Annotated in this window: 107 protein-coding genes, 2 pseudogenes and 1 riboswitch (1 of these 110 running past the window's edge); of the genes and pseudogenes, 62 read left to right on the top strand and 47 right to left on the bottom strand. The window is 52.2% G+C overall.

Annotated features, from left to right (window positions below):
- Positions 1-569, bottom strand: partial view of a LysR family transcriptional regulator gene (locus C2U43_RS07840; RefSeq protein WP_103284908.1) — the 5' portion only. The gene continues 382 nt to the left of window position 1, outside the view; 569 of the gene's 951 nt are visible here — the first part of the coding sequence; the start codon lies at positions 567-569; its stop codon lies beyond the left edge, outside the window.
- Positions 570-747: 178 nt separating this feature from the next.
- Between C2U43_RS07840 and C2U43_RS07845 the strand changes: the two genes are divergently transcribed.
- From C2U43_RS07845 to C2U43_RS07855, 3 genes are all read left to right on the top strand, one after another.
- The gene (locus C2U43_RS07845) at positions 748-1800 is read left to right on the top strand and encodes a 4-oxalomesaconate tautomerase (RefSeq protein WP_103284909.1); all 1053 of its coding nucleotides are present in this window, start codon (positions 748-750) and stop codon (positions 1798-1800) included.
- An 80-nt stretch (positions 1801-1880) separates the two neighbouring features.
- A complete protein-coding gene (locus C2U43_RS07850; protein WP_048214643.1) occupies positions 1881-3314 on the top strand; it encodes an anion permease in 1434 nt (477 codons plus the stop codon).
- A 68-nt stretch (positions 3315-3382) separates the two neighbouring features.
- Complete coding sequence (locus C2U43_RS07855) at positions 3383-5647, top strand: hydratase (protein WP_103284910.1); 2265 nt, start codon at positions 3383-3385, stop codon at positions 5645-5647.
- Positions 5648-5742: 95 nt separating this feature from the next.
- On the opposite strand, the gene C2U43_RS07860 is transcribed toward C2U43_RS07855, so the two are convergent.
- A complete protein-coding gene (locus C2U43_RS07860; protein WP_103285972.1) occupies positions 5743-7026 on the bottom strand; it encodes a putative acyl-CoA thioester hydrolase in 1284 nt (427 codons plus the stop codon).
- Positions 7027-7250: 224 nt separating this feature from the next.
- On the opposite strand from C2U43_RS07860, the gene hutI reads away from it, so the two are divergent.
- The 5 genes from hutI to hutH all read left to right on the top strand — a co-directional run bounded on the left by hutI (position 7251) and on the right by hutH (position 13563).
- Positions 7251-8474 carry an imidazolonepropionase gene (gene hutI, locus C2U43_RS07865; protein ID WP_103284911.1) on the top strand — a complete coding sequence of 408 codons (1224 nt, stop codon included), beginning with the start codon at positions 7251-7253 and terminating at the stop codon, positions 8472-8474.
- A complete protein-coding gene (gene hutG / locus C2U43_RS07870; protein WP_103284912.1) occupies positions 8471-9412 on the top strand; it encodes a formimidoylglutamase in 942 nt (313 codons plus the stop codon). The genes hutI and hutG overlap by 4 nt, the downstream gene beginning before the upstream one ends.
- Positions 9413-9499: 87 nt before the next feature.
- Positions 9500-10219 (top strand): histidine utilization repressor, encoded by a 720-nt coding sequence (locus tag C2U43_RS07875; RefSeq protein ID WP_003831502.1) that lies wholly within the window; start codon positions 9500-9502, stop codon positions 10217-10219.
- A gap of 136 nt (positions 10220-10355) precedes the next feature.
- The gene (gene hutU / locus C2U43_RS07880; protein ID WP_103284913.1) at positions 10356-12041 is read left to right on the top strand and encodes a urocanate hydratase; all 1686 of its coding nucleotides are present in this window, start codon (positions 10356-10358) and stop codon (positions 12039-12041) included.
- Between the two features lies 1 nt (position 12042).
- Positions 12043-13563, top strand: a complete 1521-nt coding sequence (hutH, locus tag C2U43_RS07885) for a histidine ammonia-lyase (RefSeq protein ID WP_103284914.1) — start codon at positions 12043-12045, stop codon at positions 13561-13563.
- A gap of 95 nt (positions 13564-13658) precedes the next feature.
- On the opposite strand, the gene C2U43_RS07890 is transcribed toward hutH, so the two are convergent.
- Complete coding sequence (locus tag C2U43_RS07890; RefSeq protein WP_103284915.1) at positions 13659-14135, bottom strand: kinase inhibitor; 477 nt, start codon at positions 14133-14135, stop codon at positions 13659-13661.
- A 57-nt stretch (positions 14136-14192) separates the two neighbouring features.
- Positions 14193-15482 (bottom strand): adenosylmethionine--8-amino-7-oxononanoate transaminase, encoded by a 1290-nt coding sequence (gene bioA / locus C2U43_RS07895; RefSeq protein ID WP_103284916.1) that lies wholly within the window; start codon positions 15480-15482, stop codon positions 14193-14195.
- Between the two features lie 76 nt (positions 15483-15558).
- Here bioA and bioB point away from each other — a divergent pair, with 76 nt between their 5' ends.
- Genes bioB through bioD form a run of 4 tightly spaced genes read left to right on the top strand, consistent with a single transcriptional unit; the run spans position 15559 to position 19183 of the window.
- Positions 15559-16599 carry a biotin synthase BioB gene (bioB, locus tag C2U43_RS07900; protein ID WP_008784180.1) on the top strand — a complete coding sequence of 347 codons (1041 nt, stop codon included), beginning with the start codon at positions 15559-15561 and terminating at the stop codon, positions 16597-16599.
- Complete coding sequence (gene bioF / locus C2U43_RS07905) at positions 16596-17753, top strand: 8-amino-7-oxononanoate synthase (protein ID WP_103284917.1); 1158 nt, start codon at positions 16596-16598, stop codon at positions 17751-17753. The genes bioB and bioF overlap by 4 nt, the downstream gene beginning before the upstream one ends.
- Complete coding sequence (gene bioC / locus C2U43_RS07910) at positions 17737-18492, top strand: malonyl-ACP O-methyltransferase BioC (RefSeq protein WP_032942762.1); 756 nt, start codon at positions 17737-17739, stop codon at positions 18490-18492. Before bioF ends, bioC begins: the two co-directional genes overlap by 17 nt.
- On the top strand, positions 18485-19183 hold the full coding sequence (gene bioD, locus C2U43_RS07915) for a dethiobiotin synthase (protein WP_071445157.1): 699 nt from the start codon (positions 18485-18487) through the stop codon (positions 19181-19183). The genes bioC and bioD overlap by 8 nt, the downstream gene beginning before the upstream one ends.
- Here the strand turns inward: bioD and C2U43_RS07920 are convergent.
- On the bottom strand, positions 19149-19871 hold the full coding sequence (locus C2U43_RS07920; protein ID WP_103284918.1) for an ABC transporter ATP-binding protein: 723 nt from the start codon (positions 19869-19871) through the stop codon (positions 19149-19151). The two genes, bioD and C2U43_RS07920, sit on opposite strands and share 35 nt — an antisense overlap.
- Before the next feature lie 768 nt (positions 19872-20639).
- Here C2U43_RS07920 and uvrB point away from each other — a divergent pair.
- On the top strand, positions 20640-22661 hold the full coding sequence (gene uvrB, locus C2U43_RS07930) for an excinuclease ABC subunit UvrB (protein ID WP_008784186.1): 2022 nt from the start codon (positions 20640-20642) through the stop codon (positions 22659-22661).
- A 292-nt stretch (positions 22662-22953) separates the two neighbouring features.
- On the opposite strand, the gene yvcK is transcribed toward uvrB, so the two are convergent.
- Positions 22954-23862 carry a uridine diphosphate-N-acetylglucosamine-binding protein YvcK gene (yvcK, locus tag C2U43_RS07935; RefSeq protein ID WP_003831525.1) on the bottom strand — a complete coding sequence of 303 codons (909 nt, stop codon included), beginning with the start codon at positions 23860-23862 and terminating at the stop codon, positions 22954-22956.
- Positions 23863-24191: 329 nt separating this feature from the next.
- Positions 24192-24337, top strand: a riboswitch (molybdenum cofactor riboswitch).
- On the opposite strand from yvcK, the gene moaA reads away from it, so the two are divergent.
- The 6 genes from moaA to C2U43_RS07970 all read left to right on the top strand — a co-directional run bounded on the left by moaA (position 24325) and on the right by C2U43_RS07970 (position 27772).
- Entirely contained in the window at positions 24325-25314 is a 990-nt protein-coding gene (gene moaA / locus C2U43_RS07945) for a GTP 3',8-cyclase MoaA (protein ID WP_032934386.1), read from the top strand. It overlaps the preceding riboswitch by 13 nt.
- Positions 25315-25333: 19 nt before the next feature.
- A complete protein-coding gene (gene moaB, locus C2U43_RS07950) occupies positions 25334-25846 on the top strand; it encodes a molybdenum cofactor biosynthesis protein B (protein ID WP_003035187.1) in 513 nt (170 codons plus the stop codon).
- 2 nt (positions 25847-25848) lie between these two features.
- Positions 25849-26334 carry a cyclic pyranopterin monophosphate synthase MoaC gene (gene moaC, locus C2U43_RS07955; protein ID WP_003035188.1) on the top strand — a complete coding sequence of 162 codons (486 nt, stop codon included), beginning with the start codon at positions 25849-25851 and terminating at the stop codon, positions 26332-26334.
- Positions 26327-26572: a molybdopterin synthase sulfur carrier subunit gene (moaD, locus tag C2U43_RS07960; protein WP_003831530.1), complete on the top strand. Its 246-nt coding sequence runs from the start codon at positions 26327-26329 to the stop codon at positions 26570-26572. Before moaC ends, moaD begins: the two co-directional genes overlap by 8 nt.
- Before the next feature lies 1 nt (position 26573).
- Positions 26574-27026, top strand: coding sequence for a molybdopterin synthase catalytic subunit MoaE (moaE, locus tag C2U43_RS07965; RefSeq protein ID WP_008784190.1), 453 nt, complete (start codon positions 26574-26576; stop codon positions 27024-27026).
- Between the two features lie 41 nt (positions 27027-27067).
- Complete coding sequence (locus C2U43_RS07970) at positions 27068-27772, top strand: Bax inhibitor-1/YccA family protein (protein ID WP_103284920.1); 705 nt, start codon at positions 27068-27070, stop codon at positions 27770-27772.
- Positions 27773-27872: 100 nt separating this feature from the next.
- On the opposite strand, the gene C2U43_RS07975 is transcribed toward C2U43_RS07970, so the two are convergent.
- Genes C2U43_RS07975 through C2U43_RS07985 form a run of 3 tightly spaced genes read right to left on the bottom strand, consistent with a single transcriptional unit; the run spans position 27873 to position 30834 of the window.
- On the bottom strand, positions 27873-28835 hold the full coding sequence (locus C2U43_RS07975) for a lysylphosphatidylglycerol synthase domain-containing protein (RefSeq protein WP_103284921.1): 963 nt from the start codon (positions 28833-28835) through the stop codon (positions 27873-27875).
- Entirely contained in the window at positions 28835-30076 is a 1242-nt protein-coding gene (gene clsB, locus C2U43_RS07980; RefSeq protein WP_103284922.1) for a cardiolipin synthase ClsB, read from the bottom strand. Before clsB ends, C2U43_RS07975 begins: the two co-directional genes overlap by 1 nt.
- Positions 30073-30834 carry an endonuclease/exonuclease/phosphatase family protein gene (locus C2U43_RS07985; protein WP_057066507.1) on the bottom strand — a complete coding sequence of 254 codons (762 nt, stop codon included), beginning with the start codon at positions 30832-30834 and terminating at the stop codon, positions 30073-30075. The genes clsB and C2U43_RS07985 overlap by 4 nt, the downstream gene beginning before the upstream one ends.
- 131 nt (positions 30835-30965) lie before the next feature.
- On the opposite strand from C2U43_RS07985, the gene C2U43_RS07990 reads away from it, so the two are divergent.
- Entirely contained in the window at positions 30966-31376 is a 411-nt protein-coding gene (locus tag C2U43_RS07990) for a YbhQ family protein (RefSeq protein ID WP_003831542.1), read from the top strand.
- On the opposite strand, the gene C2U43_RS07995 is transcribed toward C2U43_RS07990, so the two are convergent.
- From C2U43_RS07995 to cecR, 5 genes are all read right to left on the bottom strand, one after another.
- Positions 31338-32444 carry an ABC transporter permease gene (locus C2U43_RS07995; protein ID WP_008784194.1) on the bottom strand — a complete coding sequence of 369 codons (1107 nt, stop codon included), beginning with the start codon at positions 32442-32444 and terminating at the stop codon, positions 31338-31340. The two genes, C2U43_RS07990 and C2U43_RS07995, sit on opposite strands and share 39 nt — an antisense overlap.
- 115 nt (positions 32445-32559) lie before the next feature.
- Positions 32560-33693, bottom strand: coding sequence for an ABC transporter permease (locus tag C2U43_RS08000; protein WP_003831545.1), 1134 nt, complete (start codon positions 33691-33693; stop codon positions 32560-32562).
- Positions 33686-35422: an ATP-binding cassette domain-containing protein gene (locus C2U43_RS08005; protein WP_060682507.1), complete on the bottom strand. Its 1737-nt coding sequence runs from the start codon at positions 35420-35422 to the stop codon at positions 33686-33688. The genes C2U43_RS08000 and C2U43_RS08005 overlap by 8 nt, the downstream gene beginning before the upstream one ends.
- Positions 35415-36410 (bottom strand): secretion protein HlyD, encoded by a 996-nt coding sequence (gene hlyD / locus C2U43_RS08010; protein ID WP_048226024.1) that lies wholly within the window; start codon positions 36408-36410, stop codon positions 35415-35417. The genes C2U43_RS08005 and hlyD overlap by 8 nt, the downstream gene beginning before the upstream one ends.
- The gene (gene cecR, locus C2U43_RS08015; RefSeq protein ID WP_103284923.1) at positions 36407-37084 is read right to left on the bottom strand and encodes a transcriptional regulator CecR; all 678 of its coding nucleotides are present in this window, start codon (positions 37082-37084) and stop codon (positions 36407-36409) included. The genes hlyD and cecR overlap by 4 nt, the downstream gene beginning before the upstream one ends.
- A 221-nt stretch (positions 37085-37305) precedes the next feature.
- Here cecR and rhlE point away from each other — a divergent pair, with 221 nt between their 5' ends.
- The 4 genes from rhlE to C2U43_RS08035 all read left to right on the top strand — a co-directional run bounded on the left by rhlE (position 37306) and on the right by C2U43_RS08035 (position 43145).
- Entirely contained in the window at positions 37306-38652 is a 1347-nt protein-coding gene (rhlE, locus tag C2U43_RS08020; protein ID WP_060682506.1) for an ATP-dependent RNA helicase RhlE, read from the top strand.
- A gap of 96 nt (positions 38653-38748) precedes the next feature.
- The gene (gene dinG, locus C2U43_RS08025; RefSeq protein ID WP_103284924.1) at positions 38749-40899 is read left to right on the top strand and encodes an ATP-dependent DNA helicase DinG; all 2151 of its coding nucleotides are present in this window, start codon (positions 38749-38751) and stop codon (positions 40897-40899) included.
- A 29-nt stretch (positions 40900-40928) separates the two neighbouring features.
- The gene (ybiB, locus tag C2U43_RS08030) at positions 40929-41897 is read left to right on the top strand and encodes a DNA-binding protein YbiB (protein WP_103284925.1); all 969 of its coding nucleotides are present in this window, start codon (positions 40929-40931) and stop codon (positions 41895-41897) included.
- A 162-nt stretch (positions 41898-42059) separates the two neighbouring features.
- Positions 42060-43145 carry a malate/lactate/ureidoglycolate dehydrogenase gene (locus C2U43_RS08035; RefSeq protein ID WP_103284926.1) on the top strand — a complete coding sequence of 362 codons (1086 nt, stop codon included), beginning with the start codon at positions 42060-42062 and terminating at the stop codon, positions 43143-43145.
- A gap of 97 nt (positions 43146-43242) precedes the next feature.
- On the opposite strand, the gene ybiJ is transcribed toward C2U43_RS08035, so the two are convergent.
- From ybiJ to mcbA, 5 genes are all read right to left on the bottom strand, one after another.
- On the bottom strand, positions 43243-43503 hold the full coding sequence (gene ybiJ / locus C2U43_RS08040; RefSeq protein ID WP_003831561.1) for a DUF1471 family protein YbiJ: 261 nt from the start codon (positions 43501-43503) through the stop codon (positions 43243-43245).
- A gap of 300 nt (positions 43504-43803) precedes the next feature.
- Complete coding sequence (locus C2U43_RS08045) at positions 43804-44070, bottom strand: DksA/TraR family C4-type zinc finger protein (RefSeq protein ID WP_032942775.1); 267 nt, start codon at positions 44068-44070, stop codon at positions 43804-43806.
- A 75-nt stretch (positions 44071-44145) separates the two neighbouring features.
- Positions 44146-44823, bottom strand: coding sequence for a PKHD-type hydroxylase YbiX (gene ybiX, locus C2U43_RS08050; protein WP_103284927.1), 678 nt, complete (start codon positions 44821-44823; stop codon positions 44146-44148).
- 43 nt (positions 44824-44866) lie between these two features.
- A complete protein-coding gene (locus C2U43_RS08055; RefSeq protein ID WP_103285973.1) occupies positions 44867-47152 on the bottom strand; it encodes a catecholate siderophore receptor Fiu in 2286 nt (761 codons plus the stop codon).
- Positions 47153-47442: 290 nt separating this feature from the next.
- Positions 47443-47703, bottom strand: a complete 261-nt coding sequence (gene mcbA / locus C2U43_RS08060; RefSeq protein WP_048235782.1) for a DUF1471 family periplasmic protein McbA — start codon at positions 47701-47703, stop codon at positions 47443-47445.
- Between the two features lie 210 nt (positions 47704-47913).
- Between mcbA and rlmF the strand changes: the two genes are divergently transcribed.
- A complete protein-coding gene (gene rlmF, locus C2U43_RS08065) occupies positions 47914-48840 on the top strand; it encodes a 23S rRNA (adenine(1618)-N(6))-methyltransferase RlmF (protein ID WP_103284928.1) in 927 nt (308 codons plus the stop codon).
- On the opposite strand, the gene ybiO is transcribed toward rlmF, so the two are convergent.
- The 6 genes from ybiO to rhtA all read right to left on the bottom strand — a co-directional run bounded on the left by ybiO (position 48837) and on the right by rhtA (position 55515).
- On the bottom strand, positions 48837-51074 hold the full coding sequence (ybiO, locus tag C2U43_RS08070) for a mechanosensitive channel protein (RefSeq protein ID WP_103284929.1): 2238 nt from the start codon (positions 51072-51074) through the stop codon (positions 48837-48839). The genes rlmF and ybiO overlap by 4 nt on opposite strands.
- Positions 51075-51192: 118 nt before the next feature.
- Positions 51193-51915, bottom strand: coding sequence for a glutamine ABC transporter ATP-binding protein GlnQ (gene glnQ / locus C2U43_RS08075; RefSeq protein WP_003035246.1), 723 nt, complete (start codon positions 51913-51915; stop codon positions 51193-51195).
- On the bottom strand, positions 51912-52571 hold the full coding sequence (gene glnP, locus C2U43_RS08080; RefSeq protein ID WP_003035248.1) for a glutamine ABC transporter permease GlnP: 660 nt from the start codon (positions 52569-52571) through the stop codon (positions 51912-51914). Before glnP ends, glnQ begins: the two co-directional genes overlap by 4 nt.
- Positions 52572-52708: 137 nt before the next feature.
- The gene (gene glnH, locus C2U43_RS08085) at positions 52709-53455 is read right to left on the bottom strand and encodes a glutamine ABC transporter substrate-binding protein GlnH (RefSeq protein WP_048235778.1); all 747 of its coding nucleotides are present in this window, start codon (positions 53453-53455) and stop codon (positions 52709-52711) included.
- A 365-nt stretch (positions 53456-53820) separates the two neighbouring features.
- Positions 53821-54324, bottom strand: coding sequence for a DNA starvation/stationary phase protection protein Dps (gene dps / locus C2U43_RS08090; protein ID WP_003035253.1), 504 nt, complete (start codon positions 54322-54324; stop codon positions 53821-53823).
- Positions 54325-54627: 303 nt separating this feature from the next.
- Positions 54628-55515: a threonine/homoserine exporter RhtA gene (gene rhtA, locus C2U43_RS08095; protein ID WP_008784209.1), complete on the bottom strand. Its 888-nt coding sequence runs from the start codon at positions 55513-55515 to the stop codon at positions 54628-54630.
- Positions 55516-55926: 411 nt separating this feature from the next.
- On the opposite strand from rhtA, the gene ompX reads away from it, so the two are divergent.
- On the top strand, positions 55927-56442 hold the full coding sequence (gene ompX / locus C2U43_RS08100) for an outer membrane protein OmpX (protein ID WP_048214619.1): 516 nt from the start codon (positions 55927-55929) through the stop codon (positions 56440-56442).
- Between the two features lie 145 nt (positions 56443-56587).
- On the opposite strand, the gene C2U43_RS08105 is transcribed toward ompX, so the two are convergent.
- Both C2U43_RS08105 and mntS read right to left on the bottom strand, forming a co-directional pair.
- Positions 56588-58168 carry a phosphoethanolamine transferase gene (locus C2U43_RS08105; protein WP_048214618.1) on the bottom strand — a complete coding sequence of 527 codons (1581 nt, stop codon included), beginning with the start codon at positions 58166-58168 and terminating at the stop codon, positions 56588-56590.
- 276 nt (positions 58169-58444) lie between these two features.
- On the bottom strand, positions 58445-58573 hold the full coding sequence (mntS, locus tag C2U43_RS08110) for a manganase accumulation protein MntS (RefSeq protein ID WP_003831584.1): 129 nt from the start codon (positions 58571-58573) through the stop codon (positions 58445-58447).
- 186 nt (positions 58574-58759) lie between these two features.
- Between mntS and mntR the strand changes: the two genes are divergently transcribed.
- On the top strand, positions 58760-59233 hold the full coding sequence (gene mntR / locus C2U43_RS08115; protein WP_003831586.1) for a manganese-binding transcriptional regulator MntR: 474 nt from the start codon (positions 58760-58762) through the stop codon (positions 59231-59233).
- Entirely contained in the window at positions 59230-60339 is a 1110-nt protein-coding gene (locus C2U43_RS08120; protein WP_103284930.1) for an anion transporter, read from the top strand. The genes mntR and C2U43_RS08120 overlap by 4 nt, the downstream gene beginning before the upstream one ends.
- Before the next feature lie 94 nt (positions 60340-60433).
- Here C2U43_RS08120 and ldtB read toward each other — a convergent pair whose 3' ends face one another.
- On the bottom strand, positions 60434-61354 hold the full coding sequence (gene ldtB / locus C2U43_RS08125; RefSeq protein ID WP_008784213.1) for a L,D-transpeptidase: 921 nt from the start codon (positions 61352-61354) through the stop codon (positions 60434-60436).
- 232 nt (positions 61355-61586) lie between these two features.
- Here ldtB and C2U43_RS08130 point away from each other — a divergent pair, with 232 nt between their 5' ends.
- A complete protein-coding gene (locus C2U43_RS08130; protein ID WP_008784214.1) occupies positions 61587-63179 on the top strand; it encodes an ABC-F family ATPase in 1593 nt (530 codons plus the stop codon).
- A 78-nt stretch (positions 63180-63257) separates the two neighbouring features.
- Here the strand turns inward: C2U43_RS08130 and C2U43_RS08135 are convergent, their stop codons facing one another.
- The 4 genes from C2U43_RS08135 to C2U43_RS08150 all read right to left on the bottom strand — a co-directional run bounded on the left by C2U43_RS08135 (position 63258) and on the right by C2U43_RS08150 (position 69096).
- Positions 63258-64520, bottom strand: a complete 1263-nt coding sequence (locus C2U43_RS08135) for a DUF1479 domain-containing protein (protein WP_103015135.1) — start codon at positions 64518-64520, stop codon at positions 63258-63260.
- A 152-nt stretch (positions 64521-64672) separates the two neighbouring features.
- Positions 64673-65488, bottom strand: coding sequence for a Cof-type HAD-IIB family hydrolase (locus C2U43_RS08140; RefSeq protein ID WP_103284931.1), 816 nt, complete (start codon positions 65486-65488; stop codon positions 64673-64675).
- A 270-nt stretch (positions 65489-65758) separates the two neighbouring features.
- Positions 65759-68191, bottom strand: a complete 2433-nt coding sequence (locus tag C2U43_RS08145; protein WP_103284932.1) for a glycyl radical protein — start codon at positions 68189-68191, stop codon at positions 65759-65761.
- 5 nt (positions 68192-68196) lie between these two features.
- Positions 68197-69096 carry a glycyl-radical enzyme activating protein gene (locus tag C2U43_RS08150; protein WP_103284933.1) on the bottom strand — a complete coding sequence of 300 codons (900 nt, stop codon included), beginning with the start codon at positions 69094-69096 and terminating at the stop codon, positions 68197-68199.
- A gap of 132 nt (positions 69097-69228) precedes the next feature.
- Between C2U43_RS08150 and fsa the strand changes: the two genes are divergently transcribed.
- Positions 69229-69891: a fructose-6-phosphate aldolase gene (gene fsa / locus C2U43_RS08155; RefSeq protein ID WP_032942786.1), complete on the top strand. Its 663-nt coding sequence runs from the start codon at positions 69229-69231 to the stop codon at positions 69889-69891.
- 86 nt (positions 69892-69977) lie between these two features.
- Here fsa and moeB read toward each other — a convergent pair whose 3' ends face one another.
- Together moeB and moeA are read right to left on the bottom strand one after the other, a co-directional pair.
- On the bottom strand, positions 69978-70727 hold the full coding sequence (gene moeB, locus C2U43_RS08160; protein ID WP_103284934.1) for a molybdopterin-synthase adenylyltransferase MoeB: 750 nt from the start codon (positions 70725-70727) through the stop codon (positions 69978-69980).
- Positions 70727-71962 carry a molybdopterin molybdotransferase MoeA gene (gene moeA / locus C2U43_RS08165; RefSeq protein ID WP_103284935.1) on the bottom strand — a complete coding sequence of 412 codons (1236 nt, stop codon included), beginning with the start codon at positions 71960-71962 and terminating at the stop codon, positions 70727-70729. The genes moeB and moeA overlap by 1 nt, the downstream gene beginning before the upstream one ends.
- A 174-nt stretch (positions 71963-72136) precedes the next feature.
- On the opposite strand from moeA, the gene C2U43_RS08175 reads away from it, so the two are divergent.
- The 6 genes and pseudogenes from C2U43_RS08175 to C2U43_RS08200 form a co-directional block, all read left to right on the top strand.
- On the top strand, positions 72137-72925 hold the full coding sequence (locus C2U43_RS08175; protein ID WP_103284937.1) for an aminoglycoside adenylyltransferase family protein: 789 nt from the start codon (positions 72137-72139) through the stop codon (positions 72923-72925).
- 191 nt (positions 72926-73116) lie between these two features.
- Complete coding sequence (iaaA, locus tag C2U43_RS08180; RefSeq protein ID WP_003836974.1) at positions 73117-74082, top strand: beta-aspartyl-peptidase; 966 nt, start codon at positions 73117-73119, stop codon at positions 74080-74082.
- Entirely contained in the window at positions 74069-75940 is a 1872-nt protein-coding gene (gsiA, locus tag C2U43_RS08185; protein WP_103284938.1) for a glutathione ABC transporter ATP-binding protein GsiA, read from the top strand. The genes iaaA and gsiA overlap by 14 nt, the downstream gene beginning before the upstream one ends.
- 28 nt (positions 75941-75968) lie before the next feature.
- Positions 75969-77507, top strand: a complete 1539-nt coding sequence (gene gsiB / locus C2U43_RS08190; protein ID WP_057067351.1) for a glutathione ABC transporter substrate-binding protein GsiB — start codon at positions 75969-75971, stop codon at positions 77505-77507.
- Between the two features lie 46 nt (positions 77508-77553).
- Positions 77554-78474, top strand: coding sequence for a glutathione ABC transporter permease GsiC (gsiC, locus tag C2U43_RS08195; protein ID WP_032942797.1), 921 nt, complete (start codon positions 77554-77556; stop codon positions 78472-78474).
- Positions 78475-78476: 2 nt separating this feature from the next.
- Positions 78477-78956 (top strand): annotated as a pseudogene (locus C2U43_RS08200) (glutathione ABC transporter permease GsiD); the annotation flags it as partial.
- Between the two features lie 4 nt (positions 78957-78960).
- On the opposite strand, the gene C2U43_RS08205 reads toward C2U43_RS08200, so the two are convergent.
- Positions 78961-80037 (bottom strand): IS110 family transposase, encoded by a 1077-nt coding sequence (locus tag C2U43_RS08205; protein WP_000227969.1) that lies wholly within the window; start codon positions 80035-80037, stop codon positions 78961-78963.
- A gap of 266 nt (positions 80038-80303) precedes the next feature.
- On the opposite strand from C2U43_RS08205, the pseudogene C2U43_RS08220 reads away from it, so the two are divergent.
- A pseudogene (locus tag C2U43_RS08220) lies at positions 80304-80762 on the top strand (ABC transporter permease subunit); the annotation flags it as partial.
- A 92-nt stretch (positions 80763-80854) separates the two neighbouring features.
- Here the strand turns inward: C2U43_RS08220 and rimO are convergent.
- Positions 80855-82162: a 30S ribosomal protein S12 methylthiotransferase RimO gene (gene rimO, locus C2U43_RS08225; RefSeq protein WP_103284940.1), complete on the bottom strand. Its 1308-nt coding sequence runs from the start codon at positions 82160-82162 to the stop codon at positions 80855-80857.
- 231 nt (positions 82163-82393) lie between these two features.
- Between rimO and C2U43_RS08230 the strand changes: the two genes are divergently transcribed.
- Positions 82394-82579, top strand: a complete 186-nt coding sequence (locus tag C2U43_RS08230) for a glycine cleavage system protein T (RefSeq protein WP_223240755.1) — start codon at positions 82394-82396, stop codon at positions 82577-82579.
- A gap of 51 nt (positions 82580-82630) precedes the next feature.
- Entirely contained in the window at positions 82631-85081 is a 2451-nt protein-coding gene (gene glgP / locus C2U43_RS08235; protein WP_060682492.1) for a glycogen phosphorylase, read from the top strand.
- A 32-nt stretch (positions 85082-85113) separates the two neighbouring features.
- Here the strand turns inward: glgP and C2U43_RS08240 are convergent, their stop codons facing one another.
- Entirely contained in the window at positions 85114-86040 is a 927-nt protein-coding gene (locus C2U43_RS08240) for a LysR family transcriptional regulator (RefSeq protein WP_032942801.1), read from the bottom strand.
- 220 nt (positions 86041-86260) lie between these two features.
- On the opposite strand from C2U43_RS08240, the gene bssR reads away from it, so the two are divergent.
- Positions 86261-86644, top strand: a complete 384-nt coding sequence (gene bssR / locus C2U43_RS08245) for a biofilm formation regulator BssR (protein WP_103284941.1) — start codon at positions 86261-86263, stop codon at positions 86642-86644.
- A 102-nt stretch (positions 86645-86746) separates the two neighbouring features.
- Positions 86747-87844, top strand: a complete 1098-nt coding sequence (locus C2U43_RS08250; RefSeq protein WP_103284942.1) for a PQQ-dependent sugar dehydrogenase — start codon at positions 86747-86749, stop codon at positions 87842-87844.
- A gap of 5 nt (positions 87845-87849) precedes the next feature.
- On the opposite strand, the gene C2U43_RS08255 is transcribed toward C2U43_RS08250, so the two are convergent.
- Positions 87850-88476 carry a glutathione S-transferase family protein gene (locus C2U43_RS08255; protein WP_103284943.1) on the bottom strand — a complete coding sequence of 209 codons (627 nt, stop codon included), beginning with the start codon at positions 88474-88476 and terminating at the stop codon, positions 87850-87852.
- 328 nt (positions 88477-88804) lie between these two features.
- On the opposite strand from C2U43_RS08255, the gene dacC reads away from it, so the two are divergent.
- Positions 88805-90007 (top strand): serine-type D-Ala-D-Ala carboxypeptidase, encoded by a 1203-nt coding sequence (dacC, locus tag C2U43_RS08260; RefSeq protein WP_103285974.1) that lies wholly within the window; start codon positions 88805-88807, stop codon positions 90005-90007.
- 45 nt (positions 90008-90052) lie between these two features.
- Here dacC and deoR read toward each other — a convergent pair whose 3' ends face one another.
- Together deoR and ybjG are read right to left on the bottom strand one after the other, a co-directional pair.
- A complete protein-coding gene (gene deoR, locus C2U43_RS08265; protein ID WP_103284944.1) occupies positions 90053-90811 on the bottom strand; it encodes a DNA-binding transcriptional repressor DeoR in 759 nt (252 codons plus the stop codon).
- A 64-nt stretch (positions 90812-90875) separates the two neighbouring features.
- The gene (gene ybjG / locus C2U43_RS08270) at positions 90876-91484 is read right to left on the bottom strand and encodes an undecaprenyl-diphosphate phosphatase (RefSeq protein WP_103284945.1); all 609 of its coding nucleotides are present in this window, start codon (positions 91482-91484) and stop codon (positions 90876-90878) included.
- A gap of 297 nt (positions 91485-91781) precedes the next feature.
- Between ybjG and C2U43_RS08275 the strand changes: the two genes are divergently transcribed.
- Positions 91782-93014, top strand: coding sequence for an MFS transporter (locus C2U43_RS08275; protein ID WP_008784235.1), 1233 nt, complete (start codon positions 91782-91784; stop codon positions 93012-93014).
- A 217-nt stretch (positions 93015-93231) separates the two neighbouring features.
- Here C2U43_RS08275 and C2U43_RS08280 read toward each other — a convergent pair whose 3' ends face one another.
- The 3 genes from C2U43_RS08280 to C2U43_RS08290 all read right to left on the bottom strand — a co-directional run bounded on the left by C2U43_RS08280 (position 93232) and on the right by C2U43_RS08290 (position 95644).
- Positions 93232-93513, bottom strand: a complete 282-nt coding sequence (locus tag C2U43_RS08280; protein ID WP_003831642.1) for a hypothetical protein — start codon at positions 93511-93513, stop codon at positions 93232-93234.
- Between the two features lie 107 nt (positions 93514-93620).
- Entirely contained in the window at positions 93621-94436 is an 816-nt protein-coding gene (locus C2U43_RS08285; RefSeq protein WP_103284946.1) for a Cof-type HAD-IIB family hydrolase, read from the bottom strand.
- Positions 94436-95644 carry an MFS transporter gene (locus C2U43_RS08290; protein WP_008784238.1) on the bottom strand — a complete coding sequence of 403 codons (1209 nt, stop codon included), beginning with the start codon at positions 95642-95644 and terminating at the stop codon, positions 94436-94438. The genes C2U43_RS08285 and C2U43_RS08290 overlap by 1 nt, the downstream gene beginning before the upstream one ends.
- A gap of 85 nt (positions 95645-95729) precedes the next feature.
- On the opposite strand from C2U43_RS08290, the gene C2U43_RS08295 reads away from it, so the two are divergent.
- A complete protein-coding gene (locus C2U43_RS08295) occupies positions 95730-96290 on the top strand; it encodes a TetR/AcrR family transcriptional regulator (RefSeq protein WP_003831648.1) in 561 nt (186 codons plus the stop codon).
- Here C2U43_RS08295 and C2U43_RS08300 read toward each other — a convergent pair.
- Both C2U43_RS08300 and C2U43_RS08305 read right to left on the bottom strand, forming a co-directional pair.
- Positions 96277-97074, bottom strand: a complete 798-nt coding sequence (locus C2U43_RS08300; RefSeq protein WP_103284947.1) for an SDR family NAD(P)-dependent oxidoreductase — start codon at positions 97072-97074, stop codon at positions 96277-96279. The two genes, C2U43_RS08295 and C2U43_RS08300, sit on opposite strands and share 14 nt — an antisense overlap.
- Before the next feature lie 270 nt (positions 97075-97344).
- A complete protein-coding gene (locus C2U43_RS08305; RefSeq protein ID WP_003831652.1) occupies positions 97345-99030 on the bottom strand; it encodes an aspartate:alanine antiporter in 1686 nt (561 codons plus the stop codon).
- Positions 99031-99299: 269 nt separating this feature from the next.
- Between C2U43_RS08305 and C2U43_RS08310 the strand changes: the two genes are divergently transcribed.
- The gene (locus C2U43_RS08310; RefSeq protein ID WP_003035356.1) at positions 99300-99680 is read left to right on the top strand and encodes an inner membrane protein YbjM; all 381 of its coding nucleotides are present in this window, start codon (positions 99300-99302) and stop codon (positions 99678-99680) included.
- Positions 99681-99714: 34 nt separating this feature from the next.
- Here C2U43_RS08310 and C2U43_RS08315 read toward each other — a convergent pair whose 3' ends face one another.
- Positions 99715-99978 carry a GrxA family glutaredoxin gene (locus C2U43_RS08315; RefSeq protein ID WP_003035358.1) on the bottom strand — a complete coding sequence of 88 codons (264 nt, stop codon included), beginning with the start codon at positions 99976-99978 and terminating at the stop codon, positions 99715-99717.
- A gap of 172 nt (positions 99979-100150) precedes the next feature.
- Between C2U43_RS08315 and C2U43_RS08320 the strand changes: the two genes are divergently transcribed.
- The 10 genes from C2U43_RS08320 to rlmC all read left to right on the top strand — a co-directional run bounded on the left by C2U43_RS08320 (position 100151) and on the right by rlmC (position 109016).
- Complete coding sequence (locus C2U43_RS08320; protein ID WP_008784242.1) at positions 100151-100441, top strand: DUF1418 family protein; 291 nt, start codon at positions 100151-100153, stop codon at positions 100439-100441.
- Positions 100425-101147 carry a nitroreductase NfsA gene (gene nfsA, locus C2U43_RS08325; protein WP_008784243.1) on the top strand — a complete coding sequence of 241 codons (723 nt, stop codon included), beginning with the start codon at positions 100425-100427 and terminating at the stop codon, positions 101145-101147. Before C2U43_RS08320 ends, nfsA begins: the two co-directional genes overlap by 17 nt.
- 59 nt (positions 101148-101206) lie before the next feature.
- Positions 101207-102109 carry a 30S ribosomal protein S6--L-glutamate ligase gene (gene rimK, locus C2U43_RS08330; protein WP_003831660.1) on the top strand — a complete coding sequence of 301 codons (903 nt, stop codon included), beginning with the start codon at positions 101207-101209 and terminating at the stop codon, positions 102107-102109.
- Positions 102110-102199: 90 nt separating this feature from the next.
- Entirely contained in the window at positions 102200-102676 is a 477-nt protein-coding gene (locus C2U43_RS08335) for a YbjN domain-containing protein (protein ID WP_103284948.1), read from the top strand.
- 433 nt (positions 102677-103109) lie between these two features.
- On the top strand, positions 103110-104222 hold the full coding sequence (gene potF, locus C2U43_RS08340) for a spermidine/putrescine ABC transporter substrate-binding protein PotF (protein ID WP_003831664.1): 1113 nt from the start codon (positions 103110-103112) through the stop codon (positions 104220-104222).
- Between the two features lie 138 nt (positions 104223-104360).
- The gene (gene potG, locus C2U43_RS08345) at positions 104361-105494 is read left to right on the top strand and encodes a putrescine ABC transporter ATP-binding subunit PotG (protein ID WP_003831665.1); all 1134 of its coding nucleotides are present in this window, start codon (positions 104361-104363) and stop codon (positions 105492-105494) included.
- A gap of 9 nt (positions 105495-105503) precedes the next feature.
- Positions 105504-106457 (top strand): putrescine ABC transporter permease PotH, encoded by a 954-nt coding sequence (gene potH / locus C2U43_RS08350; protein ID WP_003831667.1) that lies wholly within the window; start codon positions 105504-105506, stop codon positions 106455-106457.
- A complete protein-coding gene (potI, locus tag C2U43_RS08355) occupies positions 106454-107299 on the top strand; it encodes a putrescine ABC transporter permease PotI (protein ID WP_008784246.1) in 846 nt (281 codons plus the stop codon). Before potH ends, potI begins: the two co-directional genes overlap by 4 nt.
- Positions 107300-107358: 59 nt before the next feature.
- Entirely contained in the window at positions 107359-107847 is a 489-nt protein-coding gene (locus C2U43_RS08360; protein WP_003035378.1) for a YbjO family protein, read from the top strand.
- 41 nt (positions 107848-107888) lie between these two features.
- Positions 107889-109016 carry a 23S rRNA (uracil(747)-C(5))-methyltransferase RlmC gene (gene rlmC / locus C2U43_RS08365; protein WP_103015122.1) on the top strand — a complete coding sequence of 376 codons (1128 nt, stop codon included), beginning with the start codon at positions 107889-107891 and terminating at the stop codon, positions 109014-109016.
- A gap of 90 nt (positions 109017-109106) precedes the next feature.
- Here rlmC and C2U43_RS08370 read toward each other — a convergent pair whose 3' ends face one another.
- Entirely contained in the window at positions 109107-110165 is a 1059-nt protein-coding gene (locus C2U43_RS08370) for a LacI family DNA-binding transcriptional regulator (protein ID WP_103284949.1), read from the bottom strand.
- Between the two features lie 222 nt (positions 110166-110387).
- On the opposite strand from C2U43_RS08370, the gene C2U43_RS08375 reads away from it, so the two are divergent.
- The 7 genes from C2U43_RS08375 to C2U43_RS08405 all read left to right on the top strand — a co-directional run bounded on the left by C2U43_RS08375 (position 110388) and on the right by C2U43_RS08405 (position 115222).
- Positions 110388-110828 carry a PTS sugar transporter subunit IIA gene (locus tag C2U43_RS08375; RefSeq protein ID WP_103284950.1) on the top strand — a complete coding sequence of 147 codons (441 nt, stop codon included), beginning with the start codon at positions 110388-110390 and terminating at the stop codon, positions 110826-110828.
- 10 nt (positions 110829-110838) lie between these two features.
- On the top strand, positions 110839-111105 hold the full coding sequence (locus C2U43_RS08380) for a PTS sugar transporter subunit IIB (RefSeq protein ID WP_103284951.1): 267 nt from the start codon (positions 110839-110841) through the stop codon (positions 111103-111105).
- A 31-nt stretch (positions 111106-111136) separates the two neighbouring features.
- Positions 111137-112399, top strand: coding sequence for a PTS ascorbate transporter subunit IIC (locus tag C2U43_RS08385; RefSeq protein ID WP_080625471.1), 1263 nt, complete (start codon positions 111137-111139; stop codon positions 112397-112399).
- 22 nt (positions 112400-112421) lie between these two features.
- On the top strand, positions 112422-113099 hold the full coding sequence (alsE, locus tag C2U43_RS08390) for a D-allulose 6-phosphate 3-epimerase (RefSeq protein WP_103284952.1): 678 nt from the start codon (positions 112422-112424) through the stop codon (positions 113097-113099).
- Between the two features lie 135 nt (positions 113100-113234).
- Positions 113235-113705, top strand: a complete 471-nt coding sequence (locus tag C2U43_RS08395; protein WP_103284953.1) for a PTS sugar transporter subunit IIA — start codon at positions 113235-113237, stop codon at positions 113703-113705.
- Between the two features lie 55 nt (positions 113706-113760).
- Positions 113761-114072, top strand: a complete 312-nt coding sequence (locus C2U43_RS08400; RefSeq protein WP_103284954.1) for a PTS fructose transporter subunit IIB — start codon at positions 113761-113763, stop codon at positions 114070-114072.
- Between the two features lie 43 nt (positions 114073-114115).
- Entirely contained in the window at positions 114116-115222 is a 1107-nt protein-coding gene (locus C2U43_RS08405) for a PTS fructose transporter subunit IIC (RefSeq protein ID WP_103284955.1), read from the top strand.
- The last annotated feature ends 121 nt before the right edge of the window (positions 115223-115343 follow it).

Genomic DNA, 115343 nt, shown 5'->3' on the forward strand with positions numbered 1-115343 from the left:
CTCAGCAATTCTTGCCACTCAACCAACTGCTTACTAGCGAGCGGATGATCGCGTCGACAAGCCAGAACAAACGGTTCATTAACCAGTGGAGTGAACTCGATAGAGGAATTTGTGATGTTGTTCATGTTTATTCCAAAATCAGCCTCATTGCAAAGTACGGATTCCATACAATTATTCGTACCTTGTTCAATAATTCGCACTTTGATATTGGGATATCGTTCATTAAATTTTCCAATTGCCAACGGCAAGAAATAGAAAACCGCGGTAGGAATACAGGCTAATGTCACTATGCCGTGATGATGAACATTCATTTCACTGATGTTAAAAATGGTCTCATCCAACGCTCTAATTAATTCTCTGGCTTCAGGTAAAAGCATTGCCCCCGCTTTTGTTAATGTGACTTTGCGAGTTGTTCTTTCAAATAGCTGGGTGTGTAAATACTCTTCCATTTTTTTAATCCTGCGCGTTAATGCAGGTTGCGTAATATTGAGTAACTTGGCGGCATTGTTAAAAGAATCGGACTCTGCCAACGTAACAAATGCCTTCATGCTCGATAACTCGTGTTTCATTTTGACTCCGGACTCAATCAGGGAAGCCCCTGTCTAAGATGAAAGTGTTCAGTGTATCCGCAATTCATAAATTTTAATTAATAAAAATAAATCACTAATCACACAAACAAAGTCATTAGCCACCCTATTCATGACATGCAACCATGTATGTAGTGGAAATAATATTGAGAGCATTGTTATGAAAAAAATACCTTGCGTTATGATGCGTGGAGGAACCTCCAGGGGTGCATTTTTATTAGCACAAGATTTACCAGAAGAAGAAAAACAGCGGGATGAAATATTGATCGGGATTATGGGTTCTGGCAATGCGTTGGAAATAGATGGCATTGGCGGTGGCAATCCGTTAACCAGTAAAGTCGCGATTATTAGTCTTTCAGACGACCCCAACGCTGATATCGATTATTTATTTGCTCAGGTACTGGTACATGAGCAACGGGTCGATACCACACCCAACTGTGGCAATATGCTTTCCGCCGTTGGTGCGTTTGCTATTGAAAAGGGGTTGATTGCTGCTTCTACGCCGACCACCCGCGTACGCATTCGCAATGTGAACACCAACACGTTTATCGAAGCTGATATACAGACGCCGCATGGTGTTGTTGAGTATGAAGGAACGGCACGAATTGACGGCGTCCCGGGAACATCGGCCCCTATTGCGTTGACGTTTCTTAATGCCGCAGGTTCTAAAACTGGGCATATTTTTCCGACGGGCCAACACATCGATTATATCAACTCAGTTCCGGTGACCTGTATGGATATGGCGACACCTGTCGTAATTATTCCTGCCGAATACCTTGGGAAAACGGGCTATGAATCAGCGGAAGAACTGGATGCAGACAACGAATTATTGTCGCGTATTGAGTCTATTCGTTTACAGGCCGGTGAAGCTATGGGGCTGGGTGATGTCAGCAATAAGGTTCTCCCAAAACCGATTCTCATCTCTGCACCTCAACACGACGGCGAAATTAATGTTCGTTATTTTATGCCGCACTCTTGCCATAAAGCGCTGGCGATTACCGGGGCGATAGCTATCGCCAGCAGCTGTGTCATTAACGGTACTGTTTCGCGTCAGGTAACGGCGGGGGGGCATTACGGGAATATCACTATCGAACATCCTGGCGGCACTCTTGATATTCATTTAACCAATAAAGGGGATGAACCTGAAACTATCAGAGCTTCGGTTATTCGGACCGCCAGAAAAATATTCACTGGTGATGTTTTCCTTCCCTGACAGCATTGGCCTCATTTCTCTGCGATCGCAGAAAAACGAAAAATACTGTATTGCCTGTATAGATTATTCAGGATTAATAAATGAACGTTAAATCATTATGGAAGCTAATTTTAATATTAGCGATCCCCTGTATTATTGGTTTGATTCCTGCCCCTGCGGGATTAAGTGAACTAGCGTGGGTGCTGTTTGGTATTTATCTTGCGGCCATTGTCGGACTGGTGATTAAACCGTTTCCTGAACCGGTGGTGCTATTGATTGCCGTTGCCGCCTCTATGGTAGTTGTCGGTAATTTAGGCCATGGCGTACTGAAGACCAGCAGCGTACTGAGCGGTTATGCTTCCGGTACGACATGGCTGGTTTTCTCCGCATTTACGTTAAGTGCTGCTTTTGTGACGACGGGGCTGGGTAAGCGCATTGCTTATATTCTGATCGGTAAAATTGGTAACACCACGCTTGGACTTGGCTATGTGACCGTATTCCTTGATCTGGTGTTAGCTCCGGCAACACCGTCAAATACCGCGCGAGCGGGAGGAATTGTATTGCCCATTATCAATAGCGTGGCGGTGGCGCTGGGCTCTGAGCCAGATAAGAGCCCGCGCCGTGTCGGTCACTACCTGATGATGACGGTCTATATGGTTACCAAAACGACCAGCTATATGTTTTTTACTGCGATGGCAGGAAACATTCTGGCGTTGAAGATGATCAATGATATCTGTCATTTACAACTGAGCTGGGGGGGATGGGCACTCGCGGCAGCTTTGCCTGGACTGGTTATGCTGTTGGTAACGCCTTTAGTTATCTATTTTATGTATCCACCTGAAATTAAAAAGGTTGATAACAAAACTATTGCTAAAGCCGGGCTTCAGGATTTAGGGCCAATGAAAGGGCGCGAAAAAATGCTGCTGGGTATCTTCGTCCTTGCGTTATTGGGATGGATTTTCAGTAAAAGCCTTAGCGTTGATGAATCAACGGTAGCGATTGTCGTAATGGGCATGATGCTTTTGTTAGGCGTGGTTACCTGGGATGATGTGGTTAAAAATAAGGGCGGCTGGAATACCTTAATCTGGTATGGCGGTATTATCGGATTAAGTTCGCTATTATCGAAAGTGAAATTCTTTGACTGGTTAGCTGAACTATTCAAAAACAACCTCGACTTTGGTAATCACGGCAATGTGGCGTTCTTCGTTATTTTGTTCCTGAGCATTATCGTTCGATATTTCTTTGCCTCAGGCAGTGCATATATTGTGGCAATGATGCCGGTATTTGCCATGCTGGCGAATGTCTCCGGCGCACCATTGATGTTAACCGCGCTGGCATTACTCTTCTCTAACTCCTATGGCGGAATGGTCACCCATTATGGCGGTGCCGCGGGTCCGGTTATTTTTGGCGTTGGCTATAACGATATTAAATCGTGGTGGCTGGTGGGGGGCATGCTGACCTTACTGACCTTTATTGTCCATATCACCCTGGGCGTGTGGTGGTGGAGCATGTTGATTAACTGGAACATGCTGTAAACCATAAGCCAGATTCAAATTATTAATTGACTGCGCACTAATATAAGTACGGGATTACGGAGTATCAAATGATTACGTTGTATGAAAAAGGAGTTTATCTCTCCGATAATAATGAAGTTGTAGCTGAGGATTCTTTGCCAGGGCATATCTGCAAAGAGGATGCGAAAAAAGGAACTATAGCGTGGTCGATTCTCTCCGCGCATAATACGTCCGGTGATATGAATAAGCTTAAAATTAAGTTTGATTCATTAGCCTCACACGATATTACCTTTGTCGGTATTATTCAGACTGCAAAAGCCTCTGGCATGGAACGTTTTCCGCTGCCGTATGTTCTGACTAACTGCCATAACTCATTATGTGCAGTAGGGGGAACTATTAATGGTGACGATCATATGTTTGGTCTGTCTGCGGCACAGCGTTACGGCGGAATCTTTGTGCCGCCACATATTGCTGTTATCCATCAATACATGCGTGAAATGATGGCGGGCGGCGGCAAAATGATCCTTGGCTCAGACAGCCATACACGTTACGGCGCATTGGGTACGATGGCGGTAGGAGAGGGGGGCGGTGAGCTGGTCAAGCAGCTGCTAAACGACACCTGGGACATTGATTATCCTGACGTCGTTGCCGTTTATCTGACCGGGAAACCCGCAGCAGGTGTTGGTCCACAGGATGTGGCGTTAGCGATCATTGGCGCGGTATTTAAAAATGGCTACGTCAAAAATAAGGTCATGGAGTTTGTCGGCCCTGGCATCCGCCATCTCTCAACGGATTTTCGCAACAGCGTTGATGTGATGACCACTGAAACCACCTGTTTGAGCTCCGTCTGGCAAACGGATGATGAAACTCGTAGTTGGCTGGCATTACATGGACGTGAGCAAGACTATCGCCAGCTAAGTCCGCAGCCGATGGCCTGGTACGACGGTTGTATTTATGTTGATTTGAGTGCGATTAAGCCGATGATTGCGCTGCCATTCCATCCAAGTAATGTCTATGAGATTGATACTCTCAATGAGAATCTGACGGATATTCTCCGGGAGATTGAAGTTGAATCTGCACGTATCGCGCAGGGTAAAGCCAGCCTCTCGTTGTTGGATAAAGTAGAAAATGGCCGCTTAAAAGTACAGCAGGGGATCATTGCTGGATGCTCGGGCGGCAACTATGAAAACGTGATTGCTGCGGCGCAGGCATTACGTGGTCAATCCTGCGGTAATGATGCTTTCTCGCTTGCTGTCTACCCTTCGTCACAACCGGTGTTTATGGATTTAGCACAGAAAGGTGTCGTTACAGATTTACTGGGCGCGGGGGCTGTCATCAGAACCGCATTCTGCGGTCCATGCTTTGGCGCAGGCGATACGCCAATCAACAATGGTCTTAGCATCCGCCATACCACGCGCAACTTCCCTAACCGTGAAGGCTCGAAACCGGGCAATGGTCAAATGTCAGCCGTTGCGCTGATGGATGCGCGATCAATTGCGGCTACGGCAGCCAACGGAGGATTCCTCACTGCTGCGACGGATCTGGACTGCTGGGATACGGTGCCAGACTATGCGTTTAATCCTGCACCTTATAAGAGTCGCGTATACCAGGGATTCGTAAAAGGGGCAACGCAGCAGCCGCTCATTTACGGCCCGAACATTAAAGACTGGCCGGAACTGGGCGCATTAACGGAAAATATTCTGCTGAAAGTGGCCTCGAAGATCCTTGATGATGTGACAACAACGGATGAACTTATCCCGTCCGGTGAAACCTCGTCGTATCGCTCTAATCCACTAGGACTGGCGGAATTTACGCTGTCTCGACGAGATCCTGGGTATGTGGGAAGAAGTAAAGCGACGTCGGAGCTGGAAAAAAGGCGCGTGGAGGAGTGCGATGTCAGCGAACTGGCGTCAGTTTTCGAACGCATCCAACAGATTGCCGGTCAGGAAAATGTGCAACCGTTGGATACTGAGATTGGTAGCATGATTTACGCCGTCAAACCTGGCGATGGCTCGGCGCGCGAGCAGGCGGCGAGCTGTCAGCGAGTGATTGGCGGCTTGGCAAATATTGCCCAGGAATATGCCACCAAGCGTTACCGTTCCAACGTTATCAACTGGGGTATGCTACCGCTCCAGATGGCAGAGCAACCTTCATTTGAAGTGGGTGACTATATCTATATTCCCGGTATTCGCCGCGCGTTAGATGAGTGCAGTAAAGAAATCGAAGCGTATGTGCTTCACGATGATGGTGCGGTGAGTGAAATCAGTGTGTATATGGAAAGTCTGACCGCAGAAGAGCGTGAAATTATTAAGGCAGGGAGTTTGATTAACTTTAATAAGTCGCGTTTGGTGTAACACTAATTGTATGCCGGAGAGGGCGATTTTCGTCGCCATCCGGCACATTGCCCGGCAGAGCATGAATCTGCCGGGTTTACATCAGAGAATGACGTTTACTGCTTAGGTTCAGCAACCACTTTGCTACCGATACCGCGGTTGTTGTATTCCCACATACGGTTGAAGTTGGTGTCGTTCAGGTTACGCTGGATTTCACCTTTGTCATCTTCCGCACCGGTATTACCGGCAAACGGGCGTTTTGCGATAACGCTGTCAGCCCATGGTTTTGTCATGTTAAAGCCTTCGTTAATCACGCTGTCACGAATCACGACCTGACCGTTAGTGTTGGAATCGACATCCAGCGAGCGGCCTAACTGCGCCACGCCATCGCCACTTGCCGTGAAGCGACTATTAATCGCCAGGAAACCGTAGTAGATGTTAGACAGGGTAGCCGGTGCGAAGACATAGGCTTCCTGCTGGGTACGGGAGTTCACTACACGGAAATCGGTGTTATCGAACACTACGGCACCGCGACCGGAAACGATATCCACATCGCCTTCAATGTAGCTGTTGGTAACCAGCGTACGCGGCTGACGATCGTTTTCCAGACGGTTTTGTACGCCGCTATTGGTCACGAAGAAGGTATTCTGGCGGCCCAGGATATTGACCTTGTTGATCTGCACTTTATCGCCATCGGTACGCAGTGCAACGGCCGGGTGGTTACCCGCATCAACGCTGTCACCCAGGTTGTTTTCGATGGTCAGGTTCTGCAATTGCAGACCGTTATTTTGCGACCAGACGACAGCAGAACACATCACGCCAATATTCGTGCCGCGTTTGTTCTGGCAATTATCAAACATATACCACGCAGGTTTACCCGGCATGTATTTACCGGCTGGGTTCACCGTACGACGCCAGTCAGCGGTGCTCATTTCACCGTCAATGGCCTGGCCAATTTTCACATCAAGCGGTTTTTCGCCCATACCGTACAGCGTCAGGCTACCTGTTGCTGCCGGAATATATACCGTGCCCTGGTACTCGCCTGGCATAATCGCGATGTACTGACGTTTGTTAGTACGTTTGATGATTGCTGCATCAACAGCGGCTTGAATGCTGGTATGGGTGACGCCCTGAGTCCCTGCCGGGCCAACGACGAAGTCAGGCTGTGCAGGCAGAGAAATAGAAGAAGGGCTCCACGGCGCGGTGTTTGGCGTCAGTGCGGAAAAATAGTGCGCAGCAACGAAGTTTTTCGCTTCATTGGCCGACAGGATCGGGCGCGAAGAGGTGCCTGGCGCGGTCTGATCGGAAGGAATTTGATCGGGCGGCGTAGAGCTACAGGCGGTCAGCGTCACGCCAAAAGCCATTGCCAGCGCCAGACGGGAAACTGATGATATGTTCACAGGTTGCTCCGGGCTTTGAAAGTTATCCATTAAAGCCTGCTTTTTTATACTAAGTTGAGCGAAACGGGAAGGCGAAAAGGTAAAAAGTTGTTTTTTATCGCAGCAATGTCTGGCGCGGAGAGTCTTTATATCACAAATAGATAACAATTATGGTTCTTCAGGTTGACAACATCCCTATAATCAAAAATAAATGTCTATACAACCCATGACAAGTGGTGAGTCGAATGCAGCAATTCTTCCCTGATGATGTTATCTGGCGCAATGTTCGTCTGGCGACTATGGACCCTGAACGTGGTACCCCATATGGGCTGTTGGATGGTCACGCGCTGATCGTCCGCCAGGGCAAGATTCGCGATATCGTCCCGGAATCATCGTTATATCTCACGCATGACAATACTTTTGATATGCAGGGCAGGCTGATTACGCCTGGCCTGATTGATTGCCATACGCATCTGGTCTTTGGCGGAAACCGCGCAGGTGAGTGGGAGCAGCGGCTAAATGGTGTCTCCTACCAGCAGATAAGCGCTCAGGGTGGGGGGATCAATGCCACCGTATCGGCGACCCGCAGCGCCACGGATGAACAACTCTTACACGTAGCCCATCAGCGGATGGAACAGCTGATCAAAGAAGGTGTTACGCTGCTGGAAATAAAATCCGGCTACGGCCTGGATTTGCCGACAGAAGAGAAAATATTGCGCGTGGTGGCAGCGCTGGCGGCAGAGAATATCGTTGAAATCAGCCCGACGCTGTTGGCTGCGCATGCAACTCCAGCGGAATACCGGGATGATCCTGACGGCTATATTACGCTGGTGTGTGAGACCATTATGCCGCAATTGTGGGAACAAGGGCTGTTTGAGACCGTCGATCTGTTCTGTGAAAGCGTTGGTTTTTCGTTGGCGCAGAGCGAGCGGGTGTTTCAGGCTGCACAGGCGCTGGGCATCCCGATTAAAGGCCATGTCGAACAACTGTCATTGCTTGGCGGCGCACAGTTGGTAAGCCGCTACCACGGGCTATCCGCCGATCATATTGAATACCTCGATGAAGCGGGTGTAGCGGCGATGAGCCAAAGCGGTACGGTCGGTGTGCTGCTGCCCGGCGCATTCTATTTCCTCAAAGAGCAGCAGCGCCCACCGGTAGCGTTGCTGCGTCAATATCAGGTACCGATGGCGGTAGCGACAGATTTTAACCCCGGTACCAGTCCGTTTATCAGCCTGCACTGGGCGATGAATATGGCCTGCGTTCAGTTTGGCCTAACGCCGGAAGAAGCATGGGCGGGCGTAACCCGTCATGCGGCCCGGGCACTGGGGCGTCATGCCACCCACGGTCAATTGAAGGCCGGGTTTGTGGCCGATTTTGTGGTGTGGGATGCAACCCTCCCGGTCGAGATCCTGTATGAACCCGGGCGCAATCCGCTCTACCAACGCGTATTCAAAGGACAAATAGCATGACCAACTGGCAACCAGCCTCACCTGCGCTGTGGCAGGGACGTGATGACCGCGCCGAATCGCCGAATGCGCTGCGCCTGTTTCAGACTATCACCCTGAGCCAGACGTTTAGCCCAGAAATGTACCGCGAGCAGATAGCGTTGCTCGGGTTTGCCTGCGACGAAGGCGTTAAACGCAATCAGGGGCGCACGGGCGCCGCCGGAGCACCCGATGTGCTGCGCAAGGCGCTGGCGAATTTAGCCAGTCATGATGGGCACAATCGACTGGTGGATCTGGGAAATATTGTGGCGCAGGCTCCCGATCTTGAGGGCGCGCAGCAGGCGTTACGCAATGCGGTACAGCGCTGTCAGCAGGAGAACATGCGTACCTTTGTTTTGGGCGGGGGACACGAAACTGCCTTTGCGCACGGCGCGGGCGTACTGGATGCGTTCCCGCAGGCGAAAGTGGGGATAGTCAACTTCGATGCGCATCTCGATTTGCGCAAAGCTGAACAAGCTACATCCGGTACGCCATTTCGCCAGTTGGCGCAGCTTTGCGATGAACAGCAGCGTGAATTTCACTATGCCTGTATCGGAGTCAGTCGGGCGGCAAACACCCAGGCGCTTTGGGATGAGGCCCAGCGGCTCGGTGTTACCGTGGTGGAGGATCTGCATTGCGATACGGCGCAGGCGCAGTTAGCGCAGTTCATTGCCAATCTGGATGTCATCTATCTGACAATCGACCTCGACGTGCTGCCGGTGTGGGAAATGCCCGGCGTGTCGGCCCCCGCCGCGCTTGGCGTACCGTTGGCGACGCTGCTGAAACTGATTGAGCCTCTGTGTCGTAGCGGTAAACTCCTGGCGGTGGATATGGTTGAATTTAATCCACGCTTTGACGATGATGGCAGAGCAGCACGCGTGGCGGCGCGATTAGGCTGGCAAATCGCCCACTGGTGGCACTGATATACCTGATGGCGTTGCGCTTATCAGGCTCGGGTAATGCCTGTAAACTCTACCCACTCACATTTTCAGCTTAAGGAAGGCTCACGCATGCTCCCATCCCGTTCTGCTCCGGCTCCTTTTTACGAAAAGGTCAAACAGGAGATCAGCGAAAAAATTGCCAGCGGTATCTGGCAGCCTCACGATCGCATTCCTTCTGAGGCAGAGCTGGTGGCGCAATATGGTTTCAGCCGCATGACCATCAACCGGGCGCTGCGTGAGTTAACGGATGAAGGTTTACTGGTGCGTTTGCAGGGCGTCGGGACGTTTGTCGCAGAGCCCAAAGGCCAGTCCGCGCTGTTTGAAATCCGCAGCATCGCGGATGAAATCAACGCCCGTCAGCATCAGCACCGGTGCGAAGTGCTGACGCTGGAAAAAACCCAGGCCAACGCGCAGCAGGCTTTGGTGTTAAACGTCAAAGAAGGCACCTCCATTTTTCACTCTGTCATGGTTCATTACGAGAACGATCTGCCGGTACAGATTGAAGATCGCTGCGTGAATGCCGAAATTGTGCCGGAGTATCTGGCGCAGGATTACAGCCAGACCACGCCGCACGCATACCTGTCACTGATCGCCCCGCTGACGGAAGGTGAACATATTGTTGAAGCGGTACGTGCCAGCGCTGAAGAGTGCGCGCTGCTGAATATCAAAGAACACGATCCCTGCCTGCTGATCCGCCGTAAGACCTGGTCTGCGTCGTCCATAGTCTCTCATGCCCGCTTGCTGTTCCCGGGTTCCCGCTATCGCCTGCAAGGACGGTTTATGTCCTGATACAGGACATGAAAACCGTGATTGCTGACGCAATATAATAAAAATGTATATTAATTGTTAAAATCACCCTTGCGATGACTTGTATAGACAAGTATATGTTTCTTATCTATCCGACGTTCGCGAGGAGTTTTCTGTCATGTCCCATAGCAAATATCGTCAGCAGGATATTCGTGCCCCACGCGGCACCACCTTAACGGCCAAAAGCTGGCTGACCGAAGCGCCGCTGCGCATGTTAATGAATAATCTGGATCCCGATGTGGCGGAAAATCCGCATGAGCTGGTGGTATACGGTGGGATTGGCCGCGCCGCGCGGGACTGGGAATGTTATGACGCCATCGTCAATGCGCTGACCAAACTGGAGACCGATGAAACTCTGCTGATCCAGTCTGGTAAACCGGTAGGCGTATTCAAAACTCACGACAATGCACCGCGCGTACTGATTGCCAACTCCAACCTGGTGCCGCATTGGGCTACCTGGGAACACTTCAACGAACTGGACGCCAAAGGGCTGGCGATGTACGGCCAGATGACCGCCGGAAGCTGGATCTACATCGGCAGCCAGGGCATCGTGCAGGGGACTTATGAAACCTTCGTTGAGGCCGGGCGTCAGCATTATCAGGGTAACCTCAGCGGACGCTGGGTGCTGACCGCCGGGCTGGGCGGCATGGGCGGAGCACAACCGCTAGCCGCTACACTTGCGGGTGCGTGTTCGCTGAACATTGAATGCCAGCAAAGCCGAATTGATTTCCGTCTGCGTACCCGTTACGTCGACGAGCAGGCGACATCGCTTGACGATGCGCTGGCGCGTATCGACAAATACACCCGCGAGGGTAAAGCCGTCTCCATTGCGCTGTGTGCTAATGCCGCCGACGTTGTGCCGGAGCTGGTGAAGCGCGGTGTGCGCCCGGATATGGTCACTGACCAGACCAGCGCCCACGATCCGCTGCATGGTTATCTGCCGTGCGGCTGGAGTTGGGAAGAGTATCAGGCAAAAGCGGTGTCCGATCCCCAGGGCACGGTGCAGGCGGCGAAACGTTCAATGGCAACGCACGTTGAGGCGATGCTGGCGTTTAGCAAAATGGGCGTGCCGACGTTTGATTACGGCAACAACATTCGCCAGATGGCCAAAGAGATGGGCGTGGAAAACGCCTTTGATTTCCCGGGATTCGTACCTGCTTATATTCGCCCCCTGTTCTGTCGCGGCATAGGCCCGTTCCGTTGGGTGGCACTGTCAGGCGATCCGCAGGATATTTATAAGACTGATGCCAAAGTGAAAGAGATCGTGGCTGATGATAAGCACCTTCATCACTGGCTGGATATGGCGCGTGAGCGGATTAACTTCCAGGGCTTACCAGCGCGTATCTGCTGGGTCGGCCTGGAGTGGCGACAAAAGCTGGGGCTGGCGTTTAATGAAATGGTGCGCTGCGGTGAAGTATCCGCGCCGATTGTTATTGGCCGTGATCATCTGGACTCCGGTTCTGTTGCCAGCCCAAACCGCGAAACCGAAGCTATGCGCGACGGTTCAGACGCCGTATCCGACTGGCCGCTGCTGAACGCGCTGCTTAACACCGCCAGCGGTGCGACCTGGGTGTCGCTGCATCACGGCGGCGGGGTCGGCATGGGCTTCTCTCAGCATGCCGGGATGGTCATTGTTTGCGATGGTACCGATGAAGCCGCGGCGCGCATCGCCCGGGTCTTACATAACGATCCGGCTACCGGGGTGATGCGCCACGCCGACGCCGGGTATGACATTGCGGTGGAGTGCGCCGTTGAAGAAGGGCTGAATTTGCCAATGATTGCTGCGACGCAGGAGAAACGCTGATATGAACACCATGACACTCACGCCGGGCCATCTGAGTTTTACCCAGCTACGTGAAATCTGGCAGCAGCCGGTCAAACTGAGCCTGGATGCCGGGGCGATTGATGCAATCAACGCCAGCGTCGCCTGCGTCAATAATATTGTCGCTGAAGGCCGTACGGCGTATGGCATTAATACCGGCTTTGGCCTGTTGGCTCAGACCCGTATCGCCACGGAAGATTTGCAGAATTTACAGCGTTCGCTGGTGCTTTCCCATGCGGCAGGCGTTGGCGAGGCGCTGGATGACGCAATGGTTCGCCTGATTATGGTGCTGAAAATCAACAGCCTGGCGCGTGGTTTTTCCGGCATTCGTTTGAGCGTGATTGAAGCGCTGATTGCGCTGGTGAATGCCGAGGTGTATCCACTGATCCCGGCGAAAGGGTCGGTGGGCGCATCGGGCGACCTGGCGCCGCTGGCACATATGTCGTTGACGCTATTGGGCGAAGGTAAAGCGCGCTGGCAGGGGGAATGGCTCCCGGCTACCGACGCGCTGAAAAAGGCCGGACTGGAGCCGATCACGCTGGAGGCGAAAGAGGGGCTGGCGCTGCTCAACGGCACTCAGGTTTCCACCGCCTTTGCACTGCGCGGGTTAATTGAAGCTCAGGAACTGTTTGCGTCTGCGACGGTGTGCGGGGCGCTGACCACAGAAGCCGTGCTGGGCTCCCGTCGTCCGTTTGACGCCCGTATTCATGCCGCGCGAGGGCAGCGTGGGCAGATTGATGCCGCAACGCTATACCGTCATGTGTTGACCGACTCCAGCGCGCTTTCGCAGTCGCATCATAACTGCGAAAAAGTACAGGACCCGTATTCTCTGCGCTGTCAGCCACAGGTGATGGGGGCGTGTCTGACGCAAATGCGCCAGGTGATGGATGTTCTGCTGGTTGAAGCCAACGCGGTTTCCGACAACCCGCTGGTGTTTGCCGAAGAGGGCGATGTGATTTCCGGCGGCAACTTCCATGCTGAACCGGTGGCGATGGCGGCAGATAATCTGGCGCTGGCAATTGCGGAAATTGGCTCGTTATCAGAGCGGCGCATTGCGCTGATGATGGACAAACATATGTCGCAGTTGCCGCCGTTCCTGGTGAAAAACGGTGGGGTTAACTCCGGCTTTATGATTGCTCAGGTAACCGCCGCCGCGCTGGCGAGCGAGAACAAAGCGCTGGCGCATCCGCACAGCGTGGACAGCTTGCCGACATCCGCTAACCAGGAAGATCATGTTTCTATGGCTCCGGCGGCGGGGCGCAGACTGTGGGAGATGGCAGCAAATACGCGCGGCGTGATTGCCGTGGAGTGGCTGGCGGCGTGTCAGGGGATTGACCTGCGTGAAGGGTTAACCTCCAGTCCGTTGCTGGAGCAGGCGCGACAGGCGCTGCGCGAGCAGGTTGCCCACTACACGCAGGATCGCTTTTTTGCCCCGGATATTGAGTGCGCGACCGAGCTGTTAGCGCAAGGAACGTTGCTGCAATTGCTGCCTGAATTTCTGTAGAAAATTGCCTGATGTCGACGCTGACGCGTCTTATCAGGCCCACGGTCTGCTTTGTAGGCCGGATGAGGTGAAGCCGACATCCGGCACAACACAGCTTAGCTAAACATCGCCGTAATCGAGGCGCTGGCGAGCGAGTGGAAATGGACGTTAAATCCAACCATCGCGCCGCTGGCACCTTCATCGACATCAATACGCTCCACATCCAGGGCGTGAACCGTAAAGATATAGCGGTGGGTTTCACCCTTCGGCGGCGCAGCGCCGCCATAACCGGCTTTACCAAAATCTGTACGGGTCTGAATCACCCCATCCGGCAGTGCAACCAGCCCGGAGCCGGATCCTTGTGGGAGTACGCGGGTATCAGCCGGCAGATTTACCACCACCCAATGCCACCAGCCGGAGCCGGTTGGCGCATCAGGATCAAAGCAGGTCACGACAAAGCTTTTGGTTCCTGCGGGTACGTCATCCCACGCCAGATGCGGGGAAATATTATCCCCGTCATACCCCATGCCGTTAAAGACGTGGCGATGCCCAAGCTTATCGCCATCGCGCAGATCGTTACTGATTAGTTTCATGCTGACTCCTCTCGTTAGCCAAAAAGTGTAGCCAGAAACCGTAGAGCTTACCGCTGATTAATCGCTAAAAAATGTTGCATTGCGCACAGCCTCGTTCACGGCCTGCGTCAGGCGACGTAACTGATCGGGCTGGATAATGTACGGCGGCATCAGGTAGATGAGCTTGCCAAACGGTCTTATCCACACGCCCTGTTCGACAAAGAACTTCTGTAACGCTGCCATATTCACCGGATGGGTGGTTTCGATGACGCCGATGGCGCCGAGCACGCGTACGTCCGCGACCCAACTGGAGTCCGCCGCCGGGGCTAGTTCTGCCCGCAACTGCGCTTCAATGGCCGCTACCTGCGCGCGCCACTCGTCGGTTTCGATTAACGACAGGCTGGCGGAGGCGACGGCGCAGGCCAACGGATTGCCCATAAAGGTCGGGCCGTGCATGAAGCATCCGGCTTCACCGTTGCTGATGGTTTCCGCAACCTGGCGGGTGGTGAGGGTTGCAGAAAGGGTCATTGTTCCGCCGGTTAACGCTTTGCCCAGGCATAAAATGTCCGGAGTGATGTCGGCATGCTCGCAGGCAAAAAGCTTGCCTGTACGACCAAATCCGGTGGCGATTTCATCGGCAATCAGCAGGATCCCTTCACGGTCGCACATCTTACGGATGCGTTTTAACCATTCGGGATGATACATGCGCATACCGCCAGCGCCCTGTACGATTGGCTCTAGGATCACTGCCGCAATTTCGTGGCGATGCGCGGCCATCAGACGGGCAAAAGGCACCATATCCAGTTCGTCCCACTCGCCGCCCATGCGGCTTTGTGGGGCTGGGGCAAACAGGTTCTCCGGCAGGTATCCCTTCCACAGACTGTGCATTGAGTTGTCAGGATCGCAGACCGACATCGCGCCGAAGGTATCACCATGGTAACCATTACGAAATGTCAGGAAACGCTGGCGGGATTCGCCTTTAGCCTGCCAGTATTGCAGTGCCATTTTCATTGCAACTTCTACGGCGACCGACCCTGAATCTGCGAGAAAAACGCACTCCAGCGCCTCTGGGGTCATCGCCACCAACTGGCGGCACAGCGCAATGGCCGGGGCATGGGTAATGCCGCCAAACATTACATGCGACATGGCATCAATCTGCGTTTTCATCGCGGCGTTCAGCTGCGGGTGATTGTAACCGTGGATTGCCGCCCACCAGGATGACATGCCGTCAATCAGCTTCTCACCGCTGGCTAAGATCAGTTCGCAACCTTCGGCACGCGCCACCGGATAAACCGGCAACGGGGAGGTCATGGAGGTGTATGGGTGCCAGATATGGCGTTGGTCAAACGCAAGATCGTCCGTTGTCATAATCGACTTGTAAACCAAATTAAAAAGATTTAGGTTTACGAGTCTACACCAAACTAACAACGAAACGTATACCAATATGGCTCATTCTTCTCGCTGGACAATGTCGCAAGTCACCGAATTATTTGAAAAACCGCTGTTGGATCTGCTGTTTGAAGCGCAGCAGGTTCATCGTCAGCATTTCGATCCGCAGCAGGTACAAGTTAGTACGCTGCTGTCGATTAAGACCGGTGCTTGCCCGGAAGATTGCAAATACTGCCCGCAAAGCTCCCGCTATAAAACCGGTCTGGAAACAGAACGGTTGATGGAGGTTGAACAGGTACTGGACTCGGCACGTAAGGCGAAGCAGGCCGGTTCAACGCGGTTTTGCATGGGCGCGGCGTGGAAGAACCCGCATGAGCGCGATATGCCGTACCTGGAACAAATGGTTCAGGGCGTGAAAGAACTGGGGCTGGAAGCCTGTATGACGCTGGGCACGCTGGACGAATCTCAGGCCCAGCGCCTGGCCAATGCGGGTCTGGACTACTACAACCACAACCTCGACACCTCGCCGGAATTTTACGGCAATATCATCACCACCCGCTCGTACCAGGAGCGCCTGGATACGCTGGATAAAGTGCGCGAGGCGGGCATTAAAGTTTGCTCCGGCGGGATTGTTGGGCTGGGCGAAACGGTGACCGACCGCGCGGGTCTGCTGCTGCAATTAGCGAATCTGCCGACGCCGCCGGAAAGTGTGCCGATCAACATGCTGGTGAAAGTGAAGGGCACGCCGCTTGCCGATAACGACGACGTAGATGCTTTTGATTTTATTCGTACTATCGCCGTGGCGCGTATCATGATGCCGACCTCATACGTGCGTCTTTCTGCCGGGCGCGAGCAGATGAACGAACAAACCCAGGCGATGTGCTTTATGGCCGGGGCCAACTCGATTTTCTACGGCTGCAAACTGCTGACCACCCCGAACCCGAACGAAGATAAGGATTTGCTGTTATTTCGCAAGCTGGGTCTTAACCCGCAGCAAACGGCGGTACTGGCGGGCGATAACGAACAGCAACAACGTCTGGAGCAGGCGCTGCGTACCCCGGATACCGACGATTACTACAACGCGGCAACCGTATGACCTGGCAGCAAAAAATTGACGATGCGCTAACAGCGCGTCGTCGTGCTGATGCCCTGCGTCAGCGCTATGCAGTGACGCAGGGAGCCGGGCGCTGGCTGCAGGCCGACGGTCGCCAGTATCTGAATTTCTCCAGCAACGACTACCTCGGCTTAAGCCACCATCCGCAGATTATCTGCGCGTGGCAGCAGGGCGCTGAGCGTTTTGGCGTCGGCAGCGGCGGCTCGGGCCATGTCAGCGGTTATTCCGTTGCTCATCAGGCTCTGGAAGAAGACCTGGCGCAGTGGCTCGGCTTTTCCCGGGCGCTGTTGTTCATCTCTGGTTTTGCCGCCAATCAGGCGGTCATTGCCGCACTGATGGGAAAAGATGACAAGATTGTTGCCGACAGGCTCAGCCATGCCTCGCTGCTGGAGGCTGCCAGTCTTAGCCCTGCCGTGTTACGTCGCTTTACCCATAACGACTCGCAACATCTGGATCGTCTGCTGACAGCGCCCTGTCCGGGGCAGCAGCTGGTGGTCACCGAAGGCGTGTTCAGCATGGATGGCGACAGCGCGCCGCTGGTGGAAATCCACGCGGTAGCGAAACGGCAGGGCGCGTGGCTGCTGGTGGATGATGCGCATGGGATTGGCGTAAGCGGTGAGGAAGGGCGTGGTTCGTGCTCCCGACAGCAGGTGAAACCTGAGCTGTTGGTGGTGACATTTGGCAAAGGGTTCGGTGTCAGCGGTGCGGCGATCCTGTGTTCTGATAGCGTGGCCGATTATCTGCTGCAGTTTGCCCGTCATCTGATCTACAGCACCAGCATGCCGCCAGCCCAGGCTCAGGCCTTGCGCGCCGCACTGGCGGTGATCCGCAGCCGCGAAGGCGATGAGCGCAGAGAAAAGCTGGCGATGCTGATCCAGCGTTTTCGCGCAGGGGTGAATACTACGGATTTGACGCTGGCACATTCAGACAGCGCTATTCAACCGCTGATCGTTGGCGACAATCATAAAGCCTTGCAACTGGCACAGACGCTACGGCAACAGGGGTGCTGGGTGACGGCGATTCGTCCACCGACGGTGCCGGTTGGGACGGCCAGGCTGCGGATTACGCTGACCCAGGCGCATGAAGTCCAGGATATCGACAACTTACTGGAGGTGCTGCATGGCGCAGGTCAATAAGCAGGCGATTGCCGCTGCGTTTGGTCGCGCGGCTACGCACTATGAGCAACATGCGGAGCTTCAGCGTCAGAGCGCCGATGCGTTACTGGCGCAACTCAATGGCCGGGCGTTCTCACGGGTTTTGGATGCGGGCTGTGGGCCTGGGCGTATGAGTCGCTACTGGCGGGAGCAGGGGAGCGAGGTCTGTGCGCTGGATCTGTCGGCGCAAATGCTTACGCAAGCGCAGCGTCACGATGTCGCCCATCACTATCTGCTGGCGGATATTGAAGCCATTCCGCAGGCCGCTGCCACTTTCGATCTGGCCTGGAGCAATCTGGCCGTGCAGTGGTGCAACGACCTGCGCGGCGCGTTACGCGAGCTATACCGGGTGGTGCGTCCTGGAGGGGCGGTGGCGTTTAGTACGCTGGCGCAAGGGTCGATGCCGGAACTTCGTCAGGCGTGGCGAGCAGTTGATGACCGGGAGCATGCCAACCGTTTTTTGCCCGTGGAGCAACTGGAAAACGCTCTGTGCGGCTGGGACGTTGAATACCAGTCTCATGCCGTCACGCTGTGGTTTGACGATGCGCTGAGTGCCATGCGCTCGCTAAAGGGCATTGGCGCGACGCATTTGCATGATGGACGTGAGCAGCGTGTGCTGACCCGCTCGCAGTTGCGCCAGTTACAGCTCGCCTGGCCCTGTCAGCAGGGTAAATATCCGCTGACCTATCATCTTTTTTTGGGAGTAATTCAACGTGACTAACACGTATTTTGTCACCGGGACGGACACCGAAGTAGGTAAAACTATCGCCAGCTGTGCGTTGCTTCAGGCGGCGGGACAGCTGGGGTTGCGAACGGTCGGCTATAAGCCGGTGGCGTCAGGCAGTGAAATGACGGCTGAAGGTCTGCGAAACAGCGATGCGCTGGCTCTACAGCGCAACAGCGTTGTGGCAGTGGATTATGCGGCCATCAATCCGTATACCTTCGCCGAACCTACCTCACCGCATATCATCAGTGCTGACGAAGGACGCCCCATTCAGGCTTCAGTGATGTCTGCGGGTTTACGCTTGCTTGAAGAACAAGCTGACTGGGTATTGGTGGAAGGCGCAGGCGGATGGTTTACGCCACTTTCACCAACGCTGAGTTTTTCTGACTGGGTAAAAGCGGAACAACTGCCGGTGATTCTGGTGGTTGGCGTTAAGCTCGGTTGTATCAACCATGCCATTTTGACCGCCCAGGCGGTGCAGCAGGCCGGGCTGACGCTCGCCGGATGGGTTGCCAATGATGTGATGCCACCTGGCAAGCGTCATGCTGAATATATGGCGACGCTAAAGCGTGCGCTTGCGGCTCCGCTACTGGGGGAAATACCCTGGCTGGCAGAAGAGCCGGAACGAGCATCGACTGGTCGTTATATCGATCTTAGCGTTTTGTCTCTGGCATCCACCAGTCGTTGATTAGCGGATCGCTGAATTGTGTTATTTGTCCTTGAGCCACGTTGCGTCCACGATGTAACAAGCAATAGCAGTCGGCGACCCGACGTATAAACGGCAGGCTCTGCTCCGCGAGCATAATGGCGATGCCAAGCTCCTGGCTTAGCCTCACAATCAGATTCCCCAATTTGTGGATATACGCCTGGCCACTTCCTCGCGTCGGCTCATCGAGGATCAGCAGGCGCGGGCGAGTGACCAGCGCACTGGCGAGTGCAAGCAGGTGCTGATTTTCCTCTGACAATGCCACCCCTTTGGCCTGACGCAGTACAAACAGCTGCGGAAACAGGCGGTAAATATCGCTGCTGTTCATCGCTTCGCTTTCCTCGACCGCCTGGCGCGCAATGTGCAGATTTTCCTCTACCGTCAGTTGCGAAAAAATTCGCCGTTCCTGTGATACACAGTTAATACCCAGCGCAATGCGCTTTGCCGCCGGAATCTGAAGCAGATCGCAAGGTGGTGCGCCAGCCTGATGCCAGAACATGGTTCCGCTCTCAATCGGTAAATTGCCGATGATGCAATTGGCCAGCGTGGTTTTTCCCATCCCTGGAAGACCCAGCACGGCGGTACATTTGCCGGGCAACAGGTCGAGATCGACATCCCAAAGCGAGTGTTGATTACCGTAATAGTGATTCACTGCACGAAGACTCAACATAGATTTCTCCCTCATGATGATATCCGCCTTGCGGGCTGATGGTCGGGAGAAAACTGCAAATCTCTTGCCAGAAGCGGAATTAGGGGAAAATACAGCAGAATAGCGTATTGAGCGGGTTGCGGTATCCGGCTTGTTGTGGATGAGCGCCGCAGTGTGCACATTGTCAGTGCCTGGTGGCGTTGTGATGGTGCAGGCAGGAAAATGATGAAAATGCGAGCAAGATCTCGGCCATCCCAGGTCGCTTCGTTAGCTGATAAATATCAAAAAATAGCGATAATTTTTTTTTATCCCACCAGAAAAGATCATCAGGACGTTTTTGCCAGGCTACAGTCCGTACGGGCTGGAGGCAGTTATCCACTATTCCTGTGGATAACCTTGTGTATTAGAGTTAGAAAACACAAGGTAAGCGAGAGAAGACGCGGCCTGCGACTAAATTGATGCGAAAGACGGCTTGAGATAATAGTCATTAAATTACAGTGTGTTAGATAAATGCAATGGCTGTCGCAGAAGTGTCATGTGTTGCCATAAAACTTTCATCGGGTAGCTTGACAAATGTTAAAAAAGTCATTGGTTTGGGGATAACACATTTTTGCTGGTGTTTTATCTTGCCTGCGGACAAATTTTAGCCTGTAGTCACGGCCATTTTGCTGGCGTAACAGAAATATTCTGGCGCGTTACTGTTTTTTCATCCAGTATATTTTACTGGCAAAATATACTGCTGCGAGTAAAATTACACACCTGCCCGCCCATTGCTTCAGGTAGCTGCTCATGAGTAAACCGTTCAAACTAAATTCCGCTTTTAAACCCTCTGGCGATCAGCCTGAGGCGATACGTCGCCTGGAAGAAGGTCTGGAGGATGGTCTGGCGCATCAGACGTTGCTGGGGGTGACGGGGTCGGGGAAAACATTCACCATCGCGAACGTGATTGCGGACTTACAGCGCCCTACCATGGTGCTGGCCCCCAATAAGACGCTTGCCGCGCAGTTGTACGGTGAGATGAAAGAGTTCTTCCCGGATAACGCGGTGGAGTATTTCGTCTCCTACTACGACTATTATCAGCCGGAAGCCTACGTGCCAAGTTCTGACACCTTCATCGAGAAGGATGCTTCGGTTAACGAACACATTGAGCAGATGCGTCTGTCAGCAACCAAAGCGTTGCTTGAGCGACGGGATGTCGTCGTCGTAGCGTCGGTTTCCGCGATTTATGGTCTGGGTGACCCGGATCTGTACCTGAAAATGATGCTGCACCTGACGGTGGGGATGATTATCGACCAGCGCGCGATCCTGCGTCGTCTGGCGGAGCTGCAGTATACTCGCAACGATCAGGCATTCCAGCGCGGGACCTTCCGCGTGCGCGGTGAAGTGATCGACATATTCCCGGCGGAATCTGACGACATCGCGTTGCGCGTGGAACTGTTTGATGAAGAGGTCGAACGTTTGTCGCTGTTTGACCCGCTTACCGGGCAGGTCGAATCCACTATTTCGCGCTTTACCATCTATCCCAAAACGCACTACGTGACGCCGCGCGAACGTATTGTACAGGCGATGGAAGAAATTAAAGTTGAGTTGGCAGAGCGGCGAAAAGTCCTGTTGGCAAATAACAAACTGCTGGAAGAACAGCGCTTAAGTCAGCGTACCCAGTTCGATCTGGAAATGATGAACGAGCTGGGTTACTGCTCGGGGATTGAAAACTATTCCCGCTATCTGTCCGGGCGTGGTCCGGGCGAGCCACCGCCGACGCTGTTTGATTACCTGCCTGCCGATGGCCTGCTGGTGGTGGATGAATCTCACGTGACTATCCCGCAAATTGGCGGCATGTATCGCGGTGACCGGGCGCGTAAAGAAACCCTGGTCGAATACGGATTCCGTCTGCCGTCTGCGCTGGATAACCGTCCGCTTAAATTTGAAGAGTTTGAAGCGCTGGCCCCGCAAACCATCTACGTTTCGGCGACGCCGGGCAACTATGAGCTGGAGAAATCCGGTGATGATGTGGTCGATCAGGTAGTAAGACCGACCGGCCTGCTGGATCCGGTCATTGAGGTGCGCCCGGTGGCGACGCAGGTTGACGATCTGCTATCTGAGATCCGCACCCGTGCGGCGATTAACGAACGTGTGCTGGTCACCACGCTCACCAAACGGATGGCGGAGGATCTCACCGAGTATCTTGAAGAGCACGGTGAACGGGTGCGTTATCTGCACTCTGACATCGATACCGTGGAACGTATGGAAATCATTCGTGACCTGCGTCTGGGTGAGTTTGACGTGCTGGTGGGTATCAACCTGCTACGTGAAGGTCTGGACATGCCTGAGGTCTCCCTGGTGGCGATTCTGGACGCAGACAAAGAAGGGTTCCTGCGTTCTGAACGTTCGCTTATTCAGACCATCGGTCGTGCGGCGCGTAACATCAACGGTAAGGCGATTCTATACGGCGATAAAATTACCGCCTCTATGGCTAAAGCGATTGGTGAAACCGAACGTCGTCGTGAAAAGCAGCAGCTCTATAACGAAGAACACGGTATTACGCCGCAGGGGCTGAACAAGAAAGTGGTCGATATTCTGGCGCTGGGGCAGAATATTGCGAAGACCAAAGCGAAAGGCAAAGGGAAGTCACGCGCAGGCGCGAAGTCTGAGGTTGTCGAACTGGATATGACGCCAAAAGCGCTGCAGCAGAAGATTCACGAGCTGGAAGGGCAGATGATGCAGCACGCGCAGAATCTCGAGTTTGAAGAGGCCGCGACAATCCGTGACCAGTTGCATCAGTTGCGCGAGTTGTTTATTGCGGCATCGTAAGGCGGTGTCGGATGCGGGATAAACCCTTATCCGACCTACGGGGTAGATAGCGTACGTAGGCCGGATGGCGGAGCAAATCGATTTGTAGGCCTGATAAGCGCAGCGCATCAGGCATTGTTTGATGCCGGAGCAGAGCGTTTTGTAGGCCTGATAAGCGCAGCGCATCAGGCATTGTTTGATGCCGGAGCAAATCGATTTGTAGGCCTGATAAGCGCAGCGCATCAGGCATTGTTTGATGGCGGAGCAATTCGTTTTGTAGGCCTGATAAGCGAAGCGCATCAGGCAAATCCGTTCAGCCCAGCGCCTGCACCGCTTTCTCCAGCGCACTATGCAATAGCTGGCGGTCATGGCGGTAGGGAATATCGCTGGCTTCCAACACTTCCTGGATCACAACGCGGTCGGTAACGGCGGAAGCATCCACTTTCGGCCCCACAACCACCGCATCAATCACTTTCTTCCCAACATACTGTTCAATAATGGCCAGCTTATCGCTAAGCGTCAGGCTGGCTGCTGGCAGGCTTAATTCGCGTCCAAGATTGCCTATGTAGACCATCGGAGCCGGTGTGCGACGTAATGCCTGTGACATTTCATCGAGTAAAAGAATCGGCATCAGGCTGGTGTAAAAACTGCCGGGGCCTATCAAAATTAAATCCGCTTCAGCGATAGCCTCAACGGCCTCCCGTGTAGTCGGGACTTTTGGCGAAAGCATCAGTTCCTGAGGTGGGACGGTGAGCTGATCGATATTCACTTCGCCATAAACTTCGTGTCCCTGGTCATCAATGGCCATCAGATCCACCGGCAGCTCCGACATCGGAATTAAATGTGCGTCAACTTTCAGCAGGCTACGAATTAAATTGATAGCTTCCAGAGGCCGCACGCTGAGGTGATCGAGCGCCTTTAACATCAGATTTCCGAGGTTATGCCCGGAAAGTTCGCCATTACCGCCAAAACGATACTCAAACATAGCGGATGCAACGCTGGGTTGGGTAATTAACTGGTTCAGACAGTTACGCATGTCTCCCCAGGCAATCCCTCCTTCAGAGCGACGAATACGACCTGTCGACCCGCCGTTATCGGTGGTGGTGACGATACCCGTCAGGCGGGAACCTAATGGGGAAAGAGAGGAGAGAACGCGTCCTAATCCATGCCCTCCGCCGAGAGCGACAACGCGGTCCAAATCTGCCAGCGTGCGAGTGCGCATATATTTTCCTGATATCAATTGATCGGCGCTACAGTAACGTAAATAGCGTGTTTTCAGCAATTATCCAGTCGGCATCTGCCGTAATTTTTTTCTGCGATCTACTCCTTTCTGACGACACTCACCTGATGGCAAGATGATGTATATCAATGCAAAACTGTGATTTTTGCTTATTCTGTAGCGAAATTGCACGATTATGTCGCTATATACATATTTATACAGCGAAAGTGTGCATGGCAAAAACGCCATTTACACGCTAGTATCGGCATAACCACAAAGTACTCTTAAAAATTTGAGTTGCCGGAAGCCAACGCATCTGCAACTCGAAGTATGATGAGTATAAACACTCTAGCCTCTGCACCTGGGTCAAATGATACGGTGCTTTGGCCGTGACAAGACTTGAAAAAGTTTGTCACCAGGGCGCAGGAAGAAATGACTACGTCTCCCGTATTTGGAAAGGTGTACATGGGCTCTCAACTTACCGATGCTTTCGCACGTAAGTTTTACTACTTACGTTTGTCGATTACCGATGTGTGTAACTTTCGTTGCACCTACTGCCTGCCGGATGGCTATAAGCCCGGCGGGGTCACCAATAACGGCTTTTTAACCGTTGATGAAATTCGCCGTGTCACGCGTGCGTTCGCCAGTCTGGGAACGGAAAAAGTGCGTCTGACGGGGGGCGAACCTTCACTGCGTCGCGACTTCACTGACATTATCGCCGCCGTGCGCGAAAACGACGCCATTCGCCAGATTGCGGTAACCACCAATGGTTATCGTCTGGCGCGCGATGCCGCCGCCTGGCGCGATGCCGGACTGACCGCGCTCAACGTCAGCGTCGACAGCCTCGACGCCCGTCAGTTTCACGCCATTACCGGACAGGACAAGTTTCAGCAGGTGATGGCGGGCATTGATGCCGCCTTTGATGCCGGTTTTGAAAAAGTGAAAGTCAACACCGTGCTGATGCGCGACGTAAACCATCATCAACTGGACACCTTCCTGGCGTGGATCCAACCTCGACCAATCCAACTGCGTTTTATTGAACTGATGGAAACGGGCGAGGGCAGCTCTCTCTTCCGTAAACACCATATTTCCGGACAGGTACTGCGCGATGAGCTGCTGCGTCGCGGCTGGATCCACCAGATCCGACAGCGTAGCGACGGCCCGGCTCAGGTTTTCTGTCATCCTGATTATGTTGGCGAAATTGGTCTGATCATGCCTTATGAGAAAGACTTCTGCGCCACCTGTAATCGTCTGCGCGTTTCCTCTGTCGGCAAGCTTCATCTGTGTTTATTTGGTGAAGGCGGCGTAAGCCTGCGTGATTTGCTGGAAGACGATGCTCAGCAACCGGCGCTGGAAGAACGTATTTCAGCCGCGCTGCTGGAGAAAAAGCAGACCCATTTCCTGCATCAGAACAATACCGGTATTACGCAAAACTTATCTTACATTGGCGGCTGATCGCTAAAAGGAGTTTTTCATGAGTCAGGTAAGCGCTGAATTTATCCCGACACGCATTGCTATTCTTACTGTTTCCAACCGTCGCGGCGAAGAAGATGACACCTCCGGCCATTATCTGCGTGACTCGGCGCAAGAAGCGGGTCATCAGATTGTCGATAAGGCGATTGTCAAAGAGAACCGCTACGCCATCCGCGCCCAGGTTTCTGCCTGGATTGCCAGTGACGATGTACAGGTGGTGCTCATTACCGGTGGCACTGGCTTAACCGAAGGGGACCAGGCGCCGGAAGCGCTGCAACCGCTGTTCGACAGAGAAGTCGAAGGGTTTGGCGAAGTATTCCGTATGCTGTCGTTTGAAGAGATTGGCACCGCGACGCTACAATCCCGCGCGATTGCCGGGGTGGCCAATAAAACGCTTATTTTTGCCATGCCGGGTTCGACCAAAGCGTGTCGTACTGCCTGGGAAAATATCATTGCGCCGCAGCTTGATGCCCGTACGCGTCCGTGTAATTTCCACCCACATTTGAAGAAATAAGTATGTCGCAACTGACTCATATTAACGCCGCTGGCGAAGCGCATATGGTGGATGTCTCCGCCAAAGCGGAAACCGTACGCGAGGCGCGTGCAGAAGCATTTGTAACCATGCGTAGCGAAACGCTGGCGATGATCATCGACGGCAGTCACCATAAGGGTGATGTTTTCGCCACGGCGCGTATTGCCGGTATTCAGGCTGCCAAACGGACCTGGGATCTTATCCCACTGTGTCACCCACTGATGTTGAGCAAGGTCGAAGTCAATTTGCACGCCGAGCCGGAGCACAACCGCGTGCGCATTGAAACGCTGTGTCGCCTGACCGGTAAAACCGGCGTTGAAATGGAAGCGTTAACGGCAGCCTCCGTGGCGGCGTTGACCATCTACGATATGTGCAAAGCGGTGCAAAAGGATATGGTGATTGGTCCGGTGCGTTTGCTGGCAAAAAGCGGCGGCAAATCGGGTGATTTTAAGGTGGATGCGCATGATTAAGGTTCTTTTCTTTGCTCAGGTACGGGAACTGGTGAACACCGATGCGTTAGAAGTTGCCGCCGAGTTTGCAACGGTAGAAGCGCTGCGCAAGCATCTGGCGGCGCAAAGCGATCGCTGGGCGCTGGCGCTGGAAGACGGCAAGCTGCTGGCGGCGGTGAATCAGACGCTGGTCAGTTTTGACCATCCTCTTAACGCGGGTGATGAAGTCGCTTTCTTCCCGCCGGTAACCGGAGGCTAAAATGGCTGAAACGCGAATTGTTGTTGGCCATGCGCCGTTCAGCGTCGGGGATGAGTATCCCTGGCTGGCAGAGCGCGATGAAGACGGCGCGGTAGTCACTTTCACCGGTAAAGTGCGCAATCACAATCTCGGTGACAGCGTTAAGGCGTTAACGCTGGAACACTATCCGGGAATGACCGAAAAAGCACTGGCGGAGATTGTCGACGAAGCGCGTTCGCGCTGGCCGCTGGGGCGGGTGACGGTGATTCATCGCATTGGCGAACTGTGGCCGGGTGACGAAATCGTTTTTGTTGGCGTGACCAGCGCGCATCGCAGCAGCGCGTTTGATGCCGGGCAGTTCATTATGGATTACCTGAAAACCCGCGCGCCGTTCTGGAAGCGCGAGGCCACGCCGGAAGGTGAGCGCTGGGTTGATGCCCGCGACAGTGATAAGCTAGCAGCAAAACGCTGGTAGAGTACAATTGTTGTAGGCTCATACTGATTCAGGAGATTGTCATGGACCGATTCCCACGATCCGATTCTATTGTACAGGCCCGTTCCGGCCTGCAAACGTATATGGCGCAGGTGTACGGCTGGATGACCTGCGGACTGTTGCTGACGGCGTTTATCGCCTGGTATGCGGCAAATACGCCCGCGGTGATGATGTTTGTCTTCTCCAGCAAAATCACCTTCTTTGGCCTGATCATCGCTCAACTGGCGCTGGTGTTTGTTCTGTCCGGCATGGTGCAAAGGCTGAGCGCGGGTATGGCGACCACGCTGTTTATGCTCTATTCGGCATTAACCGGGTTGACGCTATCAAGCATCTTTATTGTCTATACCTACTCGTCTATCGCCAGCACCTTCGTGGTCACTGGCGGGATGTTCGGGATCATGAGTTTGTATGGCTACACCACCAAGCGCGATCTGAGCGGCTTCGGCAATATGCTGTTTATGGCGCTGATCGGTATTGTGCTGGCCTCGCTGGTTAACTTCTGGCTGAAGAGCGAAGCGCTGATGTGGGCGGTGACCTATATCGGGGTGATTGTGTTTGTCGGTCTGACCGCCTATGACACGCAGAAGCTGAAAAATATCGGTGAGCAGATCGACCTGCACGACAGCTCCAATCTGCGTAAATACGCAATTCTTGGGGCCTTAACGCTGTATCTGGACTTCATCAACCTGTTCCTGATGCTGCTGCGTATTTTCGGCAATCGTCGTTAATTGTCTGTTGCCGGATGGCGCTGCGCTTATCCGGCCTACAGTTGTGTATCGAAAGTAGGCCGGATAAGGCGTTAAGCCGCATCCGGCACTATAAGCACCATCATTTCGCCATCGCCTTCTCGTTTTTTACCCGCAGCTTTTTCGCCCGACTCTCCAGCAGTAAATAACACATCAGCGCCAGCAGTAGCGGAATAAAATAGTACAGCACGCGATACGCGAGCAGGGCAGCAATGATCGTGCCCTGAGACGTATTCTCTCCCGCCAGCAGCGCCATAAAAACCGCCTCCAGCACGCCGATCCCTGCCGGAATATGCACAATAACCCCGGCAATACTGCTCACCAGCAGCACGCCAAGCACGAAGAAATAGTTAATATTCTGACCCAGCAACAACCAGATAATCGCCCCCATAACCATCCAGTTAGTCCCGGATATCGCCATCTGCGCGAGGGCAAATTTCCAGGAGGGGAGCACCAGCTTTTGGCCCTTGATGGTGATGTGACGATGTTTAGCGAAGGTGCAAAACCACAGATAAACAACAATAATAAGCAGCAGCGCTATGCCTAAAATGCGCAATGTGCCTTCATCGATATACCAGTGAGCGGGCAGTTCGACGACGCCGAAGGTAAATATAAAACCGCCCAGCAGAATATAGCCCAGCCAGTTAGTGGTAATACTCAGCGAAAAAATCCGCGTTATTGTGCCCCCCGGCAACCCGAGACGCGAGTAGAGCCGATATCGCATCCCAATACCGCCCACCCAGGTGCTTAACGTCAGGTTGAACGCGTAACAGATAAACGACACCAACATGACCTGGCGTTTTGCCAGCTTGTGCCCGCAGTAGTAGCGCCCGAGCAGATCATAACAACCGTAAAGTAAATAACTGACGATCACCAACCCCACGGCGCTGAGCAGGGCGATCCGGTTGTAATCGCGAATTACCGTCCACACTTCCTGCCAGTTGACTTTGCTGGCATAAACGACCAGCAACACGATCACCGCAATAAAAAATAACCATGTGAGGATCTTTTTCGCTAACCGCCAGCGTCGGTGATTTTTTGCCATCAGGGTTTCCCTCCTGCATCCTCAGTTTGTATACGGTCCTGAGTTTCCAGAGCGGGCTGCGCGGGCGGCTCTACCTCGGCCAGATGCGGGGTATGCGCCGGAAGCCAACCGACCAGCGCCGGGAAGTGGCGTAAAAAGTGGAAGGCCAACACGCTTTTAGTCAGGTTCCACCAGGTGCGTTTTGGCAGCATGGATTCATCTACCCGCTTGCAGTCCTGCGCAATAATAGGGTTCAGGTTGTCGCGCAGGGTCTGGTTAAACGTGCGGTCATGAATAATCAGATTCGCTTCCAGATTCAGCGACAGGCTCAGCGGATCAAGATTGCTGGAGCCCACCGTCGCCCAGTGATCGTCCATCAGCGCCACTTTGCCATGCAGAGGTTTACGGCGGTATTCGTAGACATGGACGCCACCTTTAACCAGATAGTTGTACAGCAGGCGGGCACCCACTTTCACAATCGGCATATCCGGTTCACCCTGCACAATGAGTTTTACCCGAACGCCGCGTCGTGCTGCTTTACGCAGGGCATGCAGCAGGCGATAACCGGGAAAGAAATAGGCATTGGCAATGATCACTTCCCGTCGGGCCTGGGTCAGCATTTTAAGATAATGGCGTTCAATATCATCGCGATGCTCTTCGTTATCGCGCCAGACAAACAGCGCCTGCGCTTCGCCGGGTCGATGATTGTCAATTGCCCGGTGATGACGTCGCCACCAGCGTCGTACGGCGCTTTGCCCGGGCAGGTTTTCCAGTACAAAGTTCAGAATGTCAGCAACGACTGGACCTTCAACGCGCACGGCGTAATCCTGCTTGGCCTCCGGGCCGTAATCCGACATATGTTCAGCGGAGTAATTGATGCCGCCGACAAAGGCAACACGGTCATCAATGACCACTATTTTTCGATGCATACGGCGAAAGAGATTGGTGCGCATTCCAAAAAGACGCGGACGCGGATCGTAGTAGCGGAAAACAACACCGGCTACGGTCAGCTCTTCAACAAAACTGTCGCTCAGATCCGGCGAGCCGTAGCCATCCAGCAGCACCTCTGCTTTGATTCCTCGTCGGGCGGCTTCGAGCAACGCGGCATGCAGCTGTTTTCCTACCGCATCTTCAAACCAGATAAAAGTCTCAAGGATAATTTTTTGCTGTGCCTGCTCAATGGCGTCAAAGACGGCAGGGTAGAATTGATCGCCGTTTTCCAGTAGTTGAATTTGATTGCCTTCACGCCAGCCATATTTCATAAATGAATCTCCGCACTCAGAGGGGCATGATCGGACAAATGTCGCCAGTGACGCAGCGCAAGCGTCGTTGGGGTACTGGCATTCGCGTTTTTCACATAGATCCTGTCCAGGCGCAGTAGGGGAAACTGCACCGGAAACGTTCGCGCCGGGCGACCGTGGGCACGGGTAAAAATCTCGTCAAGGCCAGCTTTGGCTTTCAACGGGCGATTGGCCGTTTGCCGCCAGTCGTTAAAATCTCCAGCAATCACCACGGGCTCCGCGTTGGGCAGGGCGTTAACCCAGTCTGCCAGCATCGAGAGCTGGGCCTGGCGGTGAGCTTCACGTAGGCCGAGATGCACACACATCACATGAATGGGGAGGGAGAGCATTGGCGGTACGATGCGGCAGTAAAGGACTCCGCGCTTTTCACTCGCGCCGACTGACACATCACGATTTTCATAATGCTCAATGGGATACCGCGACAACACCGCATTACCGTGATGTCCCTGCGGGTACACGGCGTTACGCCCGTAGGCGAAGTCGCTCCACATTGTGTCTGCCAGAAATTCGTAGTGGCTGGTATCCGGCCAGTTCTCAATGTGCAGCGAATGCGCTTCGTGCGCTCCCATGACTTCCTGCAGACACACAATGTCTGCGCCGACGGTTCTTACGGCTTCCCGTAGCTCAGGCAAAATAAAACGCCGGTTGAAGGCAGTGAACCCTTTGTGAGTATTAATGGTGAGCACATTGAATGAAAATTGAACTCTCGATCCGCTCATGGACCTCCCGGTGGCGTCACTTCCTAAATAAAATAGTGTAGTCGTCGTCACAAAAAGATGCGGTGTTACGGAATTTTCCGTAAAGTCCGGTACTCTGAACAATTAGTCGAAAATCCTTCAGGAGAATAGCCATGAGGTGGCAACAACGTGTTCGTGTCGCAACGGGTCTAAGTTGCTGGCAGATAGTGTTGCATTTACTGGTAGTGGCGTTGCTGGTAATGGGCTGGATGAGCGGCAGACTGGTGCATGTCGGCCTGGGATTGTGCGTCGTGTACGGCGTTACCGTTTTATTGATGCTTGCATTGCAACGTCACCACGAACAGCGCTGGCGCGACGTGGCTGATGTGCTGGAAGAGTTGACCACGACGTGGTATTTCGGTGCCGCCATGATCGTGCTGTGGCTGCTGTCACGCGTGCTGCAAAACAACGTCTTGCTGGCACTGGCGGGGCTGGTCATCCTTGCCGGACCCGCCGTGGTCTCGCTGCTGGCGAAAGACAAAAAGCTACATCACCTTGCGTCTAAACATCGCATACGCCGCTGATCCGGTCGTGGCCGCTATCACTAATAGCGGCCACAAGCTTCCCCAGACAATCTGCAGACTCGCATCTTTCAGGTAAATCTGTTTCGTGATGTCCGTAAAATGGCGGATCGGGTTTATCCACGTCAGATTCTGCAACCAGACCGGCATGTTTTCTACCGGTGAGACATAGCCCGAGAGTAAAATCGCCGGCATCATAAACACAAACACCCCGATAAACGCCTGCTGCTGGGTGGCGCACAGTGACGAAATCAGCAGACCAAAGCCAACCAGCGACAGCCCGTAAATCACCATTGTGAAATAGAACAGCCCCAATGAACCGGCAAACGGAATGTGATAAGCCCAGATACCAATCGCCAGCACAATGGTGGCCTGAAAAGTTGCCACAATTAACGCAGGCACCGCTTTGCCGATGAAAATCTGCCAGGTGGTAAGCGGGGAAACCAGCAGTTGATCCAGTGTGCCTTGCTCGCGCTCGCGGGCAACCGAGAGCGAGGTGACGATCATTACGCCGATGGTGGTGATCATGGCGATCAGCGACGGAACCACAAACCATTTGTAATCCAGATTCGGGTTATACCAGTTACGTACTACCAGCTCGCTGTTGTTCGGTTTCGGCTTGCCGTCCATCAGCTCCTGCTGATACTCCTTAACGATTTGCTGCAGGTAATTCGCGGCAATTTGCGCGCTGTTGGAGTTACGTCCGTCGAGGATAATCTGCATGGGAGCCTGCTGGAAGGTATCCAGATTACGCGAAAAATTGGCCGGGAAACGCACCAACAGCAGGGCTTTTTGCGTGTCGATGGTGGGCTGGATCTCCTGCGGACTTTTCAACAGAAGAACATGCGTAAAGGCGCTGGCGCGGGCGAAGCGCTGGGTAAGCTCAACCGAATGTTTACCGTTGTCTTCGTTATAGATAGCGATAGTGGCGTTGGTCACTTCCAGCGTTGCCGCGAACGGGAACAGGATAACCTGAATCAGCACCGGTAAAATCAGAATGGCTCGCGTCTGCGGTTCGCGTAATAGCGATTGCAGCTCTTTGCGAATTAATGTCCATAAGCGATGAAACATGCCTGTCCTCTCAGTCCAGTTTGTAGGCCTGATAAGCTAAGCGCATCAGGCATAATGCCGGATGGCGACGTGAACGCCTTATCCGGCCTACGGCTACAATTATCCATACACGAATTTAATCCAGCCGACGTTTGGTTTTAAGCCACGTCAGGCCGATAAACATCACCGCCGAAGCGATTAAAAACAGCACGTTGATAATCAGCACCACCGGAATATTTCCCGCCAGAAACAGGCTTTGCAGGGTACTGACGAAATAACGTGCCGGAATAATGTAGGTTACCGCCCGGATAATCGCGGGCATGCTGTCTATCTGGAAGATAAATCCCGACAGCATAATCGAGGGCAGGAAGGCGGCGTTTAGTGCGACCTGCGCGGCGTTAAACTGGTTGCGAGTGATGGTGGAAATAAGCAACCCCATGCCGAGCGTACTGAGCAGAAACAGGCTGGTAATGAAAAACAGGATCAGCAACGAGCCACGGTAGGGCACGCCAAGAATAAACACCGACACCAGCATACACAGCAGCATCGCCAGCATGCCCAGAAAGTAATACGGGATAAGTTTGCACAGTAGGAGTTCGACGCGGGTGACTTCTGTCGACAGCAGCGCTTCCATGGTGCCGCGCTCCCATTCGCGCGCCACCACTAATGAGGTGAGGATGGCGCCAATCACCGTCATGATGATGGTTACCGCTCCGGGAATAATAAAGTGCTGGCTGATGGCCGCCGGGTTAAACCAGTAGCGGGTTTGCACGTCGATCAAAGGTTTGAACGATTCCCCACGATCTTCTGCCCGCTGTTGCTGCCAGATTTGCCAGATGCCTTCGACATAACCCTGCACAAAGTTGGCGGTATTCGGTTCGCTGCCGTCGGTGATCACCTGGATCGGGGCGACATCGTTAGGTCGCGCCATCTGCTGGGCAAAATCCACTGGGATCACCACCAGACCGCGAATGCGCCCGGCCTGCATTTTCTCAATCAGTTCCTGACGATTATCGCTGATGGTGGCGTCAATATACGGCGAACCGGTCATGGTATGGGTAAAATCCAGCGCCTCTTCACTCTGCTGTTCGAGCAAAATCCCTACCCGCAGCTTGCTGGAGTCGAGGTTGATCCCGTAGCCGAAGATAAACAGCAGCAGCAGCGGGATCACCACAGCAATCAGCCAACTGCTGGGATCGCGGACGATCTGGCGCGTCTCTTTCACGCACAGCGCGCGGACGCGACGCCAGGAGAGAGCGGAGTTACTCATGCGTATGCTCCTTATCCCAGTCATTGATTAGCGTGATGAACGCCTGTTCCATGGTCGGGTCCGGCGTGTCGCTGTCGGCAGCCTGAGCCTTCAGGTCGTCTGGCGTACCGCTGGCTATCAGTTTGCCGCGATACACCAGCCCGATACGATCGCAGTATTCTGCCTCATCCATAAAGTGGGTGGTCACCATCACCGTGACGCCTTTTTCCACCATGCTGTTGATATGCAACCAGAACTCACGACGGGTGAGGGGATCGACCCCGGAAGTGGGTTCATCAAGGAACAGAATGTCGGGTTCATGCATCAGCGAGCAGGCCAGCGCCAGACGCTGCTTAAAGCCCAGCGGCAGTTCGTCGGTGGCGTGGGAAGCGATACTTTTCAGGCCAAATGCCTCGCTCATACGATCGATTTTCTCTTTCTGCGCCCGACCGCGCAGGCCGTAGACGCCGGAGAAAAAGCGCAGATTCTGTTCAACCGTCAGGTTACCGTACAGGGAGAATTTCTGCGCCATATAGCCCAGATGCTGACGCGCTTTGCCGGAGCTGACTTTCAGGTCCATATCCAGCACCAGCGCTTTGCCGGAGGTGGGGACCAGCAGGCCGCACATCATTTTAAAGGTGGTGGATTTGCCAGCGCCGTTGGGTCCTAACAGACCAAAAATCTCGCCGCGCTGCACGGCAAAGTCTACGTGGTCGGTAGCGGCAAAATCGCCAAATTTCTTGGTCAGCGCTTTGGCTTCGATCACCGTTTCGCCTGGCGTGCCTTCCACGGTATGCAGGATAGCGCCCAGTGGGGACTCCGATGTTCCGGCTCCGCCAAGTAAATCGATAAAGGCATCTTCGAAGCGGGGGGCTGTTTCGTTGATGGTTATCTCCGGCATGCCGTCAGCGTTTTGGATCTGCTGAGCAGTAGCCTCTTTTTTCAGGATTAAACGGACGGATTTCCCCTGAATCATTCCGTCGCTGACCAGCGGCAGCTTTAACGCGCGTTGCAGCAGTCGGCGGTTGTTTTCCTGTGGACTGCTCATCAGGAAGCTGCGACCCGCCATGGTTTGCGTAAGCTGAGTAGGATCGCCTTGGTATAACAGCTCACCTTCGTTCATCAGCAGCACATCACGGCATTGCTCTGCTTCATCCAGATACGACGTACTCCAGAGGATCAGCATGCCGTCCCCGGCCAGCTCGTGGACCATTTGCCACAGTTCGCGACGGGAAATAGGGTCGACACCCACGCCTGGCTCATCCAGCAGCAACACTTTAGGTTCGCCAACCAGCGTACAGGCAAGCCCGAGCTTCTGTTTCATGCCACCGGAAAGCTTGCCAGCCAGTCGTCCGGTAAATGGTCCCAGCGAGGTGAATTCCAGGAGTCGGGCAAAGGTTTTTTCTCGCGCTTCACCGGTGACGCTGCGTAAGTCGGCATAGAGATTGAGGTTCTCCATGACGGTTAAATCTTCGTACAGACCAAATTTCTGCGGCATATAGCCCAGCACCGCATGTAGTGCGCTGTCGTCTTTGATGGGGTCAAAACCAATCACTTCAGCACTTCCGGCATCAGGTTTTAATAATCCCGCCAGCATTCGCATCAACGTAGTTTTGCCCGCGCCGTCCGGCCCGACAAGCCCGGTCACGTAGCCTGCATGAACGGTACAGTCGAGCGGGGCGACGGCCGGTTTTTCCATTCCGGCAAAGTTTTTCGTCAGCCCTTTAAGCGTAATGACGGCGTCATTCATGCCGTGCCTCATCGCCAAACTGTATCGTTACCGGCATTCCCTGGCGCAGCGAATCGTCCGCGTCGGTGACGACAATTCGCAGGCGATAAACCAGGTCGGTACGCAGGTCAGGAGTCTCGACCGTTTTCGGGGTAAATTCGGCGGTAGGAGAAACGAAGCCGATTTTGCCGTGATACGGTTTGTCCGGGCGGCCATCGGTATAGAGCAGGATCTCACGTCCTGGCTGCGCCTGGCTCAGATTTCGTTCGTCAACGTAAGCACGAACCCAAACCGGACGCGTGAGCGACAGCGTCAGTACCGTGCCCCCTTCGTTCAGCATGCTGCCGGGTTCAACTGCACGGGTGAGAAGCGTGCCGTCAGACGGCGAGGTCAGCGTGGTGTCATGCAAATTAAGCTCTGCCTGTGCCAGCTCGGCCTGAGCTTGTTCGAGCGTGGCTTTTGCCTGCTCGATGTCCTGCACACGATTACCGCTGCGATATTGCGTGAGTTTATCCTGTGCGGATTTCAGCGAAGCTAACGCCTGATCGCGAGATGAACGGGCGTTTTCCAGATCGTTGGCTGAAATGGTGCGGCTTTTCCACAATCCGACCTGCCGATTGTAAAAGTTCTGCGCGTAATCATAGGCGGCCTGCGCCTGTTTGACTGCCGCCGCGGTTTGCGCGATCTCTTCTTCGCGATACCCTGCCAGCATCAGATCGTATTGTGCCTGTGCGGCGGCAACGTTGGCTTTTGCCTGCATCAATGCGTTTTCATACGGTGCGCGGTCCAGTTCACCCAGCACCTGACCGGCGGTAATCGCATCGCCTTCGTCAACCGCCAGCGAGGCCAGCCTGCCGCCGACACGAAAACTCAGGTTGACGCTACGGATATCGACATTGCCGTATAGCGTCAGGCCGTTATCTTGCCGACTCTGATACCACCACGTTCCACCGGCAATCACGGCAACGAGGGCCGCGATAACCAGCCCGAGAACGACAGGTTTTTTCATGACTCCAGACTCCTTTGCGTTAAACCTTGCAGATTAAGATCGATGTGACAGGTGATCGTTTGGTCAATCAGCGCGGTTTTATCCTCATCAAATTGTGACCAGCCTGTACGCAACAGAATGGTTTCTTTCCCCAGACGAAAAGCCAGCACCTCGCCGAGTATGGCGTGGGTGTGCAGAATCATTTGGGTATCATTGGCATCGCCGCCCGTATAGGCGGCAATCAGGCGCGTCAGGTGTGTATGCAACGGATTGATAACCTGGTCGTGCACCAGTTGATAAGCCGCGGTGGGGGAAAGCTGTTCGCGCGAGATAAATTTGCTCAGGTTAACGGTGTCGTCCTGAGTTAACAGCATGATCATATTTTTGCAGGCGCGCAGGATCAGTTCGCGCATCGCGCCACGGTCCGGCTTAGGCTGGGCGAATAAACGCTCGGCCTCTTCAGCGTGCGGGCGAAACTGTGCACCGATAAAATCCGCAATCCACTGGGCGCAGGCGAGATATAAATCCTCTTTTGAGCCAAAATAGTAGGTGATAGCCGCAATGTTTTGCCCGGCCTGTGCAGCGATATCGCGCGTCGTGGCGTGCAGACCATACTCACCGAATTGCGCCAATGCGGCGGCAATGAGCTGGTTCTTCGCCTGTTCACCTTTGGTTGTCATGGTGGGTGTATTCATGGCACGACTCTGATCTTAATCAATCGATTGATTAAGATTATGACTGATGTGCAGCCTTGTCCAGTCCGGAGCGTTATTTTCCAGTGAAGGGATAATTTATGCGGCACATCACAAAAACTGCTACACTCCGCCCCTTCATGACATTGTGGTTTTTGTCATCTCTATTGTATGTATCTCCCTGAAAACGACACCGGTAACGGTCAGGGCGGTTCGGAGTTGTTATGTCTTTTGATTCCCTTGGTTTAAACCCTGAAATTTTACGTGCCGTTGCCGAGCAGGGTTACCGTGAACCTACCCCTATTCAGCAGCAGGCTATTCCTGCCGTGCTGGAAGGCCGCGATCTGATGGCCAGCGCCCAGACCGGTACGGGGAAAACGGCAGGTTTTACCTTGCCGCTGTTGCAGCACCTGATCACCAATCAGCCGCATGGTAAAAGCCGTCGTCCGGTTCGTGCGCTGATCCTCACGCCAACCCGCGAACTGGCGGCCCAGATTGGCGAAAACGTCCGTGATTACAGTAAGTATCTGAATATTCGCTCGCTGGTGGTCTTCGGCGGCGTCAGCATTAACCCGCAGATGATGAAGCTGCGTGGCGGCGTAGATGTGCTGATCGCTACTCCGGGTCGTTTGCTCGATCTGGAGCACCAGAATGCGGTGAAACTGGATCAGGTTGAGATCCTGGTACTGGATGAAGCTGACCGCATGCTGGATATGGGCTTTATTCACGATATTCGTCGCGTTCTGGCAAAACTGCCGGCAAAACGTCAGAACCTGTTGTTCTCGGCAACGTTCTCTGATGACATTAAATCGCTGGCCGAAAAACTGTTGCACAACCCGCTGGAAATCGAAGTGGCGCGTCGTAATACCGCGTCAGAGCAGGTTACTCAGCACGTTCATTTCGTTGATAAAAAACGTAAACGCGAACTACTGTCGCAGATGATTGGTCAGGGCAACTGGCAGCAGGTGCTGGTGTTTACCCGTACCAAACATGGCGCGAACCATCTGGCAGAGCAGTTGAATAAAGACGGCATCCGCAGTGCGGCTATCCACGGTAATAAATCTCAGGGTGCGCGTACGCGTGCGCTGGCTGATTTTAAATCCGGTGATATTCGCGTGCTGGTAGCGACCGACATTGCCGCGCGAGGTCTGGACATTGAAGAGTTACCGCACGTGGTGAACTACGAGCTGCCAAACGTCCCGGAAGACTACGTGCACCGCATTGGTCGTACCGGTCGTGCGGCCGCTACCGGCGAAGCGTTGTCTCTGGTGTGCGTCGATGAACACAAGCTGTTGCGTGATATCGAGAAGTTGCTGAAAAAAGAGATCCCGCGTATTGCAACGCCAGGCTACGAGCCAGACCCGTCCATTAAAGCTGAGCCGATCCAGAACGGTCGTCAGCAGCGTGGCGGCGGCGGTGGTCGTGGGCAGGGCGGAGCAGGGCGCGGACAGCAGCCGCGTCGTCAGGATGGCGGTGCGCCAAAAGCGAAGCCGCGTAATGGCGAAGGCAAACCGGCAGGTGACAAGCCTCGTCCACCGCGCCGTCCGCGCAAACCGTCTGCAGCGCAGTAATTGCGAGCCCGGCCGAAAGGTCGGGCTTTTCTTTTTGCGACACGGGATAGAAAGTGCCACAATAGTGGCTGTTTATACAGTATTTCAGGTTTTCTCATGGCACTTACCGCCGCGCTAAAAGCGCAAATCGCCGCCTGGTACAAGGCGCTTCAGGAACAGATCCCCGACTTTATCCCCCGTGCGCCGCAGCGGCAGATGATTGCTGACGTCGCGAAAACGCTCTCCGGGGAAGAAGGGCGGCATCTGGCGATTGAAGCACCGACCGGGGTGGGGAAAACCCTGTCGTATCTGATTCCCGGTATTGCCATCGCGCGTGAAGAACAAAAAACGCTGGTGGTCAGTACCGCCAACGTCGCTTTGCAGGACCAGATCTACAGCAAAGATTTACCGCTGCTGCGCAAAATTATCCCCGACCTGCGTTTTACCGCTGCGTTTGGTCGCGGACGCTATGTCTGCCCGCGTAACTTAGCGGCGCTGGCCAGCACTGAACCCAATCAGCAGGATCTGCTGGCTTTTCTCGACGATGAACTGACGCCCAACAACCAGGAAGAACAAAAGCGCTGCGCCAGGCTAAAAGGCGATCTCGACAGCTACAAGTGGGACGGGCTGCGCGACCACACCGATATCGCTATCGACGACGGACTCTGGCAGCGTCTGAGCACCGATAAAGCCAGCTGTCTGAATCGCAACTGTCACTACTATCGTGAATGCCCTTTTTTTGTCGCCCGCCGGGAGATTCAGGAAGCTGAAGTGGTCGTGGCTAATCATGCGCTGGTAATGGCGGCCATGGAAAGCGAAGCCGTTTTGCCGGAGCCGAAAAACCTACTGCTGGTACTTGATGAAGGCCACCATTTGCCGGATGTCGCGCGCGATGCGCTGGAGATGAGCGCAGAAATCAGCGCCCCCTGGTATCGACTTCAGTTGGATCTATTTTGCAAATTAGTGGCTACCTGCCTGGAGCAGTTTCGCCCGAAGACCACGCCGCCACTGGCAAATGCCGAGCGTCTGAACGGTCACTGTGAGGAACTGTATGAGCTGATTTCATCGCTCAATAACATTCTTAATCTGTATATGCCCGCTACCCAGGAGGCAGAACACCGCTTCGCGATGGGCGAATTGCCTACGGAAGTGATGGAGATTTGTCAGCGTCTGGCAAAGCTAACAGAAATGCTGCGCGGTCTGGCGGAACTGTTCCTCAACGATCTCAGCGAAAAAACCGGCACTCACGATATCGTGCGTCTGCATCGGGTTATTTTGCAGATGAACCGGGCGCTGGGCATGTTTGAGGCGCAAAGCAAACTGTGGCGGCTGGCATCGCTCGCGCAATCGTCAGGCGCGCCGGTGAGTAAATGGGCGACGCGCGAGGTGCGTGACGGGCAGATCCACGTCTGGTTCCACTGCGTGGGGATCCGTGTGAGCGATCAGCTCGAACGACTGCTGTGGCGTAGCGTCCCGCATATTATTGTCACTTCCGCAACGCTGCGCTCGCTCAACAGCTTCTCGCGTTTGCAGGAGATGAGCGGTCTGAAAGAAAAAGCAGGGGACCGGTTTGTCGCGCTGGATTCACCGTTTAATCACGTTGAACAGGGCAAAATAGTCATTCCGCAGATGCGCTACGAACCGTTAATTGATAACGAAGAGCAGCATATCGCGGAAATGGCCGCCTATTTTCGCGAACAGCTGGAGAGTAAAAAGCATCAGGGCATGCTGGTACTCTTTGCCAGCGGTCGCGCGATGCAGCGTTTTCTTGAGCATGTTACCGATCTCCGCCTGCTGTTGCTGGTGCAGGGCGATCAGCCGCGCTACCGTCTGGTGGAGTTGCACCGCAAACGGGTGACCAACGGCGAGCGCAGTGTGCTGGTTGGGCTGCAATCTTTTGCTGAAGGTCTGGACTTGAAAGGCGACCTGCTGACTCAGGTGCATATTCACAAAATTGCTTTTCCGCCTATCGACAGCCCGGTGGTGATCACCGAGGGCGAGTGGTTGAAAAGCCTGAACCGCTACCCCTTCGAGGTGCAGAGCCTGCCTGCGGCGTCGTTCAATTTGATCCAGCAGGTTGGGCGACTCATCCGTAGCCATGGCTGCTGGGGAGAAGTGGTTATTTATGACAAGCGTTTATTGACCAAAAGCTATGGCAAGCGTTTACTAAACGCGTTACCCATATTTCCGATAGAGCAACCTGCTGTGCCAGACGTTATAGTAAAACCAAAAGAAAAAGCGAAACCCACGCGCCGCCGTCGGCGTTAACGATGCGAGCAACAGGCAAGGAGTTATCGATGGATTACCGCAAAATCATTAAAGAGATTGGGCGAGGAAAAAATCACGCGCGTGACCTGGATAAGGATACTGCTCGCGGACTGTATACCCATATGATGAACGGTGACGTACCTGACCTTGAGATGGGCGGGGTACTGATTGCGCTACGTATCAAGGGCGAAGGTGAAGCGGAGATGCTGGGCTTTTACGAAGCGATGCAAAACCACACCATTCGACTGACTCCGCCGGTAACCAAACCCATGCCGATTGTCATTCCCAGCTACAATGGCGCGCGCAAGCAGGCGAATTTGACTCCGCTGCTGGCGATTTTACTGCATAAACTCGGTTTTCCGGTGGTGGTGCACGGCGTCAGCGAGGATCCAACCCGCGTACTGACTGAAACCATTTTTGAACTGATGGGGATTACGCCAACGCTGCATGCCGGGCAGGCGCAGGCAAAGCTGGATGGTAATGAGCCGGTGTTTATTCCGGTGAGCGCGCTGTGCCCTCCGCTGGAGAAACAGCTGGCGATGCGCTGGCGCATGGGTGTGCGTAACAGTGCACATACGCTGGCTAAATTAGCCACGCCGTTTGCTGAAGATGCCGCGCTGCGTCTTTCCAGCGTGTCCCACCCGGAATATGTTTCGCGCGTGGCGAAGTTCTTCGGCGATATCGGTGGGCGCGGCCTGTTGATGCATGGTACCGAGGGCGAAGTGTATGCCAACCCGCAGCGCTGCCCGCAGATAAGCCTGATAGATTCATCCGGTGTGCGAGTGCTACAAGACCGACAGAGCGAGATGCCTGACGAGCCGGTACCGCTACCGGTAGCAAAAGACCCGGAAACCACCGCGCGCTGGATTGAGCGTTGTCTGGCTGGCAGTGAGCCTGTTCCGGCATCGTTGAAAATCCAGATGGCCTGCTGTCTGGTGGCAACCGGTGAGTCCGCCTCACTGGCTGAAGGACTTGCCCGCGTCGAGCAAAGTTTCTAAACCATTTGTTATCCCGACGGGCCTGTTGCCTGGCCTGTCGGTTCTCTCTTTTCGGCAATGTGAAATTTCTGCACGTTTATTGACCTCCAGCGCACCGTGGCGCAGCATAGTTTGTTGAAAAATAAGAAACACAACAAACACGCGACACAACAGGAGATAACAATGAACAGTGGACATCGCTTCCATGTGCCAACGCTGCACGCCTTTATCCAGGCCGTTTTTCATCAGATGGGAAGCAATGATCAGGAGGCGCGGCTGGTGGCCGACCATCTGATAGCCTCTAACCTCGCCGGTCACGACTCCCATGGCATCGGTATGATCCCAAGCTATATTCGTTCATTCTCGCAGGGGCATCTGCAGATCAACCGTCATGCCAAAGTGGTAAAAGATGCGGGGGCGGTGATTACGCTTGACGGCGACTTTGCGTTTGGTCAGGTGGCGGCACACGAGGCAATCACGCTTGGAATCGAAAAAGCGCGTCAGTACGGAATCGCCGCCGTGGCATTACATAATTCGCACCATATCGGCCGTATTGGCTACTGGGCGGAGCAATGTGCGGCGGCAGGTTTTGTCTCGGTACACTTTGTGAATGTGGTGGGGATCCCGATGGTCGCACCGTTTCATGGCCGCGATAGCCGTTTTGGCACCAATCCCTTCTGCGTCGTATTCCCGCGTAAAAATACCTTCCCACTGTTGCTGGACTATGCAACCAGCGCCATCGCGTTTGGCAAAACCCGTGTGGCATGGCATAAGGGCGAGCCGGTGGCTCCAGGATGCCTGATTGATGTGGCGGGTGTTCCCACTACCGATCCTGCGGTAATGCAGGTTTCTCCGCTGGGGTCGTTGCTGACCTTTGCCGAGCACAAGGGGTATGCGCTGGCGGCGATGTGCGAAATTATGGGCGGTGCGCTTTCTGGCGGTAAAACCACACATGAAGAGAGCCTGCAGACCAGCGCGGACGCCATCATTAACTGTATGACCACCATCATTATGAATCCACAACTGTTCGGCGCGCCGGACTGCGACAACCAGGTCGCGGCATTTGCTGAGTGGGTGAAAGCGTCCCCGCATGCTGAAGATGCCCCGATCCTGTTGCCTGGGGAGTGGGAGGTGAACACTCGCGAGGAACGGCTGGAACACGGTATTCCGCTGGATGCCGGAAGTTGGCAAGCGATTTGTGAGGCGGCACTGCAAATTGGGATACCAGACGCCGTGTTGCAGGAATTCTGCCAACGGCTGAAACAATAGGCAAAAAAAAGCCCGTCCAGTGGCGGACGGGCAAACAAAGGGTAACAAACAGGGTCAATGAGGGTTGGAGCATTGGGTCGTACAGGTAATCTTTCGGTTATTTATAGATAACCGCGGTGCCGCTCATTTTGTCTTTGCCGATAGCGGAAGTGATGCTGTAGCCAGTTGCGCCAGCAGCATTCGCTTTCTCAGCCAGTTTGGCTTCCAGGCCGTCCAGCGTAGTGGCGCCGTCAGCAGATACCACACCAATTTTGTTCATGTTTTGCGCCTGAGTAGAGGAAACCGGCTCGGCAGCGAAAACGCCAAATGACAGGGTAGACAGGGCGATGGCGGCAACAGCAAATTTGATATTTTTCATGATTAATCTCTCGCAGGGTTGTTCTGTTAGTCAGTGTTCTTTAAGAAGACGTTGTTCCGTCGATGTGATAAGTATCACGTTTTTTTGGGTGAGAGAAAATCGAATAGAATTGACGACATCAATCAAAAAAATTGAATGACAAATAACTTATTGAATATTAATAAATTCGAGTAAGGGATTTACAGTTCTTGTCATTGCGCTTTACAGAGAAGGCGACAACGGCACATTTTGCTACACAGGGTGCAAAAAAGCATGCTCGTAAAGGAAATCGTATGCGCTGAAACTTTTGGTAAAGATAAGTCAACGTAGCTGGCTGTCTTTCGAACCCCTGCGATTATATCCTGAAAATGCTGAGTTATGTGAATCTTTATCCTGTTGGCAGGTGATGCATAAGCGTACCCCTGGCACGGCCTCACGTCTGGCCTGAGGGATAGGATTGCCGCATTCTTCGCATTCATACAGACTTTCCCCCGTCGGTAACTCACCGCGAGCGCGGGCAACAGCATCTTCAATAGTATTGTTGATCTGTTCGTTAACCGCGTCGTCATTTGCCCATCCGGATGCCATGTGTACCTCCTGCTGATGTCTACAGACTAAGTATAGCGAAGGTGATGGCTGAAAAACGACCACGCGCCAGCAGTATCAGATTTCAGACCATTCGCGCAGCAGGTTATGGTAGAGATTGAGTAATGACAGGATCTCGCTGCTCTCCCCATGGCGAGCCTTCAGGGATTGAATGTTTTTATCCAGTTCAAAAAGCATGGCGCGATTTTTGTCGTCACGGACCATCGACTGTATCCACATAAAAGACGCTACACGAACGCCATGGGTCACTGGCGTGACGCAATGTAGGCTGCTGGAAGGGTAAAGCACCAGATCGCCTGCCGGAAGCTTCACCGCATGCTGGCCGTAAGTATCATTGACCAGCAGTTCTCCCCCTTCATAATCATTGGGGTTACTCAGGAATAAAGTTGCGGAAAGGTCCGTGCGCATCCAGCCGTTTTGCGGATGGCTACGCACCGCACCGTCAACGTGAAAACCGTAGGTCTCGTTGTCCTGGTAGCGATTAAACAGCGGTGTGGAGAGCGTTTTCGGTAGTGCTGCGGCGAAGAAAAGCGCGCTGTTATTTATCGCAGTCTGTACCTCCTGTTGTAAAACGCCGTAGCGTTCACTTTGCGTATTCACCTGCTGGTTGTTTTTAACCTGCGCCCCCTGAGCGCCGGTGGTTGCGCGGCCATCAACCCAGTCGGCAGCGTCCAGTTGTTCGCGAAACCAGGCTACATCCTGCGCCGACAGAACGCCGGGAATGTGGTACATCATCAGTGTTTCTCCTGAAAGTGGGGCTTACGCCCCACGCGATGGATTAGAAATGCATATTGGCGGTGAGCAGGAAAGTTCTTGGCTCGCCCGGATGATAGCGGTATCCACTCTTGTTTATGGAAGATACATAATCGGTGTCGAACAGGTTATAGACGTTTAGCTGGAAATCGAGATTGCGATTCACGCGATAGCCCAGTTTGGCGTCAGCGACCCAGTAACCTTCAGTGTAGGATGGCGTACCCACCGCACCGTCGGAACCGCGATGCATACTGCCCACATAGCGAGCGCCTGCGCCAACGGAGATATCATCGGTAGCCTGATACTGGTTCCACAGCGTGAATGCATGTTCCGGTGTATATGGCAGGGAAGAGGATCCATCTTGAGCAACGTTTTTACCGCTGTGGATGGTCGCGCGTTGCTGGGTGTAACCCCCAATAATCTGCCATGCGGGAGTGATGTTACCTGCTACCGAGAGCTCGTAGCCTTCAACGCGTTTCTCTCCGTACTGGGAATAGGTACCGTCGTCGTTCTGCTCAACTTCATTCTCAATATCTGTGCGGAAAATCGCGGCGGTTAACAGCAGGCGCTTATCCAGCACCTCCCATTTGGTGCCGATCTCGCTGGTTTTCGCTTTCTGCGGTTTGAAATCGGTACGGTTCGCACTGTTACCGCTGCCGCCCTGAGCAAGAGCAAAGTTGCTGCCGCCCGGCGGTTGCTGAGAAACGGCATAGTTGATGTACACGTTACCCTTATCGGTCAGGTGATACAGCGCGCCAGCTTTCCAGTTCACCAGATTGCCTGATTTGGCAGTATCTACAGTGGTGACCGGGGAACCTTTGGCCACGCCTGTCGGGCACGCGACTGCGCCGCGACCGGAAGCGCCACAAGCGGTGGCGCTGTCATATTCCGTGCGGTAATTGTCGAGGCGAATACCACCGTTCAGCTCGAATTCACGGGTAATTTGTAGCGTATCAAAAGCGTATACACCGAAGGTGTCTGTTTGCCCGTTAGCGTTGGCGCCGTTACGAGACAATCCGCCGATATTCACGTTGCTGTCGGGGTGATAGATATTAACCGGTGGTGGGGTGATCGGCACCACGCCATAGTTGGTTTGTGTTTCGCGCGTCAGCTCCACGCCGGTGCTGATGTCGTGACCGATGGATCCCGTGTAGAACGTTGAGGTCAGGTTGGTCTGGTTGGTCAAGATCTTATTGCTGACATCCTTGGTATTTGCCAGGCGTGACCAGGTCCAGCTGTCGACGCTGCTGGTGGGTTGGGTGATGTTAGACGCGCCGCCCATCACCGCCGTCATCAGATAATCCTGTTTAATGCGCGACCAGCGGGTGGTGTTGCGAATAGTGGTGCTGTCGTTCAGGTCATGTTCAAAACGCATCGTCGCGGTATCGGTTGTCGAATCGTCATAATCCGAGTTGGTACCGTAGAAATTATGCGTGTCCACTTTGCCTGAATGATTCAGTGCAGAAGTCCCCGCAGAAGGTGCGGAGTATCCCGGCAGGCCAATGGTAGGGATGCCGCCATCCGGTGTGTTGTGTTGGGTGACATGCAGATAGTTCAGGTACAGTCGGTTCTCAGTCCCTAAGCCAAAAGCGAGAGAGGGGGCCACACCGTAACGTTCATTCTTAACATTATCGCGACCAGCATCATGCGTTTTTTCACCCATCAGGTTTAAACGTGCGGCGGTGGTCTCGCCGATGACCTGGTTAATGTCCAGCGTACCACGGCGGAACCAGGCGCTACCGACGCTGGCCGATGCATCGATTCCTGAGTCGGTGCGTGGCTGTTTGCTGATCATATTGATAGAGCCAGTCGGTGCGCTACGTCCATAGTCGGTACCGGAAGGACCTTTGATTACTTCCACCTGTTCGGTATTGAAGGTGTCGCGCGTGACGCTGCCAATATCACGGATACCGTCGATATAAATACTGTTCGAGGTATCCGCACCACGCATGTAAACCGCGTCACCGGTGCTGGAGTTACCGTTCTCACCGGCGAAAAATGCGCCAACGCCCGGGACGTTTTTCAGCGCGTCGGTCAGATTTGTTGCGCCTTGATCCTTAATCACCTGCTCAGAAATCACCGTCATGGTGCGGGTTGTATCCGCCACCGGACGGGAGAATTTAGGGTCGGCAGACTGTGTTGGGGAGTACAGCGAAGGTTTGGCCGCTTCAACGATCAGAGTGTCTTCTTGTTTTTTATCCTGGTCGTCCGCAGCGACAGCCTGAGCTATAGGGGACAGGCCAATGCACAGACCGGCAAAAAAAGTCAGTGAGTGAAAGCTACTGGACGGCAAGTTGCGATTTTTATCCATGTTAATGAGTGACTTATTATTTTTTGAGTGGACGGTTTCACTCGCGCGAAGGGACATCTCTATGGATGTTATACCCTGCAGGTCTCGCGGAAATGAATGTGTAATTGATAATGATTTTGATAAGCATTACTAATCAGTGCGACGTTTTAGCATTCATTAATTCAAAAATAAATACATTTATTTACATTGGATTCAAAATGCCAACATATTGATTACAAATTGAACTGCAATGAAGTGAACAGCGCGCAGAAAACTGCATTCGGGATGAATGCAGTTGGGCTGAGAAGGGGTTACTTATAGATGGTTGCGGTGCCGTACATCTGATTTTTACCGCCTGCAGAATTAACGACAAAGCCTTTTGCGCCTTGCTCTTTCGCTTTCTCCGCCAGCTTGTCTTCCAGGTCGCTCAGATTAGAGGCGCCGGTAGCGGATACGGTGCCGGAAGCATGTAGCTGACCGGTTGCAGGGCTAGTGTTGGGCTGTGCAGCAAAGGAGGCAAATGTCATGCCGGAAAGTACGGTAGCAGCAAGTAATGTGAGGCATTTCTTCATGGTGATGTCCTCTGAAAAACAACAGGTGTGCCTGATAAGTTTAGGTCGTCAGCGGATGACATTTACCGCAAAAAATTGGTGATGAACTGTCTGTTTTTTGAACAATCAGCAAGGCGTCAAACAGGTGTAAAAAATCAAATTTCCTTGTTGTGTGTGTTTACCGCGTGGCGTTATGCGGGTATCTTACGCCGCTGTTAAAAGGAGAATGCTATGTCCGCCCAGAAACCGGGATTACACCCACGCAACCGCCACAATGGCCGTTATGATCTTGCGACTTTATGCCAGGTTACGCCCGAGCTGACGCAATTTCTCACCCTCACGCCCGGCGGTGAGCAGAGTGTTGATTTCGCGAATCCGCAGGCAGTAAAGGCGCTCAATAAAGCACTGCTGGCGCATTTTTATGCGGTGAAAAACTGGGATATTCCAGATGGTTTTCTGTGCCCGCCGGTGCCTGGTCGTGCTGACTACATACACCATTTGGCCGACCTGTTGGGTGGAACCAGCGGAACCATTCCGGCAAATGCGAGCGTGCTGGACGTGGGAGTGGGGGCAAACTGTATTTATCCACTGATCGGCGTGCATGAATATGGCTGGCGATTCACGGGTAGTGAAACCAGTAGCGAAGCGTTTAACAGCGCTCAGGCGATCGTCAACGCCAATCCGGGATTAACCCGTGCTATTCGTCTGCGTCGCCAGAAAGATGCAACGGCAATCTTCAACGGCATCATTCACAAAAATGAGCAGTATGAAGCCACATTGTGCAACCCGCCATTCCATGATTCTGCGGCCTCAGCCCGTGCCGGAAGTGAGCGCAAACGCCGTAATCTGGGACAGGACAAAGACGATGCGCTGAACTTTGGCGGACAGCAGCAGGAGCTGTGGTGTGAAGGTGGTGAAGTGGCGTTCATCAAGAAAATGATTGCTGAAAGCCAGGCCTTTGGTCGCCAGGTGATGTGGTTCACCACGCTGGTGTCGCGCGGTGAGAACTTGCCTCCGCTGTACCATGCATTAACGGATGCGGGCGCGGTGAAAGTTGTCAAGAAAGAGATGGCCCAGGGACAAAAGCAGAGTCGCTTTATTGCCTGGACCTTTATGGATAACGAGCAGCGTCGTCGTTTTATGGCGCGTAAACGCTAAAGCGTTGGCTCGGTTGGCGGTAGCGGTTCGCTTGCCGCCGACGCAGGGCCATTCCCTGGTGCAGGTAACACTTGATACGTCTGTACCGGGGCGCGTATGTTGGCCAGATCGAAGTATTTCTTCACCTGGCTGTCGAGCGCAAAACGTACCGTCCACTGCTTCAGCGGTAAGGTGGTAAACGAGACCCGTAGCGTGAATGCCGTATTGGTTAATCCTACAATCCCGGCAAACGACGGCTCGCCGATAATCAGCCCACGAATATCATCTTTTTCCATCACCGCAGCAACCGCGTCTTTCAACGCCTGATTCGCTTTATCCGCATCCTCATGGCGGTCTACGTCGTAATTGGCGACGACCGATCCAATTCCACGCACAAAGTTGGCGAAGGTCGTTATTGATGACCAGGGAATGATATGGTACGCCCCGGTGTCCTGACGCACGCCCACAGAACGAATGGACATTCGTTCAACCGTACCGGTGAGTGGGCCGATGGTCACCAGGTCGCCGGTGTTCATGCCATTTTCAAACTGAATAAAGATCCCAGTAATAATATCTTTTACCAGCGTTTGCGAGCCGAAAGAGATAGCCAGCCCCAACGCCCCGGCACCGGCCAGTAAGGGGGCGATATTGACGCCAATTTCGGACAGCACAATCATGATGGTGATCGTGCTGATTATTACCGCCAGCGCATTGCGAAACAGCGTCAGCAAAGTGCGGGTTCTGGCGCTGGGTAGCGGGCGGCCATGAATATCGGAAGCCAGACGATTTTCAATCAGGCTGGCAAGGATCGTCCAGCCGATGGCGGAGAAGAATAAAATCAGCGCGATACGGATCAGAATATCCACCGTTTTTTCTCCCGCGCCGTAATGCAGCCAGTTCCAGAAGTCGAACAGTCCCCAGGCATTCAGTAGCAGCATCACCGCAACGCACACCGTCAGGATCCTGGCCACGCTTAACGCCGTCGACAGCCAGCCATTCAGCCGCTTTTGGAGTTCCGGATAGCTGCGCTGGGTGTGTGGCGAAAGGGTAATAGTTTTGGCTATCCAGCGGGAAAACATGCCGGAAACAAAGGCGGCAATTCCAATGATTACCAGGCTGCGCAGCGTAGCGCCCATCATGAATTTCAGGCTGTTGCCCGGATCAAACAGCGAGAAGAAAAACAGCACAATGAAGTAGGCGCTGGCCAGCCAATGCCACACCAGCGCAAAAGCGCGGATAAACAGGCTGAAGAAAGCTAACGATCTTTCCGCCAGATTCTGTAAATGCTGTGTTATCTCTTTCTTGTTTCTGAAAATCAGGTACAGCGCCCATAGCGTGATACACAGCATGATGATGACGTTTGCCATCGCGCCGACCTGCACGTTGACCTGATTGGAGATAATGGGAACGGCAACGATCAGTCCGTAACCAATCAGACTGCTCAACGAACTCAAACGGCGATTCCAGTAGCGAGCACCGGCATCCTGAATGTTAAACGGGCGCAGTTCGGCCACCGTTGGGCAAAATATCAGACGTAGAATGGCTTTGAAGAATTCAATCAGGGCAAAGGCATTGAGAAACAGGCTTTGCTGAAAGGCGATCGTGCGACTGCCGGCGTTCATTCTGTCGCTCAGTATCTGCCCGACAAACAATGTCAGCGCCAGCAGAAGCAAATCAATAATGAATGCGCCAACGATCATCGCCGGAAGCTGCAGCCAGTTGCTGCGTTCGCGGTTTTTCCGCCGCGCCCATTGCCCCATTTTGCGATACAGCGGCAGCGCGCACAGGCGGATCAGCCAGTAAAACCCGAACACTGACGCCGCCAGCATTAAAAAATGAGTCAGGGCATTGGTGAATGTTTGCGGGTTAAAGGTCTTGTGCGGTGCATCGGTAATATTGCGATAAAGCTGGGCAAAGCGGCTGGAGAGCGCCTCACCGTAGTGCCGGGTGACATCGGTGACGTTTTCCAGCACCGTTTTTTCTTCCGTTAACGTGGGTGGGACGATCGTGGGCACCGGTTCGGCTGGAGGGGTTGTCGCTACTTTGCGTAATTGATCGATCAGTTCCTTCCGCGAGGTGTCATTTTCCAGCACATCGGCCAGTGCGCCGTAAGCCGCTTTCTTCTGTTCAACATCCGGCTCTTTTACCGGGGCGGTTTGCGCGTTGGTTGACGTTGGCGTGGTGACGCCAGGTATCGTCGCCGCCTGAGCCGGAAGACTCAGCAGACAAACAAAGATGAACAGGATCCAGCGCATGACTCCTCCCATGAGAAAATAAATTCAAAAGGATAAGTATAGATGTCAGGGCGGGAGGGAATTGAAATGAGAGGATTCTGGTGAAAAACCTCCCTTCGGGCGAAGGGAGGTTGAGCTATCAGGAAACGTGCTGCAAGAATTCCTGTAAGCGTTGGCTGGGCGGATTTTCAATCAGGGCCTGCGGATTACCGTCTTCGGCAATACGTCCCTTATCAATGAAAATCAGGCGTGAAGCCACTTTTTCGGCAAAGCCGATTTCGTGGGTCACAATCACCATAGTCATCCCTTCTTCCGCCAGGTCCTGCATAACTTTCAGAACTTCATGGCGCAGTTCCGGGTCGAGTGCTGAGGTTGGCTCATCAAACAGCATCATTTTCGGTTTTACTGCCAGCGCACGGGCGATAGCCACACGCTGTTGTTGACCGCCGGACAGTTCAGAAGGGTAGTGATGTGCACGTTCGGCCAGACCCACTTTTGCCAGCAGCTCTTTCGCCAGTTTCTCGGCCTGTTCTTTATTCGCCCCGCGTACGCGCTGCGGTCCGAACATGACGTTTTCCAGTGCCGTCAGATGTGGGAACAGGTAGAACTGCTGAAACACCATTCCGGCTTCCTGACGGATTAAGCGCTCGTCTACCTTCGGATCGTTTACTTTCAGACCATCGACGATCAGATCGCCGGAGGTTATCTCTTCCAGCTTGTTAATGCAGCGCAGCAGGGTAGATTTACCGGACCCGGACGGACCGATAATCACCACCACTTCGCCCTGCTGAATGTTCAGGTCAATATTGTGCAGCACCTGAGTTGGACCAAAGTGCTTAGAAACGTTTTTAAATTCAATCACAGGATTTTCATCCTTCTTTCCAGACGACGCAGAATGAAGCTCAGCACCAGCGTAATGATCAGATAGAACACCGCAACGGCGCTCCAGATTTCCAGTGCGCGGAAGTTACCGGCAATGATTTCCTGGCCCTGACGGGTCAGTTCAGCGACGCCAATGACAATAAACAGCGAGGTATCTTTAATGCTGATGATCCACTGGTTGCCCAGCGGTGGCAGCATACGACGCAGTGCGAGGGGTAAAATAACGTGGCGGATAGTCTCTGTGCGTGAAAGTCCAAGCGCCAAACCGGCTTCGCTGAACCCTTTATGGATTGAGAGCACCGCACCGCGGGTGATTTCCGCAATATAGGCCCCGGAGTTGATCATGATGGTGACAACGGCGGCGCTAAAGGGGTCAATGCGTAAATCGTTAAATGCCATTGGCAGAGCGAAGTAAATAAACATTACCTGCACAACGATTGGCGTACCGCGAATGACTTCGATAAACACCAGCGCTACGTGGTTGGCGATCCAACCGCCGAAAGTGCGCGCAAACCCTGCTGCAAGTCCGATTATCAGACCGCCAGCCAGACCGAGGACCGAGATCCACAGGGTCATTTTGGCGCCTTCAATCAAAAGCGGGATGGCGGGCCAGATGGCACTCCAGTCAAACTGCATATGTCGTTCCTGTTACCGTGGTGTAAATATTCAAATGCCCGTATTGCCGGATGTGCTGTGCTTATCCGGCCTACAGGTCTCAAAAATCCAGGCGTAGGCCCGGTAAGCATCACGCTACCGGGCAACGCTGCCGGTTATTATTTAGGTTCAGTACCGAACCATTTTTTGTAGATTTCGTTGTAAGTACCGTTCTCTTTCAGCGTTTTCAGCGCGCCGTTCACTTTCTCACGCAGGTCGTCGCTGCCTTTCGGGAAGGCGATACCGTACTGCTGGGCTTCCAGCGATTCGCCTACAGCTTTGAACTGACCATTGCCAGCTGTTTTGATGAAGTAAAGAATGTTTGGTGTGTCGTGCAGTACAGCGTCTGCGCGGTTGGTGCCCAGTTCCATATATGCGTTATCGATATTCGGGAACTGACGCAGGTCTTTGGTTTTGATATTCGCTTTCGCATAATCAACGGAACCGGTGCCGCTCTTAACTGCAACGACTTTACCATCCAGATCTTTTACGCTTTTGACGTCGTTGTTATTCGCTTTCACCATCACTAACAGACCGCTTTTGTAGTAGCCGTCGGAGAAGTCGATCGCTTTTTTACGCTCTTCGGTGATGGTGATACCTGCCAGTGCCAGGTCGATATTTTTGGTTTGCAGAGCCGGGATGATGCCGCTGAAATCCATCGGTTTCAGTTCATAATCCAGTTTCAGTTCTTTGGCCACGGCAGCCCACAGATCCACATCAAAACCAACGTATTTGTCACCCTGTTTGAATTCAAACGGTACAAACGCGGTGTCGGTTGCGACAACCAGTTTCTTGTCTGCGGCATGGGAGGACACCGCAAAAGCCAGGGTAAGTGCAGCCAGTGAAACTTTTAATACAGACTTCATAGGATTTCCTTTTATATCCACGGGGCGATCCCCTGCGAGAACATATGGCTTAATGAAAAAATCGTGCCAATTTTGCAACTCATTGTTTTAACAAGAGGGTGTCTCGTTTCTCTGCACAATAAGTAGGGCATAGCGAATAATCTGCACTGTTTTGGGGCACTCATTTGGTGCGAACCAGTCACGGTGCAAACGGTATGACTATTTAGCGTAAAAATTGTTGATAAAACAATCTTTCGTTAACGATTGTGTGAGGTGATTATTACAAATAATTTACTTTGGAGTGACGAATGATCAATGTTATGCACCATAGATGTGCAAAACCCCCGCCGGAGCGAGGGTTATATAGGTAATTCTTATGTCTGCTGTTACTCAATGTTGGCTTCGATAAACCACAGGAATTTATCGAGGTCGCGAGAAGCTGCGGTAAAGATATCCGCGGTATCTTCGTCTTTTGCTTCGCTGATAGCTTTACGTACGCTGTTTGCAACTACGGCATAACGTTCGGCCAGCTCTTTTAAGTGGTCCTGTACGCTATGGATATCCAGCGGGTAACTTTTCAGAGGCGTTTTGCTGTTAATAACCTGAGTTGTGCCCAGTGCCACACCGCCCAACTGTACGGCGCGTTCAGCCATGGTGTCGAGGTGATCGGTCAGAGCTGTACGGAAGCCATCCAGCATTTCATGTACTGCAATGAAGTTTGCACCGCGCATGTTCCAGTGAGCCTGTTTGGTGATCAATGACAGGTCAATGAACTGGATTACTTGCTGATTCAGCAGTTCTACGGTCGCTTTCTTTTCGCTATCAGACACATCGTTGCGGGTATAAAGGAGGGCGGATGCTTTTGTTTTTACCAGTTTCGCGGTACTCATATTTTCATATCCTCTTGATATTTATGTCCCAACTCTTCAACGGAATTAAGTATAGCGCTAAATTTGGATTTTTGTTTCCGGTGTTGCCTATCACTTTAATAGTGAAGACGAGGGTGAATATAAAATATCAAATAAAATCAATGTGATGAGGGTTTTGTTGCTTGCGTGGTGTTATTTTTATGTTAATTTTAAGATTAAATGAAATATGCGGATGAGAAAATTATATTTATTAGAATTATTATCACGCAGATTTACAATTGGATATTCTGCATGATTATGCAAACCATGCAGAATAATACGTGGTTAATTCACGTCGACTTGTTTTATTTGTGGCTCTTTACGAATAGTGAGCGTAGAGCCCATTGATGCGACAATAATGGCGCCCAGAGCGAGCGTCTGGATAAGCGTCAGCGTTTCACCGAGGAAGATCATTCCGGAAACCGCTGCCAGCGCGGGTTCCATGCTCATCAATGTACCGAAAGTACGTGTAGGCAGGCGCGTCAAAGCAATCATCTCCAGCGAATAGGGAAGCGCAGTAGAGAGGACTGCAATGGCCAGACCTAACGGCAGAATGGACCAGTGCCACAGGGCATCTCCGGCCTGGAGTGCGCCGATTGGAACAAATACCAGTGCTGCAATGAATGACCCTACCGCGACGGTTGCCGGACCGTGTTCCGCCCCGGCTCGCTGCCCGGTAAGAATATAGATGGCCCAGCAGGCGCCAGCCCCCAGCGCCAGCGCTGCGCCGGTTAAATCTACGTGAGAAACGTCCTGACCCAGAGGCAGCAGGAACCAAAGCCCGAGCACTGCCAACGCAACCCAAATGAAATCCACCGGGCGTCGGGATGAAAACAGCGCTACCGCGAGCGGGCCGGTAAATTCCAGCGCCACGGCGATTCCCAGTGGGACGGTTTGGATAGACAGGTAGAAAAGATAGTTCATCCCGCCCAGAGACAGGCCATAAAACAGTAGCGGCAGGCGTTGTTCTTTGGCGAATCGTAAACGCCAGGGCTTAAAGAAAGCGATAAGAATGAGCGTACCCAGCGCAAGGCGCAGCGCGGTAACGCCCGGCGCACCGACGAGTGGGAACAACGATTTTGCCAGTGATGCTCCGCTTTGAATGGAGGACATAGCAATAAGCAAAACCAAAATAGGCAACCAGACTGGCGCTTTACGTGACAACCCCGGCATCCTTTCTCCTGTCAAATGATGATTACACGTCTCCATCTGTGCCACGCTTCAGCATTGTTCCGACGCAGATGATTTTATGTATAGAAAAGTAAAACAGCGAGTGTAATGGAATTACGCTCAACTGGTTGAGTATTCGTTGAAAAAAAAATTGCTCAGTTCCGTACAATGGCATGAAAATGATGGATTAATAATCTGTGTGATTAGGAATGTTCTGGATGAATGTGCCATATTGTGCGCGCAATAATGGTATTTTCAGTTGAAAAAGTGATGTTAATTGAAAGAGATAGCGGGTTTTTGAAATGTTCTGTTACATGAAAGACCCCGTTAGACATCGCGAATCGCAAAGAGTTTCCCATCAATTTTTGGTATATTTAAAACTTAAGATTTACTTGAAGCACATTTGAGGTGGTTATGAAAAAAATTGCATGTCTTTCAGCACTGGCCGCTGTTCTGGCTTTCTCCGCAGGTACTGCTGTAGCTGCTACTTCTACCGTTACCGGTGGTTACGCTCAGAGCGATGCTCAGGGCGCAGCGAACAAAATGAACGGTTTCAACCTGAAGTATCGCTACGAGCAGGACAACAACCCGCTGGGTGTTATCGGTTCCTTCACTTACACTGAAAAAGATCGTACCGATGCTTCTGGCGACTACAACAAAACCCAGTACTACGGCATCACTGCTGGTCCGGCTTACCGTCTGAACGACTGGGCAAGCATCTATGGTGTAGTGGGTGTTGGTTACGGTAAATTCCAGAACGCAGCATCTCCGGCTGACAACCACAGCACCAGCGACTACGGTTTCTCTTACGGTGCTGGTCTGCAGTTCAACCCGATCGAAAACGTTGCTCTGGACTTCTCCTACGAGCAGAGCCGTATTCGTAGCGTTGACGTTGGCACCTGGATTGCTGGCGTGGGTTACCGCTTCTAATCACTTCGGTGATATGAAAAATCCGCCTCTTGGGGCGGATTTTTTTTGCGTGTAATGCAGGAAGGAATGTCGTTGTAGGCCTGATAAGCGCAGCGCAGCGCATCAGGCATCGGTAGCAAAATGTCTTATCCGGCCTACAAGCGTATTATTTGGTTGAGAAAATATCGGTACCCAGATGGTTGTAATCCACCTTCTGCAGTTTGAAGTTGGTGATGTACACCGGCCCGGCTTTTTTCTCTGAGATAAAGCGGTAGCTGTTGGTGATTTCTTTTGCGCTTATCCCCGTCCACTGCGAGAAAAAGCTGAGGAAATCATTGGCGGAGCGACGAGCTTTAATCACCCGATGCGCTTTATCATCGCTCGACAGCACCATGAAAGGCACCTGGAAATTCTGCTGGAACTGATCGTCATGCGCCAGGTACTGCACCTCTTTTCCCCGCTCTTTAAACGCGAGGCCATGATCGGAGAAATAGACCATCGAGAAGCTATTTCCGCTGTTACGTAACTGCTCGTAAAGCTGGCGCAGCAGGTCATCCGTCTGCGTCATGGTGTACAGATAACAAGATGTCTCTTTTGACTGGACGAAAGTCTCGTATTTACCCTGCGTTCGGTCACAGGCCTGCGGATGCGAGCCCATTAAATGCAGCACGATGAGCTGTGGCTGGGTGCGCTCGGTTGCCAGCACCTGGGCAGTCATCTTCAACAGCGCTTCGTCACGGGTGTTTTTATCCGCTTCGAAGTCACCGCTTTTGAGGAACTGAACCTCATCAGCGCGCTTCGCAATGCTGGCGATGGCCGTATCGTATTCACCAATCTGTCCCTGATTGGAAAACCACCATGTCTGAAAGCCCGCGCGGTTAGCCAGGGTGACAAAGTTATCCTGGAACTGGGGTTTATTATCCACTACCCGATTAAGCGTTAAGCCGAGCGATTTTTGCGTTGAACCGCTGGCAGCAATGTAATCCGCGAAGATATAGCCGTTAACGGAGCTGGCAAACGGGGTGTTATCCCAGTGACCGCCAAACGCGCCTAACGCATCGCGGCGGGCGCTTTCACCGATTACCACGACGTAGGTGTGATACTTCGGTTTAACGGCGGTTACCGTCCAGCTGTCTTTTACGCTCGACAGTTTCGCCATACGCTCTTGTTCGTCGAGCACTTCGTTGTTATTGACGATAACGTCCTTGGCGAAACGGAAAACCGGATAGCCAGTGTCTTTCAGCTTGAACACGCCGCCCCAGGCCAGGTTCTGTACCGGGGTAACAAAGAATGCGACAACGCTAAACAGCAAACAAATGCTGTCGAACTTATTCCAGCTGCGCTGCTGCACATCTTTTTTACGGCGTACGGCGATAACGCCAAGGGCAAAAATAAACACCCCAACCAGATAACTGTACCAGGGGAAGATGGTCAGGATCTCGGTTGACTCTTCCATATTGGTTGAGTGCAGCGCCAGCAAGGTATTGAAGTTCGGTGAGCCGTAAGCCTGGCCGAACGGAAAGTACATTGCCGCAATGAGTGAGCAAATGCCAATCAGTGCCTTCTGCGCGCGCGGCGCGCTACGCCACAGCAGCATCAATATACAGGTGAAAGCAACGCTATAGAGCAGGCTAAGCGGATAGCCCAGAGCAAGGTTTATTAGCAGAGACTGTAAGAAATAGAGGCCAGTCCACGGACTAATTGCCCGGCTACGAGCAATGATTGAATCTTTGAGGGTTAAATTCATATGCCACTGTTACAAAAACGCCATGTGCTTACCCTGGCGCTAAGGGTCATTGCCTGCCTGAGAGAGCGAGAAGAGGGATAGGGTCCGCATCCGCGAGCCGCAATATACGCAGGGCTGCGAAAAGATAGAGTGTGCGCAAGAGAAGGTCAACTACTACAAAGAAATTGTTTTGCGAGGGACGTGGCAAAACTGACAAAAAGAAGGGTTATTGAGACGAAAACCACCACCGTACCCGAATGACGGCAGGAAAATGAAGCGGCGTACCGCGACGCCGCATTATTTTTCTGAAGGTTTATCCTGCTCTGGTTTGCTGTTAATCATGTCACACAGCATAGAGATCAGCATCAACCGTACTTTAAAGGGAGAGTGACTAAACACGCGTATGCACCTCTTAAATTCATTCATGTAAACCTCCTGACTTCACAATCCCATCAGTCCTTGAGGGATGTCTTTATTATATACAGATATAGCACAGGCTATATTATATAGCTATTGCTAAAACGTTAATTTTTTGTGCCCACGCAACTCTGGTTTACAATGAGCGCTCTCTAATCAGATGCCGTTAACGCGTCACAGTAACGAGGAAGCAGAATGAGTCGTCGCGCAGGTATGCCAACAACAAAAAAAGTGACGCAATTGGTGAATGTCGAAGAACACGTTGAAGGATTTCGTCAGGTCCGGGAGGCGCATCGCCGCGAACTGATTGATGACTACGTAGAGCTGATTTCCGATCTCATTATTGAGGTGGGTGAAGCGCGCCAGGTGGATATGGCCGCACGACTTGGGGTTTCCCAGCCGACGGTTGCTAAAATGCTTAAGCGCCTTGCTTCAGTCGGATTGATTGAAATGATCCCGTGGCGTGGGGTGTTTTTAACCGCAGAAGGTGAACGACTAGCCCAGGAGAGCCGGGAACGTCATCAGATTGTGGAAAATTTCCTGTTGATGTTAGGCATCAGCCCGGAAATTGCCCGTCGCGACGCGGAGGGGATGGAGCATCACGTCAGTAAGGAAACGCTGGAGGCTTTTAGCCGGTTTACGCAACAGCAAGGAACTGGCTCTGAATGAGTTTTCCTTTATTACGTGCCTTACAGCGCGATCGTTTTTTCCAGCTGTTAATCATCGTTGGGGTTGTACTGAGTCTGTTCACGCCATTTACGCCCCGGTCCTGGTCAGGGGCAATTGACTGGCACACGATTATCACGCTTAGCGGGCTGATGTTACTGACCAAAGGCGTGGAGCTAAGCGGTTATTTCGATGTGTTAGGGCGCAAGATGACCCGCCGCTTCAAAACAGAGCGCCAGCTGGCGATATTTATGGTGCTGGCGGCGGCGTTGTTGTCGACGTTTCTGACCAACGACGTTGCATTGTTTATTGTTGTTCCGCTGACCATCACCCTGAAAAAATTATGTGCCATTCCGGTGAATCGCCTGATTATCTTTGAGGCGCTGGCGGTAAACGCCGGATCGTTGCTCACGCCAATAGGTAATCCGCAAAACATTCTGATGTGGGGACGCTCAGGCTTATCGTTTACCGCGTTTACCTGGCAAATGGCGCCGCTTGCGGGGGCCATGATGCTGACGCTGGTGGTGCTGTGCTGGTTCAGTTTCCCGCATAAAGCGTTGCACTATCATACCGGTACGCGCGCGCCTGACTGGCAACCACGCCTGGTATGGAGCTGTCTGGCGCTGTATATCATCTTCCTGGCGGCGCTGGAGTTAAAGCAAGAGCTGTGGGGTCTGGCGATTGTGGCGGCAGGGTTCATGGTGCTGGCGCGTCGCGTGATCCTCAGCGTGGACTGGACGTTGCTGTTAGTGTTTATGGCGATGTTCATTGATGTGCATTTGTTGACGCAGCTCCCGGCCTTGCAGGGCATTACCCACCAAGTTGGCACGCTCTCAGCGCCGGGACTTTGGTTGACGGCTATTGGCCTGTCGCAGTTTATCAGTAATGTGCCGAGTACGATTTTGCTGCTGAACTATGTCCCGCCGACGCTGTTGCTGGCCTGGGCGGTTAATGTGGGCGGCTTCGGGCTGTTGCCGGGATCGCTGGCGAATCTCATTGCGTTACGGATGGCAAACGACCGACGGATCTGGTGGCGTTTTCATTGGTATTCGGTACCGATGCTGATATGGGCGTCGCTGGTGGGGTATGGTTTGCTGCTGTTGATGTAATTGATGTGGTGTGCCGGATGGCGGTTGGCGCCTAATCCGGCCTACTGCGTTGGTAGGCCCGATAAGCGTAGCGCCATCGGGCATATATAGCAGATTAGTTCAAACGAACCGGCATACCTGAACGGTTCTGTACCGCCTGCTCAACGACGGCCTGATCGACGTCAGACTGACCGGTGATGCTGGTAATGCTCTTGGTCAGGGTAATCGGTACGATTTCTCCGCCTTCGAATTGTGCTTCAGTCGTAGACAGTGGGTTATGTACTTCGATGTAACGGCTGCCGTCTGGTTCGGTAGTGGCTTTTACCGGCTCATCGATAAACTGTACGCGGGTGCCGACTGGCACATTTTCAAACAGGAATTTGATGTCGTCGTTACGCAGACGCACGCAACCGTGGCTGACGCGTAAGCCTACGCCGAAGTTAGCATTGGTGCCGTGGATAGCATACAGGCGACCGATATATAGCGCGTACAGTCCCATCGGGTTATCCGGACCTGCCGGAACAACGGCTGGCAGCGGTTCGCCCGCAGCGCGGTATTCCGCATGCATTTTCGCCGTTGGCGTCCAGGTTGGGCCCGCTTTTTTACGTTCTACTTTGGTGGTCCAGTTGATTGGCGTGTCTTTGCCCAGCTGGCCGATACCGATCGGCAGAACAATTACGGTGTTGGTGCCTTTCGGGTAGTAGTACAGACGCATTTCAGCGCTGTTGATAACAATACCTTCATGCACGGTATCCGGCAGGATCAACTGCTGAGGAATGTTCAGCACGGTGCCGCCTTTCGGCAGGAAGGTATCCACGCCCGGGTTGGCTTCCAGCATGTTAGACAGACCCATCTGATACTCTGCCGCAAAATACTCCAGCGGTTGGGTGTTGCCTTCAGGAATAGTAATGACCTGGTTTTGGCCAATCAAACGGCTACCATCAGTCGGCAGCGGGTACGTGACGGCTGAAGCGGTATTACAAAAACCAACTATTGCGAGTGCCGCCGCGAAAAGCGTTGTTAATTTCATATTCATATTCATGTATGCGAGATTCAGTGCCAGGCAGGCTAGTGGGTTGAGATTTATGTAGTGTTGGGCACGCATTATATGTGCAATCTGAGCAACAAGGAATTCGGATGTGTACTAAATCACATTTTTTTCCTTTTGGTTTCACTTTTTCCCTTCCGCATGAAGACGCGATCTTCTTGCAGACTTATGGCATAATAAGCGGTTTGTCACATATTTCTTTCTCTTTCAGGATACGCCAGTGTTAGTTTCCAGCAACGTCACCATGCAGTTCGGCAGTAAGCCGCTGTTTGAAAATATTTCCGTCAAATTTGGCGGCGGCAACCGTTACGGCCTGATTGGCGCGAACGGTAGCGGTAAATCCACTTTTATGAAAATTCTCGGCGGCGACCTCGAACCGACGCTGGGTAACGTTTCCCTCGATCCTAACGAGCGCATTGGTAAGCTGCGCCAGGATCAGTTCGCCTTTGAAGAGTTCACCGTGCTCGACACCGTGATCATGGGTCACGCTGAACTGTGGGAAGTGAAGCAGGAGCGCGATCGCATATACGCTCTGGCCGAGATGAGCGAAGAAGACGGCTATAAAGTTGCTGACCTCGAAGTTCAGTATGGCGAAATGGACGGCTACTCTGCGGAAGCGCGTGCGGGTGAACTGCTGCTGGGCGTAGGTATTCCGGTAGAACAGCATTACGGCCCGATGAGCGAAGTCGCACCCGGCTGGAAGCTGCGTGTGCTTCTGGCGCAGGCGCTGTTCTCTAACCCGGACATTCTCCTGCTCGACGAACCAACGAACAACCTGGATATCGACACCATCCGTTGGCTGGAGCAGACGCTGAACGAGCGTGACAGCACCATGATCATCATTTCGCACGACCGTCACTTCCTGAACATGGTCTGTACGCACATGGCGGATCTGGACTACGGCGAACTGCGTGTTTATCCGGGTAACTACGACGAATACATGACGGCGGCAACCCAGGCGCGTGAACGTCTGCTGGCCGATAACGCCAAGAAGAAAGCACAGATTGCCGATCTGCAATCCTTCGTCAGCCGCTTTAGCGCCAACGCGTCTAAATCTCGACAGGCGACTTCTCGTGCGCGTCAGATTGATAAGATTAAGCTCGACGAAGTGAAGGCATCCAGCCGTCAGAACCCGTTCATCCGCTTCGAACAGGATAAGAAACTGTTCCGTAACGCGCTGGAAGTGGAAGCGCTGGCGAAAGGTTTTGATGAAGGCCCGCTGTTTAAAAACTTCAACCTGCTGCTGGAAGTAGGGGAGAAGGTTGCCATCATTGGTGCCAACGGCGTGGGTAAATCCACCATGCTGAAAACGTTGGTTGGCGACTTGCAGCCGGACAACGGTACCGTTAAGTGGTCTGAAAACGCCCAGGTCGGTTACTACGCGCAGGATCATGAATATGAGTTCGAAAACGATCTGACTGTTTTCGAATGGATGAGTCAGTGGAAGCAGGAAGGCGATGATGAGCAGGTAGTACGTAGCTTCCTTGGTCGTCTGCTGTTCAGCCAGGACGATATCAAGAAACCTGCGAAAGTGCTCTCCGGTGGTGAAAAAGGACGCATGCTGTTCGGTAAGCTGATGATGCAGAAACCGAATATTCTGGTTATGGATGAACCGACCAACCACCTGGATATGGAATCTATCGAGTCGCTGAACATGGCGCTGGAAATGTACCAGGGCACGCTGATCTTCGTTTCTCACGACCGTGAGTTCGTCAGCTCGCTGGCAACCCGCGTGATTGAAATTACGCCGGAACGCGTAATCGACTTCACCGGTAACTACGAAGATTACCTGCGTAGCAAAGGCGTCGAATAATTATCCCGTCGTGCTCGTGTTACAGGTGTGCTGGTTGCACCTGTAACACGAGATACTTAGGGATAAGGGTATATAAAATTAAACAATCCCCAGCGCGCGTTTGCCGTGGATATTCAAATCCTCCAGCGTGAAGCGTCCTTCCCAGTTAGTTTCATAATCCTCCCGTGGAAAATCACCCGGCGACGCACCTTTTTCCAGCGCGGCCTTCACTTTGTGGGCGTAGGCCAGATTCTTTTCGCACATAGGTGCGGCAGGAATGTACATCACGTTACCCCAACCCTGCTGATTTTCCACCGGTGCGACGGAGTGAATCACATCACAATGCCACCAGACGGAGTCTCCGGCGTCCAGTTGTGGAATGCTGGTTAACGCTTCAATCAGCAGAGGATGCCATTGCGTGGAAATCGGCAGCACCCGGCCGGGCGCAACGCCGCAAAGTTCATCTTCTGGCACATCGTCAAGCAATGGGCGTAACAGCACATACGCCATCGCTTCAGGGATCGGGACCACATGCAACAATCCCTGACCTGGCAGCATATCGGACAATGCAGTCCAGCCCTGGAAGGTACGGAATACCGAACATTTGGTGGTGTTATCCACCGTGTACTCTTCTACCTCGGTGCGATGCGCCGCCTGCCACGGATCGTAATCTTCCAGCTTGCCATTGAAAACATGAGCAAAGACCTGCTGATATGCCGGAAGAAGCCAGCGTTCCAGCGCGCCGGAATCCGTATGCGCGCCCAGCCCTTTGGACGTGGTTCCCGGCGGTCGACGGCGAATGCGGTCAGGGTAAATAACGCTGATATCCGGGTTAAACCATTGTTTACCTTCGCTTGTAAAGGTCCACAAACGATTGAGGAACGACTGTGCATTGGCCATTTCTTCACTCTGGCGGGCCTGCATCTGCGCCTGGGACCAGTAGATGGGGTAGATTTCAGGCCGTGATGCGCTCAGAGTACCGAAGAAATTATCGCCGGGTCCTTTATAGACGTCGTCAAAGTGGTTGCGGTCCAGATAGTCCAGCATTGAGCTGTCCCATCCGAGAGCCTGTTCGCGAGGGAAATGACCTTTAATGACTGCGCATCCGCGACGCTTAATTTCTTCACGCTGCTCTGCACTTACGTGGCCCGCTTTGATATCTGCATAAGATATCACCGGCCACACCGGGGCACCTTGCGCTTTGAGGGCGTTGATTTCCGCCACGCGGGTGGCGATAGCATCGCTCAACTGATTGAAGATTAACTGAACATCCCCAAGCTGTGCCCGCAGTTGCTGTTTCATCTGCCGGATTGCCGCTTTGTGATCGGCGGGCAGCGTGTCGCTGGTAAAAGTAAAAGCCATATCCACCTCGCATTAACTTTCATTCGAAACTTAACTAACTTACAGATGATAATATAAGTTAAAATTTAGTTAACGCAAGTTTAAAACTTGATGGAGTGAGCAAAATAGAAAAAGAGTGAAAACCGGGATGAGGGATACCCCGGTTGGCAGGATTAGACGTTAAAAGGGGAGGTGTTATCCAGCACAGCCTGAATTACGTTCAGCGCGCCCTGATGGTTATTGTCGTCGGTCTGATAGCGAGCAATCGCTTTGATATTCTCTGCCGCGTTGGCCATGGCGAAAGAGTAGTGCGCCATTTTCAGCATTTCCGCGTCGTTTCCGCTATCGCCAATGGCGACTACGTTTTGCGGTGACAGGTTCCAGCGTTTAAGCAGGCGGCTGATCCCGTTGGCTTTATGTAGGCCCGGAATGATCAGATCGATAAACCCGAAGCCGCTGGTGACGGGCTTCATAATGCCGTCCAGCGCAGCATGCAGGTGATCGATAACCAATGGGATTTGTTGGTCCGGTAAATTTAGCGAGAACTTGAACAGCACATCATCGATATCCTGATAATCCTTTACGGGTTTCAGGCGATGGTAGTGTTTTGACATCAATGCGACAAAGGACTCTGGCGCATTTTCGCTAACGTAAGCGCTTTGCAGCCCGCAAGCCACAAAGTTGAGCTGCTTATCTTTTAGCAGTTCACCAATGACAATACGGGATTCGTGGCGGGTAAGCTCGCCGTGAAACAGCTGCTTGCCATGCTCATAAACCAGCGCGCCATTCTCAGCGACAAACGATATTTCGTCTTTAAGCTCCGGGAAAAAGGAGATCAACTGGTAATACTGGTTGCCGCTGGCCACGACAAATTCGATATTTCGTTTTTTCAGTTCCAGATACTGCGCCATAAAACGTGCACGATCGTATTTCTTGGCGTCGTCGAGAAAAGTTCCGTCCATATCGGTGACGATAACTTTGATGGTCATAAAGATAGGCTCCTGGCGATTACTGCAACCAGAAACATTCTAATAACAATGTGACCTGTAGCACAAATTTAATTTCGAATGAAAGTAAAAAGCCGGATGGTAGCTTCGCCTTACCCGGCTACGGGGAGAGTCGTTGTAGGCCGGATAAGCGTCAGCGCATCCGGCTACGGGGAGAATCGTTGTAGGCCGGATAAGCGTCAGCGCATCCGGCAATGGGTAGGGTAGCGTGCCGGATGGCGGTGTGGAATCTCATCCGGCCGACAATATTGTTTACAGCATATGTTCAGTACGCGCGATGATGTCGTCTTGCGCATCCGGAGAAAGCGCAGTGAAGAAGGCGGAATAACCTGCTACACGGACCACCAGGTCACGATATTGATCCGGGTGTTTTTTTGCTTCCAGCAGCGTTTCACGGGAGACAATGTTGTACTGAATATGCCAGCCTTTGTGCTCTTCGAAGAAGGTACGCAGCAGGATCATCAGCTTTTGCTTATCGGATTCATTTTCCAGCGTGGCCGGGTTGAGCTTCTGATTTAACAGCACGCCGCCGAGAATCGAACCGGTCGGCAGTTTACCCACCGAACCAATTACCGCCGTTGGGCCGAGATGGTCCGTACCGGAAGCCGGGCTTGCGCCTTCTGCCAGCGGAGTGTGTGCTTTACGGCCATCCGGCGTTGCCATCGTTGCTGCGCCGAACGGCACGTTTGCCGAAATAGACGAGGTCCCGGCGTAGTAATTGCCGCCAACCGGGCCACGTCCGTAACGCGGATTATGATACTGTTTCAGTTCATTGATATAGGTCTGATAAGCGCGGGCCAGCAGCGTATCAACGCTATCGTCATCGTTGCCGTATTTCGGCGCGCCGTTGATCAGCCGTTGGCGTAACTGCTCATGGGTCAGACCGTCAAAATCATCGGCCAGCGCAGCGGCCAGCTGTTGTTGACCAATAGCGCCCTGTTCAAAGACCAGTTTCTTCACTGCTGCCAGGCTGTTACCGAGGTTGGCAATACCCACCTGCAAACCCGATACCCAGTCATACTTCGCGCCGCCTTGCTTAATGCTTTTCGCCCGTTCAATGCAGTCGTCTACCAGCGCGGAACACAGAATATCGTGCACGTTCTCTTCCAGCATGGTGTCGACGACATACTCAATTTCTATGGATTTACGCGTGTAGTAACGGATCTGCGTATCCCAGGCATCCATCACTTCGTCGAAATTGTTGAAGTTACCAGCCGAGAGCGCTTTTTCCTGTGGCAGAAAGACTTTGCCACTGGTGGCATCGCGCCCACCTTCCAGTGCCGCCAGCATCACGCGGGCAAAGTTAATAAAGCTCATGCCGGTGCAACGGTAGCCCCATTTCCCGCCAACGGCGGTTTCGATACACCCAATGGCCGCATAGTCATAGGCATCCTGCGGTTCAATACCCAACTTAATGAATTCCGGTATGACGATTTCATCGTTGTTAAAGGCTGGCATCCCGAAACCGCAGCGGATCACCTGCACGCAGGCATCAAGGAAGTCATTACTCATCCCCGCGTGATAACGCACGCTCAGGTTTGGCTGCGTAGAACGCAGACGACCACATGACTCCAGAATCGCGTAGGAGAGCGGGTTGACGGCATCCATCGGCTGGCCGTTGACCAGGTTTTGACCACCAATGGTCACGTTCTGATACAGCGGACTGCCCGCCGAGGCTTTCGAATGGGAGCCGGAACGGATTTTGTTCACTTCCAACAGTTTCAACCAGCAGCTGTGCAACAGTTCAATAGCGTGCTCACGATCAAGACTCTGGTTCAGTTCAACGTCACGACGATAGAACGGATAGAGGTATTGATCCATACGACCAAACGACACCGAGTGACCGTTTGATTCAATTTGCAGGATCAGCTGGATGAAATAGCATAACTGCAATGCCTGCCAGAACGTTTTTGGCGGTTCATGGGCGATCACATCGCAGTTTTCCGCCATGGTCAGCAGTTCATCTCGACGGCTGGTGCGGGTTTCCGTGGACGCCATTTTACGCGCCAGCGCGGCAAAGCGCTCAATGTGCAGACTGACGGCTTCCAGCACGATATCAATCGCTTTCAGGAACTGATCGCCATGGAGGTCTTCCAGACATGTCAGATTGATGCGGGAGCGACGTTCATCGACTTTGTGACGCAGGCCGTCGAGACCTTTTTCCAGCAGCAGCGGGAAGTTTACCGCCAGGTGTGCGTCGCCGGAGGTCATGTTACCTTCGGCTTTGATAATGCCGGTTTCCAGCAGCCCTTTCTGCTCATCAGTGAACATCCCGTAGCAGCGATCCTGCAAGGTTTGACCACGCCACCATGGGCACACCTCATGCAATACACGTTTGTTCTCTTCGCTTACCGCAAAGCCTGCGCCCGGTCTGTCGGCGAGGTCGTCGATCTCTTTTTCAATCCACGAGACGGTGTATTCCGGGAAAATAGGCGCGGCACGCACTTCGCTTGCCTGGTTACCAATGATCAGTTCGTCATGTTTGATCCAGATGGTGCGTTCCGCCAGATGATGGGCCAGAGCCAGCGCGCGGCGTACCGGGATCGGCTTATCCAGGTGTTGCTGATACATCTCGGTATAGTGCTGGGCGCGCTCGGTACAAACCGGTGGTTTCACGATGTGGATCAGGGCCGTTTTATGCGCTTTGATACGGTCGCTGAGTGTGTCCAGTTTCAGAGTGGTCATGGCAATTATCCTCGTAGGGTCGCAGTTAAACCTTTAAGGCTGGCGTACTGCTGGGCAAATTCGAGCAGTGCTGGCGCATCAAGCGGTTTATCCGGTGCGTTGTAGGGTTGACTGAGTAAGTGGTATTTGTTGATGCCCAGGGTGTGGTAGGGCAAGAAATGGATCTCACCGACGTGAAGCTCATCGGCGGCAAAATCGGTAATGGCCTGAATAGCGGCTTCGTCTGCGTTGAATCCCTGAATCAGCGGTACGCGGATAATCATTTTTTTACCGGCGGCAGCCAGTTTTTTTAGATTTTCCAGTACGCGAGAGGCACGCCCATCGGTCCATTGTTTAAACGGCGCATCTGCAACGTGTTTTAGATCTGCCAGAAACAGATCGACGTCAGGTAATGATGGTTCAATATACTTCCACGGGACATGCAAACAGGTTTCCACCGCGGTATGAATGCCTGCGTCGTGGCTGGCTTTGAGCAAAGCAGCTGCCAGCTCTGGCTGCATAAACGGTTCACCGCCGGACAGGGTGAGGCCTCCGCCACTGCGGTCGTAAAACGGTTTATCTCGCAATACGGTCGCCATGATATCGTCCACGCTTTTTACCTCTCCGCAGACGGTTAACGCCTGAGTCGGACAGCAGTCGGTCAGTACGGTGAGAGCGTCATCGGTCAGTTTTTCGCGATGAATAAGTAATCCGCCCAGCGCCCGTTCAATCACGGTGGGTGCAGCCTGAGCACAGAGATCGCAACCGTCGAGGCACAAACGCGCGTCATAAAGCAGGTCCTGCGTGCGGGCGCGGCTTTCCGGATTCTGGCACCACCGACAGCCCAGGGAGCATCCCTTAAGGAACACCACGGTACGAATACCGGGGCCATCATGCGTGGAGTAGCGCTGGATATTGAAAATCATAAGCGACCTCTTTTCTTTCGTATAAAGATTAAATTACTTTCGAATGAAAGTTATATTGACATGCGTCAACTAACAGTGAGGTTTCGCCGTGCTACCTTTTATTCATGCTAATTATTCGTTTGAGGAAAGGTTATGGAACTCTATTTAGATACGTCTGATGTTGATGCGGTAAAAGCTCTGGCGCGCATTTTCCCGCTGGCAGGGGTGACCACTAACCCGAGCATTGTGGCGGCAGGGAACCAGACGCTGGAAGTACTACTGCCGCAACTGCAGGAAGCGATGGGAGGGCAAGGCCGTCTGTTTGCTCAGGTGATGGCGACCACCGCCGAAGGTATGGTCAGCGATGCGCGTAAGCTGCGGGCAATCATTGCTGATATCGTGGTCAAAGTGCCGGTGACAGCAGAAGGTCTGGCGGCTATAAAATTGCTGAAAGAAGAAGGGATCCCGACGTTAGGTACTGCGGTATACGGTGCAGCTCAAGGGTTATTGGCTGCTCTGGCGGGTGCTGAATACGTTGCGCCATACGTTAACCGCGTGGATGCGCAAGGAGGGGATGGCATTCAGACGGTGGCCGACCTGCAGACGTTACTGAAAATGCATGCCCCGCACGCCAAAGTACTGGCAGCCAGTTTTAAAACACCGCGTCAGGCACTGGATTGTCTGCTGGCGGGCTGCGAGTCCATCACGCTACCGCTGGACGTTGCTCAGCAGATGATTAGCTCTCCGGCGGTTGATGCTGCCGTCGCGAAGTTTGAGCACGACTGGCAGAGCGCATTCGGTCGCACGTCGATCTGATGCTGTTGCCGGGTGGTGCTAACGCTTACCCGGCCTACGTTCGAGCCGTTGTAGGTCGGGTAAGGCGAAGCCGCCACCCGACTTTTTTACTGCCCGCAAACCTCACACCCCGGGTTGCGCATCAGCTTCATTTCGCGAAACTGGCAGGTCATGGCATCGTACATGACGATTTTTCCGGATGCCGGTTTACCGTAGTTTGCCAGTAGCTTAATGGCTTCCATCGCCTGTAACGATCCAATCACGCCGATCAGCGGGGCCATCACACCGGCTTCTACGCAGGTCAGGGCATTTTCACCGAACAGACGACTCAGGCAACGGTAGCAGGGCTCACCGTCCTGGTATGTAAATACGGTAATTTGTCCTTCCATGCGAATAGCTGCACCAGAAACCAGCGGGACTCTGGCGGCAAAACATCCGGCATTCAGCTGATTGCGGATGCTGACGTTATCCGTACAGTCCAGCACCAAATCGTGTTCGGCAATAAGCGCGTGAATCTCGCTATCGTCAAGCAGCGCATTCACCGGCGTAATGGCGATATAAGGGTTAATCCGCGCTAGCGCGTCACGGGCGGATAGCACTTTGGGTTGCCCGACGGTTGCATCGCTGTGCAGCGTCTGGCGTTGGAGGTTCGACACGGAGACCGTGTCAAAATCGAGCAGGGTTAAATGTCCGACGCCAGCGCCCGCAAGGTACTGAGTTGCTGCGCATCCCAGTCCCCCCAGACCAACGACCAGTACCCGCGCATCTTGGAGCGCTTCCTGACCTTCGAAATCGAAGCCGCGCAGAATGATTTGCCGGTTATAGCGCATCATCTCCTGGTCGCTGAGTTCTGCCATTACAGGCCTCCAAACAGTGCGTTAAACGGCTCGACCTCAACCCATTCTCCGGCCTCAACGTTACCGCGATCGCGCTCCAGCACGATAAAGCAGTTGCCCTGGCTAAAGGAGCTAAAAATATGCGAGCCCTGGTGTCCGGTGGTGGTGACTTCCAGTTCGCCTTCCGCGGTACGCTGCAATACACCGCGCTGAAAATCCAGACGCCCTGGTGTTTTCTTCAGGCGTGAGGCTGTGCGCACGCACTGGCGCGGAGGTAACCCACAGGCGGTGTTTCCGCTGAGTTTCGCCAGCAGCGGTTGCACCAGCTGATAAAAGGTGAGGGCCGCAGAAACCGGATTACCCGGCAGGCCGCAAAACCAGCTGTTGCTCAGTTTACCAAACGCGAACGGTTTACCGGGTTTGATGGCCAGCTTCCAGAAGGCAATTTCTCCCAGCTCTTCCAGAATGGTTTTGGTGTAATCCGCTTCGCCTACCGAAACGCCACCAGAGCTGATGACGACATCGGCCTGGCTGTCGGCTTCGATAAATGCGGCTCGCAGCGCGTTTGGATCGTCGCGAATAATTCCTAAGTTGATCACTTCGCAGCCCAGCTGCTGCAGCATCAGGTGAACGGTCAGACGGTTTGTGTCATAAATCTGCCCGTCGCCCAGCGGTTGACCCGGCAGTTGCAGCTCATCACCGGTGGAGAACAATGCCACGCGAACTTTGCGAACGACCGGTACTTCGGCAATGCCGAGCGAGGCCAGAACAGGAAGCTCGGCGGTTGTCAGACGAGTTCCGGTAGGGAATACCACCGCGCCGTTTGCTATATCTTCACCGCGCAGACGAATATTTTGTCCGCTGCGGACCTCGGCGGTAAAACGCACACCGTCGTCAGTTTGTTCCGTTTGCTCCTGCATCACCACCGCTTCACAACCGGCAGGCATCGGGGCACCGGTCATAATGCGGATGCAGGTTCCCGCAGGCCACTCGCCGTGGAATGGTTGACCAGCAAAGGCTTTGCCAGCCACCGCAAGAGGCTGGTCTGATTGTAAATCGGCTAATCGCACCGCATAGCCATCCATTGCCGAGTTATCGAATCCCGGCACATCAATCGGGGAGATGACGTCGGTGGCCAGAATGCGGCCAAAGCATTGAACCAGCGGCAGCGTTTCGACGGCGGTGAGTGGGGTAATACGCGAAAGCATCTGAGAGAGAGCCGTTTCAAGCGGCATCAGTCCGGCGGTAAATTCCATGAGAAGACTCCTGCGGGGCAAAATCGAATCTGCTCATTATGTCAGAAAATGGACGCGGACAGTATGCTACCTCAGGCTTAGGATCCGATCTGATACAGGTTTTCTGCCAGAGAATAGCGCTACAGGAAAAATGCAGTATAGACTCATTATTTCTGCTTTTTTCCAGGAGGCTAAATGGCTGCGACTATCCCGAATTCAATTCGACAACAGGTGAATGCCGCCAGTGCACTGATTGCGCGGATTATAGAGGGCGACCTGGTTGCTGTTCATTTGTATGGCTCTGCTGTTGAAGGTGGCTTAAAGCCCCAAAGCGATATCGATTTACTGGTTACCATTAGGCTGCCACTGAATACCCGGCAAAGAAAAGATCTGATGCAGGGTTTTCTGGAAATATCAGCACCGCCTGGCAGCGTTGATAGCTATCGGGCGCTGGAAGTGACCATTGTGGTCTATTCACAACTTGTGCCGTGGCGATTCCCACCGTCAAGAGAAATGCAATTTGGCGAATGGTTGCGTGACGATATTCGCGCGGGAATTTTTGAACCGAGACAGGTGGATCCTGATCTTTCCATCCTGCTGACCCAGGCCCGGCGCGTCAGCGTAGCGTTGTTCGGTGAACCCGCTGAGACGTTATTCAACGTCATCCCTTTTAGCGATGTCTTGCAAACGTTTCGGCATATCCTTGATATGTGGCAGAAACCGGGCGATTTAGAGGGTGACGAGCGAAATATCATCCTTACTCTGGCGCGTATTTGGTACAGCGTAGTTACGGGCAATATTGTCGCTAAAGATGAAGCTGCCTCCTGGCTTATACCGCAATTACCCGATGAGTATGCTGATACGCTGCAAGCCGCACGTGCAGAATACCTGGGGTTAACCAAAAAGAACTGGGCTGCGTCTATGCCATCTGTTGAACGCTTTGTGTTTTATGCAAAAAAACAGATTGCCGATCGGCTTGAATAATATATTCAACGATGTTGGAAGATACTCTTTCTGTTTAACTCATCTAAATAACCTGATGGGATGGGGCGTGAGGTACGGGCCTTTACCTTTACATGACGTCTGCATCTTTCTATATTCAAAAATCGAATCAATAAGTCACAGAAATTCTGATATTTATAACCCCGGTACCTGCCACCTAATGGACGAAAAAAATGGGTAAAGCAGTCATTGCAATTCACGGCGGCGCAGGGGCTATCACCCGTTCGCAGCTGAGTCAGGAGCAAGAGTTGCGTTATATACAGGCGCTGTCGGATATCGTTGAAACCGGCCAGCGGATGCTTGAAGACGGTCGTAGCGCACTGGATGTGGTGACCGAAGCCGTGCGCTTACTGGAAGAGTGTCCGTTGTTTAATGCCGGAATTGGCGCGGTGTATACCCGTGATGAAACCCATGAACTGGATGCCTGCGTGATGGACGGTAACACGCTTAATGCGGGAGCCGTCGCAGGAGTCAGCCATTTACGCAATCCGATTCTCGCGGCGCGCCTGGTAATGGAACACAGCCCACACGTCATGATGATAGGTGAAGGGGCTGAAAACTTTGCCATTGCGCAGGGTATGGAGCGCGTATCAGCGGATATTTTCTCGACGCCAGAACGCTATGCTCAACTACTGGCGGCGCGAACAGCGGGTGAAACGGTACTGGACCATAGCGCGAGCCCGCTGGATGAAAACAACAAAATGGGTACCGTGGGGGCGGTCGCGTTAGATATGTTTGGCAATCTGGCGGCCGCAACATCGACCGGGGGGATGACCAACAAATTACCTGGGCGGGTGGGTGACAGTCCGTTGGTCGGCGCAGGCTGTTATGCCAATAACGCAAGTGTGGCAGTCTCCTGCACCGGAACCGGGGAAGTCTTTATTCGTGCGCTGGCGGCCTATGACATTGCGGCGTTGATGGACTATGGCGGCCTGAGTTTATCCGAAGCGTGTGAACGCGTAGTGATGGAAAAATTACCGGCGCTTGGCGGCAGTGGCGGTTTAATTGCTATCGATCATGAGGGCAATGTCGCCTTGCCGTTTAATAGCGAAGGCATGTACCGCGCCTGGGGATATGCAGGCGATACGCCAACCACCGGTATTTATCGGGAAAAAGGAGATAGCGTTGCCACACAGTGATGAGCTTGATGCCAGCGACGTGCTGGCAGTCAGCAATCTGAATATTGCCTTTGAACAGGAGCAGCAGCGTGTCAGCGCAGTGCGTAATCTGTCATTTCGCCTGAAGCGTGGCGAAACGCTGGCGATTGTTGGTGAGTCCGGTTCAGGAAAGTCGGTAACGGCCTTGTCGCTGATGCATCTGATTGAACAGGCAGGCGGCGAGGTAAGCTGCGATGAAATGCTGCTGCGACGCCGCAACCGGCAGGTTATTGAGCTGGGTGAACAGAGCGCATCACAAATGCGTCACGTGCGCGGTGCGGATATCGCGATGATCTTCCAGGAGCCTATGACATCGCTCAATCCGGTGTTTACCGTGGGCGAGCAAATTGCTGAGTCTATACGCTTGCACCAGGGCGTCAGCCATGAAGAGGCGATGGTAGAAGCGAAGCGGATGCTCGATCAGGTGCGTATCCCCGAGGCGAAGGCGATTTTATCGCGTTATCCACACCAGCTTTCCGGCGGTATGCGCCAGCGGGTGATGATTGCCATGGCACTGTCGTGTCGCCCTGCGGTTTTAATTGCCGATGAGCCGACGACCGCGCTGGATGTCACCATTCAGGCGCAGATCCTGCAACTGATAAAAGTGTTGCAGCAGGATATGTCGATGGGAGTGATCTTCATTACCCACGATATGGGCGTTGTGGCGGATATTGCTGACCGCGTGCTGGTGATGTATCAGGGCGAGGCGGTAGAAACCGGCAGCGTTGAACAAATTTTTCACGCTCCCCAGCATCCCTATACCAAAGCGCTGTTGGCAGCCGTGCCGCAGCTTGGGGCGATGAACGGGCATGAGCTTCCGCGCCGTTTCCCGCTCATTTCATTGCACGATCCCAGTCATGTCGAACCGCAAACCGAGCAGGACACAGTGGTTGAAGGCGAGCCTATCCTACGGGTACGCAATCTGGTGACGCGTTTTCCTCTGCGCAGCGGTATTCTAAATCGCGTGACTCGCGAGGTGCATGCAGTGGAAAACGTCAGCTTTGACCTGTGGCCGGGAGAAACGCTCTCACTGGTGGGGGAGTCGGGCTGCGGGAAATCCACCACCGGGCGGGCGCTGCTGCGCCTGGTTGAGTCTCAGCGTGGGGAAATCATTTTCAACGGACAGCGTATTGATACCCTTGCTGCCAGCAAGTTGCAGCCGCTGCGTCGGGATATTCAGTTTATCTTCCAGGATCCGTATGCTTCGCTCGATCCGCGCCAGACCGTGGGATATTCCATTCTGGAGCCGCTACGGGTACATGGGTTATTGCAGGGCGATGCGGGGTCAAAACGGGTTGCATGGTTGTTGGAACGTGTAGGCTTGCTACCTGAGCATGCCTGGCGCTATCCGCACGAGTTTTCCGGCGGTCAGCGTCAGCGTATCTGTATTGCACGGGCATTGGCGCTCAATCCCAAAGTGATTATTGCCGATGAATCTGTCTCGGCGCTGGATGTTTCAATTCGTGGGCAAATCATCAACCTGATGCTCGACCTGCAGCGAGAATTGGGTATCGCATATCTGTTTATTTCCCACGATATGGCGGTAGTGGAACGGATCAGTCATCGTGTGGCGGTAATGTATCTGGGGCAGATCGTTGAGATAGGCACCCGACGGGCGGTGTTTGAAAATCCGCAACATCCGTACACTCGCAAGCTGATGGCGGCGGTTCCGGTCCCCGATCCATCCCATCACCGTCCCCAGCGCGTGCTGTTGTCGGACGATATCCCCAGCAATATTCGTAAACGTGGCGAAGAGATTTCCCCCGTATCACTCCAGTTAGTTGGTCCGGGGCATTATGTTGCGCGTCCGCTACCAGAAAATGCGCTTTCGCGTTTATAACAGGCAGGCAGGGTTTAAGGAGAATAACATGACAAAAATTGTTGCTCGAAAATGGCTGGTTGCTGTGGGAGTGGTCTCTGCACTGGCCGCATCGCCTGGCTGGGCCGCCAAAGATGTGGTGGTAGCCGTGGGGTCCAATTTCACGACGCTCGACCCCTATGACGCGAATGACACGTTGTCGCAGGCGGTAGCGAAGTCGTTTTATCAGGGGTTGTTTGGCCTTGATAAAGAGATGAAACTGAAAAATGTGCTCGCGGAGAGTTATACGGTTTCTGATGATGGGCTGACCTATACCCTTAAGCTGCGCCAGGGCGTGAAGTTTCAGGATGGAACCGACTTCAATGCCGATGCGGTAAAAGCTAACCTCGATCGGGCCAGTAACCCGGAAAACCATCTGAAACGTTACAACCTGTATAAGAATATCGATAAAACCGAAGTCGTCGATCCGTCGACGGTGAAGATTACGCTGAAACAGCCGTTCTCTGCCTTTATCAATATTCTGGCGCACCCGGCAACGGCGATGATTTCTCCCGCCGCGCTGGAGAAATACGGTAAGGAGATCGGTTTCCATCCTGTGGGGACCGGGCCGTACCAGCTTGATACCTGGAATCAGACGGATTTTGTGAAGGTTAAGAAGTTCGCGGGCTACTGGCAGCAAGGGCTGCCAAAGCTGGATACGATTACCTGGCGTCCGGTGACCGACAACAACACGCGTGCGGCCATGCTGCAAACTGGGGAAGCGCAGTTTGCCTTCCCGATCCCTTACGAGCAGGCGTCGCTGTTGGCGAAGAACAAAAACCTGGAACTGGTGGCCAGTCCGTCTATTATGCAACGTTACATCAGCATGAACGTCACGCAAAAACCGTTCGACAACCCGAAGGTGCGTGAAGCGCTGAATTATGCCATCAACCGCCAGGCGCTGGTGAAAGTGGCTTTTGCTGGTTACGCGACGCCGGCAACCGGCGTTCTCCCCCCGTCGATAGCCTATGCGCAAAGCTATACGCCATGGCCATACGACCCGGCGAAAGCGCGCGAACTGCTGAAAGAAGCAGGTTATCCGAACGGTTTTACCACTACGCTATGGTCATCGCATAACCACAGTACCGCGCAGAAAGTGCTGCAATTTACCCAGCAGCAGCTGGCGCAGGTGGGCATTAAGGCTCAGGTAACAGCGATGGATGCCGGTCAGCGCGCGGCGGAAGTTGAAGGGAAAGCGCAGAAAGAGAGCGGAGTACGGATGTTCTACACCGGCTGGTCTGCTTCTACGGGCGAAGCTGACTGGGCGCTGTCACCGCTGTTTGCATCACAAAACTGGCCGCCGACACTGTTTAATACGGCGTTCTACAGCAATAAGCAGGTGGACAGTGATTTAGCGGCAGCGTTGCAAACTAACGATCCGGCGCAGAAAGCGAAGCTGTACAAAGACGCGCAGGATATTATCTGGAAAGAATCGCCGTGGATCCCGCTGGTGGTGGAAAAACTGATTTCGGCGCACAGTACCCGGTTGACCGGGTTCTGGATTATGCCGGATACCGGATTTAGTTTTGATGATGCGGATTTAAAATAAGCTATGCATTCGGCCCCTTAGCACAGGGGCCGACGAAGGGAGCCTGATGCTTAACTATGTTTTCAAGCGCCTGCTGGGGTTGATTCCAACTCTGTTGATTGTTGCGGTGCTGGTATTTTTATTTGTTCACCTGCTACCCGGCGATCCGGCCCGGCTGATTGCCGGACCGGAAGCTGACGCCGAGGTTATTGAACTGGTGCGCAAGCAGCTGGGTCTGGACCAGCCGCTGCATGTTCAGTTCTGGCATTACATGACCAACGTGTTGCAAGGCGATTTTGGCACCTCAATGGTTTCTCGTCGCCCGGTTTCTGAAGAGATAGCCAGTCGTTTTATGCCATCACTATGGCTGACTATTGCCAGTATGGCGTGGGCGGTATTGTTTGGTATGACGGCGGGGATCATTGCTGCCGTATGGCGAAATCGCTGGCCGGACAGATTAAGCATGACGCTGGCGGTCACCGGGATCTCGTTCCCGGCGTTTGCGCTTGGCATGCTGCTGATGCAGATATTCTCCGTTGAACTCGGTTGGTTGCCTACCGTGGGCGCAGACACCTGGCTTCACTACATCCTCCCGTCTATTACGCTGGGCGCGGCGGTGGCTGCGGTGTTAGCCCGATTTACTCGCGCCTCGTTTGTTGATGTGCTTAGCGAAGATTATATGCGCACCGCGCGGGCTAAAGGGGTGAGTGAAACCTGGGTGGTGTTAAAACATGGTCTGCGTAATGCGATGATCCCGGTGGTCACCATGATGGGACTACAGTTTGGCTTTTTGCTTGGTGGATCAATCGTGGTTGAGAAGGTGTTCAACTGGCCTGGGCTTGGGCGACTGTTGGTGGACTCCGTCGAAATGCGCGACTACCCGGTGATTCAGGCCGAGGTACTGTTATTTTCTCTGGAATTTATTCTTATTAACTTAGTGGTGGATGTGCTCTACGCTGCCATTAATCCGGCTATCAGGTACAAGTAAGGATGCGATTTTTTAACTGGCGCCGACAGGCGATTTTAAATGCGATGCCCCTTGTTAAGCCAGAGCAGATACGCACACCGTGGCATGAGTTCTGGCGTCGGTTCCGTCGACAGCACATGGCGATGGTCGCTGGGCTGTTTGTATTGCTCCTGATCGTGGTAGCGATTTTTGCCCGCTGGCTGACGCCATTTGATGCCGAGAATTACTTCGATTATGACCGTTTGAATGATGGGCCGTCGATGCTGCACTGGTTTGGCGTTGACTCACTGGGACGGGATATCTTTAGCCGCGTGCTGGTTGGTGCGCAAATCTCGCTGGCGGCAGGAGTCTTTGCCGTATTTATTGGCGCGGCGATTGGTACGGTACTGGGTCTGCTGGCGGGATACTACGAAGGCTGGTGGGATCGACTGATCATGCGAATCTGCGATGTGCTGTTCGCCTTTCCGGGGATATTGCTGGCGATAGCCGTGGACGCCCTTCTAAGAGTCAAGCTGTTATCGGGATACTGTTGATCCGCCTGTTTTGATTGCGCAGTAACGTGTAAACTTCGCGGGAGATATATCGCTTTAGACAGCGTATCGCTTCCATTTTTGTATGTCCTTCGGCTACACGCCTGGCGACATATTCCTTTGTTTTTGCGTCAGTTCGTAAGCGTCCGATGGCGATGATGTGAAGTGCACTATTTGCAGCACGATCTCCACCACGATTAAGTCGGTAACGGTTCGTTTTTCCAGAAGAAACGGGGACCGGGCTGACACCACACAGTGCCGCAAATCCTGATTCTGATCTTAACCGTTGAGGATTGTCTCCGGCAGTGATCAGCAACTGTGAAGCGCTTTCGTATCCGATAGCATTACGTTTAATCAGCTCAGGTGCCAACTCGTCGACAATTGCCGCAATCATGACATCCAGATCAGCGATTTCGTCATGTAACTCGAGATAGCGTCGGGCAAGGGACTTTAATGAAATGCGATAAACGTTGGTTACATTGCGGTATTCACTGGCATCAGGTCTCCAGGAACCCAGGGTCCTGATGAGCTGCATGCGCGTCATATTTCTGAGCTGTTCACGTAATTCATCCGGGGCAGAGATAATATTTGAATGGATAATCTGGAGAGCGACTCTGCGGGCTGATATTGCTGTTTTTCGGCAAGTTTTTAATACCCGCAGGGACTCAATCATGCCATCACGCGTTTTGGGAGTAACTGTCCTGATGCCTGAGAATGCTGCATGAGCGGCACATTCAGCATCAATTGTGTCACTTTTACCCCGTTTGCGTCGCTCCATCCGGTCTGGAGCAGTCACCTCAAGAACTTCTAACCCGGCGTTCTGAAAATAACGAAGCAAACCGGAACCATAGGTACCTGTGCACTCAACACCAATTCGCTTTAATGTCCCAAACGAGGTCATCCATGCCAGCATCTGCCGGTAACCTTGTCGTGTTGTGGAGAAATACTGAGTCCCAAGGACTTTATTGTTCTGATCTACGACAGCGGCAACGTGCAAATCTTTATGTGTATCCACGCCACCCACAACGGCAGCTTCGGTAACTTTATCAACCATGACAGAGCTCCTGTGAGGAAACAGAGTTGAATCTCCAGACAGATAACCCGGACAGGACAGTAACGAGACAAGCCGTCAGGCCCTTCTTGAGTCACGCGCATCGGTGAGGAGATGCCTCGCATGAAGGCGCTTCCGGCAACCGACGGGTCCAGGGCAGGACACAAAAGGTCGATCGCTGTGTGAGTCAGGATGCGGGAAGGTCTTCACTGCATCAGTAATCACACCAATCTGGTTAAACGGCAAACTAAGTGGTGGTAAAGACTGACATCGGCATTATTACTGTCGCTGTGCTGGGCAGCGGTATTGCTAACGTGATCATTGCCGTGGCCATTTTCTCCATTCCAGCCTTCGCGCGCCTGGTGCGTGGGAATACGCTGGTGCTGAAGCAACAGACGTTTATTGAGTCTGCGCGCAGTATTGGTGCCAGCGATGCGACCATCATCTTCAACCATATTCTGCCTGGAACGGTCTCATCGATCGTGGTCTTTTTTACCATGCGAATTGGCACGTCGATCATCTCTGCCGCAAGCCTGTCATTTCTGGGATTAGGCGCACAGCCGCCGACGCCGGAGTGGGGGGCAATGCTTAATGAAGCGCGCGCTGATATGGTGATCGCGCCGCACGTGGCGATTTTCCCGGCGGTAGCGATATTCCTGACGGTGCTGGCGTTTAACTTACTGGGAGATGGTCTGCGCGACGCGCTGGACCCGAAGATAAAAGGATAAACCGTAGGCCTGATAAGACGCTTCAGCGTCGCCATCAGGCATTGCCGGATGCGGCATAAATGCCTTATCCGGCCTACGTTGGGTTACGCTAATTAGACGCGGATGCCCCACAGATCGTATTCATCTGCGTTTTCGACCTTCACGCGGATGATATCGCCAGGTTTCACCTTGGTTTCACCATTCAGGTATACCGCGCCGTCGATTTCTGGAGCATCAGCCATGCTACGACCAATTGCGCCTTCTTCGTCAACTTCATCAACGATAACCAGAATCTCGCGGCCCACTTTCTCTTGCAAACGTTCAGCAGAGATCTGCTGCTGCAATTGCATAAAGCGGTTCCAGCGTTCTTCTTTCACCTCTTCCGGGATTTGATCCGGCAGGTCATTAGCGCCAGCGCCTTCTACCGGGCTGTATTTAAAGCAGCCCACGCGATCCAGACGCGCTTCCTTCAGGAAGTCGAGCAACATCTGGAAGTCTTCTTCCGTTTCACCCGGGAAACCAACAATGAAAGTAGATCGCAACGTCAGTTCAGGGCAGATTTCACGCCACTGCTTGATGCGCGCCAGCTGTCTGTCCACGGAGCCCGGGCGTTTCATCAGTTTAAGAATACGCGGGCTGGCATGCTGTAACGGGATGTCCAGATACGGCAGGATTTTCCCTTCCGCCATCAGCGGGATCACATCATCAACGTGCGGATAGGGGTAGACGTAATGCAGTCGCGTCCAGATCCCCAGTTTTGATAACTGTTCGCACAGATCAACCATGCTGGTTTTGACCGGCTCGCCGTTATGGAAACCGGTACGATGCTTCACATCTACACCGTACGCTGAGGTATCCTGAGAAATTACCAGAATCTCTTTCACGCCCGCATCGACCAGACGCTTGGCTTCGCTAAGGACGTCGCCAATCGGACGGCTCACCAGATCGCCGCGCATGGATGGAATAATGCAGAACGTGCAGCGGTGGTTACAGCCCTCGGAAATCTTCAGATAGGCGTAATGGCGAGGAGTCAGCTTAACGCCCTGCTCAGGAACCAGACTCTGGAACGGGTTGTGTTTTGGTTTTGGCACATAGTGGTGAACGTGCTCCAGAACCTGTTCATAGCTATGCGGCCCGGTGATTTCCAGCACCTTCGGGTGGACTTCACGGATCTGATCGACTTTCGCGCCCAGACAGCCGGTGACGATCACCTTACCGTTCTCGTTCAGCGCTTCGCCAATTGCCTCCAGGGACTCCTGAACCGCACTGTCGATAAAGCCGCAGGTATTAACGATAACCATATCCGCGTCGTCGTAGCTTGGCACAACATCATAGCCTTCGGTACGAAGTTCGGTCAGGATGCGCTCAGAATCGACGAGGTTTTTCGGACAACCTAGTGATATAAAACCAATTTTTGCCATTTTCTTATACTGTACATTGCTCGTAATCGGGGGATTATACAGATGCCTTCACGGTACATCTATATCTGATCAGCATAAGACGGAGAGAATAAAGAGCGATACCTATAAAGAGTAGATCGGTTAGTGAAAGGTGTTTAGTGAGTCTAATTCCGGCTTTAAGTGCCGCTTCTTGGCTATAGACACTCATTATCGTAAATTTTATCTCGTCGAGCGTTACTAATGAGGTTAAATTTGAAAGATATTGTTTTGAAGTCGAAACTTGAAATGGCTAAAACTCTTTATGCTAATGGTGTGAGTTTATATTATATCTCACTTGCCACAGGCTTAAGTTGGCGTGTATTAATGACAGAATTAACGTTCATCGCCAGTCATGAAAATATTCGACAAAAAGCTAACGCTCACGTACCCAAACTTTAAATAATTCACCTGTCTATTACCATCCTACAAAATTTGAAAGGTAACGTTAATATGTATATTTCGCCACTTCCGGTCGCCACGGACTCTGATGTTGATAAACTTAGAGATGATATTGCTAATAAACTTTTATTCACTATTGGCAAAGATCCCGCAATCGCCACGAAACGGGAGTGGCTTAATGCGACGTTATATGCGGTACGAGATCGGATGGTCGAGCGCTGGCACCGTTCTAATCGGGCGCAATTCTCTCAGGATGCGCGCCAGGTATATTATCTGTCGATGGAATTTTTAATTGGTCGTACGCTATCCAATGCGTTGCTCTCTTTAGGTATTTATGACGAAGTCAGAAGCGCGCTGGAGGCAATGGGGCTTGAACTGGAAGAACTGATTGACGAAGAAAACGATCCCGGGTTAGGTAATGGAGGTCTCGGTCGTCTGGCGGCCTGCTTCCTTGATTCACTGGCGACGCTTGGGTTGCCGGGATGTGGATACGGTATTCGTTATAACTACGGTATGTTCAAACAAAATATCGTTAACGGTGTACAAAAAGAGTCGCTCGATTATTGGCTGGAATACGGTAATCCGTGGGAGTTCAAACGTCATAATACGCATTATAAAGTACGTTTTGGCGGGCGTGTTCAACAGGAGGGGAATAAAACCCGCTGGCTTGAAACCGAGGATATTCTGGCCGTGGCGCATGATCAAATTATTCCAGGTTATGCGACGGACACGACTAATACGTTGCGTTTGTGGAACGTGCAGGTGAATAGCGAAGTTAATGCGGGCAAACTGAATCAGCAGGCCGACTTTGCTACTGAAGTGGAAAACAAATATCACTTCGATCGTATCTCGCGGGTTTTGTACCCTGATGATTCCACCGATGCGGGGCGTGAATTGCGTTTACGCCAGGCCTATTTCCTGGCCTCGGCGACGATCCAGGATATTCTGAGTCGTCATTATCAGTTGCACAAAACATACGACAATCTGGCCGATAAAATTGCGATTCACCTTAATGATACGCATCCGGTACTGGCGATCCCTGAGTTGATGCGTTTATTGGTTGATCATCATCAGTTTAGCTGGGATAACGCGTTTGACGTGACCTGTCAGATTTTTTCTTATACCAACCATACGTTGATGAGTGAGGCGCTGGAGACCTGGCCAGTAGAAATGCTAAGTCGAATTTTACCGCGCCATTTGCAGATTATTTTTGAGATTAACGATCGTTTTCTGAAGACCTTACAGGAACGTTATCGTAATGACAGCGATCTACTGAAACGTGTGTCGTTAATTGATGAGTCCAATGGTCGTGTGGTGCGTATGGCCTGGCTGGCGGTAGTTGTCAGTCATAAGGTAAACGGCGTGTCGGCATTGCATTCAAAACTGATGACCGAATCACTGTTTGCAGACTTCGCGCGTATATTTCCCTTGCGTTTCACCAACGTAACCAATGGTGTGACTGCGCGTCGTTGGCTGGCGCTGGCGAATCCACCGCTTGCCAAAGTGCTGGACGAAAATATCGGTGACAGCTGGCGGACTAAATTAATGCAGTTGGGCGAGCTGAAGCAGTTTATAGATTATCCGTCGGTGAATGAGGCAGTGCATCGTGCGAAACGTGAAAATAAGCAGCGGCTGGCGCACCATATTGCCACCCACTATGGCGTAGTGGTGAATCCTGATGCGCTGTTTGATGTGCAGGTGAAACGCATCCACGAGTACAAGCGGCAACTCATGAATGTGCTCCACGTTATTACACGCTATAACCGGATTAAAGCCGCGCCGGATGCCAACTGGGTACCGCGAGTGAATATCTTTGCCGGAAAAGCGGCCTCCTCTTATCACATGGCAAAACAAATTATTCGCTTGATTAACGATGTGGCGCAGTTAGTCAATAACGATCCGCAGATTGGCGGCAAACTGAAAGTAGTATTTATTCCGGATTACAGCGTCAGTCTCGCTCAGCTAATTATTCCGGCAGCCGATCTGTCAGAGCAAATTTCCCTGGCCGGGACGGAAGCCTCCGGGACCAGCAATATGAAATTCGGTATGAATGGTGCGCTCACTATCGGTACGCTCGACGGTGCGAATATCGAAATGCGCGAATACGTTGGGGAAGATAACATCTTTATCTTTGGCAATACGGCTAATCAGGTTGAAACTCTGCGACGTGATGGCTATGACCCGAGGCACATCTTTGAAAAGGATGAGGAACTTCATCAGGTGCTGACGCAAATCGGTACAGGGGTGTTCAGTCCGCAGGAGCCAGGGCGTTATAGAGACGTGTTGGATTCATTGATTAACTTCGGCGACTACTATCAGGTGTTGGCAGATTACCGCAGCTATGTAGATTGTCAGGATGCGGTGGACGAGTTGTATCGTACTCCCCGGGAGTGGACGACAAAAACCATGCATAATATTGCTAACATGGGGTATTTCTCGTCGGACAGAACGGTTCAGGAATATGCCGACCATATCTGGCGCATAGCAAAAATACGCGTGTAGCCAGTATTTCTAACGCTCAGCCTCTCTGGTTTTCATAACAGGGAGGCTGTTTGCAAATCAGCCAGAATAGGTGAGAGGATTTTGTGGGTATTGCTTTCTTTGCGCGATGAGGCAAACACGCTAAATTGTGGCAAGGGAAACGGAGTGTTTATTTTTTTTAGTCCATACAGCTGAGCGTGTGTTTCAAATACCTTTTCCGGGATCACCCCTAAACAATGGGTATTGGACACAATCGTCAGAATCGCCGTAAACGATGAGGTAAGCAGGCAGCGTTCTCCGGTTCTAAATTTTTTATCCACAATACTGCGATGATAAATGATTTTCTCATTCTTAGTATTGTAACCGACCAGGTTAGCGTTTCTGAATTGCGCTTCACTGATGGTGTTACCATATAAAGAATTATTCTGCGAGGCCGCCAGTACCAGGCGCATATCGCATATTTTCTGGCATGAAAGACTTGCTGACTCTACGGCAAAGGTAGAAAAAACGGCATCTGCCTGACGCATATTCAGCAGTTCAATAATACTCTGTTCATTCAGGTCGGCGGTAAGGTGCAGGAGGCTGATATCGGCGTCAGTCTCGATTATTCTGGCGGTGACATCTGGAATAACGATAGGGGAAATAAAAGATTCCGTATAAAGCGTTAACCTTTTTTTGGCGGCAGGCGTGGAAAGCGGCATCAGCGTTGATAGCTTATCGATAATTGGGATTGTATTATCATACAGTTCATCAGAATAGACTGTCGGTAACAGTGCATTCCCGCTACGGACAAAAAGATTATCACCCATCATTTCGCGCAGTTTTCTTAATGACTGGCTGACGGCGGAAGGTGAGATGTTCAGCATGTCAGCGACTCTGGAAATGCTACCCACGCTATAGATCAAACAGAAAATGGTCAGCAGATTGAGATCTATTTTCGATAGTGTGCGTATTTTTTCTGCATCATTTGCTTTCGACATAGACCCCTCATCATCAACACCATGGCAGTAACCACATCAGGTATAGCAAAAAAAGTCAGGCGAGTCAGACACAGAGCGCCTTCGATAAGCGTACAGAATGAAGTTGTAACATTGTAAATTATGTTAATCAATTGGGCTTTATTGATGTAGGACATCTATTTGTTCAAAAAACAACCATACTATTAAGTTGCACCATAGTTGGAAAGAGGAGGAACAAAGTATGGTTGTTGACAGACTGAGAACCGATCTTCTCAACAAATTGATAAACGCCCGTATCGAACTTGCCGCTTATCTGCAGTTGAGAAAAGCGAAAGGCTACATGTCAGTTAGCGAGAGCGATCGCCTGCGTGATGTTTTTTTTGCACTGAATCGCGAATTGCACGAGCAATCACAGCTTCACGGTATGCATCTTGATCAGGAAGAGTGGAATGCCCTTCATCGTGCTGAAGGGGCGTTAGCCGCCGCCGCTGTTTGTCTTATGAGTGGACATCACGATTGTCCAACGTTTATCGCCGTTAATGCAGAGAAACTGGAAAACTGCCTGACAACGCTGACGCTAAGTATCCAGAGTTTGCAATCTTACCCAACGCTGGAACACATCTGAATCAGGGGGAGGGCGCTCCCCCTTTTCGTCAAGGTTATGTAAATGTAGCGGGATAATTCCCCTTGCTGGCTACGCTTTATGCAGAGCCATTAAGGAGGTGTTATGCGTCGACTCTTTCTCTGTGCTATTCCACTTGCGCTATTTTCCACTTATGCCGCCGCGGTAAAAGTGGAAGTGCTGCAAACTAAACTCGATCACCCATGGTCACTGGCTTTTTTACCCGATAACCGCGGTATGCTCATTACGCTCAAAGGTGGACAGCTTCGACTCTGGCAGCCTGATAAAGGGCTTTCCGACCCGCTGACCGGCGTACCCAAAGTTTGGGCAAATGGTCAGGGAGGACTGCTTGATGTGGCGTTAGCACCGGATTTTGCACAATCTCGCCGGGTATGGCTAAGCTTCTCTGAAGCCGACCGCGAAGGCAAAGCGGGCACCTCGGTAGGCTACGGGCGATTGAGTGACGATCTCAAACATCTGCAAGGATTTCAGACCGTTTTTCGCCAACAGCCAAAGCTTTCCACCGGGAACCATTTTGGTGGACGTCTGGTATTTGATGGTAACGGTTATCTGTTTATTGGCCTGGGGGAGAATAATCAACGCGCTACCGCCCAGGACCTGGATAAATTGCAGGGTAAATTAGTCCGACTGACCGACGAGGGAAAAATTCCGCCGGATAATCCGTTTGTGAACATGGCGGGAGCGCGGGCAGAGATTTGGTCGTATGGCATCCGCAACCCGCAGGGGATGGCGATGAATCCGTGGAGTGATGTGCTGTGGCTCAATGAGCATGGCCCACGCGGAGGCGATGAAATCAATATCCCCGAGAAAGGGAAAAACTACGGCTGGCCTATCGCGACCTGGGGTGTTAACTACAGTGGTTTGAAAATTCCCGAAGCAAAAGGTCAAATTGTTGCTGGCACGGAACAACCCATCTTTTACTGGGAAAAGTCGCCGGCGGTTAGTGGAATGGCTTTTTACAATAGCGATACCTTCCCGCAGTGGCGGCAGAAGTTGTTCATCGGCGCGTTGAAAGATAAAGAAGTGATCGTGCTGAGCGTTAAAGGGAATACGGTCACTGAGGATGGTCGTCTGTTGCAGGAAAGGGGGCAGCGGATCCGTGATGTGCGCGTCGGACCAGACGGTTATTTGTACGTGTTAACCGACGAGTCCGACGGGGAATTACTGAAAGTGAGTCCCTGATTTGGTTAGCTGACCGGGATCATCACGATTTTTTGAAACGCCGGGCGCTCGGTCAGTTGTTGATACCAGCGTTCCAGATGCGGGCGCGGGGTCCAGCTCGGACCAACGTTGAACAGGTTATAGATGAACGGTGCAACAGCGATATCCGCGGTGCCAAATTCAGCGCCGGAGAACCATGGCTGGTCTGCCAGCGCGTTATCCAGAATGGCAAACAGGTTCTCGCAAACTTGCTTACTTGCCTCAATGGCCGCCATATCGCGCTGATCGGCAGGTGTTCTGACCAGACCAAATAAGATAACCCGATGCGCAGGGCTTAGAGTCTGATTTGCCCAGTCCATCCATTTTTCACCGACTGCGCGCGCGGCCGGGGCGTCAATCCACAAACGTTTTTGTCCGTACTGAGCGGCCAGATAGCGGACAATGGTATTGGATTCCCACAAGACAACGTCTGTTTCATCATCGCGTAGCAGCGGGACCAGTCCGTTCGGGTTCAGTGCCAGATAGTCGGCATCGCGGTTACCGCCATGCTGTCCGCCCGCCAGAATTTGGTTATACGGCAGTTCCAGTTCCTCGAGCGTCCACAATACTTTTTTTACGTTGGTCGAGTTATTGCGACCCCACAGTGTAATCATAGTAACCCCGCAAATTAATTGAGCAGCTTTATGGCTGCAGATGCCATCTGACTAGCTCACATGGTGGGGTAAACCTAATATTTACGCAACAAAGTCTAAAAAAATCGTGCCAAGAGCAGCGCAGCGCGGCGTTATTGCATAAACTTTAAAAACTTTACCAACTTACGGTTTCTTTAAGCTCGTTAGTGCGTTATTACTCACCGCACTTATTTTACACGTCATCCATCAGACTTTTTCTGCATGGGTTGGTCGAGGTCGCTTGGCCGGTTTTGTGTAAACACGGTGTGGTATGACGTGGTTTTTTGGAATGGATACTCGGGTGGCATTTATGACGCAATACTTCTCTTCACTTCGCAGCTTTGCTGCAGGTTCTGCACTCTTAATCCTTTTGGCGCCGACCGTACAGGCGGCGGAGCAACCGACGGCCCCGCCGAGCGTGGACGCGCGCGCGTGGATTCTGATGGATTACGCCAGTGGTAAGGTGCTGGCGGAAGGTAATGCTGATGAGAAACTGGATCCTGCCAGTCTGACCAAAATCATGACCAGCTATGTGGTTGGGCAGGCGCTGAAGGCCGGAAAAATTAACCTCAACGACATGGTCACCGTGGGCAAAGACGCCTGGGCGACCGGTAATCCAGCCCTGCGCGGTTCGTCGGTCATGTTCCTCAAGCCCGGCGATCAGGTTGCGGTGTCCGATCTGAATAAAGGCGTTATCATTCAGTCAGGTAACGATGCCTGTATTGCACTCGCTGATTACGTTGCCGGCAGTCAGGAATCTTTTATTGGTCTGATGAACGGCTATGCGAAAAAACTGGGGCTGACCAACACGACTTTCCAGACGGTACACGGCCTGGATGCGGCAGGACAGTTCAGTACCGCACGTGATATGGCGTTGCTCGGGAAGGCGTTAATCCACGATGTGCCGGAAGAGTACGCTATTCACAAAGAGAAAGAATTTACCTTCAATAAAATCCGCCAGCCGAACCGCAACCGTCTGTTGTGGAGCACCAACCTGAACGTGGACGGTATGAAAACCGGGACCACTGCCGGGGCGGGATACAACCTGGTGGCCTCCGCGACCCAGGGCGATATGCGCCTGATCTCCGTGGTGCTGGGAGCAAAAACCGACCGCATTCGTTTCAATGAGTCAGAAAAACTGCTGACCTGGGGCTTCCGTTTCTTTGAAACCGTTACGCCGATCAAGCCGGATGCGACTTTCGTCACCCAGCGCGTCTGGTTTGGCGATAAGAGTGAAGTGAATTTGGGCGCCGGAGAAGGGGGGTCTGTGACCATTCCGCGTGGCCAGCTCAAAAACCTGAAGGCCAGCTTTGCCCTGACTGAACCACAGCTAACTGCACCGCTGAAGAAAGGTCAGGTTGTGGGCACTATCGACTTCCAGTTGAACGGGAAATCCATTGAGCAGCGTCCGTTGATGGTGATGGAAGATGTGGAAGAGGGTGGTTTCTTTAGCCGCATGTGGGACTTTGTGATGATGAAATTCCACCAGTGGTTTGGTGGTTGGTTCTCGTAATCTTATTTATTGCCGGATGGCGCAATCGCCGTCCGGCAGTATCTGTTAGTACTTCAGCGTGATACGTTGCGCTTTAGCGTACTCAACAAACTCATCGTCAGGGCGGTTATCACTGATGATGGTATCAAAGCGTTTCAAGTCCCCCATCCTCGCAGGTCGCACCTTGCCAAACTTGCTGTGATCGACCACCAAAACGTGATGCTGCGCCATCGACATCGCCCAGTGCTTCACCGGCAGTTCTTCCAGATTAAAACAGGTCGCGCCTTTTTCGATGTGAACACCTGCTGCGGAATAAAAGGCGATATCCGGACAGAGGTTGTTCAGCGTTTCCTGGAAATCGAGCGGTTTAAAAATCGCGTTACTGGCATGGAATTCACCACCACACAGAATGACGCGGCACTGCGGTTTTTCCTGCAGCACCAGAAACGTATTCAACGAGTAGCAGATTGCAGTGAAGGGCAGTTCATTGTCGATCGCTTCAATGATCCACGGCGTGGTCGTACCGCAATCGAAAAAGATGGTCTGATGCGCCTGCACGAGACTCGCCGCCTGCTGGGCAGCGCGACGCTTTTCATCAACCAGACGGGATTTTTGATCGCTGATTAAATAGTGGTTAGCGCTGCGGGGTTCCAGAACAATATAGCCCCCGAGCAGCACGACGGGAGCATCATGATTATTCAGGTCGCGACGAATGGTCATCTCAGATACGCCCAGCAACGTCGCGGCTTCTTTGAGGTGTAATTTATCGCTGCGTTTCAGCGCCTGCAGTAATTGACCAATACGCTCGTCGCGTCGAGTTTCCATAGTTCCTCTGGAGAATAGAATAAGTGCTCAGTTTCGCGCTTAATACTACTCTTTTTACCGCGGGTTAGTCACGTACCCAACCTTTACGGATGGGGAGAGCGAAGCAGGTGCGATAGCACGTCTGCAAGCCGAGGTACAAGCTTGTGCCGAACCGTTGCCAGATCATCTGGGCGCTCAGACAGCCGATCAACCCGGCCAGTAATCCGCCCAGCATATCCATCGGCCAGTGAACGCCAAGGTAAACACGTGACCAGGCAATCGCCACGGCGACAACCATCAGCAGAGCACCCGTCCACAAGCGATGCCAGAACAGGAAGGCCAGAGCAAAGGTAAAGATAACCGTACCGTGGTCGCTCGGGAAAGAGTCATCTGCCGCATGGTGCAGGAAGTTATAACCGATGTGGTTAACGAACGGACGATCGTGGGGGAAAAGATGCCCCATCAGCCAAGAAATCGTCAGACCGACTACCAACGCAATGGCCATTTTGATGACCAACTGGCGCTGGAGCGTAACCTGACCACGAGGCCCCCAAAGCCAGAGCACAACGGCTAACAGCGGCACAATGCTGATCAGATCTTTGGCAATGAAAATGGCGAGCGAAATTGCCCATTGCGCAGAGTCGGGTGTTGCATTGATCAAGTAAAAAAGCGAATTGTTCAGATTTTCCAGCATAACGTCCAGACTCAGTGTAATCGTTAAATAGACCCATTTGGGGAGAGCATAAAATTGCTTTCACGGGATAAAAAGCGGTCTTGTCTTATTTGCCTGTTAAATGACGATTTTTAAGACAATTAATGAGACTTATTGAGCATGATAGCGGTCTCAACTTAAATTAACCTTAAAGCAAAATGTTCTTGAGCAAATGAGTGTAAAAATGTGCGCATTTTGCTTTCAAATCACATAATTCACTATCACCAGTACGGCGCATTTATTACACTTTGCGCGATTTTTCTATAGTTAAGAGATTGCATGCAGAACCGTTTATCTTCAGGCGTCCGTTTGGGGCGTCAGGCATTACTTTTCCCGCTCTGTCTGGTGCTTTACGAATTCTCCACTTATATCGGCAACGATATGATCCAGCCCGGAATGTTGGCGGTGGTGGCGCAATATAACGCCGGATTAGATTGGGTACCTACGTCCATGACCGCCTATCTGGCAGGCGGCATGTTTTTGCAGTGGTTGTTAGGACCGCTGTCGGACCGTATTGGTCGTCGTCCGGTAATGTTAACCGGTGTGATCTGGTTCATCGTTACCTGCCTTGCAACCCTGCTTGCACAGAATATTGAGCAATTTACCTTCCTGCGTTTTTTACAGGGGATAAGCCTGTGCTTTATTGGTGCGGTGGGTTACGCCGCCATTCAGGAATCCTTTGAAGAAGCGGTCTGCATAAAAATTACCGCGCTGATGGCAAACGTGGCGCTGATTGCGCCACTGCTGGGTCCGTTGGTAGGCGCAGCCTGGGTACATGTTCTGCCGTGGGAAGGGATGTTTATCCTGTTTGCTGCTCTGGCGGCCATCTCCTTTTTTGGTCTGCAACGCGCGATGCCGGAAACGGCAACCCGGCTTGGTGAAAAGCTGTCCATTAAAGAGTTGGGCAAGGATTATAAGCTGGTGCTGAGGAACGTGCGCTTCGTTGCAGGCGCACTGGCGTTGGGTTTTGTCAGCCTGCCGTTACTGGCGTGGATTGCGCAGTCCCCGATTATTATCATCAGTGGTGAACATCTCAGCAGCTACGAATATGGTCTGTTGCAGGTGCCGATTTTTGGCGCGTTGATTGCTGGTAACCTGGTGCTGGCGCGTCTGACTTCGCGAAAAACCGTGCGTTCGCTCATTATCATGGGCGGCTGGCCAATCGCCGTTGGCCTGATTATTGCCGCTGCGGCCACGGTGGTGTCATCCCATGCATATCTATGGATGACGGCGGGTTTGAGTATCTATGCGTTTGGCATTGGTGTGGCGAATGCGGGGCTGGTGCGCCTGACGCTGTTTGCCAGCGAAATGAGTAAGGGTACTGTTTCTGCCGCAATGGGTATGTTGCAGATGCTGATTTTTACCGTCGGTATTGAGTTGAGCAAACACGCGTATCTGCTTGGAGGGAACGGCTTGTTCAGCCTGTTCAATCTGGCAAGCGGCGTACTGTGGCTGATTCTGATGGTTATCTTCCTGAAAGATAAACGGGTAGGGAATTCCCGGGAAGGTTAAGGTCCGGATTTCCGCAATCCAGCGCAGATAAGCATAATGACGCCGATAAATTCATCATTATGTTGATAATAGAATCACGCTGTAGGCCGGATAAGCGAAGCGCCATCCGGCGGCCTGTAGCAAATTGCCGGATGGCGGCGTAAACGCCTTATCCGGCCTACCGCTCACCAAAGCTCTTAACTGACCAGTATTACGGTTGTCTGGGCCTGGCGACAACTTAGTGGTGGTCGTCAATCTGATGTTCGATAACCATCCCTTCACCGACGCTTGCCACATGTCGCGCATAAGGATGTGCGCGATAGACAGGGGCCGGAGCAGGCGCTGGAGCAACATATACCGTTTGTGGTGCGGTCGTTACGCTGACCGCCTGCGGGACGCTGACGGAAGAGGGCACTACCACCACTTTATAACCGCTGGGGACATCAACGGTAACGCTCTGTGCAAATGTGGTCCCCGCAAAGCCCAGCAACAATGTCGCCATTAGTACACTTTTCTTCATGATCCGCTCGCCTGAAATATTCACTGGAAGTAATAATCCAGCGGGTTAATTTGAGGCGGATTATGAATAGATCATGCCATCATTTTGTTGCCGTCTGTGCTGAGCCGTTAATGCGTAAACGGTGCTTCATTCCTTAACACGCGGTCGATAATATCCAGAACGCCCTCTTCGTTGTTCGAGCCTGCGCGATATTTTGCCGCCTCGATCACCGGCTCATGGGCGTTGGCCATTGCAAAACTAAATCCTGCCTGGCGCAGCATCTCAATATCATTTCCGCCATCGCCAAATACAACAACTTCATTGTCGTTAATATTCCAGCGTTGTTGCAGCAGGCGCAGACCGTTAGCTTTATGCACGCCGGGAATTATTAAGTCGATGCTGCCGTAGCCGGTATGCACTGGTACCATAATATCGCCAATCGACTCGTGGAGATCGGCCTGTACCTGTGGAATTCGGTCGTCGGAAATATTCAGCCCGAACTTGAAGAAAACGTCGTTGAGGTTGTCAAAATCATCTACAAATTCAAGACGATGATAATACATGGCGGAAACGTTCTTATGCTCATCGCTGTACTGTTTCAACGTATAGTCGCTGTTTTTACCACAGGCAATAATGTCGATATCGGCGCGGGTCAGCAGATGCTCTACGATGGCATGGAAATCGTCTTTAGCCAGTTCGCCGTTAAAGACATCTTCTCCTTCACTGACCACCCAACCACCGTTTTCGGCGACAAATGAGATTTCATTGGCCAGTTCGGGGAAAAAGGAAATCAACTGATAATATTGGTTGCCGCTGGCGACTACAAAGCGGATCCCTTGTTCTTTCATCTGGCGATATTGCGCCATAAAGCGCTCACGGTTATAGGTTTTTTGGTCGCTTAAAAATGTGCCGTCCATGTCGACCGCAATTAATTTGATACTCATTAGCTGTTCTCCATCACCGTAGTATTTTTGAGATCCGGTTTCGCTACCGCTTTCGCGACGACGGCGGCGACAAGCACCAGCGCCAGCACCACCAACATAGCGCTGCGCAGGCCATAGTGTTCACCCAGATAGCCCAGAAGCGGCGGTCCAACAAGGAACGCCAGGTAACCGGTGGTCGCCACGACGCTGACGCGGGTTGGGGCATCGGGGCCGGTGTCGCTGGCGGCTGAAATGGTCAGCGGGAAACCGAGCGATGCGCCGAGTCCCCACAGAATAACGGACACACCGGCCACCCAAGAACTGTCGACAAAAATAATCAGGCTAATCCCGAGAGCGCCCATCAGCGCACTGGCGCGCACCACCGCAACGCGGCTGTAACGGTCGATGAACCAGCCGCCGGTAAATCGCCCAACGGTCATACCCAGCGTGAAACCGGCATAAATCAGCGAGCCTGATGTCGGGCTAAATCCATGTCCGTCCACCATTAACAGTGGAAGCCAGTCGTTGGCGGAACCTTCAGCAAATGCCATCGCCAGCACTACAACGCCGATCAGCAATAGCTGGATATCACGATAAAAAGGCAGTCCTTTTTCACCGGAGTGAGAACCGTCAGCGGCATTTTTGCCCGTGCCGTCAGGAATAGCTTTGATGGCGATGAAAATAGGTGTGATAGCAACCATTGCAGCCAAAAGAATATGCGCGGTAGCCGGGACGCTGAAGGCGGTAAGCATCATTCCAACTCCAGCCCCTGCCAACGTTCCCAGGCTGTAAAAACCGTGCATCATCGGCAGCACGGTTTTGTTCATTTCGCGCTCAACTGCCGCACCTTCGACGTTGATGGCAACTTCTGCCGCGCCAAAGCTGGCGCCAAATACGCTCAGGCCAAACGCGAAAAGCCATGCGGAATGTAGCCAGAGCGCTACGCTGAGGATCGCCATTCCGAGGACTGCACAAGACATGGTGGTGCGAATCACCTTACGCGTGCCAAATCGTTTCACCAGCCAGGCCGAACAAAGTATGCCACTCATCGAACCAATAGAGAGCCCAAACAACACCGCGCCCATTTCGGCAGTGGAGATGGAGAGGATATCTCTGATGGCAGGGGTACGCGTTGCCCAGGAGGCCATTAATAATCCTGGTAAAAAGAAGAACGTGAACAGCGCCCAGGTGCGACGTCTTAAGGCTTTGCGTGATGAGATGCCAGTCATGAATTCGAGCCAAAGAAAAGAGGGAAGGAGACAACATTAGCAAGACTGTGTACATTTGTACACAAATGCAAGAAGAGGAAATGTAGTGCGACGTGCAAACGATCCGCAGCGGCGGGAAAAAATAGTTCAGGCGACTCTGGATGCAGTAATAGCCCATGGTATTCATGGGGTTACACACCGTAAAATCGCTATGATTGCCGAGGTACCACTGGGTTCTATGACCTATTACTTTTCGGGAATCGATGAGCTTTTGATGGAGGCATTTGGCCGTTTTACTGACAGGATGATGCTGCAGTATCAGGACTTTTTTGCCGATGTTAAGGATGCGTCGCAGGCTTGCCATGCCATTACCGATATGATTTACGGCTCTCAGGTCACAACGCCTGATAATATGGAGCTCATGTATCAGCTGTATGCTTTTGCCAGCCGTAAACCAGCGTTGAAAACGGTGATGCAGAACTGGATGCTACGCAGCCAACAAACGCTGGAGCAGTGGTTTGACCCGGTTACGGCGCGGGCGCTGGATGCGTTTATTGAAGGAATGACGCTGCATTTTGTCACGGACAAAAAACCGCTGCAGCGAGAAGATATCTTGCTGATGGTGGAGCGTATTGCAGGGATACCCGCGACAGTCAGCTGTGCGTAGCGCCTCCGGTAATATTCACCACCGTCGCGGTCATGGCGCTGGCATGGTCTGAAGCAAGAAAGGTCATGACCTCAGCGATTTGTGCAAGCGTAGGCAGGCGCGCGAGCATGGTACTTTGCGCCGCACCCCCTAACCATTGATCGACGGTTAAACCCATTGACTGTGCTTTAGCGGAGAAAATTTCTCCGGTATAGGAGCCAGCTGCAACAGCATCCACAATCGCATGCGAGCGCACGCCGACGACCCGGATATTTGCCGGTCCTACCTCGCTGGCGAACGCTTTAATAAAAGCCTCTGTTCCTGCACAACCAACAATATGACCCAGATGACCAGGCATCGCCATCGGGGCCGCGGGGGCAACAACGCTGAGAATGACGCCCGCACGATTGCCGCCCATGTGCGGCGTTACGGCTTTTGCGATATTGAACTGCGCCGAGAGGAAAGGGGTTATACCGCTCATAAACTCAGAGAGGGATAATGCGTCAAGGCGTTTGCCCTGTTCGTGCATAAATCCCGTTGCGTTAACCACCACATCTATTCCACCGGTTTGCTCTACAAGGCGGGTAACTTCCTTCGATGCGTTGTGCTCGTCGAGTACATCGGTGATAAAGGTTTCGACTGTACCACCTGCCGTTCGGATAATACTGGCCGTCCGATCAAGTTTTTCCTGGCTGCGAGCACCCAGACACACATGGGCTCCTTCGCGCGCCATGGCCTGCGCAACCGCACTACCAATAGCCCCGCTGCCACCAAAAATTACTGCGACTTTGCCAGTAAGCAACATGACTAACCCCCATCCCCGATAAAGCACCGTTTTAAAGTATGTGCCATAACCGGCATGCTGCAAATTTGGGAGGAGTTTCAGAGGTGGAAGGCGATGAACGCAAATTTCAGGCAACAAAAAACCCATCAACCTTGAACCAAAACGGCGGGGTTGATGGGCTCCACAAATTGGGGACATCAAAGAAAAGCAGTGGCAATAGTTATGACTGACGCCTTGAAGAAAAGTTCTGCTTACCTGCAAAAATTTTTCAATTAAGGGAAAATTTCAGCGCTAACCAAGGCCAGGCCAGACAATGACGATGAGTGTCCCCGCTAATGTCAGCAGAACGTTGGCAATCGCGTAGGTCCCTGCATAACCTAACGCAGGGATGTTGCTGCGTGCGGTGTCGCTGATGATTTCCATTGCCGGAGCACAGGTACGTGCGCCCATCATGGCACCAAACAGCAGGGCACGGTTCATGCGCAATACGTAAGCACCAAACAAGAAACAGATGACAACCGGAACCAGGCTGACTACCAGACCGGCAATCAACATTTGACCGCCGACGGCACCCAGGCCATTACCAATGCCACTGCCTGCGCTTAAACCGACGCCTGCCATGAATACCATCAGGCCAAACTCTTTCACCATATTTAGCGCACCCTGTGGGATATAGCCAAATGTGGGGTGGTTGGCTCGCAGGAAGCCCAGCATGATCCCGGCGAACAGCAGTCCAGCCGCATTCCCAATGCCGAAGCTGAAATTACTGAACTGGAAGGTGATCATCCCGATCATCAGACCGATGATAAAGAAGGCGCAGAAGGCCAGCAGATCGGTCACCTGACTGTGAATTGAAATGAAGCCGATACGATCGGCAATGGTTTTCACGCGACGAGCATCACCGCTGACCTGCAACACGTCGCCTTTATTGAGTACGACGTTGTCATCGATAGGCATTTCAATTTGGCTGCGGATCACGCGGTTGAGGAAACAACCATGGTCGGTTAGTTTCAACTGGGCCAGGCGACGACCAACGGCATTGTGGTTTTTCACCACAATTTCTTCAGTGACGATGCGCATATCGAGCAGATCGCGATCGAACACCTCTTTACCGTTACGGAAGCTGGGATCGAGGCGAGCATGGGCGTCCGGATAACCCACCAGGGCTATCTCATCGCCCATTTGCAACACCGCGTCACCATCCGGGTTGGCCAGAATGCCGTTGCGACGGATGCGTTCAATGTAACAACCGGTCTGGCGATAAATACCGAGTTCGCGCAGATTTTTACCATCGGCCCATGCCACCAGTTCAGGGCCAACGCGATAGGCGCGGATCACCGGGAGGTACACTTTACGATTGGCGTCGGTGTCCAGACCTCGTTCACGCGCGATTTGTTGGGCGCTGGTTTGCAGGTCCTGATGCTGGAGTTTCGGCAAATAGCGCGCACCAACAATCAGGCTGACCAGACCAATCAAATAGGTGAGGGCGTAACCCAGGCTCAGGTTATCGAGAGCGCTTGAAAGTTGTGTCCCTGTCATTCCTGAATGGCGCAAGGTATCACCCGCGCCGACCAGCACCGGCGTTGAGGTCATCGAGCCAGCCAGCATACCCGCCGTCAGGCCGATATCCCAGCCAAATAGCTTACCCAGCCCCAGCGCGATCAGCATTGCGCTACCGACCATCACCAGGGCAAGCATTAGATAATTTTTCCCATCGCGAAAAAAAATCGAAAAAAAGTTGGGACCGGCTTCGACGCCGACGCAAAAAATAAACAGCATAAAGCCGAGATTTAATGCATCGGTGTTAATACTAAAGTGCTGCTGACCTAATAATAGGGAGACCACTAAAACGCCAATGGAATTACCGAGTTGGACTGAACCCAGACGTAATTTGCCCAGACACAGGCCCAGAGCCAGGACCACAAATAATAACAGGATGTAATTCCCATTTAACAAATCTGCGACGTTTATATTCACGGAGACTAACTTCTTGTTTACTAGTAAGCTATTGAAAGAAATGGCAATTTACGCTAATGTTTTTGCCAGAAATTAAGGGGCGATAGCATCGTACACAGCCCCGAATAATGCAGCATAACAATATATGCGGTTAGTTTAATCTCATTACGTATCAACGGCTATAAGAATCGTGTGGGTGTGTTTTTGGCATGGAATGCCGAGTTACTTTATCTGACTGGACGCCTGCGGGCGAAAAGAGTGTTCGATAGAGAATGTGTCAGGAGGAACGATTGAAACATAAGCAAAGTTGGGCGAGTGCGGTCTGCTGCTTTGTGCTGTTTATTGTGGTGTGTCTTTCATTAACGCTGAACGTGAAAGGGGCATTCAGAGCGGCAGGGCATCCTGAGGTCGGATTGTTGTTTTTTATCTTACCGGGTGCTGCAGCAAGCTTCTTTTCCCATCGACGGGAAGTGCTCAAACCCCTGCTTGGTGCAATGTTGGCGGCGCCGTGCTGCCTGTTACTGATGCGGTTCGTTTTTATGCCGACGCGTTCATTGTGGCAAGAGCTGGCGTGGTTGTTTAGTGCGGTGTTTTGGTGCGCGCTTGGCGCATTATGTTTTTTATTTATCAGTAGCTTATTCAATCAGCATCAACGGCGGAAAAAGAACTGATGACGCCCTCAAGGTGAGGGCGTAGAAACCGCTATCAGGCGAACAGATTCATGTTCTCTTTTGCCCAAGCTTCAAAATCCGTGCAGCCGCCGATGTGTTTTTGATCGACAAAAATCTGCGGAACGGTTTCAACTGGCTTACCTACCGTCTTTTCCAGATCTGCTTTGGTAATTCCTTCAGCATGGATATCAATGTAGCGGAAGTTAAAATCGTCATGCTCACTGCTTAATTTTTCTGCTAATTCTTTTGCGCGCACGCAATACGGGCACCCTGGGCGACCAAAAATAACGGCAAACATCTCTTTCTCCTCGAACTTATCAGGCCGGATGGCAATACTTGTTATGATGCCGCGATTTGTGACGGATGGAAAGCAGGTTCAGCCTGTTGCTTTGATATCCTCAAGCTATATCTGTTAAACACGGCAAGCCGGAACGTTTTATAATGGAAGCCATTTCGCCGGGAGGCCGCGTATGCGCACAATTGGTGTATTACCCAAAAGCGTATTGATGCTGGAAATAATTGGGATGGTTTTGTTATCGCTGGCGCTGCTATCGCTTAACGATTACCTCACCTTGCCCGCACCGCTTAACAGCCCGTTAGCCTGCGTGGTGATGATATTTCTGGGCGTACTGCTGATGCTCCCTGCTGCGGTGGCGTTGATGTGGCGTGTTGCTCAACTGCTGGCACCGCAACTGATGTCTCGCGCACCCGGTGATTCAACTGATTCAGACAGAGACAAAAGAGATGACTCCAACCATTGATTTACTCCGCAGCCACCGTTCTATTCGCCATTTTACTGATGATGCCATTTCGGATGCACAGCGTGAGGCGATTATTGCCGCCGCTCAGGGAACGTCAAGCTCCAGTTTTCTACAGTGCACGACGATCGTTCGCATAACGGATAAATCCCTGCGTGAATCGCTGGCTACCTTATCTGGCGGCCAAAAGCATGTGGCACAGGCCGCTGAGTTCTGGGTGTTTTGCGCTGATTTTAACCGTCATTTGCAGATTTGCCCTGATGCGCAGCTTGGGCTGGCGGAACAACTGCTGCTTGGCGTGGTTGATACTGCAATGATGGCGCAAAATGCGTTGACGGCGGCAGAGTCGCTGGGACTTGGCGGCGTGTTTATTGGCGGTTTGCGTAACAATATTGAGCCGGTCACCGAACTGCTGAAGCTTCCGCAACATGTTCTGCCGCTCTTTGGATTGTGCCTCGGCTGGCCTGCGGATAACCCGGATATCAAGCCGCGCCTGCCCGCATCGCTTGTGGTGCATGAAAACCAATACCAGCCACTCAACAGTGATGTGTTGGCGCAATATGATGAGCAGCTCGCGCAGTACTATCTGACCCGAGGCAGCAATACCCGCCGCGACACCTGGAGCGATCATATTCGCCGTACCATCATTAAAGAAAGTCGCCCCTTTATCCTGGAATATTTGCATAAACAGGGATGGGCTACGCGCTAAAGATTTTAACCCAGTGTATGATACGCCAGCTTTTACCAGGTCATTCAGAGAGGTGCAGGGTGAAAATTGCCATTTTGTCCCGGGACGGAACGCTCTATTCTTGTAAACGCCTGCGTGAAGCGGCGATGCAGCGCGGTCACCTGGTTGAAGTTATCGATCCCCTTTCTTGCTATATGAACATCAGCCCGGCGGCATCCTCTATTCATTACAAGGGCCGTCAGCTTCCTCATTTCGATGCGGTGATCCCGCGGATTGGTTCCGCGATTACCTTTTATGGGACGGCGGCGCTGCGCCAGTTTGAGATGCTGGGTAGCTATCCGTTGAATGAATCAGTAGCGATTACGCGAGCGCGCGATAAGCTGCGTTCGCTACAGCTGCTGGCGCGTCAGGGAATTGATTTACCCATTACCGGAATTGCTCACTCTCCGGACGATACCAGCGACATGATTGACATGGTTGGCGGTGCGCCGTTGGTGGTGAAACTGGTTGAAGGCACCCAGGGTATTGGCGTGGTGCTGGCGGAAACGCGGCAGGCTGCAGAAAGCGTGGTAGATGCCTTTCGTGGGGTGAATGCCCATATCCTGGTTCAGGAATATATCAAAGAAGCGAAGGGTCGCGATATCCGCTGTTTCGTGGTGGGCGATGAAGTAGTGGCCGCCATTGAACGACGGGCTAAAGAGGGCGATTTTCGTTCTAATCTCCATCGCGGTGGGGTGGCGACTATTGCGAGTATCACGCCGCGCGAAAGAGAAATTGCGCTCAAAGCCGCCCGGACGATGGGCCTGGACGTTGCAGGCGTTGATATTCTGCGTGCTGATCGAGGGCCACTGGTCATGGAGGTCAACGCGTCTCCGGGGCTGGAAGGCGTGGAGAAAACCACCGGAATAGACATTGCCGCGAAAATGATCCAGTGGATCGAGCGCCATGCTACTCCTGAATTTTGTCTTAAAATCGGCGGCTAAGCGCAATATCGATTGCGATCGTGGTATGACACGCTCTTTTTGCGTAAGCTGTGCCGGTATTTTTTTCATCAATAGAGGTCGCACATTATTATGACATCACTGGTCGTTCCCACTCTGGATACGTTGCGTCAATGGCTCGACGACCTGGGCATGAGTTTTTTTGAATGCGATACCTGTCAGGCGCTGCACTTGCCACACATGCAGAATTTTGACGGCATCTTTGATGCAAAAGTTGATTTGGTCGATAACGTCATTCTGTTTTCTGCGATGGCGGAAGTCAGACCTTCTGCATTGCTGCCACTGGCAGCCGATCTGTCTGCGATCAATGCCAGTTCACTGACGGTGAAAGCGTTTCTGGATATGCAGGATGATAATCTGCCAAAGCTGGTGGTTTGCCAGTCTTTATCCGTTACGCCGGGCGTAACCTTTGAGCAGTTTGAATGTTTTGTTCGCCAGAGCGAAGAGCAAATATCGATGGTGATCCTCGAAGCCGGAGCGCATCAGCTGTTATTTAATGCTGAAGATGATGCGCAAAACAGTACCGCTGAAATTCATTTCCTCCATTAATTCTTCCTGAATCTGGACATATATTGCGCAGCCGCTGCCAGAGCGGTTGCGTATTGCCTGTTTTTATTCTGCATTTAACCTTTCATTAAAGAATTATTCACCTCGATTCAGCGCCTTCCGCTTTATGTCATAGACAATTCCTGCATAAAAAATTGATAAAAGACGTTTTTTAATCTGGGCTATATCCACAATTCCTGGCTAAAGTTATTCTTGCGAAGCTTACCAACGTCATCATTTAAACAGCCCCTTGTGACCTGACCTGTGGCCACAATGTGTGTTGAATGCATAGGCGGATGCCAGCGAGCAACAGCGGCATGAGGAGAGGTCTCTCTTTTCATCGGTGCCGCATGAAAGAATATGCACGTTTCTTGCATATCATTAGAGTGTGACATTTTTGTTCGTTTGTTAACGAACTTTCAGAAGGAAAGAGATTATGACCGCCTTAAATAAAAAATGGTTATCAGGCCTGGTTGCGGGTGCTCTGATGGCCATCTCTGCCGGCACGCTCGCTGCTGAACAAAAAACGCTGCATATATATAACTGGTCTGATTATATTGCCCCGGACACGGTGGCTAATTTTGAAAAAGAGACCGGAATTAAAGTTATCTATGACGTATTTGATTCCAATGAAGTACTGGAAGGTAAGCTCATGGCTGGCAGTACCGGCTTTGACCTTGTCGTTCCTTCTGCCAGCTTCCTTGAGCGTCAACTGACTGCGGGCGTATTCCAGCCGCTTGATAAGAGCAAATTGCCGGGCTGGAAAAATCTTGATCCTGAACTGCTGAAGTTGGTGGGTAAACACGATCCGGACAACAAGTTCGCGATGCCGTATATGTGGGCTACGACCGGTATTGGTTATAACGTGGATAAAGTCAAAGCGGTGCTGGGGCCAGATGCGCCGGTTAACAGCTGGGATTTAATCCTCAAACCGGAAAATCTGGAAAAACTCAAAAGCTGCGGCGTCTCTTTCCTCGATGCGCCCGAAGAGGTGTTTGCCACGGTGCTGAACTATTTGGGTAAAGACCCAAACAGTACCAAAGCGGATGATTACACCGGACCGGCAACCGATCTGCTGTTGAAGCTGCGCCCAAATATTCGCTACTTCCACTCCTCGCAATATATTAACGACCTGGCAAACGGTGATACCTGCGTCGCGATTGGCTGGGCAGGGGACGTATGGCAAGCGGCAAACCGTGCGAAAGAAGCGAAAAATGGCGTCAATATCTCCTTCTCAATTCCTAAAGAAGGTGCAATGGCGTTCTTTGACGTATTCGCGATGCCTGCCGATGCGAAAAACAAAGATGAAGCCTATCAGTTCCTCAATTACCTGCTGCGCCCTGATGTGATTGCGCATATCTCCGACCACGTGTTTTATGCCAATGCCAACAAAGAAGCGACGGCTCTGGTCAGCCCTGAAGTTCGTGACAACCCGGGTATCTACCCGCCTGCGGATGTTCGCGCCAAGCTGTTCACACTGAAAGTACAGGATCCGAAGATCGATCGTGTACGTACCCGCGCATGGACGAAGGTAAAAAGCGGGAAATAAACCGATGTTTGGGACATGACCCGGCAGGATTTTTGCCTGCCGGGCAGCGTTGAACCCGGACACATATAACCCGGCAATACGCACCGTTATGGTGCGTTATTTGCACCGTTTCTTTGTTTTATGCCGGAGAGCACCTGAGTGAATGATGCAACCCCACGCCCACAAGCGAAAATCCGCAAGGCGCTGACCCCGCTGCTTGAAATTCGCAATCTGACCAAGTCATTTGACGGCCAGCACGCCGTTGATGACGTCAATCTTACTATCTACAAAGGTGAAATATTTGCTCTGCTCGGCGCGTCCGGCTGTGGCAAATCGACTCTGCTGCGCATGTTAGCAGGATTTGAACTGCCGACCACCGGGCAAATCATGCTTGATGGCGTCGATTTAGCGCATGTCCCGCCTTATCTGCGTCCGATTAATATGATGTTTCAGTCCTATGCTCTGTTTCCGCACATGACTGTCGAGCAGAACATTGCCTTTGGCCTCAAGCAGGACAAACTGCCGAAGGCTGAAATCGCCAGTCGGGTGAATGAGATGCTGGGACTCGTGCATATGCAGGAGTTCGCCAAACGCAAGCCGCATCAGCTTTCTGGCGGCCAGCGTCAGCGTGTGGCACTGGCGCGTAGTCTGGCGAAACGGCCAAAACTGCTGCTGCTGGATGAGCCGATGGGAGCGCTGGATAAAAAACTCCGAGACCGCATGCAACTGGAAGTGGTGGATATCCTTGAACGCGTCGGCGTGACCTGCGTGATGGTGACACACGATCAGGAAGAAGCCATGACGATGGCGGGCCGTATTGCGATCATGAACCGTGGCAAATTTGTCCAGATTGGCGAGCCGGAAGAGATCTATGAGCATCCGACTACGCGTTACAGCGCAGAGTTTATCGGTTCGGTAAACGTTTTTGAGGGACTGCTAAAAGAACGCCAGGAAGACGGTCTGGTGATTGAGTCTCCTGGTCTGGTGCATCCGCTGAAAGTGGACGCCGATGCTTCTGTTGTCGATAACGTCCCGGTGTATGTTGCGCTGCGTCCGGAAAAAATCATGCTCTGCGAAGCCCCTCCGCCAGAGGGTTATAACTTCGCTGTAGGCGAAGTGGTGCACATTGCCTATCTGGGGGATTTGTCGGTGTACCACGTACGTTTGAAAAGCGGCCAGATGTTGAGCGCCCAGCTACAAAATGAACATCGTTATCGTAAAGGGTTACCAACCTGGGGTGACGAGGTCCGTTTATGTTGGGATGCGGACAGCTGTGTGGTGTTGACGGTTTAAGGAGCGAAGATGAGTACACTTGAACCTCCGGCACGCGTGGATAAAGCAGGGCGATTCACGCTGTTTATGTCGCGGCTGCAAATGAAGCACGGGCGCAAGCTGGTGATCGCGCTGCCGTATGTGTGGCTGCTGCTCCTGTTTCTGCTGCCTTTTCTGATCGTCTTCAAAATCAGTTTGGCTGAAATGGCGCGCGCTATTCCTCCCTATACGGACCTCGTTTCATGGGCTGACGATCAGCTATCCATCACGCTCAACTTAGCCAACTTCCTGCAGTTAACGGACGATCCGCTCTATTTCGATGCCTACCTGCAATCGTTACAGGTGGCGGGAATTTCGACAATCTGTTGCCTGCTGCTGGGATACCCGCTGGCATGGGCCGTCGCGCACAGTAAACCCTCAACGCGTAATATTCTGCTGTTGCTGGTGATCCTGCCGTCCTGGACCTCGTTTTTAATTCGCGTATATGCCTGGATGGGGATCCTAAAAAACAACGGCGTGCTGAACAACTTCCTGATGTGGTTGGGCGTAATCGACCAACCGTTGACGATTTTGCACACCAATCTGGCGGTCTACATCGGTATTGTTTACGCCTATTTGCCCTTTATGGTGCTGCCGATTTATACCGCGCTGACCCGTATCGATTACTCGCTGGTGGAAGCGGCGCTGGATTTAGGTGCCCGGCCGCTGAAGACCTTCTTTAGCGTGATTGTGCCGTTGACCAAGGGTGGGATTATCGCCGGGTCAATGCTGGTATTTATTCCGGCTGTTGGCGAGTTTGTGATCCCGGAACTGTTGGGCGGACCGGATAGCATCATGATTGGCCGTGTGCTTTGGCAGGAGTTTTTTAATAACCGCGACTGGCCGGTGGCTTCTGCTGTCGCCATTATTATGCTGCTGCTACTGATTGTGCCGATCATGTGGTTCCATAAATATCAGCAAAAAAGCGTGGGGGAACACGGATGAATAACTTACCGGTCGTTCGCTCGCCGTGGCGTATTTTTATCCTGGTAGTGGGCTTTACCTTCCTGTACGCGCCTATGCTGATGTTGGTTATCTATTCGTTTAACAGCTCGAAGCTGGTGACGGTCTGGGCGGGGTGGTCAACACGTTGGTATGGCGAGCTTTTCCACGATAGCGCGATGATAAGCGCCGTCGGCATGAGTTTAACGATTGCTGCGGGTGCTGCGACGATGGCGGCAATCCTTGGCACCATCGCCGCCGTGGTAATGGTGCGCTTTGGTCGTTTTCGTGGTTCGAATGGTTTCGCCTTTATGATCACCGCGCCGCTGGTCATGCCGGATGTCATTACCGGTTTGTCGCTGCTGCTGCTGTTTGTTGCGTTGGCTCACGCCATCGGCTGGCCGGCGGATCGCGGCATGCTGACCATCTGGCTGGCGCACGTCACTTTCTGTACGGCGTACGTAGCAGTGGTGATTTCTTCACGTTTGCGCGAACTGGATCACTCCATTGAGGAAGCTGCGATGGATCTCGGCGCCACGCCGCTGAAGGTCTTTTTCGTCATCACCCTGCCGATGATTATGCCGGCGGTGATTTCCGGTTGGCTATTAGCCTTCACGCTGTCACTCGATGATCTGGTTATTGCCAGCTTTGTCTCTGGTCCTGGCGCCACAACGTTACCGATGTTGGTGTTCTCCAGCGTACGTATGGGGGTAAACCCGGAGATCAACGCCCTGGCGACGCTGATCCTTGGTGTGGTAGGAATTATCGGATTTATCGCGTGGTATCTGATGGCGCGAACAGAAAAACAACGGATCCGCGATATCCAACGTGCAAGACGCGGCTGAAAAAACTAAAATCTGCCAACCTGTCTATACGGCGCAGCTGTGGTGGCTGCGCCGTTTTCATGGAAGACGACGCGTTGGGATTTTTTAAGAAATCATCCACATCACATGCTCGCTTAAACGTCCCTGCTTTGGTGCAGGTGGCGGCGCTGGCTATTATCATGATCCGCTGTCTCGATCTGTTGATGATTTTTAATACGCTTGGGTTTCGTGGAACCAGTGAGTTTATTCATCGCAGTGTGCAGACCTGGAATTTGACGCTGGTGTTTCTGGGCAGTCTGGTGCTGCTATTTATCGAAATTTACTGCGCATTTTCGCTGGTAAAAGGACGGAACTGGGCACGCTGGATCTATCTGTTGACCCAGATTATCGCCAGCGTCTATCTGTGGGCTGCTTCGTTGGGCTACGGATATCCTGAACTGTTCAGCATTGCGGGGGAGTCCAGACGCGAAATCCTGCATACGCTGGTGATGCAAAAACTGCCGGATATGCTGGTATTGCTGCTGCTGTTTGTTCCTGCGTCCAGCAGGCGGTTCTTCCGTTTGCAATAACGTGTATAATCTTGGCCCCCGGTTAATTTGTAGGTCTTTGTATGCAGTGCGCACTATATGACGCCGAACGCTGCCGCTCCTGTCAGTGGATAACACAGCCTGTCGCCGATCAACTCTTCGAAAAAACAGCCGATCTGCAGAATCTGCTGGCCGAGTATCCGGTCGGAGAATGGTGCGCGCCGGTCAGTGGTCCGGAAAGCGCGTTTCGTAATAAAGCCAAAATGGTGGTCAGCGGCAGCGTGGAAAAACCGCTTCTGGGAATGCTGCATCGTGACGGTACGCCTGAGGATTTGTGCGACTGTCCGCTCTATCCTGAGTCTTTTGCGCCCGTATTTGCCGCGCTTAAGCCGTTTATCGCTCGGGCGGGGCTGACGCCCTATAACGTGGCGCGCAAACGCGGGGAGCTGAAATATCTGCTGTTAACGGAAAGCCGATACGACGGCGGTATGATGCTGCGTTTTGTCCTGCGTTCTGACGCAAAACTGGCACAACTGCGCGCGGCACTACCCTGGTTGCAGGCACAACTCCCACAGTTAAAAGTGATCACTGCCAATATTCAGCCGGTGCATATGGCGATTATGGAAGGGGAGACAGAAATCTTCCTGACGGAACAACAGGCGCTGGCGGAACGCTTTAACGATGTGCCGTTGTGGATCCGCCCGCAGAGCTTCTTCCAGACCAATCCGGTAGTGGCGGGGCAGTTATATGCCACGGCGCGTGACTGGGTGCGTCAGCTTCCGGTTAATCACATGTGGGATCTGTTTTGCGGCGTTGGGGGTTTTGGTCTGCACTGTGCTACACCGCAAATGAAACTGACAGGGATTGAAATCGCGCCAGAGGCGATTACCTGCGCGAAGCAGTCAGCGCAGGAGCTTGGGTTGCAGAATCTGCATTTTCAGGCGCTGGATTCAACCCAGTTTGCTACCGCTCAGGGTGAAGTACCTGACCTGGTGCTGGTGAATCCGCCGCGTCGCGGGATTGGAAAACCGTTGTGCGATTTTCTTTCCCGCATGGCACCGCGTTTTATCGTTTATTCCAGCTGTAATGCGCAAACCATGGCGAAGGATATTCGTGAGTTGCCTGGGTATCGCATTGAACGCGTCCAACTTTTCGATATGTTCCCACACACCGCGCACTATGAAGTGCTAACGCTGCTCAGCCGACAATAACTGCCATGCCTGATGGCGCTTCGCTTATCAGGCCTACGGAGATATGCAGGGCTGTAGGCAGGATGACAAATCAATAAATATATTACCGCATTACATTTTTCTGGTGCTCGCGCGAACTTGTAACGTTGATGGTAATTCAATGAATTTATCCGTCGAATTGCCAGCAAGGAGATCAAGTAACGTTTTTCCTGCGCGAGTTCCTGTTTCACTCCATGGGAACTCGACAGCAGTCAGCGAAGGTGAGCAAACTGCGGCAAGAGTACCACCACTCAAGCTTGCCAATGCCAGGGAGTTGGGCACTTTTTGTCCTGCACCGTGGCAGGCCATAATGCAGCCGCAGGCAATTTCATCAGATGTACAAATCAGCGCATCCAGCTCTGGCCAGGTGATACGAATATCTCCCAGCAGGTTTAAACCGGTCGTTATGCCTGCTGGTAGGTGAGAGGTCACCACGCGATGTGGGGAGTGGTTAACCGAGAGCATGGCGCTGTTCCAGCCGCTCAGCACCTGGCGAAACATAATGTTATTGGAGGCGGTACAGAGCAGGCCGATATTTTTATATCCGCTCTGTGCAAGGGACGTGACAAGCTTTTTAATGGCCGCAGCGTAGTCAACGCCGATGCTGACCCAGTTAGCATCGCGATTAATAGCACCAATCTCAACCACCGGCACGCCGGTATTACTTATCATCTGCGAACAACTGCTGATGTTATCAATATTGAACTGAACAATCGCTGCCGGGTTATAGGCGAGCATTTGTGCAAAGGCTTTTTCTTCGCTTTGTCCACCCTGGCCGGACTCGATAAACATCATGCTGTAGCCCTGGGTCGCGATCACCGTCTGTAGCGTTTCGGAGACGGCAAGAAATCCAGGGGAGGAAAAAGAAGGCACCACACCCATTACGAGACTGGAGTCAGCAGAGGCGAGGCTGCGGGCCTGCAGGTTTGGCACATAGCCCAACTCGTTCACCGCTGCTTCGATGCGGGTGCGTAGTTCAGGATTCACTTTTTCAGGCATACGTAGTGCGCGCGACACGGTCATCGTGCTAACGCCGACCAGTTTTGCCACTTCGGCGAGCGTAATTTTGCCAGTGTTTTTCCTGCGTTTTTCTCGCGCGCTATCGTTATCGTCCGCTTGTAACGTCTGCACTGATGTCCTCCTTTAGCCTGTCTGGGCTCCCATTGTAAATGATGTTTAGCGTTTTGCGCATTGCCCAACTGCAAAGTCATGATAAGTATGGTTAATGAAATTAGCGGTAACAAGAATTTTAACATCGCCATCGTGTTAGCGCTAACTTTGCGAGAGAGATCACGGTAAGGCGTGAAGGCATTCCTCTATAGTAGGCTCAATTTCAACGCTATCGGGGTATTTATGATTACGACCTGGTTACCTACAGAAAATATCCAAATTGTGGATTCAGTCTGTGACTGGAAACAGGCCATTACGTTAGCGGCACAACCTTTATTGGATAAAGAGTCGATAACTCAGGCTTATATTAAAGCCATTTTAAATAGCCATCAGGAACTCGGTCCTTATTATATTTTAGCACCTGGTCTGGCGATGCCCCATGCTCGTCCGGAACAGGGTGGGATTAAAAATGGCTTATCGCTTTTGCATATTAAACAAGGCATTTCTTTTGACTCGGAAGACAATGATCCTATTTATGTGGTGATTATGTTATGTGCGATTTCGGGAGATGAACACATTAATATGATCACAGCCCTTGCGGATATTTTTAGCGATGATGAAAGACTTTCAGCATTGTTAAAAGCATCCTCATTGGAAAAAATTCAAGCCGTTATCAAAGGATAGTGAGGTAAAGATGAAAAAAATTCTGATTGTGTGTGGTAACGGTTTAGGCAGCAGTTTTATCGTTGAAATGAACGTGAAAAAAATCATTAAAGAGCTAAATAAAGAAGCAATTGTTTCACATACTGACCTGACGTCGGCAAAAAGTGAAAGTGCAGATATTATTCTTAGCGCTAAAGATATTGCTGAACATCTATCCAGCCATGCTGCACAGGTCTTTGGCTTATCTAATTTACTGGATAACAATAAAATCAAAGAAATTCTTTCCGAGAATCTCTGACTAATTTTTTGCGGCCCTACGGAGTCATTCTATGCTGCAGTTTATTATTCATGATGTATTGGGCACACCAGCAATACTGGTCGGTCTGTTTTCCATGATCGGTTTATTATTGCAAAAAAAAGCAGTCTCCGAGGTTATTTCCGGAACTCTTAAAACTATAATGGGTTTTGTAATACTAACATCCGGTGCGGCGATTGTTGCCACTACGTTAACAACGTTTAGCCAGTTGTTTGAGTACTCATTCCATATTCAGGGAGTTGTGCCAAATACTGACGCCATGGCGGCGTTGGCGCAGAAAAACTACGGTACCGCGACGGCAATGATCATGGTGCTGGGGATGCTGTTTAACATTGTTCTTGCCCGCATTACACCGCTGAAATACATCTTTCTGACGGGGCACCACACGCTGTATATGGCGGCGATGCTGGCTGTCATTCTCTCCGTCGGCGGCCTGTCACCATTTTGGGTGATACTGGTCGGGGCGGTGATCCTCGGCATCATGATGGTGGTCTCTCCGGCCATTCTGCAGCCGTTCACTCGCAAAATAACCGGTACTGATGATCTGGCACTAGGTCATTTTGGTTCAACTGGCTATCTGCTGTCGGCGCTGGTGGGAAAAGCGGTCGGTAAAGGTAGCCCGTCAATTGAAGAAATGCAGGTGCCGAAATCACTGAATTTCCTGCGGGACTCCTCGGTTGCTATCTCTCTGACGATGATGATCCTGTTTGTAATTCTGGTGCTGGTTGCAGGTAAGGAATTTGTTGAGAGCAGCGTCAGTGGTGGTCAGAACTTTATCATCTTCGCCGTTATCCAGTCGCTGACCTTTGCGGCAGGCGTGTGGATCATCCTTGCGGGTGTACGCATGATTATTGCCGAAATTGTTCCAGCCTTTAAAGGTATCGCCGACAAGTTGGTGAAAGACGCCAAACCGGCGCTCGACTGCCCAACCGTCTTTCCGTTCGCCCCGAATGCCGTAATCGTCGGTTTTCTGTCAAGTTTTGCCGCCGGTCTGGTGAGCATGTTCCTATGCCCTCTGTTTGGTTTAAGCGTCATTGTTCCGGGTTTGGTACCGCACTTCTTCTGCGGCGCGACGGCGGGCGTCTACGGCAACATCTGCGGTGGTCGCCGAGGTGCGGTGGTGGGGGCCTTCGCTCACGGTCTGCTGATTTCGTTTTTGCCTGCAATCTTGCTGCCTCTAATGGGCGACCTTGGTTTTGCATCCACCACTTTTGGTGATGCGGACTTCGGCGTTGTTGGCATCATACTTGGGCATGTCGTTTCATTATTTAACTAATTGATTTTTATGGAGGTAAGGTATGGCAGCTAAATTTTCGCCCTCGTTAATGTGTATGGATTTAACGCAGTTCAGAGAACAAATTACGGCAATGAATGGCCGAGCTGATTTTTATCACGTCGATATTATGGACGGTAGCTATGTGAAGAACATTACGCTGTCACCATTCTTTATCGAAAACCTGAAGAAAATTACCGATGTACCAATTGATGTGCATTTGATGGTGAATCACCCGGAAGATATTATTCCAATGTGTATTGATGCGGGAGCCGATATTATCAGTTTCCATCCGGAAACGGCGAATAACAAAATATTCCGCCTGCTGAACCAGATTAAAGATGCTGGTCGCCGGTGTGGCGTGGTGTTGAATCCGGCAACTCCAGCGGATGCTATTAAAGAGTACGCACATCTGCTGGATAAAGTGACCGTTATGTCGGTTGACCCCGGCTACGCAGGGCAGAAGTTTATTCCGGAATCACTCACCAAAATCAAAGAACTGATTGCGATGCGTGAAAATAAAGGCTACCACTACTTGACCGAGATTGATGGATCCTGCAACGAGAAAACCTTTAATGTGATCTCCCGGTCCGGCGTTGACGTCTTTATTGTGGGAACCTCGGGCCTGTTCTCCCTGGCGGATAATGTCAGTGATGCCTGGGATAAAATGGTCGATATCTATCAGCGCGAAGTCGCTGCCTAAAATTACAGCGTACTCAACCGTATTAAGCCATTACTTAGGGTAAAGAGTCTATTTAACCGATCTGTCTCTTTACTCTCGCTCTTGATTTATTCGGTTGAGGGCGCTGTAACCCTATTATATTAATGAAGGTGAGTTATGAATATTTCGGATGTGCTTAATGCAAAGAACATTAAGCTAAATATGATGGCTAAAACAAAAGAAGAAGCCATTGAAGAATTAACCGACTTATTAGTGCTTGATGGAGTTGTCATCAGTAAAAATGATTTTCTAAAAGATGTCTGGCTACGCGAGGAACAAGGCTCCACTGGGTTCGAGAATCATGTTGCGATCCCACATGGGAAATCCTCAGGCGTGGCCCGTACTGCATTGGCTATTGGACGAACCCAGCATCAAATACCCTGGGAAACAATGGATGGTAGTGATGTTCGTTGTATTATTTTATTTGCTGTTTGTCTAGTGGATCAAAATGCAACTCATATCCGTTTACTATCACAAGTCTCTAGCTCATTAGCAGATGAAGAAATAATAGAAAAATTGCTGAAAGAAAATGATCCTCAGAAAATCATCGAACTTTTGATCCCTGAAGATGAAGGCATTAACGCTTAATTTAATCAACACCTCTGCCATAGCATAGCAAATAATTAAATCCTGGAGAATAGTTATGAATATTGTTGGCGTTACAGCCTGTACTGTAGGTATTGCACATACATATATTGCGCAAAAGAAAATTGAAATAGCTGCGAAAAAAGCAGGGCATAATGTCAAAATTGAAACACAAGGCACTATAGGTATCGAGAATGCCTTAACCGCTGATGAGATCATACAAGCCGACATTGTACTGTTAGCCGCCGATGTTAAGGTTTCTGGTGAAGAAAGATTCGCTGGAAAGAAAGTAGTCAGAGTGCCAACTGAAATGGCAGTTAAATCTCCCAATAAGCTTATTGAAAAACTCAGTGAATTAGTAAATTCATAACTTTTACCTATGCGTATCCTATATAAATTAAAGGGCGTAATTTATGAATATTAAAGAAGTATGGAAAGCAGCAAACCCTAAGGGTCATCTGCTTACTGCCATCTCATTCTTGATTCCCATTGTTTGTGGTGCTGGATTTATTATTGCAATTGGTATGGGTCTTGGGGGGACGGTTCAGGACACTTTAGTACCGGGTCAATTTGATCTGTGGCAGGCCTTCGCGACTATGGGGGCCAAGGCGCTTGGACTATTACCCGTCGTTATAGCTATCGGGATTTCCGGTTCTATCGCAGGTAAGCCCGGTATAGCCCCTGGTTTTGTCGTTGGTCTGGCGGCTAATGCTATTGGTGCGGGCTTCATTGGTGGCATGATCGGCGGCTACATTTCTGGGTATATTTCTCTTGCTATTATTAAAAATATGAAGGTGCCTGACTGGGCCAGGGGGTTAATGCCCACATTGATTGTGCCATTTTTTGCATCCGTTCTCAGTGCCCTGATTATGGTTTATATCATCGGTACGCCTATTGGTATTTTTACAGACGCTCTTACATCGTTCCTGAGAAGTATGGGAACTTCATCTAATTTACTATTAGGTGCTGTTATAGGAGCGTTGTGTATCGTTGACTTTGGCGGTCCGATAAATAAAACGTGTTTTGCATTTGTCTTAACACTCCAGGCGCAGGGTATAAATGAACCAATTACGGCCCTACAGTTAGTTAACACGGCAACACCTATCGGTTTTGGGCTTGCATTCTTTATTGCCAAACTTCTTCGCAAAAATATTTATAATAACGAAGAAATCGAAATGTTAAAATCGGCTGTTCCTATGGGGGTGGTGAATATTGTTGAAGGATCTATACCCATAGTTATGAATGATATCGTTCGTGGTATTGCTGCTGCAGCAATCGGCGGTGCTTGTGGTGGTGCAATCACCATGGTTTATGGCGCTGATGCAACAGTACCTTTTGGTGGTGTTTTGATGATTCCTACAATGTCACACCCAATGGCCGGTATTATGGCATTGATAGTTAATATATTTGTCACGGCTACTGTCTATGCCGTTATCAAAAAAGATGTTCCTCGGGATGTAATTATAAATAATGATCAAGAAGAGGAAGATATCGATTGGGATGATATTAAAATAAGCTAAGTACGTAATAAAAGTACTCCGTGTATATCGGAAAGCGTTCATCATACAGTGGGGGATTTACCCCCCCACTGGCGCGCAACATGCGAAAAAAAAGCCCGTACTTGCGTACGAGCTCTTCTTA

Origin of the sequence: Citrobacter freundii complex sp. CFNIH9 (genome assembly GCF_002903305.1) — a bacterium.
GTDB classification, from domain to species: Bacteria; Pseudomonadota; Gammaproteobacteria; order Enterobacterales; family Enterobacteriaceae; genus Citrobacter; species Citrobacter portucalensis.

Coding starts and splice junctions, on each gene's coding strand:
- rimO (WP_103284940.1), bottom strand. CDS start 82,162: ATGGCAAAAATTGGTTTTATATCACTAGGTTGTCCGAAAAACCTCGTC.
- ybiX (WP_103284927.1), bottom strand. CDS start 44,823: ATGATGTACCACATTCCCGGCGTTCTGTCGGCGCAGGATGTAGCCTGG.
- rhlE (WP_060682506.1), top strand. CDS start 37,306: ATGTCTTTTGATTCCCTTGGTTTAAACCCTGAAATTTTACGTGCCGTT.
- hutH (WP_103284914.1), top strand. CDS start 12,043: ATGAACACCATGACACTCACGCCGGGCCATCTGAGTTTTACCCAGCTA.
- yvcK (WP_003831525.1), bottom strand. CDS start 23,862: ATGCGCACTCGCACGCTGGCAGATTTGGACCGCGTTGTCGCTCTCGGC.
- ldtB (WP_008784213.1), bottom strand. CDS start 61,354: ATGAATATGAAATTAACAACGCTTTTCGCGGCGGCACTCGCAATAGTT.
- potF (WP_003831664.1), top strand. CDS start 103,110: ATGACCGCCTTAAATAAAAAATGGTTATCAGGCCTGGTTGCGGGTGCT.
- C2U43_RS08135 (WP_103015135.1), bottom strand. CDS start 64,520: ATGGCTTTTACTTTTACCAGCGACACGCTGCCCGCCGATCACAAAGCG.
- rhtA (WP_008784209.1), bottom strand. CDS start 55,515: ATGCCGGGGTTGTCACGTAAAGCGCCAGTCTGGTTGCCTATTTTGGTT.
- C2U43_RS08045 (WP_032942775.1), bottom strand. CDS start 44,070: ATGGCATCCGGATGGGCAAATGACGACGCGGTTAACGAACAGATCAAC.
- potH (WP_003831667.1), top strand. CDS start 105,504: ATGAGTACACTTGAACCTCCGGCACGCGTGGATAAAGCAGGGCGATTC.
- C2U43_RS08055 (WP_103285973.1), bottom strand. CDS start 47,152: ATGGATAAAAATCGCAACTTGCCGTCCAGTAGCTTTCACTCACTGACT.
- moaE (WP_008784190.1), top strand. CDS start 26,574: ATGGCTGAAACGCGAATTGTTGTTGGCCATGCGCCGTTCAGCGTCGGG.
- iaaA (WP_003836974.1), top strand. CDS start 73,117: ATGGGTAAAGCAGTCATTGCAATTCACGGCGGCGCAGGGGCTATCACC.
- C2U43_RS08000 (WP_003831545.1), bottom strand. CDS start 33,693: ATGAGTAACTCCGCTCTCTCCTGGCGTCGCGTCCGCGCGCTGTGCGTG.
- cecR (WP_103284923.1), bottom strand. CDS start 37,084: ATGAATACACCCACCATGACAACCAAAGGTGAACAGGCGAAGAACCAG.
- C2U43_RS08405 (WP_103284955.1), top strand. CDS start 114,116: ATGAATATTAAAGAAGTATGGAAAGCAGCAAACCCTAAGGGTCATCTG.
- C2U43_RS07875 (WP_003831502.1), top strand. CDS start 9,500: ATGCTCCCATCCCGTTCTGCTCCGGCTCCTTTTTACGAAAAGGTCAAA.
- C2U43_RS08400 (WP_103284954.1), top strand. CDS start 113,761: ATGAATATTGTTGGCGTTACAGCCTGTACTGTAGGTATTGCACATACA.
- C2U43_RS08150 (WP_103284933.1), bottom strand. CDS start 69,096: ATGATTTTCAATATCCAGCGCTACTCCACGCATGATGGCCCCGGTATT.
- C2U43_RS07920 (WP_103284918.1), bottom strand. CDS start 19,871: ATGTTGAGTCTTCGTGCAGTGAATCACTATTACGGTAATCAACACTCG.
- bioB (WP_008784180.1), top strand. CDS start 15,559: ATGGCTCATTCTTCTCGCTGGACAATGTCGCAAGTCACCGAATTATTT.
- C2U43_RS08285 (WP_103284946.1), bottom strand. CDS start 94,436: ATGAGTATCAAATTAATTGCGGTCGACATGGACGGCACATTTTTAAGC.
- C2U43_RS08205 (WP_000227969.1), bottom strand. CDS start 80,037: ATGGTTGATAAAGTTACCGAAGCTGCCGTTGTGGGTGGCGTGGATACA.
- C2U43_RS08320 (WP_008784242.1), top strand. CDS start 100,151: ATGCGCACAATTGGTGTATTACCCAAAAGCGTATTGATGCTGGAAATA.
- deoR (WP_103284944.1), bottom strand. CDS start 90,811: ATGGAAACTCGACGCGACGAGCGTATTGGTCAATTACTGCAGGCGCTG.
- C2U43_RS08360 (WP_003035378.1), top strand. CDS start 107,359: ATGGAAGACGACGCGTTGGGATTTTTTAAGAAATCATCCACATCACAT.
- C2U43_RS08275 (WP_008784235.1), top strand. CDS start 91,782: ATGCAGAACCGTTTATCTTCAGGCGTCCGTTTGGGGCGTCAGGCATTA.
- ybiB (WP_103284925.1), top strand. CDS start 40,929: ATGGATTACCGCAAAATCATTAAAGAGATTGGGCGAGGAAAAAATCAC.
- C2U43_RS08005 (WP_060682507.1), bottom strand. CDS start 35,422: ATGAATGACGCCGTCATTACGCTTAAAGGGCTGACGAAAAACTTTGCC.
- ybiJ (WP_003831561.1), bottom strand. CDS start 43,503: ATGAAAAATATCAAATTTGCTGTTGCCGCCATCGCCCTGTCTACCCTG.
- C2U43_RS08250 (WP_103284942.1), top strand. CDS start 86,747: ATGCGTCGACTCTTTCTCTGTGCTATTCCACTTGCGCTATTTTCCACT.
- C2U43_RS08145 (WP_103284932.1), bottom strand. CDS start 68,191: ATGACCACTCTGAAACTGGACACACTCAGCGACCGTATCAAAGCGCAT.
- C2U43_RS08035 (WP_103284926.1), top strand. CDS start 42,060: ATGAACAGTGGACATCGCTTCCATGTGCCAACGCTGCACGCCTTTATC.
- C2U43_RS08335 (WP_103284948.1), top strand. CDS start 102,200: ATGACATCACTGGTCGTTCCCACTCTGGATACGTTGCGTCAATGGCTC.
- C2U43_RS07975 (WP_103284921.1), bottom strand. CDS start 28,835: ATGGCAAAAAATCACCGACGCTGGCGGTTAGCGAAAAAGATCCTCACA.
- ybjG (WP_103284945.1), bottom strand. CDS start 91,484: ATGCTGGAAAATCTGAACAATTCGCTTTTTTACTTGATCAATGCAACA.
- hutG (WP_103284912.1), top strand. CDS start 8,471: ATGACCAACTGGCAACCAGCCTCACCTGCGCTGTGGCAGGGACGTGAT.
- gsiC (WP_032942797.1), top strand. CDS start 77,554: ATGCTTAACTATGTTTTCAAGCGCCTGCTGGGGTTGATTCCAACTCTG.
- moeB (WP_103284934.1), bottom strand. CDS start 70,727: ATGGCAGAACTCAGCGACCAGGAGATGATGCGCTATAACCGGCAAATC.
- fsa (WP_032942786.1), top strand. CDS start 69,229: ATGGAACTCTATTTAGATACGTCTGATGTTGATGCGGTAAAAGCTCTG.
- C2U43_RS08255 (WP_103284943.1), bottom strand. CDS start 88,476: ATGATTACACTGTGGGGTCGCAATAACTCGACCAACGTAAAAAAAGTA.
- gsiB (WP_057067351.1), top strand. CDS start 75,969: ATGACAAAAATTGTTGCTCGAAAATGGCTGGTTGCTGTGGGAGTGGTC.
- C2U43_RS07850 (WP_048214643.1), top strand. CDS start 1,881: ATGAACGTTAAATCATTATGGAAGCTAATTTTAATATTAGCGATCCCC.
- bioC (WP_032942762.1), top strand. CDS start 17,737: ATGGCGCAGGTCAATAAGCAGGCGATTGCCGCTGCGTTTGGTCGCGCG.
- nfsA (WP_008784243.1), top strand. CDS start 100,425: ATGACTCCAACCATTGATTTACTCCGCAGCCACCGTTCTATTCGCCAT.
- C2U43_RS08315 (WP_003035358.1), bottom strand. CDS start 99,978: ATGTTTGCCGTTATTTTTGGTCGCCCAGGGTGCCCGTATTGCGTGCGC.
- ompX (WP_048214619.1), top strand. CDS start 55,927: ATGAAAAAAATTGCATGTCTTTCAGCACTGGCCGCTGTTCTGGCTTTC.
- potI (WP_008784246.1), top strand. CDS start 106,454: ATGAATAACTTACCGGTCGTTCGCTCGCCGTGGCGTATTTTTATCCTG.
- C2U43_RS08375 (WP_103284950.1), top strand. CDS start 110,388: ATGATTACGACCTGGTTACCTACAGAAAATATCCAAATTGTGGATTCA.
- C2U43_RS07845 (WP_103284909.1), top strand. CDS start 748: ATGAAAAAAATACCTTGCGTTATGATGCGTGGAGGAACCTCCAGGGGT.
- moaC (WP_003035188.1), top strand. CDS start 25,849: ATGTCGCAACTGACTCATATTAACGCCGCTGGCGAAGCGCATATGGTG.
- C2U43_RS08395 (WP_103284953.1), top strand. CDS start 113,235: ATGAATATTTCGGATGTGCTTAATGCAAAGAACATTAAGCTAAATATG.
- hlyD (WP_048226024.1), bottom strand. CDS start 36,410: ATGAAAAAACCTGTCGTTCTCGGGCTGGTTATCGCGGCCCTCGTTGCC.
- C2U43_RS08290 (WP_008784238.1), bottom strand. CDS start 95,644: ATGACTGGCATCTCATCACGCAAAGCCTTAAGACGTCGCACCTGGGCG.
- bssR (WP_103284941.1), top strand. CDS start 86,261: ATGGTTGTTGACAGACTGAGAACCGATCTTCTCAACAAATTGATAAAC.
- moaD (WP_003831530.1), top strand. CDS start 26,327: ATGATTAAGGTTCTTTTCTTTGCTCAGGTACGGGAACTGGTGAACACC.
- glnP (WP_003035248.1), bottom strand. CDS start 52,571: ATGCAGTTTGACTGGAGTGCCATCTGGCCCGCCATCCCGCTTTTGATT.
- C2U43_RS08300 (WP_103284947.1), bottom strand. CDS start 97,074: ATGTTGCTTACTGGCAAAGTCGCAGTAATTTTTGGTGGCAGCGGGGCT.
- dps (WP_003035253.1), bottom strand. CDS start 54,324: ATGAGTACCGCGAAACTGGTAAAAACAAAAGCATCCGCCCTCCTTTAT.
- dinG (WP_103284924.1), top strand. CDS start 38,749: ATGGCACTTACCGCCGCGCTAAAAGCGCAAATCGCCGCCTGGTACAAG.
- ybiO (WP_103284929.1), bottom strand. CDS start 51,074: ATGCGCTGGATCCTGTTCATCTTTGTTTGTCTGCTGAGTCTTCCGGCT.
- rlmC (WP_103015122.1), top strand. CDS start 107,889: ATGCAGTGCGCACTATATGACGCCGAACGCTGCCGCTCCTGTCAGTGG.
- mntR (WP_003831586.1), top strand. CDS start 58,760: ATGAGTCGTCGCGCAGGTATGCCAACAACAAAAAAAGTGACGCAATTG.
- rlmF (WP_103284928.1), top strand. CDS start 47,914: ATGTCCGCCCAGAAACCGGGATTACACCCACGCAACCGCCACAATGGC.
- C2U43_RS08380 (WP_103284951.1), top strand. CDS start 110,839: ATGAAAAAAATTCTGATTGTGTGTGGTAACGGTTTAGGCAGCAGTTTT.
- moaA (WP_032934386.1), top strand. CDS start 24,325: ATGGGCTCTCAACTTACCGATGCTTTCGCACGTAAGTTTTACTACTTA.
- hutI (WP_103284911.1), top strand. CDS start 7,251: ATGCAGCAATTCTTCCCTGATGATGTTATCTGGCGCAATGTTCGTCTG.
- C2U43_RS07970 (WP_103284920.1), top strand. CDS start 27,068: ATGGACCGATTCCCACGATCCGATTCTATTGTACAGGCCCGTTCCGGC.
- bioF (WP_103284917.1), top strand. CDS start 16,596: ATGACCTGGCAGCAAAAAATTGACGATGCGCTAACAGCGCGTCGTCGT.
- moeA (WP_103284935.1), bottom strand. CDS start 71,962: ATGGAATTTACCGCCGGACTGATGCCGCTTGAAACGGCTCTCTCTCAG.
- clsB (WP_103284922.1), bottom strand. CDS start 30,076: ATGAAATATGGCTGGCGTGAAGGCAATCAAATTCAACTACTGGAAAAC.
- C2U43_RS08140 (WP_103284931.1), bottom strand. CDS start 65,488: ATGACCATCAAAGTTATCGTCACCGATATGGACGGAACTTTTCTCGAC.
- C2U43_RS07985 (WP_057066507.1), bottom strand. CDS start 30,834: ATGAGCGGATCGAGAGTTCAATTTTCATTCAATGTGCTCACCATTAAT.
- hutU (WP_103284913.1), top strand. CDS start 10,356: ATGTCCCATAGCAAATATCGTCAGCAGGATATTCGTGCCCCACGCGGC.
- uvrB (WP_008784186.1), top strand. CDS start 20,640: ATGAGTAAACCGTTCAAACTAAATTCCGCTTTTAAACCCTCTGGCGAT.
- dacC (WP_103285974.1), top strand. CDS start 88,805: ATGACGCAATACTTCTCTTCACTTCGCAGCTTTGCTGCAGGTTCTGCA.
- mntS (WP_003831584.1), bottom strand. CDS start 58,573: ATGAATGAATTTAAGAGGTGCATACGCGTGTTTAGTCACTCTCCCTTT.
- C2U43_RS08385 (WP_080625471.1), top strand. CDS start 111,137: ATGCTGCAGTTTATTATTCATGATGTATTGGGCACACCAGCAATACTG.
- C2U43_RS08240 (WP_032942801.1), bottom strand. CDS start 86,040: ATGTCGAAAGCAAATGATGCAGAAAAAATACGCACACTATCGAAAATA.
- C2U43_RS07990 (WP_003831542.1), top strand. CDS start 30,966: ATGAGGTGGCAACAACGTGTTCGTGTCGCAACGGGTCTAAGTTGCTGG.
- C2U43_RS08280 (WP_003831642.1), bottom strand. CDS start 93,513: ATGAAGAAAAGTGTACTAATGGCGACATTGTTGCTGGGCTTTGCGGGG.
- C2U43_RS08105 (WP_048214618.1), bottom strand. CDS start 58,168: ATGAATTTAACCCTCAAAGATTCAATCATTGCTCGTAGCCGGGCAATT.
- alsE (WP_103284952.1), top strand. CDS start 112,422: ATGGCAGCTAAATTTTCGCCCTCGTTAATGTGTATGGATTTAACGCAG.
- C2U43_RS08175 (WP_103284937.1), top strand. CDS start 72,137: ATGGCTGCGACTATCCCGAATTCAATTCGACAACAGGTGAATGCCGCC.
- mcbA (WP_048235782.1), bottom strand. CDS start 47,703: ATGAAGAAATGCCTCACATTACTTGCTGCTACCGTACTTTCCGGCATG.
- C2U43_RS07890 (WP_103284915.1), bottom strand. CDS start 14,135: ATGAAACTAATCAGTAACGATCTGCGCGATGGCGATAAGCTTGGGCAT.
- C2U43_RS07855 (WP_103284910.1), top strand. CDS start 3,383: ATGATTACGTTGTATGAAAAAGGAGTTTATCTCTCCGATAATAATGAA.
- glgP (WP_060682492.1), top strand. CDS start 82,631: ATGTATATTTCGCCACTTCCGGTCGCCACGGACTCTGATGTTGATAAA.
- C2U43_RS08120 (WP_103284930.1), top strand. CDS start 59,230: ATGAGTTTTCCTTTATTACGTGCCTTACAGCGCGATCGTTTTTTCCAG.
- moaB (WP_003035187.1), top strand. CDS start 25,334: ATGAGTCAGGTAAGCGCTGAATTTATCCCGACACGCATTGCTATTCTT.
- glnH (WP_048235778.1), bottom strand. CDS start 53,455: ATGAAGTCTGTATTAAAAGTTTCACTGGCTGCACTTACCCTGGCTTTT.
- C2U43_RS07995 (WP_008784194.1), bottom strand. CDS start 32,444: ATGTTTCATCGCTTATGGACATTAATTCGCAAAGAGCTGCAATCGCTA.
- bioA (WP_103284916.1), bottom strand. CDS start 15,482: ATGACAACGGACGATCTTGCGTTTGACCAACGCCATATCTGGCACCCA.